This is a genomic window from Pseudomonas sp. ACN8, from assembly GCF_002303925.1.
Classification (GTDB): Bacteria; Pseudomonadota; Gammaproteobacteria; order Pseudomonadales; family Pseudomonadaceae; genus Aquipseudomonas.
Map to the genome: position 1 here is coordinate 1 of NZ_MRCS01000024.1, position 93,108 is coordinate 93,108.

General features: G+C 60.6%; 78 protein-coding genes and 2 pseudogenes. 53 read left to right on the forward strand and 27 right to left on the reverse strand.

Going from position 1 to position 93,108, the window contains the following annotated elements:
- Window positions 1–156: 156 nt before the first annotated feature.
- On the reverse strand, window positions 157–1,050 hold the full coding sequence (locus BSF44_RS15055) for a PA4780 family RIO1-like protein kinase (RefSeq protein WP_095944167.1): 894 nt from the start codon (window positions 1,048–1,050) through the stop codon (window positions 157–159).
- A 446-nt stretch (window positions 1,051–1,496) separates the two neighbouring features.
- Between BSF44_RS15055 and BSF44_RS31120 the strand changes: the two are divergent.
- Together BSF44_RS31120 and BSF44_RS31125 are read left to right on the forward strand one after the other, a co-directional pair.
- Window positions 1,497–2,585 (forward strand): annotated as a pseudogene (locus BSF44_RS31120) (cache domain-containing protein); the annotation flags it as partial.
- A 129-nt stretch (window positions 2,586–2,714) separates the two neighbouring features.
- The gene (locus tag BSF44_RS31125) at window positions 2,715–3,443 is read left to right on the forward strand and encodes a methyl-accepting chemotaxis protein (RefSeq protein WP_371315412.1); all 729 of its coding nucleotides are present in this window, start codon (window positions 2,715–2,717) and stop codon (window positions 3,441–3,443) included.
- A gap of 124 nt (window positions 3,444–3,567) precedes the next feature.
- Here the strand turns inward: BSF44_RS31125 and BSF44_RS15065 are convergent, their stop codons facing one another.
- Window positions 3,568–4,845, reverse strand: a complete 1,278-nt coding sequence (locus BSF44_RS15065) for an acetyl-CoA C-acetyltransferase (protein ID WP_095944169.1) — start codon at window positions 4,843–4,845, stop codon at window positions 3,568–3,570.
- Between the two features lie 222 nt (window positions 4,846–5,067).
- Here BSF44_RS15065 and BSF44_RS15070 point away from each other — a divergent pair, with 222 nt between their 5' ends.
- Window positions 5,068–6,420: a 3-oxoacyl-ACP reductase gene (locus tag BSF44_RS15070; RefSeq protein WP_095944170.1), complete on the forward strand. Its 1,353-nt coding sequence runs from the start codon at window positions 5,068–5,070 to the stop codon at window positions 6,418–6,420.
- A gap of 2 nt (window positions 6,421–6,422) precedes the next feature.
- Window positions 6,423–7,277, forward strand: coding sequence for a MaoC/PaaZ C-terminal domain-containing protein (locus BSF44_RS15075; RefSeq protein ID WP_095944171.1), 855 nt, complete (start codon window positions 6,423–6,425; stop codon window positions 7,275–7,277).
- A gap of 852 nt (window positions 7,278–8,129) precedes the next feature.
- Here the strand turns inward: BSF44_RS15075 and BSF44_RS15090 are convergent.
- Entirely contained in the window at window positions 8,130–8,543 is a 414-nt protein-coding gene (locus tag BSF44_RS15090) for a response regulator (RefSeq protein WP_095944174.1), read from the reverse strand.
- A gap of 75 nt (window positions 8,544–8,618) precedes the next feature.
- Window positions 8,619–8,816 carry a Flp family type IVb pilin gene (locus BSF44_RS15095; protein WP_095944175.1) on the reverse strand — a complete coding sequence of 66 codons (198 nt, stop codon included), beginning with the start codon at window positions 8,814–8,816 and terminating at the stop codon, window positions 8,619–8,621.
- Window positions 8,817–9,140: 324 nt separating this feature from the next.
- Between BSF44_RS15095 and cpaB the strand changes: the two genes are divergently transcribed.
- From cpaB to BSF44_RS15120, 5 genes are all read left to right on the forward strand, one after another.
- The gene (cpaB, locus tag BSF44_RS15100; protein WP_095944176.1) at window positions 9,141–10,082 is read left to right on the forward strand and encodes a Flp pilus assembly protein CpaB; all 942 of its coding nucleotides are present in this window, start codon (window positions 9,141–9,143) and stop codon (window positions 10,080–10,082) included.
- 119 nt (window positions 10,083–10,201) lie between these two features.
- Window positions 10,202–11,392: a pilus assembly protein gene (locus tag BSF44_RS15105; protein ID WP_095944177.1), complete on the forward strand. Its 1,191-nt coding sequence runs from the start codon at window positions 10,202–10,204 to the stop codon at window positions 11,390–11,392.
- Window positions 11,389–12,669, forward strand: a complete 1,281-nt coding sequence (locus BSF44_RS15110) for a CpaF family protein (protein ID WP_095944178.1) — start codon at window positions 11,389–11,391, stop codon at window positions 12,667–12,669. The genes BSF44_RS15105 and BSF44_RS15110 overlap by 4 nt, the downstream gene beginning before the upstream one ends.
- Window positions 12,670–12,678: 9 nt before the next feature.
- Window positions 12,679–13,563 (forward strand): type II secretion system F family protein, encoded by an 885-nt coding sequence (locus tag BSF44_RS15115; RefSeq protein WP_095944179.1) that lies wholly within the window; start codon window positions 12,679–12,681, stop codon window positions 13,561–13,563.
- A gap of 2 nt (window positions 13,564–13,565) precedes the next feature.
- Window positions 13,566–14,456: a type II secretion system F family protein gene (locus BSF44_RS15120; protein ID WP_095944180.1), complete on the forward strand. Its 891-nt coding sequence runs from the start codon at window positions 13,566–13,568 to the stop codon at window positions 14,454–14,456.
- On the opposite strand, the gene BSF44_RS15125 is transcribed toward BSF44_RS15120, so the two are convergent.
- From BSF44_RS15125 to BSF44_RS15140, 3 genes are all read right to left on the reverse strand, one after another.
- The gene (locus BSF44_RS15125; protein WP_095944181.1) at window positions 14,453–14,713 is read right to left on the reverse strand and encodes a DUF6124 family protein; all 261 of its coding nucleotides are present in this window, start codon (window positions 14,711–14,713) and stop codon (window positions 14,453–14,455) included. The two genes, BSF44_RS15120 and BSF44_RS15125, sit on opposite strands and share 4 nt — an antisense overlap.
- A gap of 670 nt (window positions 14,714–15,383) precedes the next feature.
- Window positions 15,384–16,163, reverse strand: coding sequence for a response regulator transcription factor (locus BSF44_RS15135; RefSeq protein ID WP_095944183.1), 780 nt, complete (start codon window positions 16,161–16,163; stop codon window positions 15,384–15,386).
- A gap of 114 nt (window positions 16,164–16,277) precedes the next feature.
- Window positions 16,278–16,748 (reverse strand): prepilin peptidase, encoded by a 471-nt coding sequence (locus tag BSF44_RS15140; RefSeq protein WP_095944184.1) that lies wholly within the window; start codon window positions 16,746–16,748, stop codon window positions 16,278–16,280.
- 75 nt (window positions 16,749–16,823) lie between these two features.
- Between BSF44_RS15140 and BSF44_RS15145 the strand changes: the two genes are divergently transcribed.
- Both BSF44_RS15145 and BSF44_RS15150 read left to right on the forward strand, forming a co-directional pair.
- Complete coding sequence (locus BSF44_RS15145) at window positions 16,824–17,264, forward strand: TadE/TadG family type IV pilus assembly protein (protein WP_095944185.1); 441 nt, start codon at window positions 16,824–16,826, stop codon at window positions 17,262–17,264.
- Entirely contained in the window at window positions 17,261–20,002 is a 2,742-nt protein-coding gene (locus BSF44_RS15150) for an ATP-binding protein (protein ID WP_095944186.1), read from the forward strand. Before BSF44_RS15145 ends, BSF44_RS15150 begins: the two co-directional genes overlap by 4 nt.
- Here BSF44_RS15150 and BSF44_RS15155 read toward each other — a convergent pair.
- From BSF44_RS15155 to BSF44_RS15175, 5 genes are all read right to left on the reverse strand, one after another.
- The gene (locus tag BSF44_RS15155) at window positions 19,999–21,981 is read right to left on the reverse strand and encodes a pilus assembly protein TadG-related protein (protein WP_095944187.1); all 1,983 of its coding nucleotides are present in this window, start codon (window positions 21,979–21,981) and stop codon (window positions 19,999–20,001) included. The two genes, BSF44_RS15150 and BSF44_RS15155, sit on opposite strands and share 4 nt — an antisense overlap.
- A 149-nt stretch (window positions 21,982–22,130) precedes the next feature.
- Window positions 22,131–22,694 carry a DUF4136 domain-containing protein gene (locus BSF44_RS15160; RefSeq protein ID WP_095944188.1) on the reverse strand — a complete coding sequence of 188 codons (564 nt, stop codon included), beginning with the start codon at window positions 22,692–22,694 and terminating at the stop codon, window positions 22,131–22,133.
- A gap of 55 nt (window positions 22,695–22,749) precedes the next feature.
- Window positions 22,750–23,358 (reverse strand): DUF4136 domain-containing protein, encoded by a 609-nt coding sequence (locus BSF44_RS15165; RefSeq protein ID WP_095944189.1) that lies wholly within the window; start codon window positions 23,356–23,358, stop codon window positions 22,750–22,752.
- A 12-nt stretch (window positions 23,359–23,370) separates the two neighbouring features.
- Window positions 23,371–24,120 (reverse strand): methyltransferase domain-containing protein, encoded by a 750-nt coding sequence (locus BSF44_RS15170; RefSeq protein ID WP_095944190.1) that lies wholly within the window; start codon window positions 24,118–24,120, stop codon window positions 23,371–23,373.
- On the reverse strand, window positions 24,120–24,422 hold the full coding sequence (locus BSF44_RS15175; protein ID WP_095944191.1) for a MazG-like family protein: 303 nt from the start codon (window positions 24,420–24,422) through the stop codon (window positions 24,120–24,122). Before BSF44_RS15175 ends, BSF44_RS15170 begins: the two co-directional genes overlap by 1 nt.
- A gap of 156 nt (window positions 24,423–24,578) precedes the next feature.
- Here BSF44_RS15175 and BSF44_RS15180 point away from each other — a divergent pair, with 156 nt between their 5' ends.
- Both BSF44_RS15180 and BSF44_RS15185 read left to right on the forward strand, forming a co-directional pair.
- Window positions 24,579–24,872: a hypothetical protein gene (locus BSF44_RS15180; protein ID WP_095944192.1), complete on the forward strand. Its 294-nt coding sequence runs from the start codon at window positions 24,579–24,581 to the stop codon at window positions 24,870–24,872.
- 155 nt (window positions 24,873–25,027) lie between these two features.
- A complete protein-coding gene (locus BSF44_RS15185; protein WP_095944193.1) occupies window positions 25,028–26,374 on the forward strand; it encodes an MATE family efflux transporter in 1,347 nt (448 codons plus the stop codon).
- A gap of 27 nt (window positions 26,375–26,401) precedes the next feature.
- Here the strand turns inward: BSF44_RS15185 and BSF44_RS15190 are convergent, their stop codons facing one another.
- From BSF44_RS15190 to BSF44_RS15215, 6 genes are all read right to left on the reverse strand, one after another.
- Window positions 26,402–27,202, reverse strand: a complete 801-nt coding sequence (locus BSF44_RS15190) for a DUF4123 domain-containing protein (RefSeq protein ID WP_095944194.1) — start codon at window positions 27,200–27,202, stop codon at window positions 26,402–26,404.
- The gene (locus tag BSF44_RS15195) at window positions 27,199–28,518 is read right to left on the reverse strand and encodes a type VI secretion system Vgr family protein (protein ID WP_095944195.1); all 1,320 of its coding nucleotides are present in this window, start codon (window positions 28,516–28,518) and stop codon (window positions 27,199–27,201) included. The genes BSF44_RS15190 and BSF44_RS15195 overlap by 4 nt, the downstream gene beginning before the upstream one ends.
- Before the next feature lie 232 nt (window positions 28,519–28,750).
- On the reverse strand, window positions 28,751–30,664 hold the full coding sequence (speA, locus tag BSF44_RS15200) for an arginine decarboxylase (RefSeq protein ID WP_095944196.1): 1,914 nt from the start codon (window positions 30,662–30,664) through the stop codon (window positions 28,751–28,753).
- A 219-nt stretch (window positions 30,665–30,883) separates the two neighbouring features.
- Complete coding sequence (locus BSF44_RS15205) at window positions 30,884–31,255, reverse strand: translation initiation factor Sui1 (RefSeq protein ID WP_095944197.1); 372 nt, start codon at window positions 31,253–31,255, stop codon at window positions 30,884–30,886.
- Window positions 31,256–31,557: 302 nt separating this feature from the next.
- Window positions 31,558–32,115 carry an NUDIX hydrolase gene (locus BSF44_RS15210; RefSeq protein ID WP_095944198.1) on the reverse strand — a complete coding sequence of 186 codons (558 nt, stop codon included), beginning with the start codon at window positions 32,113–32,115 and terminating at the stop codon, window positions 31,558–31,560.
- A 3-nt stretch (window positions 32,116–32,118) separates the two neighbouring features.
- The gene (locus BSF44_RS15215; protein WP_095944199.1) at window positions 32,119–33,186 is read right to left on the reverse strand and encodes a DUF2333 family protein; all 1,068 of its coding nucleotides are present in this window, start codon (window positions 33,184–33,186) and stop codon (window positions 32,119–32,121) included.
- Window positions 33,187–33,673: 487 nt separating this feature from the next.
- Between BSF44_RS15215 and gcbA the strand changes: the two genes are divergently transcribed.
- The 14 genes from gcbA (at window position 33,674) to BSF44_RS15285 (ending at window position 52,302) form a co-directional block, all read left to right on the forward strand.
- Complete coding sequence (gene gcbA, locus BSF44_RS15220) at window positions 33,674–35,344, forward strand: diguanylate cyclase GcbA (RefSeq protein WP_095944200.1); 1,671 nt, start codon at window positions 33,674–33,676, stop codon at window positions 35,342–35,344.
- A 955-nt stretch (window positions 35,345–36,299) separates the two neighbouring features.
- Window positions 36,300–37,343 carry a methyl-accepting chemotaxis protein gene (locus tag BSF44_RS31130; protein ID WP_371918263.1) on the forward strand — a complete coding sequence of 348 codons (1,044 nt, stop codon included), beginning with the start codon at window positions 36,300–36,302 and terminating at the stop codon, window positions 37,341–37,343.
- A gap of 164 nt (window positions 37,344–37,507) precedes the next feature.
- Window positions 37,508–39,262 (forward strand): protein-disulfide reductase DsbD, encoded by a 1,755-nt coding sequence (locus BSF44_RS15230; protein WP_095944202.1) that lies wholly within the window; start codon window positions 37,508–37,510, stop codon window positions 39,260–39,262.
- 132 nt (window positions 39,263–39,394) lie between these two features.
- Entirely contained in the window at window positions 39,395–39,850 is a 456-nt protein-coding gene (gene aroQ / locus BSF44_RS15235) for a type II 3-dehydroquinate dehydratase (protein ID WP_007971361.1), read from the forward strand.
- Between the two features lie 24 nt (window positions 39,851–39,874).
- Window positions 39,875–40,339, forward strand: a complete 465-nt coding sequence (gene accB, locus BSF44_RS15240) for an acetyl-CoA carboxylase biotin carboxyl carrier protein (protein ID WP_095944203.1) — start codon at window positions 39,875–39,877, stop codon at window positions 40,337–40,339.
- Window positions 40,340–40,356: 17 nt separating this feature from the next.
- Window positions 40,357–41,715: an acetyl-CoA carboxylase biotin carboxylase subunit gene (gene accC / locus BSF44_RS15245; protein WP_056725293.1), complete on the forward strand. Its 1,359-nt coding sequence runs from the start codon at window positions 40,357–40,359 to the stop codon at window positions 41,713–41,715.
- A gap of 197 nt (window positions 41,716–41,912) precedes the next feature.
- On the forward strand, window positions 41,913–42,791 hold the full coding sequence (gene prmA / locus BSF44_RS15250; RefSeq protein WP_095944204.1) for a 50S ribosomal protein L11 methyltransferase: 879 nt from the start codon (window positions 41,913–41,915) through the stop codon (window positions 42,789–42,791).
- A 30-nt stretch (window positions 42,792–42,821) separates the two neighbouring features.
- Window positions 42,822–44,075 (forward strand): DUF3426 domain-containing protein, encoded by a 1,254-nt coding sequence (locus BSF44_RS15255; RefSeq protein WP_095944205.1) that lies wholly within the window; start codon window positions 42,822–42,824, stop codon window positions 44,073–44,075.
- A gap of 184 nt (window positions 44,076–44,259) precedes the next feature.
- Window positions 44,260–45,270: a tRNA dihydrouridine synthase DusB gene (gene dusB, locus BSF44_RS15260; protein WP_008016791.1), complete on the forward strand. Its 1,011-nt coding sequence runs from the start codon at window positions 44,260–44,262 to the stop codon at window positions 45,268–45,270.
- Complete coding sequence (gene fis / locus BSF44_RS15265) at window positions 45,267–45,587, forward strand: DNA-binding transcriptional regulator Fis (protein WP_015093301.1); 321 nt, start codon at window positions 45,267–45,269, stop codon at window positions 45,585–45,587. The genes dusB and fis overlap by 4 nt, the downstream gene beginning before the upstream one ends.
- Window positions 45,588–45,669: 82 nt before the next feature.
- Entirely contained in the window at window positions 45,670–47,277 is a 1,608-nt protein-coding gene (gene purH, locus BSF44_RS15270) for a bifunctional phosphoribosylaminoimidazolecarboxamide formyltransferase/IMP cyclohydrolase (RefSeq protein ID WP_095944206.1), read from the forward strand.
- Between the two features lie 189 nt (window positions 47,278–47,466).
- Window positions 47,467–48,762, forward strand: coding sequence for a phosphoribosylamine--glycine ligase (gene purD / locus BSF44_RS15275; RefSeq protein ID WP_095944207.1), 1,296 nt, complete (start codon window positions 47,467–47,469; stop codon window positions 48,760–48,762).
- A gap of 100 nt (window positions 48,763–48,862) precedes the next feature.
- Window positions 48,863–51,640 (forward strand): hybrid sensor histidine kinase/response regulator, encoded by a 2,778-nt coding sequence (locus BSF44_RS15280; protein WP_095944208.1) that lies wholly within the window; start codon window positions 48,863–48,865, stop codon window positions 51,638–51,640.
- 65 nt (window positions 51,641–51,705) lie between these two features.
- A complete protein-coding gene (locus BSF44_RS15285; RefSeq protein ID WP_008053960.1) occupies window positions 51,706–52,302 on the forward strand; it encodes a MarC family protein in 597 nt (198 codons plus the stop codon).
- 185 nt (window positions 52,303–52,487) lie between these two features.
- On the opposite strand, the gene BSF44_RS15290 is transcribed toward BSF44_RS15285, so the two are convergent.
- The 5 genes from BSF44_RS15290 to cobG form a co-directional block, all read right to left on the reverse strand.
- Window positions 52,488–53,333: a hypothetical protein gene (locus BSF44_RS15290; protein ID WP_095944209.1), complete on the reverse strand. Its 846-nt coding sequence runs from the start codon at window positions 53,331–53,333 to the stop codon at window positions 52,488–52,490.
- Window positions 53,334–53,517: 184 nt separating this feature from the next.
- Window positions 53,518–55,227, reverse strand: coding sequence for a precorrin-3B C(17)-methyltransferase (gene cobJ / locus BSF44_RS15295; RefSeq protein ID WP_095944210.1), 1,710 nt, complete (start codon window positions 55,225–55,227; stop codon window positions 53,518–53,520).
- Complete coding sequence (locus BSF44_RS15300) at window positions 55,227–55,958, reverse strand: precorrin-2 C(20)-methyltransferase (RefSeq protein ID WP_095944240.1); 732 nt, start codon at window positions 55,956–55,958, stop codon at window positions 55,227–55,229. Before BSF44_RS15300 ends, cobJ begins: the two co-directional genes overlap by 1 nt.
- Complete coding sequence (locus BSF44_RS15305) at window positions 55,958–56,584, reverse strand: precorrin-8X methylmutase (protein WP_095944211.1); 627 nt, start codon at window positions 56,582–56,584, stop codon at window positions 55,958–55,960. The genes BSF44_RS15300 and BSF44_RS15305 overlap by 1 nt, the downstream gene beginning before the upstream one ends.
- Window positions 56,577–57,884, reverse strand: coding sequence for a precorrin-3B synthase (cobG, locus tag BSF44_RS15310; protein WP_095944241.1), 1,308 nt, complete (start codon window positions 57,882–57,884; stop codon window positions 56,577–56,579). The genes BSF44_RS15305 and cobG overlap by 8 nt, the downstream gene beginning before the upstream one ends.
- A 301-nt stretch (window positions 57,885–58,185) precedes the next feature.
- Between cobG and BSF44_RS15315 the strand changes: the two genes are divergently transcribed.
- From BSF44_RS15315 to urtE, 18 genes and pseudogenes are all read left to right on the forward strand, one after another.
- Window positions 58,186–58,833, forward strand: coding sequence for a hypothetical protein (locus BSF44_RS15315; protein ID WP_095944212.1), 648 nt, complete (start codon window positions 58,186–58,188; stop codon window positions 58,831–58,833).
- 138 nt (window positions 58,834–58,971) lie between these two features.
- Window positions 58,972–60,183, forward strand: a complete 1,212-nt coding sequence (gene cbiE, locus BSF44_RS15320) for a precorrin-6y C5,15-methyltransferase (decarboxylating) subunit CbiE (RefSeq protein ID WP_095944213.1) — start codon at window positions 58,972–58,974, stop codon at window positions 60,181–60,183.
- A complete protein-coding gene (locus BSF44_RS15325) occupies window positions 60,176–61,273 on the forward strand; it encodes a cobalt-precorrin-5B (C(1))-methyltransferase (RefSeq protein ID WP_095944214.1) in 1,098 nt (365 codons plus the stop codon). Before cbiE ends, BSF44_RS15325 begins: the two co-directional genes overlap by 8 nt.
- A complete protein-coding gene (locus BSF44_RS15330; protein WP_095944215.1) occupies window positions 61,270–61,992 on the forward strand; it encodes a cobalt-precorrin-6A reductase in 723 nt (240 codons plus the stop codon). The genes BSF44_RS15325 and BSF44_RS15330 overlap by 4 nt, the downstream gene beginning before the upstream one ends.
- Before the next feature lie 403 nt (window positions 61,993–62,395).
- On the forward strand, window positions 62,396–62,794 hold the full coding sequence (locus BSF44_RS15340; protein ID WP_095944216.1) for a DUF2946 domain-containing protein: 399 nt from the start codon (window positions 62,396–62,398) through the stop codon (window positions 62,792–62,794).
- Window positions 62,795–62,841: 47 nt separating this feature from the next.
- A complete protein-coding gene (locus BSF44_RS15345; RefSeq protein WP_095944217.1) occupies window positions 62,842–63,321 on the forward strand; it encodes a copper chaperone PCu(A)C in 480 nt (159 codons plus the stop codon).
- A gap of 21 nt (window positions 63,322–63,342) precedes the next feature.
- Entirely contained in the window at window positions 63,343–63,825 is a 483-nt protein-coding gene (locus BSF44_RS15350) for a DUF2946 domain-containing protein (protein ID WP_095944218.1), read from the forward strand.
- Window positions 63,826–64,017: 192 nt separating this feature from the next.
- On the forward strand, window positions 64,018–66,135 hold the full coding sequence (locus tag BSF44_RS15355; RefSeq protein ID WP_095944219.1) for a TonB-dependent copper receptor: 2,118 nt from the start codon (window positions 64,018–64,020) through the stop codon (window positions 66,133–66,135).
- Between the two features lie 110 nt (window positions 66,136–66,245).
- Window positions 66,246–67,625, forward strand: coding sequence for a PepSY domain-containing protein (locus tag BSF44_RS15360; protein ID WP_095944220.1), 1,380 nt, complete (start codon window positions 66,246–66,248; stop codon window positions 67,623–67,625).
- 165 nt (window positions 67,626–67,790) lie between these two features.
- A pseudogene (locus BSF44_RS15365) lies at window positions 67,791–68,331 on the forward strand (ABC transporter ATP-binding protein); the annotation flags it as partial.
- A 244-nt stretch (window positions 68,332–68,575) separates the two neighbouring features.
- Window positions 68,576–69,535 carry an ABC transporter substrate-binding protein gene (locus BSF44_RS15370; protein WP_095944222.1) on the forward strand — a complete coding sequence of 320 codons (960 nt, stop codon included), beginning with the start codon at window positions 68,576–68,578 and terminating at the stop codon, window positions 69,533–69,535.
- Window positions 69,532–70,542 carry an iron ABC transporter permease gene (locus BSF44_RS15375; protein WP_095944223.1) on the forward strand — a complete coding sequence of 337 codons (1,011 nt, stop codon included), beginning with the start codon at window positions 69,532–69,534 and terminating at the stop codon, window positions 70,540–70,542. Before BSF44_RS15370 ends, BSF44_RS15375 begins: the two co-directional genes overlap by 4 nt.
- Window positions 70,543–70,739: 197 nt before the next feature.
- Window positions 70,740–71,162: a hypothetical protein gene (locus tag BSF44_RS15380; RefSeq protein WP_095944224.1), complete on the forward strand. Its 423-nt coding sequence runs from the start codon at window positions 70,740–70,742 to the stop codon at window positions 71,160–71,162.
- A 267-nt stretch (window positions 71,163–71,429) separates the two neighbouring features.
- On the forward strand, window positions 71,430–72,695 hold the full coding sequence (urtA, locus tag BSF44_RS15385) for an urea ABC transporter substrate-binding protein (RefSeq protein WP_090328640.1): 1,266 nt from the start codon (window positions 71,430–71,432) through the stop codon (window positions 72,693–72,695).
- Window positions 72,696–72,853: 158 nt separating this feature from the next.
- Window positions 72,854–74,356: an urea ABC transporter permease subunit UrtB gene (urtB, locus tag BSF44_RS15390; RefSeq protein WP_095944225.1), complete on the forward strand. Its 1,503-nt coding sequence runs from the start codon at window positions 72,854–72,856 to the stop codon at window positions 74,354–74,356.
- Window positions 74,356–75,435: an urea ABC transporter permease subunit UrtC gene (gene urtC / locus BSF44_RS15395; protein ID WP_095944226.1), complete on the forward strand. Its 1,080-nt coding sequence runs from the start codon at window positions 74,356–74,358 to the stop codon at window positions 75,433–75,435. Before urtB ends, urtC begins: the two co-directional genes overlap by 1 nt.
- Entirely contained in the window at window positions 75,432–76,301 is an 870-nt protein-coding gene (gene urtD, locus BSF44_RS15400) for an urea ABC transporter ATP-binding protein UrtD (RefSeq protein WP_095944227.1), read from the forward strand. The genes urtC and urtD overlap by 4 nt, the downstream gene beginning before the upstream one ends.
- A gap of 133 nt (window positions 76,302–76,434) precedes the next feature.
- On the forward strand, window positions 76,435–77,133 hold the full coding sequence (gene urtE / locus BSF44_RS15405) for an urea ABC transporter ATP-binding subunit UrtE (protein ID WP_057712190.1): 699 nt from the start codon (window positions 76,435–76,437) through the stop codon (window positions 77,131–77,133).
- An 18-nt stretch (window positions 77,134–77,151) separates the two neighbouring features.
- On the opposite strand, the gene BSF44_RS15410 is transcribed toward urtE, so the two are convergent.
- Window positions 77,152–78,522 carry a DUF4329 domain-containing protein gene (locus tag BSF44_RS15410; protein WP_095944228.1) on the reverse strand — a complete coding sequence of 457 codons (1,371 nt, stop codon included), beginning with the start codon at window positions 78,520–78,522 and terminating at the stop codon, window positions 77,152–77,154.
- A 249-nt stretch (window positions 78,523–78,771) separates the two neighbouring features.
- Here BSF44_RS15410 and BSF44_RS15415 point away from each other — a divergent pair, with 249 nt between their 5' ends.
- The 6 genes from BSF44_RS15415 (at window position 78,772) to ureC (ending at window position 83,209) form a co-directional block, all read left to right on the forward strand.
- Entirely contained in the window at window positions 78,772–79,611 is an 840-nt protein-coding gene (locus BSF44_RS15415; protein ID WP_095944229.1) for an urease accessory protein UreD, read from the forward strand.
- Window positions 79,612–79,678: 67 nt separating this feature from the next.
- Window positions 79,679–79,981 (forward strand): urease subunit gamma, encoded by a 303-nt coding sequence (locus tag BSF44_RS15420; protein WP_095944230.1) that lies wholly within the window; start codon window positions 79,679–79,681, stop codon window positions 79,979–79,981.
- 9 nt (window positions 79,982–79,990) lie between these two features.
- A complete protein-coding gene (locus BSF44_RS15425; protein ID WP_095944231.1) occupies window positions 79,991–80,524 on the forward strand; it encodes a GNAT family N-acetyltransferase in 534 nt (177 codons plus the stop codon).
- 6 nt (window positions 80,525–80,530) lie between these two features.
- Window positions 80,531–81,064, forward strand: a complete 534-nt coding sequence (locus BSF44_RS15430) for a GNAT family N-acetyltransferase (protein ID WP_095944232.1) — start codon at window positions 80,531–80,533, stop codon at window positions 81,062–81,064.
- On the forward strand, window positions 81,064–81,369 hold the full coding sequence (locus tag BSF44_RS15435) for an urease subunit beta (RefSeq protein WP_095944233.1): 306 nt from the start codon (window positions 81,064–81,066) through the stop codon (window positions 81,367–81,369). Before BSF44_RS15430 ends, BSF44_RS15435 begins: the two co-directional genes overlap by 1 nt.
- A gap of 139 nt (window positions 81,370–81,508) precedes the next feature.
- Window positions 81,509–83,209 (forward strand): urease subunit alpha, encoded by a 1,701-nt coding sequence (ureC, locus tag BSF44_RS15440; protein WP_095944234.1) that lies wholly within the window; start codon window positions 81,509–81,511, stop codon window positions 83,207–83,209.
- A 66-nt stretch (window positions 83,210–83,275) separates the two neighbouring features.
- On the opposite strand, the gene BSF44_RS15445 is transcribed toward ureC, so the two are convergent.
- On the reverse strand, window positions 83,276–88,546 hold the full coding sequence (locus tag BSF44_RS15445; protein ID WP_095944235.1) for a dermonecrotic toxin domain-containing protein: 5,271 nt from the start codon (window positions 88,544–88,546) through the stop codon (window positions 83,276–83,278).
- A 246-nt stretch (window positions 88,547–88,792) separates the two neighbouring features.
- On the opposite strand from BSF44_RS15445, the gene BSF44_RS15450 reads away from it, so the two are divergent.
- Window positions 88,793–89,920, forward strand: a complete 1,128-nt coding sequence (locus BSF44_RS15450; RefSeq protein ID WP_095944236.1) for a sensor histidine kinase KdpD — start codon at window positions 88,793–88,795, stop codon at window positions 89,918–89,920.
- A gap of 135 nt (window positions 89,921–90,055) precedes the next feature.
- On the opposite strand, the gene BSF44_RS15455 is transcribed toward BSF44_RS15450, so the two are convergent.
- Both BSF44_RS15455 and BSF44_RS15460 read right to left on the reverse strand, forming a co-directional pair.
- Window positions 90,056–90,361 carry a chaperone modulator CbpM gene (locus tag BSF44_RS15455; RefSeq protein ID WP_095944237.1) on the reverse strand — a complete coding sequence of 102 codons (306 nt, stop codon included), beginning with the start codon at window positions 90,359–90,361 and terminating at the stop codon, window positions 90,056–90,058.
- Window positions 90,362–90,388: 27 nt separating this feature from the next.
- Window positions 90,389–91,339, reverse strand: coding sequence for a DnaJ C-terminal domain-containing protein (locus tag BSF44_RS15460; protein WP_095944238.1), 951 nt, complete (start codon window positions 91,337–91,339; stop codon window positions 90,389–90,391).
- Window positions 91,340–91,637: 298 nt separating this feature from the next.
- Here BSF44_RS15460 and BSF44_RS15465 point away from each other — a divergent pair, with 298 nt between their 5' ends.
- Complete coding sequence (locus BSF44_RS15465) at window positions 91,638–92,912, forward strand: Hsp70 family protein (RefSeq protein ID WP_095944239.1); 1,275 nt, start codon at window positions 91,638–91,640, stop codon at window positions 92,910–92,912.
- Window positions 92,913–93,108 lie beyond the last annotated feature (196 nt).

Here is a 93,108-nt window from a genome sequence, read left to right on the forward strand (position 1 = left end):
AAGAAAAGGTGTCGGCGGGTTGTTTCTGGATCACCGCCCAAGGCCATCAAGGCCAAGGACGGTGAAGATTTCAAAAACCCGGTTTCCAGTGGACCGTAAGGCTGCTCCGCTTAAGTGAACAGCATTACGGCCGAAGCCGGGTTTTTCTTTAACCGATCACTGCATCCACGGTGGAGGCGGTTCTTCGGTCTTGCCCGGCGGCGCATCGTCCGCCGCACGCACGGCTTGCTTGCGCTCTTCATCCAGGCGCGCGGCCTCGATCTCGCGCATGATTCCGCCCACGTCGGCCAGCTCTTCGGTGTCGGCGAACTCGCCGGTCAGGACACTGGCCGGGTGCAAGGTGCCGGCCTCGTACAAGGCCCACATTTCCTTGGCGTACTTGGTCTTCTTCAACTCCGGCGCAAACCGCCCGAAGTAGGACGCCATGTTGCCCACATCCCGCTCCAGCATGCTGAACGCGTGGTTGTTGCCCGCCGCGTCCACCGCCTGCGGCAGGTCGATGATGACCGGGCCGGTCGGCGTCAGCAGCACGTTGAACTCGGACAGGTCGCCGTGCACCAGACCGGTACACAGCATCAGCACGATCTGGGAAATCAGATACGCGTGATACTCGCGGGCCTGGTCCGGCTCCAGCACCACATCGTTCAGGCGCGGCGCGGCATCACCGTACTCGTCGGCCACCAGCTCCATGAGCAGCACGCCTTCGAGGAAGTCGAACGGCTTGGGCACCCGCACACCGGCACTGGCCAGACGGAACAGCGCCGCCACCTCGGCGTTCTGCCAGGCGTCCTCGGTTTCCTTGCGGCCAAACTTGGAGCCCTTGGCCATTGCACGGGCCTGACGGCTGTTGCGCACCTTGCGGCCTTCCTGGTATTCGGCCGCCTGACGGAAACTGCGTTTATTCGCCTCCTTGTAGACCTTCGCGCAACGCAACTCGTTGCCGCAGCGCACCACATAAACAGCTGCTTCTTTACCACTCATGAGTGGGCGCAGCACCTCGTCGACCAGACCGTCCTCGATCAGGGGTTCAATGCGTTTTGGAGTCTTCATCAGCTTTTATTGTGGGTCCTTTATTACCAAACACGCGAAAGTCATTCGTTATACGGCAATCCACTCACGGGGGGGAGGGGTTGCCGACTTATGAACATTGCAGATGCACAGAATGTACCGATTTCATCAGGTAAAACCGACGACCGTCATGGTCGTTCCAGATCATAGCCGAGCCTGCGTCACTTGTTGTGCAGGGGCATTGAGGGCAATTGCGACAGAAGCTGACAACACAACTCTTAGCCTCCGTAGAATTTTTCCCAACAGGCCTCAATTTCCTCCGACAACAGCCGAAGTCCTAAGGGACAAAGTGATTTGTCCGACAATCGCTGCCACAACAAAAGCGTTGCCGCACTCAAGGACCCGGGTTGACCAAGAACGATTACGGCTGCCAATAAAACCGCGAGTCATCTGCACTGCGTGGGCCTACAAGAAAATCTGGAGCGCGGATGAACATCAAACAGAAGTTGACCTGGGCGTTTGCAATCATCGCCTGTCTGCCCGTGGTGCTGGTCGCCACCCTCGTTGTGCTGAACCTGCGCAGTGATGCCAGGGACGAATTCGTCGACAGCAGCGCCCGCGAGATTCGTCAGGTCAGCAATGCCATGCAATTGTTCTTTGACGGCATCAGCCAGAACGTCGATTACCTGGCCAAGCAGCCGCTGATCCGAAACTCCGACGACAGCCTCAAGACCTACATGGCCGCCAACGCCGAGAGCGTCCCCCAGGGCGAGGCGGACAAAAAAGTCTTCACCTTGCTCCAGGACCTGGGCAACAGCCACCCGGCGTACGCCTATGCCATCCTCGGCACGGCAGCAGGCGGCTATGTGTCGTGGCCGGATGATCCAAAGCTGAATAACTATGACCCGCGCCAGCGCCCCTGGTACAAGACGGCCCAGGCCAAACCGGGCAAGCCGTTCCGCACCGAGGCCTATTACTGGGCCCAGGACGACGCGACCTACGTCAGCACCGTGCGCACCATCGACAACAAGCTGGGTACCAACGGCGGCGTGGTCAGCATCGACGTGACGCTCAAGCAGCTCACCGAAATCGTCAAACAGATCAAGCTCGGTGAAACGGGCTACCTGATGCTGCTGGAAAACACCGGCATGGTCCTGGTGGATCCGAAACAACCGGAACACAACTTCAAACCGCTGAACAGCCTTGGCGACGGCTACGCGCAACTGGCCAAGGCCGGCAAGGGCCTGGTGGAAGTGGAGCTCAATGGCGAGCACTACATGGCCAATGTCTGGCCATCGGAGCAACTGGGCTGGACCTTCATCGGCCTGATCAAACAGGACGACGTGATGAGCTCCGCGACCCGGTTGACCTGGTTGATCGCCATCATCGCCGCCGTCCTGGCCGTCATCTTCGCTATCGTCGGCGCCAGTTTCGCCAGCCTCATCGTGCGCCCGATCCGCAGCGTGGCCAGTGGCCTGGAAGGCATCGCCCAGGGCGAAGGCGACCTGACCCAGAACCTGCAAATCCGTGGCAACGATGAAACCGCGCAACTGGCCAACTGGTTCAACCAGTTCCTGACCGCGATTCGCAACCTGATCCAGAACATCGGCGGCGCGGCGGGCAAGATCCTCGCCACGTCCAAGAGTTCGACCCAGGTCTCCAGCGACATGGCCGAAGCCGCCGGACGCCAGCGTGAAGCGGTGGACATGGTCTCCACGGCGTTCCACGAAATGGTCGCCACCGCCAACGAAGTCGCGCGCTCTTGCAGCCAGGCGGCGGAGTCTGCCGACAGTGGCCAGCGCCAGGCGCGCGAAGGTCAGCAGCAGATCGATGCGGCGGTGAACAGCGTTGATCGCCTGAGCCAGGAAATCGAACAGTCGGCCCAGTCGATGCAACAACTCGAACGCGACAGCAACGACATTCAGTCGATTCTGGGGACCATCCGCTCGATCGCTGAACAGACCAACCTGCTGGCACTGAACGCCGCGATCGAAGCGGCCCGGGCCGGAGAACAGGGACGCGGCTTTGCCGTGGTGGCTGACGAAGTACGCGCCCTGGCCAAGCGCACGGCCGACTCCACGGCGGAAATCGACGGCCTGCTGGGCAACCTGGCCAAACGCACCAGCCAGGTAACCCAACAGATGCACGCCAGCCTGGAAGTGTCCCAGCAATCGGTGACGCGCATCGGTGAGGCGCGCAGCAGCTTCGGGCAGATCCGCGAGTCGGTGGACGTGATCCGCGACATGAACACCCAGATCGCCACGGCGGCGGAACAACAGCATCAAGTGGCCGAAGACATCAACCGGCACATCAGCCAGATCCATGGCGATGCACAGTTGGTGGCGGAACTGGCCAACTCGGCGCGCCTGGATTCCCAGAGCCTGGCCGGGTTGTCCAATGAACTGGACGGGTTGGTGCGCAGGTTCCGTACCTGATTCGCAACCTCACCACTAAACCCTGTAGGAGCGAGCCTGCTCGCGATGAGGCCATCAGCTTCAACATCCATGTTGACTGATATGCCGCCATCGCGAGCAGGCTCGCTCCTACAGTCGTTTTTGCCTAGCGTTCGATGATGGCGGTCACACCCTGCCCGCCCGCCGCACAGATCGAAATCAGTCCCCGCCCCTTGCCCGCCGCATCCAGCAACTTCGCCAGGTTGGCGACGATGCGCCCGCCCGTAGCGGCAAACGGATGCCCCGCCGCCAGTGAACTGCCCTTGACGTTGAGCCTGCTGCGCTCGATCGAGCCCAACGGCGCATCGAGCCCGAGACGGGTTTTGCAGTACTCGGGATCTTCCCAGGCCTTCAAGGTGCACAGCACTTGCGCGGCGAAGGCTTCGTGGATTTCGTAGTAGTCGAAGTCCTGCAAGGTCAGGCCATTGCGCGCGAGCAAACGCGGCACGGCGTAGACCGGCGCCATCAACAAGCCTTCGGCGCCATTGACGAAATCCACTGCCGCCGCCTCGCCGTCACGCCAGTAGGCCAGAATCGGTAACCCGCGTGCCTTGGCCCATTCTTCGCTGCCCAGCAGCACCAGTGATGCGCCATCGGTCAACGGCGTGGAGTTACCTGCGGTCAGAGTGCCCTTGGCGCTTTTCTCATAGGCGGGCTTGAGCGCGGCGAGCTTTTCCAGCGTGGAATCCGGGCGCAGGTTGTTGTCGCGGGTCAGGCCCAGGAATGGCGTCATCAGGTCGTTGTGCCAGCCCTCGGCGTAGGACGCAGCCAGTTTCTGATGGCTCTCAAACGCCAATTGATCCTGTGCTTCGCGAGGGATACTCCAGGTCTGGGCCATCAGCTCGCAATGCTGGCCCATGGACAACCCGGTACGCGGCTCGCCGTTGCGCGGAAATTCGGGGATCAGATGTTTGGGACGCAATTGCAGGAAGGTTTTCAGTTTGTCGCCGGTGGTTTTCGCGCGGTTGGCTTGCAGGAGGATTTTACGCAGGCCTTCGCTGACACTGATCGGCGCATCCGAGGTGGTGTCCACGCCACCGGCAATGCCGCAGTCGATCTGGCCGAGGGCAATTTTGTTCGCCACCAGCAACGCCGCTTCCAGCCCGGTCCCACACGCCTGCTGGATGTCATAGGCCGGAGTGGCGGGCGACAGACGCGAACCGAGTACACACTCGCGCGTGAGGTTCATGTCCCGCGACAACTTGAGCACGGCCCCGGCGACCACTTCTCCGATGCGCTGGCCATGCAGGTTGTAACGTTCGATCAGGCCCTCGAGGGCTGCGGTGAGCATCACCTGGTTACTGGCCGTGGCGTAGGGGCCGTTGGAGCGGGCGAAAGGAATCCGGTTACCGCCGATGATCGCGACGCGGCGCGGTTGGGTCATAAAGAACTCCTGACAAAAGACCTGATGTAAACACTAACGCTGTGGGAGCGAGCCTGCTCGCGAAGAGGTCAGCACATGCAACATCGATGTTGGCTGATACACCGCCATCGCGAGCAAGCTCGCTCCTACAATGTAACCAAGCGTAGGCCTTATCTTGCGGATCGAACGACTGATCGCCATTCATGGTCCACACTTTGATCCCCAGCTTTCGGAGCGCGTTCCATGTCTGACCGCTATATCGACTTCGCCAATTCGTCCATCGGCCATCGCCTGGTCGGCGCCCTGGGGTTGCCGGCGCCGAGCAGACTGGAGCGCTGGCAAGCGGGCCGGTTGCGACCTGTAGACGGCGCGCTGCTGATCGGCGGCGGGCCATTGGCCGAACACGTCAGCGCCTTCGCCAACCGCCTGACCGACGCGATCTACAGCTACGGCACCGAGCCTTCGATGGCCACGGCCTGGATTCCCGGCCATGGCCCGAAACTCAAGGCCGTGGTGTTCGACGCCAGTGACCTGCTGCACACCGATCAGCTCAAGCAACTGCGTGAGTTTTTCCAGCCGCTGATGAAAAACCTCGAACACTGTGCGCACCTGGTGATTCTCGGGCGTGATCCGCAAACCCTGCGCGACCCGTTCGCCGCCAGTGCCCAGCGTGCCCTGGAAGGTTTCAGCCGTTCCCTGGCCAAGGAGTTGCGCAGCGGTGGCACCCTGCAATTGATCTATGTCGGCGAAGGGGCCGAGGCACAACTGGAAGGCCCACTGCGGTTTTTCCTCTCACCGAAAAGCGCCTTCGTGTCCGGCCAAGTCATTCGCTTGAATCCGTGCGCGACGCCAGTCACCGACTGGACACGCCCGCTCGCCGGGCGCAAGGCACTGGTCACCGGCGCAGCACGCGGTATCGGTGCCGCCATCGCCGAAACCCTGGCCCGTGATGGTGCCGACGTTACCCTGCTCGACGTGCCCTCGGCCAAAACCGATCTCGAAGCACTCGCCGCACGCCTTGGCGGGCGCAGCATCACTCTCGACATCTGCGCCGAAGACGCCGCCACGCCGTTGGTCGAACAATTGCCCGACGGCCTCGATATCGTGGTGCACAACGCCGGCATCACCCGGGATAAAACCCTGGCCAACATGACCCCGGAATTCTGGGACGCGGTGCTGGCGGTCAACCTCAACGCGCCGCAAGCGCTGACCAAAGCCCTGCTCGACAGCGGCACCCTGCACGACAACGGCCGGGTGATCCTGCTGGCGTCCATCAGCGGCATCGCCGGCAATCGCGGGCAAACCAATTACGCGGCGAGCAAGGCCGGGTTGATCGGTCTGGCACAAGCCTGGGCGCCACTGCTCCACGAGCGCGGCATCAGCATCAATGCCGTGGCGCCGGGCTTCATCGAAACACAGATGACCGCACACATTCCCTTCGGCCTGCGCGAAGCGGGACGGCGTATGAGTTCCCTCGGCCAGGGTGGCCTGCCGCAAGACGTCGCCGAGGCCGTGGCCTGGCTCGCGCAACCGGGCACCGGCGCGTTCACCGGGCAAGCGTTGCGTGTGTGCGGACAAAGCGCTCTGGGAGCTTAAGGATGATCACCGACTGGCACACACTCAACCGCGAACCCGGCCTGACGGGGTCGTACGCACGAGCGGCGACACGACGCAAAATCACCGGCAGCCGCCTGCCCGACTCGGGTTTGCGTTGCTGGGTCGAAGTCGATCCCAAGCACCTGGCGGCTTATCGCAAGGTCTGTGGTTTCGCCGACAACGGTTTGCTGCCACCGACCTACCCGCACATCCTCGGGTTTGCCTTGCAGATGCAGTTGCTCACAACCAGGGACTTCCCGTTCCCGCTGCTGGGCCTGATTCACCTGAGCAACCGCATTCGAGTACTGCGCCCCATGGGCGGGGTGAGTCAGGTGCGCGTCAGCGTGCGAGTGCAGAACCTGCAACCCCACGCCAAAGGCGCGACGTTCGATCTGCTGACCAACCTCGACGATCAGTTGGGCCCGTTGTGGAAAGCAGAAAGCCGGATGCTCTGTCGCGGCGTCAAACTCAAGGGCGAACCGCTTGAAGAGCCCCCGGTATCGAGCCTGGCCCTGAGCGAAATCGAACACTGGAAAGCGCCCTCGGACATCGGCCGGCAATACGCCAGGGTGTCGGGCGACTACAACCCGATTCACCTGAGCGCGGCCAGCGCCAAACTCTTCGGCTTCCCGACCGCCATCGCTCACGGCCTGTGGAACAAGGCACGCACATTGGCTGCGCTGGCCGGACATCTTCCAGCGGCGAATGTCGAAATCGCCGTGCAGTTCAAGAAGCCGGTACGGTTGCCCAGTGAAGTGACGTTGCTGGCCAGCGAGCCGGGGCCGAACGGGGATTTTCAACTGATGGGTGCCGGGGAGCTGGAGCATATGATCGGGCATTGGCGGCCGATGGCCTGACAAGGCTGATGTCTGTGGCGAGGGAGCTTGCTCCCGATGGCTGCATACATTCAGACAATCAGGCCGGCCGGTAGGCCGCCATCGCGAGCAAGCTCCCACAGGTACCGAGTACATCTGCAAGAAATTGGTCGGTTGTCAGGCCGTCATCGCGAGCAGGCTCGCTCCCACAGGTACCGAGTACATCTGCAAGAAATTGGTCGGCTGTCAGGCCGTCATCGCGAGCAGGCTCGCTCCCACAGGTACTGAGTACATCTGCAAGATTTCGGTCGACTGGCAGGCCGCCTTCGCGAGCAGGCTCGCTCCTACAGGTACTGAGTACATCTGCAAGATTTCGGTCGACTGGCAGGCCGCCTTCGCGAGCAGGCTCGCTCCTACAGTTAGGCTGGGTACATTCGAAAAAAATGGGTCGGCTGTCAGGCCGCCTTCGCGAGCGAGCTCGCTCCCACAGAAGAGCAAAGGCAGAGCAGCGTACACCGCGCCGCTTCTCACCACTCATCAGGCCGAGCGTTAGCTCGCCTGCAGCTTTTGATCTTGATCCACCCGCCTATATCGGCAGGCTGAGCGGAGGTGTTCATCCGGGGATTGGCGCGCAGCGCCGTTCGACGCAGTCGAACTCATTGCATGTAGGTCGTCGCGAAGCAGACCGGAGGGCAATGCCCCCGGATGAATACCGCAGCGAAGGAACCCCGAGCCTCAGCGAGGGGCCGTACGTAAGGGGCGAGACTTTTTGGTTCCTTTTGTGTCGTTTGACAAAAGGGACTCGCCGTAAGGGCGAAACCATAAGCCGCCGTTACCGCAGAAACGGATATGTACTCAATCAACCCCAACATGGTCGGCCCAAAGGCCGCCAAGTCAACCTTTGACCAGATAAACCTGCGGCAGCGGAAACAGATTATTCAGCGTCTCCAACAACCGCACGTGATAAATCGGCTTGCGAAAAAGATCCAGCACCTGCAAACGCAACAGGTCACTGACATCATCCATGCCCGCATGCCCCGACATCACAATCACCGGCAAATGCTCGCGCGATGTATGCTCGCGCAAGCGCTTGATCAACGACATGCCACTCTCCTCCGGCATGCGCAAATCAGTGATCACCAAAGCGATATCGGGATGCCGGGTCAGATGCTTCAACGCGAGCTTGACCGAAGTGGCCGTAAAACAATTGAACCCCTCACCCTCCAGCAACTCCGCCAACTCAAGCAATGCGTCCTCTTCGTCATCCACCAGAAGAAGCTGTTGGCGTGGCCGTGCGAGAGCGTTCATGAGGTCACACCTGCAATGGACGAAGCGCTGACGTTAGAAACCCTGTGAAGCAACAACAAACTGTCGACTTCCTTGTCACAGCGCCGCTTGAATCGTGGTGAACGTGGCCGAGATGGCGTTCTGGACACCCGTACTGAAACCGGCGAGCACCACCGCGACCATGGCCGCAATGATCGCGTACTCAATACCGGACGCCCCTTCGGTATCCCTGGCCAGGCCCTTGTAAAAAGCGATTCCGGATTTGACCTTCTCAACAAGTTTGGAAAAAGACATGGCATTTCTCCTGGACGACGACGGGTGTTGCACGGACGCAACATGATTCCCCAGTGCCAGCATCAGCATTGTCGGCATTCCCCGGCCCAACAACTGTAAATACGCATTAACACTAAAGTATTAACCGTTTCGTTGACGTCATAAAACAGGTCGTTTTATCGCAACTTTGCACTTACGTTAGATTTTTCCTCCCACAGTAATGGCATTTTGCTTTACCTGCGCTACCGTCAAATAGCGAAATAGTTCCATGTTCATAGCTGCCTGATTGCGAAGTTGTCTCGTTGGACTTGACGGGGTTTGCGCAGCAGGAAAGGGAGAGCCTTCATGAACAGCCGTGTCACTCTGGGCCTCGCCGGATTGTTTCTGTTCGGCGCCATCATTACCGGTTACTGGGGGCTCTCATTGAGTCGTCAACCGGCCCCCGAGGCCGTTGCCCAGTCCACCGTCAGTGCACCGCTCGCCATCCCGGCGTCCCTGTCGGCAAACGACCCGACCCGCCATCCCGTGGTCGTGCTGGTCAACGATGTCGCGCCATATACGCCGGTCACCCCAGCCGATGTCGTGCTGGAACAGTTGCACACCGCCCCGGCTGGCAGCCTGACCAGCCTCGACCAGGCGATTGGCCGTACCCCCTGGCGCGCCCTCACCGCCGGCAGCTGGCTCAACGACGAAAGCTTCGAAGCCGGCAGCAAGCTGTCGCGGATGATCCGCCCCAATGAGCGCGCCCTGGCGGTCGCCACGGACGAAGTGGTCATAGTCGGCGGGCAACTGACGCCAGGCGACTATGTCGATGTGCTGCTGTTCCTGCGCATGGACACCCTCAATCCGCAGCCAACGGCACAACTCGTGATACCGGCCTTGCGGGTGCTCGGGGTCGGCGAGCAGTTGGGGTTGACCAACGACGGCCAGCCTTCCGGCCCGGCGCGCAACGTAGAGGACAAACTCAAACAGGATCAATCCCGCGCCGCGGCCCGGACCGTGTTGCTCGCGGTTCCTGAACAACTGGTGAGCCGCCTGATGCTCGCGACCCAGGCCGGCGTGCTGCGCCTGGCCGTACGTAGCGCCGATGAAAAACGCCTGGCGCGCTACTGGGCCGGCGAAAGCAGCTCTGCCGCCAACCTGGCCAATGCCAACCGCGAGCTATTGCAATTCAGCCAGCTGGCCATGACTGCGCCGCCCAAACCCGTTGCCCGCCCGGCCGTCGCGTCGCGCAAAACCAGCGTGGAAGTCATTCGCGGCAACGAGATCACTCAACAAACCCCCTGAATCGAACAAGGACGCCTTTCCATGCGCAGACGTTTTACGTCGTTGTTCAATGGCTCGATCCGGGGTGCTTTGCTCGGCGGCCTGTCGGCGAGTGCGGTATCACGCAGTGAGTTATCGCAATGAGCCAGAACCTGAGTCAAACCTTCCTCGCGATCACGCGCAACAGCACCGACCTGGAATGGCTGCAAGGTGCCCTTGCGCCCCTGGGCCAGGTGGTCAGCGCCGGTGGCGGCAGCCTCGACGAGCTGTTGGCATTAGTGGACGTGACCTGCGCCAGCCTGGTGTTCATCGGCCTGGACCGCGACCGCGTGGTCACCCAAAGTGCGCTGATCGAAGGCGCGCTGGAAGCCAAGCCGATGCTGGCGATCGTCGCGCTGGGCGACGGCATGGACAACCAGCTGGTACTCAATGCGATGCGCGCCGGGGCCAGGGATTTCGTGGCCTATGGTTCACGCGCCAGTGAAGTCGCGGGGTTGGTGCGACGCCTGAGCAAACGCCTGCCCGCCATCGCGCCGAACACGCACCTGGGCCGCCTGACCGTACTGTATGGCGTGCAGAGCAGCGCCGACGGCGCGTTGCTGGCCACGCACATGGCGCAAGTGGTGCAAAAAAGCGGACAGCACACACTGCTGCTGGACCTTGGATTACCCCGGGGCGATAGCCTGGCGCTGTTGGGCCTTGAAAGCTCGTTTCATTTCGGCGATGCGCTGCGCCACTTGCGACGCCTGGACGCGACGCTGATCGACAGTGCCTTCACCAGTTGCGAGGCCGGGCTGCGCATCCTCGCCTACGCCAGTGGCGATGAACCGCTGGAACACACCAGCGCCGCCGAGTTGTACATGTTGCTCAGTGCCCTGCGCCAACACTTCCAGCACATCGTGGTAAACCTCACCGGCCAACCCGACAGTGAAGCGCTGCGCACCTTCGTCAGTCACTGCGACAAACTGCTGTGGTACACCGACCAGAACGTGCTCGACTGCCGCCGCAACCTCACGGTGCTCAATTTGTGGCGCGAAAAAGGCATGAAGCTCGATCACGCCAAATTGCTCGTGGACCGCTACCTGCGCAACGTCGCACCGGACTCCGACACCCTGGGCAAGACGTTCGGTCTGGAGATCATCGCCACCCTCGCCTACAGTCCGGAAGTGCGGCTCAATGCCAAGAACCAGGGACTGACCTTGTTCGAACTGGCCCCACGCGAAAGCCTCACCCAGAGCCTGCGCGCCCTCGGCGAGCACCTGGCCAAGCATTCCGAAGGCCTGGCCAAACCCAAGACCGGCTGGTTCAACCGCTTGAGGGGCGCACAATGAGCAGTGAAAAACTCTTCGGCTCACCCCAACGCGGCGCGGTCGGCAATACCGACCACGAAGGCCTGAAACTGGTGCTGCACCGCTACATCATCGACGCCATCGAAGAGTCGGGGAAAAACCTGCTGGAGGGCTCGCGTCAGGCGCTGGCGCAGTTCGTGATCGACAAGGTGGCCGAGTACATCGCGCGTTTGCACCTGGCGATTTCCCGCTATGAAATGGAACGTCTGGCCGAAGAGATCGTCGACGAACTCACCGGTTTCGGCCCGTTGGAAGTACTGTTGCGCGACACGGCGGTGACCGAGATTCTGGTCAACGGTCCGCACCGGGTATTTGTCGAACGTGAAGGCTTGCTGCACCTGAGTGACTTGCGCTTTATCGATTCGCACCACGTCGAACGTGTGATGCAACGGATTCTCGCGCCCCTGGGCCGACGTCTCGATGAGTCTTCGCCGATGGTCGACGCACGCCTGCCGGACGGCAGCCGGGTCAACGCCATCATTCCGCCAATTGCCCTTGATGGTCCGTGCCTGTCGATCCGCAAATTCCGCCAGGACATGCTCAAAAGCTCCGACCTGATCGCGATGCAAACCATCGATCACGGGATCTACGAATTCATTCAGGAAGCCGTGGGCAAACGCTGCAACATCCTGATCAGTGGGGGCACCGGCACCGGCAAGACCACGCTGCTGAACATTCTCAGCCAGTTGATCAACCCTCAGGAACGACTGGTCACCATCGAAGACGTCGCCGAACTGCAACTGGGCCATCCTCACGTCGTGCGCCTGGAAACCCGTCCACCGAATGCCGAAGGCCATGGCGAGGTGAAAGCCAGCGACCTGATTCGCAACGCCCTGCGGATGCGCCCGGACCGGATCATCCTCGGTGAAATTCGCGGAGTCGAAGTGGTCGATGTGTTGACCGCCATGAACACTGGCCACGACGGTTCGATGAGTACCGTCCACGCCAACAACGCCCAGGATGCGCTACTGCGCCTGGAGACCCTGGTGGGCTTGACCGGCCGCAGCATCGCCGAGCGCACCCTGCGGCAAATGATCTGCGCGGCGCTCGATGTGGTCATCCAGCTCACGCGCTTGCCCGACGGGCGCCGCTGCGTCAGTGAAGTGGTGGAAGTCGTTGGGGTGCGCGACGACATGTATGTCACCAACACGCTGTTCCGTTTCGACCGCCACACCGGATTCGGTTTCCTGCGCGAAGCCGTGAACCCGGCTGGCGACAAATTGCGCCGGGACTCGGCGCTGCCTCCCTCGGCGTACTGAGGCCACGGCATGCTCAAACCGGCGCTGCTCATCCTCGTTTGCCTGATCTTTCTCGGCCTGGCGCTGCGCCTGCTCTATAACGGCTTGCGCCAGACCGGCAACGAACGAATTCTGGGACGCCTGAGCCAGGGGCAACCGCTGCGGGTCGTGCAGAAGTCGTCATGGGCGGGCCTTGAGCGGGCGTTTTTGCGCGCCGGACTCGGACGCCCCACCGAACGCCTGGGCCAGTGGCTGGCGTTCTGGATACTCGGGGTGCTGCTGGGAATTGCCCTGGGTGGCTGGGTCGGCGCGCTGCTGGCGCTGCTGGTGCCTCCGGTGGTGGTACGGCTGTTCATCAGCTGGCGTTATCAGCGTCGTCTCAGCCGCATGATCGACCAGTTGCCGATGTTGCTCGACCATGCCGTACGCAGCCTGAAGTCCGGGCGGACCCTGGCCGATGCCGTGCTCGGCGCCATCGATGCGGCCGACGACCCGCTGAAAAATGCCATGGGCCGGATTCAGCGCAATGTGCAACTGGGGGTCACCCTGGCAGACGCCGCTTCGGACTTCGCCGAGCTGTACGAGAAAGACGAACTGCGCCTGCTCGCACTCGGCTTGAAGGTCAACCACCGCTATGGTGGCAATGCCAGTGAGCTGCTGGAAAACCTGATCAAGATGATCCGCGAACGCGAGCAAGCGGCTCGCCAGTTGAAGGCCATGACCGGCGAAACCCGTATCACTGCCGCGGTCCTGGCCTTGCTGCCGGTCTCGGTCGCCGGCTACTTTCTACTGACCAATCCAACCTACCTGCTTTCCATGTGGCACGACAGCTCGGGGCAAATCATGCTGGCGAGTGCCTTCGGATTTCAGGTGATCGGTTGCCTGGCGCTTTGGCGCATGTTGCGTAGCCTATGAATATGATGATGCTCTTGCTGGTAAGCGCGCTGCTGCTTTTCGGGGCAGCACTGTTGTTGCTCAACGCCTTGCTGGACCAAAGCCGACGAGCACGCCAGGTGGCCCAGCGACTGGATGGAAAGGCGCCGGGTGATAGTCACCTCACCCTGTTGCTGCAGGCCCTGGGCGCCAGTCGGCTGGGGCAGCAGTCGGTCAAAATGGACAACGAAACCCAGACCCTGCTCAACCGCCTTGGCTGGCGCAGCGCACGCCAACGCTCACAGTTCGCCGCCTTGCAGGTAGGCGTGCCGCTGTTGGCGCTGTCCTTGTGCCTGCTGATCCAGGGGCTGTTCTACCCGAGTGTGGAGAACCACTGGATCGCCCCGATGCTCGCCACCTGTGCCGGCTATCTGCTGCCCAAACGCTGGCTGTCCGCCGCCGCACAGCGTCGGCAAAAACAACTCGCCACCGAAACCTCGACCTTCATTGCGCTGCTGCGCACCCTGTTCGAATCGGGCATGGCGGTGGAGCAATCCCTGCGTGTGCTGAGCCAGGAAGGCAGGCAACTGCTGCCCGCCCTGACCCATGAACTGCGCCTGATTCTGACCCGCGTCGACTCCGGGCTGGAACTGGGCGAAGAACTGAACAAGACCACCCGACTGCTCTCGGTAGACGAATTCACCGACACCTGCGTGATCCTTCAACAATTGATCCATCAGGGTGGCGGCGCGATGAAGTCCTTGCTGGCGCTCAAACAGTTGCTCGACGACCGGCGCCTGACGCGCCTGCAGGAATACATTTCCAAAATGTCCGCCAAAATGTCCGTCGTGATGATGTTGTTTCTCTTCCCGGCGTTATTGATCGTCCTCGCCGGCCCTGGCTTCACGGCCCTGGCCCGGTCCTTTGGCCACTAATCCTGCGGATCGAGATTATCCAGTGCCCGATTCACCGCCAGCTCGCCCAGCATGATCACCTGCGCAATCCCCAGCATCGTATTGCGCTGCGAGCCTTGCAGAAACCCCGCGAAATCACTCGCCATCACACTCGCCGACGCCAGTGATTCACAGGCGTGGGCCAGCAGGGTCTCGGTGTCGATGTCCGGGGCGATGATGAACATCGTGCCGGGCTTTTGGGTGACAGGTTTGGGGGGATTTGGGGTGGGTTTGATCATCGTTGCACCTCTGGGATGAAATGGAGCCACGTCCAAATTGCCGCGAAGCAATTTGGGGTGGCAGCTGTACGCGGGTTCGCGGACCGATCCCAGAGGCAGCTCGGCATACCCGAAGGTATCCCGCGCACAGTCGCCATGACACAGAACGACAGACACCAGAAAGTGTTGTTGTCAGGTGGAGCGATTATGCCTTAGGAATCGAGCCGCGACGCCCGGACGCTGAATTTTCAGCGACCGACAAAGGCTAGAGATCGCGCTTCCGACGGACAACCTGAAAAGCGTGTCGGAGATTTCCCAGGGGTTTGAGGAAAACTACACAGGAATGTGTTGGCTGGAGGGATGTCATCGCGAGCAGGCTCGCTCCTACAGTTGGGCTGGCTACATCTGAGAGGGGATTGGTCGGATGGCAGGCCGCTATCGCCAGCAGGCTGGCTCCCACAGAAAAGCACAAGCAAAAGCAAAAGCTAAAGCACAAGCAAAAGCCGCGTACCCTCGCCGCTTCTCACCACTCATCAGGCCGAGCGTTAGCTCGCCTGCAGCTCTTGATCTTGATCCACCCGCCCCCTCGGCAGCGAAGGAACCCCGAGCCTTAGCAACGGGCCGTTACCGCAGCAACGGATATGTACTCAACCCAAACCACCAACATGGTCGGCCCAGAGGCCGCCAAGACTCAGTGCGCCGTAACCCGCCGCCACCCCAAGGAACCACTGGGCGACAAGGCCAACGCCAACTGCGTTCGGTTATGCATATGCGTCAACCGCAGCACCTGCGACACATACAACTTCACCGTGTTCTCGGTAATACCCAACTCACAGGCAATCTGATAATTGGTCTGCCCCTTGCCCACCAACCGCGCCACCTCCAGTTGCCGCGCAGACAACTGATTGAAAATCGCCGGAACCTCCACCGCATCAGTATCAGCGACACCCCGGTCACCGGCGCCCGCATGCGGCCCGCGCCGAACCTTGTCCAGGTCCTGGTAAAGATCATCGATCGACTCGGACAGATACTGAAGCTTCTGATTCAAATGCCCCAACTGCAGGTTCTTGTGCCTCTCCTGCAAGGCCACTTCCTGCCGCTGCAAACCTTCGAGCAACTCATTCAGATCGATCGGCTTCTGGTAATAGTCGGCAACACCAGCGCGCAGAGCCTTGATCACGTCCTGCTTGTCGGCGCACCCGGTGAGCATGATCGCCTCGAACGCCCGGTGCTTGCCCGATAGCCGCTGCAACTCCTGCATCAACTCAATGCCGTCCATGCCGGGCATCTGCAAATCCAGCAGCACCAGGCCGATATCGAGGTCTTCTTTGAAACGCTCGATCGCCAGATAGCCCGACTCGCACGGAACACAACGGTAACCTTTGCCCTCCAGAAATTCGCAAAGCTCTTCAACGATCAATGGCGCATCGTCGACCACAAGGACTTTTACTGCCGAAGTAAACTTGCTCACGAGCAACTCCCTGTCAGGTCAAAGGTTGACCCGTCCCTCAGCGACAGCCAACGGCTGTACAACTTCTGTCTGAAAAGTAGACGTAGTTTCCGGCTATGTACACAAAAGGGGCAGCTAGCGGAGCCAGGCAAATGTCAGCATCAGCCCCACCAGCACGAAGGGTGCAAATGGTTGCTTCCTTGACATTTCAGGTGCCATATAAAAAAGACGGGTTCTAAGCCCTTGACCCATATGAAGCCAGACTCTTGGCGCCAGCAGCAGCCAGAAAACGCTGGCCAATCCGGCGCCAATAAACGTGCCGAGCACGTGCATACCGTCCGTCGCAAGACCCAGGGCGGCCATGAGTTTCACGTCTGCGCCACCCATTCGCTTCATCGCGTAGCCCGGTAGCGTGAAGCCCAAAGCCAACAAAAAAGCCCAGCCGCCCTGTTGCACCTCGGCACCCAGCCAGGTCGTGCCGTTCCACAGCAGCCACGCCAGGGCCAGGGCACCGCCGCCCACAGTCAGGCCATTGGCGATGTGCCGTTGTCGGGCATCCTGTGCGGCGCAAAGCGCCAGCCAGATCAGTAGGACAAAGCTCTGCATTCGGTAAAAAACGTCCGTTTTGGCTGAATGACTCTATGCTGACATTACTCCGTGTTGGTCAGGGTAGACGCACTCATGAAAGCCAGCCTCCCACACAAACAAAAAGGCGCCGCCGCGATTGAATTCGCCCTGGTGTTCATCATTTTTTTTGGCGTGTTCTACGGCATCATCAGCTATAGCCTGCCGCTGCTGTTGATGCAGTCATTCAACCAGTCGACCGCCGAAGCCGTGCGCCGCAGCGTGGCGCTGGACCCGGCCACCCCCGGCTACAGCGCCGCACTGATCGCCCGCGCCACGACGGAGCTGACCACGCAAACGGCCTGGATTGCACCGGCCCTGAATTTCAACGTCGCCACCGACGCCAACGTTACTTATGTGGGCGGGTTGCTGACCGTGCGCATCAGCTACCCCACCAATAAAATCAGCGCCGTCATCCCGTTCCTGAACCTGCCCGGCATCGGTCGGGTACCGAACCTGCCGGCGACCCTCACAGCCAGTGCGAGCCTGCAATTTTGAGTGCCGGGGACAAATTGTTCGGGCGCCTGCTCCACCGCCACCCGCCGCCCCCACCGGAGCCACCCGAGGCACTGCGGGTGCACAGCTTCGGCTTGCAGATGCAGCTCAATGCCGAGGGGCGTGCCGTTCAATTGAGCGGCCCGCTGCGGCACTTGCTTGCCCAGCACCCCCCCGGCGCACAGGCACCGCACCTGCTCGACTTCCTGTTGCCCCACAGCAGTCTCGCCATCGAAGGCTCTCCGGCGGACTGGCAGGGACAAACCCTGGACCTGGACTTTTACAGCCTCAACGGCCCACCCCTGCATTTGCGCGGCTGGGTGCAACCCATGGCCGATGCCTGGCTGTTGCAGATGCTGGACATCAGCGACTTGCTGCTCGAGCGCCGGCAATCGCGCAACCGCGAACAATGCCAGGTGCTGGCGCTGCAAATCGCCGAACAGTTACGCCTGTCCAGCCTGGCCCGCCTGCCCGAAATGCTGGCCGAACAACTGCAAAGCCTGGCCCAGCGCTTTCAGATTCCGTGCATTGCCCTGGCCTTGCTCGATGAGCAGGAACAGGGATGGCAAATTTACCAGCACTACGCGGCCCTCGATGCACCGCAACTGTGGCAAAACGGTCAGCGCCTGGGCACGGGGCTGGACAGTTTGAGCGGCTCGACGCCGCAGCACCTGACCCCGCGCGAACACCCGCGCCTGCAAGGCACGTTCGGCAATACCGATGGCTTCGCCGTGCCTTATCACGATGCACAAGGGGTGGTCGCCTGGTTGTTGTGCGGCTTCTACACGGCGCAACAACGCGCCCCCGATGTCACGGAACGCGACTGGCTGCAAATCACCGCCGCGCTCGCCAGCCTCTTGCTCGAGCGCCTGCGCGAGCACCGGCATCACTTGCAACTGGAACGCCTGGAATCACTGCAAGCCTTGCTGGGAACCGGTTGGTGGGAAGTCTTCAGCGACAGCGACGAGGTTCAGTTGGCACCTTCACTGGCCACTACCCTGAACCTTGGAACGTCGCGTTTATCCATGCAGCACTGGCTCAATCAGGTGTATCCCGCCGACCGCGAAGAGCTGCGCATCTGCCTGCAAGACTTGCAGGAGACAGGCACCCCCCTGCTGCTGTGCGTGCGCCTGTATCGCCCCTACGGTGTGCCCGAACCCATCTGGTATCGCCTGCAGGGCCAGGCCCTGGGCGCGGGGAAAAACCGTCGGCTGGTGGGGTTCATGCTCGACATCAGCGATATCAAGAACCAGGAGCAAAGCGCCGCCGCCGCCCATGCTCGCCTGGACAATCTGATCGCCAGCTCTCCGGCGGTGATTTACGTACAGCGCTATGTCGAGGGTGCGTTGCAACCGGTGTTCTTCAGCGACAGCCTGTTGCCACTGCTCGGCTGGACCCTCGCCGACTGCGCACCCGGGGCGCTGGTGGAACGGGTGCATCCCGACGACCGCCTGCAGTATTTCGAGCGCACGCGGCTGTTGCTGCGTGAAGGCTCGGTGCGCACCCGCTATCGGTTACGCGACAGTCACGGCGACTACCACTGGCTGCTGGATGAGGCGAAGTTGTTGCGCGACGACCTCGGCTTGCCGGTGGAAGCCGTGGGCCTGTGGCTGGACATTACCGAAGCGACCCTGGCCACCGAACAGGTCAGGCAGAGTGAAGAACGCTACCGGATTCTGGTGGAAGACTCGCCGGCGATGATCTGCCGCTACCAGCCGGACCTGACCCTGACCTTCGGCAACCGCCCGTTGGCCACCTATCTGGAAATGGCGCCCGAGCGATTGCCGGGGGTGAACCTGGGCAACTGGATGTCCGGGGAACAGCGAGAGGCATTCACCCGACGGCTGAACCAGTTGAGCCCCGAGTTTCCGGTCAGCACCGCCGAGATCAACCTGCAACTGCCCGGCCGCGAACACGCCTGGTGGGTCTGGTCCGATCGCGGGGTGTTCGATGAACAGGGCCGGTTGCTCGAGGTCCAGGCCGTTGGCCGCGACAACACCGAGGTGCGGCGCTCGCAGCAGCAGCTCACACAAAGCGCGAAAATGGCTACCCTCGGTGAAATGGCCACCGGCCTGGCCCATGAGATCAACCAGCCGCTGAACGTGATCCGCATGGTCATCGTCAACGTACTCAAGCGCCTCAACAACGGCGACGTACAGGTCGATTACCTGATCGACAAGCTCACCCGCATCGACACCCAGGTGCAGCGCGCCGCGCGGGTGGTGGACCACATGCGGGTGTTTGGCCGTCGTTCGGAAATCGAGCAGCAACCGTTCAACCCGGCCCAGGCCATCGAAGGCACATTGGCGCTGTTGTCCGAAGGGATGCGTGGCAAAGGCGTCGACCTGCGCATCCGCGAACCCGGTTTTGAAGTGCAGGTGCGTGGCTACATCGATCAGCTTGAGCAGGTGCTGATCAACCTGATGGTCAACGCCCGGGATGCGTTGCTCGGCAAGCGCGAGGCCAACCCCGATTTCAGACCGTGGATTTCGGTGTACGCCGAACGGGATACAGACTCGGTACGCCTGTTGGTCGAGGACAACGGCGGCGGTATCGACCCACGTTTACTGGAGCGGATTTTCGAGCCGTTCTTCACCACCAAACCCGTCGGCGTGGGCACGGGCCTGGGCTTGTCGGTGAGCTACGGCATCGTCGAGAACATGGGCGGAAAACTGAGCATACAAAACGCCACCGAAGGTGCGCGTTTCTGCATTGAACTGCCGATCGTGAAACCGGACTAGATCACCAGCGCCGCTCGACCCGAGTGACAACTGAGGTTGGCACCCACTTCGACTTTGTTCAGGTCGATCCCCAGGCTCGCCAGCAACGTATTGATCAGCGTATCCATTAACGGGCTGAGTACCGTATTGATCGCATTGACCAACGCCGTCGTGACATCACTCAAAATACTGCCCAGGCCACCCACGATACTGCCCGACGGCCCGTACATGTTCACGCCAAGGTCACTCACGGTGGTGCTCAGGCTGTTGACGATATTGGTCGTGGTAAAGGCGTAGTAAAACGGCGGCTGATTGATCTCCGGCAGGTTGGCAGCCGCCGGCGCGGAATAGACGTGGGACATGTTGGCATTTTGGACAATCGCGGTGTTGACCATGATATCGATGCTACCGCCAACGCCTGGCTGATGGTTGTAGCAGGTTGGCGGCAGGATCAGCAGTCGCTGGCAGGTCTGCACGCCGATATCGATGACCTTCAGGGGATTGACGTGGTTGCTGGGTGGAACAGTGGGCGAGCCGAACACATCGGCGGGGTTGATCTGCCCGATCTTCAATCCGATCAGTGTGGTGGTGGTGCTGGTCGTCAGGCTTTTGTTTGTCGTACTCACACAACTGTAAGCCGTGACATAACTCCAGGCACCGGCCGCCTCCAGCGCCACGTCGATGCGTACCGGTGGTGGCAACAGCTTGATTTCCGGCGTGTCGCAGGGCACGAGCAACGCGCAGGTCAATGCGTTGACGACGCCCACCAGGTCCCAATCAAACAATGAGTTCAGAATATTGGCCAAGGGTGCGGCCAGATCGATGACGGCGTTGACCAGAGGCGTGATGGCGTCCAGCACGGGCAGGTTGATCGACAACAATGTCTTGACCTGAGCCGTGCGTACATAGATGCGGTTGGGGCCCAAAGGGGCCAATGCCGCGTTTTTCGGGTTGCCGATGGCCGACAGTTGCGGCGGCTCCATCACCTGCACCCGTGCATTGATTTGCGCCAGGCCTGCGATGTCGATCGGGAAGTTCGCGACCAAGGCGTTCTTCTTGTTGGCCAGTTGCACAAACCCTTCGATCAGATCGAACGCTTTGAGATTCACGGCAAGGGTCGAGATGTCGGCTCCACTTTCAACATGCAACATATTACCCAGCACAACGGACGTCGTACCCGCCGCCACCTTCAACGCTTGCAGGCTGACAATGGTTGCGGATGCTCCAAGTGTGCCGTTGGGGTCCAGTACGTTGATGGCGGTCTGGATCAACTGGCCGACGTTGACCGTACTACCAAGTACCTGGTCGTAGCCGGCAGCGCTCAGGCCAAGGTCAATCTTCAACCTATTCAGGTAGCTGAGCAGGCTGATGTTGGTATTGACCAAACCGTTCCAGCCCGCCGCATCGATACTGAGATTGCCTCCCAGCAACCCCCCGAAAAGCAGACTGGTAATGGTGGCCTTGCTGGCATCGAAGGTCAGCGCCGCACTGCGGATCGTCAATGAAGCCAGGGGAGGCGGCAGCGCAGCGACCGCCGTAGCGCTCAGCGTCAGCGTTGAGCCCGCCGGTGCACCGCCGACCAACGCGCCGATGCCACCGGCAATACTCTGTTGCACGACATGGCTGGCGATAACCCGGATAGCCTCGCTTTGGCTTGGGTCTGCACCGAATACCCGAAGGTTGTTGGCATCCAGGGTCAGCGCACCGCACGCCACAGCCAGTGCGCGTCCCGTAGAGGGAATGGTGAAACCGTTTCGTTGCGCGCTGGCCGTGGCATAGGTATTCGCGGTTGAGCCGGCGGAACAGTCTCCACCCCTTGTGGCTGCCTCAAGTGCGGCCATGTCAGCCACGCGCTGCAAACTGCGTTTTTCCAGGTACAACCTGCCGGTATCGACCACCAACAACATGAATGCCAAAGCCAAAGTCAGGGTCAAAGCGGCCATCAAGCCGATCGCCCCCCGTTGCCGGGCCGGGCCGCGAAATTGCTGGCGGGGAGACATGGCACACTCCTTTGTCGGCGCACTGCCGGGCGCAACCTCCGTTGGTGACAAGCAGTGTAGACAAGGGTGGCCGAGACTGCTGGCAACTTGCCAGCCAAGACAATAAAAACCCCTGTGGGGGAGCACAGGGGTTGGGAGACTGGCTGATTCTAGGAGGCGTGAGGTGGATAGTTGGCCAATATCCGCGTGACCGTTTCCCAGATGGCATCGCGACGATCCGTCGGGTTCGGCGTGCGGCTGAGTATCTGCTCGTCACTGCCACGCCACACCAGTTTGCCGTCCTTGCCATCGAGCAGGTCGATCTGGATGGTCGCCACTTTGTAGCTGACATTGCGGGTTTCGTTATACATGGGAGCGCCGTAGTAGCCATACCACGGGTTACCCCAGCCGCCGCCGTAATTGGTGGTCACCTGTTGTTGCCGCTCTTCGACAATCAGGTAGGTCTGCACATTCAAATCGCCCTTGGCACCTGTGGCGGCCGGGCGCAGACCGCGCTGATCCAGTTGATCGGCAACTGCCTGACGGATGCGCTGTTCGGTCAGATCGCTCTTGATCCTTGGATCATCGGGACGGTATTGCAGGGCGGGCTCTTTCCAGGTCCAGCTGCGATAGGCAGCAAAATCGCGGCTGGCGTCGAAGTCATGATTGACCTGGTTGGCGGCGCAGGCACTGAGCAGCGCGGCCACTGCCAGTAAAACAAAACGGCGGAACATGATGAGTCTCCGGTTGAAGGCATGATCCTGCGGAATGCTTCTTATCTACAAGAAGCTAACTAGGAGGATACGCCGACATTGCCTTTTCCACAGCCTCCCGTATGGCATCGACCCGCTCGCTTTCGCTGCCCCGGTTGCCGGTTTCAGCGCTGGCGCTCCACACCGGCTGGCCGCTCCTGGCGTCATACATATCCACCTGAACCACTACGACTTGCTCCTGATAGGTACGAACGATCGGTACGGTGGCGTACCCGCCATATCCAGGGCCGTAGCCGTTGTAGCCACCATAACCGCCGCTGTAATAGTCGTCCTGAACCTGGCGCAAGCGGGTTTCCAGGCGCAAGTCGGCGCTGACAAACAGGTCGGCCGGGCGATTGTCGTGCAACGGGCGCAAGCCGCGTTGATCCAGCGCATTGCTGACCGCTTCGGCGATCTGCGCCGAGTCGGCCCAGGCGGTGCCCGGTGGCAGGTGCCCGTCGAGCCACGCCCAACTGCGGTAGCGTCCATAGTCACGGGGGGCTGCCGGGTAAGCACTGCGGTCAAAGGTCTTGGCGGCCTGGGGCGGTGCCGGTGGCAAAGGGTTCGACGTGGCGACATAAGGGTTGCTGCCCTGACAGGCAGCCAGCCCCAGGCAGAACACCAGTACACCTGAATGACTTTTCATTGCTTGCTCCGATCAGACAGGCCGACAGATCCAGTGCAAGTAGCGCCCAAGCCCGGCAAAGCCCGGATGACGACGGTGGGCCAGTTCCATTTCCAGCAGGTCCGCCAGCTCGGCGCGGGCCTGGAATTCCACCGGCATGTAGTCGTGAAAAACCCGCACGCCACTCATGGTTTCGACCTGCCACAGACCTTCAAGTTGCGCCGCCAGCTCGCGCGGATCAAGGGGCTGTTGCGGGGTCAGGCTCTGCTTTTCGCCGGCCATGTCGTTCTTGCGCATCTTGCGGAAATGACCCTTGAGCAGGTTGCGATAAATCAGCGCGTCGCGATTGTAGAACGCCAGGGACAGCCAGCCGTCGGCCTTGGTCAGTTGATGCAGCACCGGCAGGATGGCGTGGGGTTCGGCCAGCCATTCCAGCACGGCGTGGCACAGCACCAGGTCGTAAGGTTCGGTGAGCTGCCCCAACAGTTCCTGCCAGGGTGCCTGAATGAACGTGGCGCTCTGCCCGGCTTCGGCAAAGCGCTGGCGGGCGCCTTCGAGCATCGGCTCGGCAGGCTCGGCGAGCGTCACCTGATGACCACGCTGTGCCAGCCACAACGACATGTGGCCCAGGCCGGCGCCGATATCCAGCACGCGCAACGGACGGTCGGGCAAGATTTCGGCCAGATCGGCCTGCAACACCGCCAGACGGATAGCCCCTTTGGCACCACCGTAGATTTTTTCGGCGAAACGGGTCGCCAGTTGATCGAAATGACGGTCGCTCATCAGCTGAACCTCCGTTCGCTGTCCGCCAGTTTGCTGCGCACCACGGTATCCATGTCCAGGCCCAGTTCGCTGCATAACAGCAACAGATAAAGCACAATGTCACCGACTTCCTGCCCGGCGTGGGCGAGTTTGTCCGCCGACAACTGGCGGGACTGGTCTTCGGTCAGCCACTGGAAAATTTCCACCAGCTCGGACATTTCCACGCTCGCGGCCATGGCCAGGTTTTTCGGGCTGTGAAATTGCCGCCAGTCATTGCGGTCACGGATGGCGTGCAGGCGTTCGGTCAGTTCAACAAGGTTCATCGGGCTCTCCTGAAGGCGTATAGCTTCGGGGGGATCACAGGTGAAGGCAAGGGGCAGAAGATGCATGCTCTGTGTGCAACCCTCTATGCTTGTGGGAACTCGGCAGCATGATCGACAGCCCAAGACTCAATTCTCTTTAATCAGGACGTTCATTCCATGCAGGTAGAAGGTTTTTCCGAATGGCTCGGCCAGGTACTCGGCTCGATCATCCGCTTCATCGTTGATGCCCTCAGCGGGCTGTTCAGTCTGTTGAGCAACGCCAGCAGCAACTTTGTCGAAGGCCTGTCCCAGGCGCTGGGCATGGATACCTCGGTCATCAGCATCGTGACCTTGATCCTCGGGCTGATCCTGCTGTGGTCGGCGATCCGCGCCTTTCTCAATGCGTCGTTCATCATGGGATTCATCTGGTTGCTGCTGGGGCTTTGGTTGCTCAGCTGGATCATTCACTGACACCACCGAACACTGTGGGAGCCTGCTCGCGATGATGCCGGCACATACAACATATGAGTGTCTGCCACACCGCTATCGCGAGCAGGCTCGCTCCCACAATTGATCGCAGTTTGCTCTCGATGTACCGCTACAATGCCCGCTCCCAAGGAGCCTGCATGTCCAACCTGACCGCCGACTGGCGCGACCGCCCTACCCATCGCCGGGTCTGGGCACTCGCTGCGCCGATGATTCTTTCGAACATTTCCGTGCCGCTGGTGGCATTGGTCGACAGCACCGTCATCGGTCACCTGCCCCACGCCCATCAACTCGGCGCCGTCGCGGTCGGGGCCAGTCTGTACACCTTCCTCGCCTGGGCCATGGGCTTTCTGCGCATGGGCTCCACCGGGTTCGCCGCCCAGGCGGCCGGGCGCGGGGATGGCGCGGCCCTGCGGCAGATTCTGTTGCAAGGCCTGCTGCTCGCCATCGGCCTGGCCGTGGTCCTGGGTGCGGTGGGCGTGCCTTTGAGCGGGGTCGCGTTGCACTTCATGCAACCGTCGGCGGAGCTCGATCAACTGACCCGCGAGTTCTTCCACACCCGCCTGTTCGGCCTGCCAGCGGCGCTCGCCAGTTATGCACTGGTCGGCTGGTTTCTCGGCACCCAGAATGCCCGGGCGCCCCTGGCGATTCTGCTGAGCACCAACCTGGTCAACATTGCCCTGAACCTGTGGTTCGTCCTCAGCCTGGAATGGGGCGTGGTCGGTGCGGCCCGGGCCTCGGTGATTGCCGAATGGACCGGTGCCCTGATCGGCTTGCTGATGACCCGCAAAGCCCTGCGCGCCTATCCCGGGCATATCGTCTGGGCGGCATTGGCGCTGTGGAAGAGCTGGCGGCCATTGCTGGCGGTCAACCGCGACATCTTCATCCGCAGCCTGGCGCTGCAATCGGTTTTTTTTCTGATCACGGTGCAAGGCGCACGTCTGGGTGACGCCACGGTCGCGGCCAATGCTCTTTTGCTCAATGGCCTGTTGCTGACCGCCCACGCCCTCGATGGCCTGGCCCACGCTGTCGAAGCCCTCTGCGGACATGCGCTTGGCGCCCGTGACCGCGATGCCCTGCGTCGTTCGTTGGTGGTGGCGGGAGGCTGGTCGTTGCTGGCGAGCCTGGGCTTTGCCGCGCTGTTTCTGTTCGCCGGACATCTGTTCATCGAGATGCAAACCGACATTCAAAGTGTGCGCGACACCGCGTTCATCTACCTGCCCTACCTCGCCGTACTGCCACTGATTGCCGTCTGGAGTTACCTGCTCGACGGCCTGTTCATCGGCGCCACCCGCGCCCGGGAAATGCGCAACGGCATGCTGCTGACCGTGGCGCTGGTGCTGCCCTTCGGCTGGGCACTGCAAGGCGGGGGCAACCACGGCCTGTGGATAACCTTTCTGTTGTTCATGCTGCTGCGCAGTCTGACCCTCGGCATGATCGCCTGGCGCCTGCGTCGTAACGATGGCTGGTTCGTCGGCACTCACTGAACGGGCGTGGCCCGACAATACTCGACCTCATGGCCAGGGTCGATCGTTCTGCCACAGGCGACGCAGGCTATCGAGTCGTTCCTGCTGAGTCCCGCCCGGCGACGGCTGCACGGGAACGGCATCGGGATATTGCAAGCGTAGCCATATCCAGCCATCAAGCACCGGGCGTTCACTGAAACCCAGCGCCAGCCCTTCCTGCACAAGGGTCCACAGACGGGGAAAATCGACACCCGTGGATCGGTTCCAGCGCCAGGCATGCTGTTCCAGCAGGCAGGTTTGCAATTTTCCCTGCTGCCCGGCGCTGAGGCCTTCCTCGATGGCCAACGGGCTGACAGCCAACCCCGGATTGGACAAGCGCTGCCAGCCCTCACACCCCATCGCGCGGTCGGCCCAACTACCGCCGAACCAGCGTAACTGATGGATAGGCCCTAGCCAGCGACTCAGTTCAACGGCATCGCAGGTATCGAAAAAATAGCTGGTCGTGGTTGGGTTGTAGTAACTCAACAGGGCCCGGTGCTGGCCAAGCGTGACCGTGAGCATGCGCCGCAAATGCGCCAGCAACGACGAAGCGCTGGCCTCGCTGACCATCAACAATCCGGGCCAGCGTTGTCCGTCGACGATGCATAAATCGGCCAGTGCCGGACAGGAGCGCAGATCGACCAGGACCGGCCCCTGTTCCTGCAGCGCATGCCACTCCGTGCCGTCGAACAACCTGAACCATCGGGCCTGGGCAAACATCTGCCGAAGTGTGACACCCGCCTGTGGCGTACCCGGCACATCCAGCAACAGCCACTGCGGGGGGGCCTCGGGCATGCGTGTGGCGATCATGCTCCAGAGCTCTGGCCAAGCTGCGTCGCCAGACGACAGGTGCACAAAGCCTGCGCGCAATGGTTGAAGCTGCCGCCACCGGGCAGCAGGCACAGCATCAGCAATGGCTCCCCCGAACGCAACCATTGCTCCAGCCCCTCATCATAGGTGCAGCCGGGCTGGGGTATGTCAGCATCCGCCACCTCGACCGTTGCCGGCGCATGCAGCAACCCGGTTATCTGCGGTTGATCGGGATCGCCCTCGACAAAACTCACGACCAGTTCAGTCCCTTCCCGTAATGACGAGAAGGTCGAGGCCTGCAACTGCCTGGCCAGGGGCAACCAGCAATGACTGGGCGCCGCCCCTTTGCCCTGGTAAAGCCAGTCGAATTGCACCGGTATCGGCCTTGCCGGGTCGGGGCCTGGCTCATCGACCTCGACCACCCACGCCCGTTGCGGGCCATGCATCCTTGGTTGGACCGTCACACAGGGCGGCTCGATGGGTGCCGGCCACTGCTGGGCTCGAGCCTGATTGTGGTAAGGCATCGTCGTATCCTGGCTGCCCCAGTGTTCAACGTGGGTCAGCAGCCAGAGTCGATTGCAATCGGCAACCGGATGACCGGACAGCGGCATCAGCCGACCGCTGCGCAAGGTCGCAAGATCCGTCCGGCATTCGGCGCATTGCACCACTGTCCCACCGCTGCGCTGACGTTCGAACTGCCGCACCGCCGGCCGATCGCTCTCGCTCCTCAATACCGCAGGTTCGCCGCTTGGAAAATGCTGCCGGTTATCCCCAAACACCACACAGTGCCCGCGGGCCCGGTGTTCGAAGTGGTAGTGAAGCCCTTCCCGGGCGCACAGTCGCTGGAGAAACTGCAGGTCTGACTCTCGATATTGCGTGCAAAAATCCAGGGGCGGGTATTCACCGCTTAGCGCCAGGCGTCGATCCTTGCCGGTAATGCCGTGCTCCTTGAGTATCTGGTCGAGGATTTGCGGCACTGAGCGGGAGCTGAAGATTCGTTGGCTGAAGCGCTGGGCCAGGCAAGCCAGTCTTGGCCCCAGGCGCACCTGGCAGAGTCGGGAGCCAGAGGTGTGGTCACGCTGGACGAGCTCATGCAATTGTCCATGTACGTGACTTCCGGCCGGTCCGAAATGCAACGAGGCAGGACGGTACAGCAAACTGGCAAGGTCAAGCACCGGGTCTTCGATCAGCAGTTCCAGGTCGAACACGAACGGCTCGCTGATGGCTTCTCTGCCGGTAAAGGCCAGGACCTCCAGGGAGTCGGGCAGACCTGCTACATCCAGACGAAATGACGGTTCGCTGACCGGATTGAACATCGGCGTTTCTCTACAGGAGGGGCGGCCGGGGATTCTCGCTGAGAGACATGGCCGAGTAGAGTGCCGAAATACAAATTAGGAAATAACCTACGCGAAAAGAGGACCAAATGCGCTGGGTTGTCGAAGATGCTGGAAATTTCGCCTGGGACAGGAGAATTGCCCCACCAGGTCATCTGAAATTTCCGCGGCAAACGGTAATTTTTCAGACAACCTGATGAGCGTGACGCTTACCTCAGGAAGACAGGTACGACGAACGGGTCAACCCCAGACGCAAGGCATCGAGGAACTGCGTGCGCTCGGTGGCGCTGATGCGGGCACTGGCGCACTTGTCACGGTAGTGGGTCATCAGTTCTTCCGGCGACAAGTGCACGTAGCGCAGCATGTCTTCGATGGTGTCGTGGGTTTCGATACCGGCGTGGTACACGCTGCCGTCGGCGTTCTGGTAGATGTTCACCGAGTCGGTGTCACCGAACAGGTTGTGCATGTCGCCAAGAATTTCCTGGTAGGCACCGACCAGGAACACACCCAGCAAGTAGTCCTCACCTTCTTTCAACGCGTGCACCGGCAAGCTGGTCTCGATGCTCTGCTCGTCGACGTACTGGTTGATCTTGCCGTCGGAGTCACAGGTCAGGTCTTGCAGTACCGCGCGACGCAGCGGCTCTTCGTCGAGACGGTGCAGCGGGATGATCGGCAGGACCTGGTCGATGGCCCAGGTGTCCGGCAGGCTCTGGAACACCGAGAAGTTGCAGATGTACTTGTCCGCCAGTTTGTCGTTGAGCTCGTCCAGCACCTGACGGTGGGAACGCTGGCGCGCCTTCAGCGAGTTGTGCAGGCGACGGCACACGGCGAAGTAGCACTGTTCGGCCAGGGCTTTCTCGGCCAGGGTCAGCTTGCCGTCGGCGTACTGAGCGGCGATATCGCTCATGTAGTGCGTGGCGCGCCAGTAGGTTTCGGTGACCATCTCGATGTCGGTCGGCCCCAGCAGGTCCACCAGCCACTGCACGGTTTCCGGCAGCGCTTCCTTGTTCTCGATCTGCGGCACGTCGTCGTTGTGTTTCTCGACGTCGGTCACCTGGATCACCAGCATGGCATGGTGCGCGGTCAGGGAACGGCCGCTTTCGGAGAAGATGTTCGGGTGCGGCAGGCTCTGCGCATCGCAGAACTCCTTGAGCATCCCGACCACGACACCGGCGTAGTCGTCCATGTCGTAGTTGATCGAGCTGGCGTTACGCGAGTGCGTACCGTCATAGTCCACGCCCAGGCCACCACCGACGTCGATGTGGTCCACCGGCAGACCGAGGTTGCGCAACTCGCCGTAGTAGCGGATCGCTTCCTTGAAGCCGTGCTGGTAGTCCGCCAGGTTGGCGATCTGCGAGCCCATGTGGAAGTGCAGCAGGCGAATGCCCTGGTCCAGACCGGCCGCGCGGAAACGCTCGACCACCGACAGCAGTTGCGCCGCCGACAGGCCGAACTTGGATTTCTCGCCGCCGGTGTCAGCCCACTTGCTCGAGGCCAGGGACGACAGGCGCACGCGCAGGCCGACCTGAGGCTTGACCTTGAGCGAGTTGGCTTCTTCGATCACCAGGCCGACTTCGGATTCTTTCTCGATCACGATGAACACGTTGTGGCCGAGCTTCTGGCCCATCAACGCCAGGCGAATGAACTCGCGGTCCTTGTAGCCGTTGCAAACGATGGTGCCGCCCTTCGGCGCCAGTGCCAGCACTGCCAGCAGTTCAGGCTTGGACCCGGCTTCCAGGCCGATGGAAACGTTCTGGGTGGCGATGATGTTCTCGATCACCGCTTCCTGCTGGTTCACCTTGATCGGGTACAGCGCGGTGTATTTGCTCTGGTATTCCAGACGCTCGATGTTGGCGTCGAATGCGCCGGTCAGCTGACGCACGCGGTCTTGCAGGATGTCTGGGAAACGGACCAGCAACGGCAAGGACAGGCCGCTTTTGCGCAGCTGGTCGACTTGCTCGTACAGGTCGATAGGCGAGCTGCTCGGACCGTTCGGACGAACTTCGACGCGACCGGCGTCATTGATCGCGAAATACCCGGCCCCCCAATGGCGAATCCCGTAAACACTGCGGCTGTCCGCAACTGTCCATTGGCTGCCATCGTCTTTGCGTGTGCGTCGTACGGACATCGAAGTCCCCTATAAAGAAGTCATAGTGCGTCGCCTGGGTTCAGGCCGGCGCAGTCTAAAGAATGAAAATGACGGTTCGTCAACGAGGCAATAGACCCCGCCGACCGCAGTGAGTTTAGATACCGGTCATGAACAGGCTCTGTGAAAACCATGTAGACGATGCCGGACCTGAATGTCATCAGGACCGGATCAAGCCGAGGGTGGTTTTCACAGAGGCTGCTAGCCGCCGGACTTCTTCGCTTTGAAACCGAGTTTGATCAGTTCTGCCAAGAGTAGCTCGACATGATCGCCCTGGATTTCGATGACACCGTCTTTCAGCGCCCCACCGGTACCGCAACGTTTCTTCAACGTCGTGGCCAGGTCCTTGAGCGCATCTTCAGCCAACGGCACACCGGTGATGGTGGTCACCGTCTTGCCGCCACGGCCTTTGCTTTCGCGACGCACGCGCGCGATGCCGTCGCCGACCGGGATAACGGTCTGTTTGCAGATACAGGCGTCCACCGGTTTACTGCATTCCGGGCAATGACGACCTGCGTCGGTGGAAAATACCAGGCCGCCCAAGGCGGCGAAGGATGCGGCTTTTTTGGCCACCGGCAATCCTCTTCGGAGGACAAAGACTGGTCGCAGCACTCGGGAAGGCTATCGACCGCGAAGCCCCACTCAGGCAGGGGCAGCGCTACTGAAACGGTACGACATTCACTTCACTGTAGGAGCGAGCTTGTTCGCGATGGACGTCAACGATAACGCGCGGCATCAGGCTACACGTGTCGTTCTCTCGTTTTTCGCGAGCAGGCTCGCTCCTACAATAACAACCAGCAATACCGGTTCAGTTTAAAAAGGTCGCGCAGTGTAACGGCAAAAACGCGGATTGCTAAGAGCCAATCGGCGCCAATTTATAGCTGTTTTGCGACGTTGCTTTGTTGAGCCTTCAGATATCGCTTCAACGCCGCCAGTGAGTCCGGGCAATAAGGCTTTTGCCCGATTTCCAGCATGACCTGATCAATGGGAATAAAGCGCGCTTCGAGCACCTCTTCCGGTTGCAGGATCAACGGACCGTCCCATACCGCCGAGAACGCCGAACACCACAGGCGATTGCCGGTGTCCTCGAAAAAAAAATGGTCGTGGGCGGTCAGCTCCACACCACTCACACCCAGCTCTTCCTCCAGCTCCCTTGCCGCCGATTCGGCGTAGGTTTCACTGGCGAGCACCATGCCCCCCGCCGCCACGTCCCAGTAACCGGGATAGATTGCCTTGCTCAGGGTGCGCCGGTGCACGCACAGCTCGCCAGCGGAGTTGAACAACATAATGTAGGTGCCGCGCCCGATCAGCCCGCGCTCGCGCAAATCGGAACGGACCAGGGCGCCGAGCAGGTTGTCCTGCTCGTCGACCCAGGCGATCTGTTCGGCATCGGAGGCCGCACGGTGCGCGGCCTCCCTGGTGTTATCGACCATGACTCAGCCCTGATTGAGCAATTGACGCAAATCGATCACCGCTGCGTTGGCCCGGGAAATGTAGTTGGCCATGACCAGCGAGTGGTTGGCCAATACGCCGAAGCCACTGCCGTTGAGGATCATCGGGCTCCACACCGGCTCCTGCGACGCTTCCAGTTCACGAATGATCTGGCGCACGCTGACCGTGGCGTTCTTCTTGGCCAGCACATCGGCGAAGTCGACCTCGATGGCGCGCAGCAAATGCGACAAGGCCCAGGCCTGGCCGCGAGCTTCGTAGAACACGTTGTCGATCTGCAGCCATGGCGTTTCGACGATCTCTTCATCGACCTGCGGCGCCACGCCCGGTGCCACGATTTCGGTCTTCAACGCAGTGTTGAGCTTGACCCGGCCCACACTGGCCGACAGCCGTTGCGACAGAGAACCCAGACGGGTGCCGACGTCACCCAGCCAGTTGTTCAGGTTGTCGGCGCGGGCATAGAACAACGCGCTCTTCTGGTTCGGATCGGACAGGCGCGCCTGATAGCGGCTCAGGGAATTGATGCCTTCCTGGTACTCGGACTCACTGGACGGCAGCACCCAACTCTTGTTGTCGAAGTTGAAACGCGGCTCGGCCTTGGCCAGGTCGGCGTCTTCGGCGGACTGCGACTGCGAACGGGCGAAGTCTTTGCGCAGTGCCCGGCTCAGGTCGCGGACCTGCACCAGCACGCCATATTCCCAGCTCGGCATGTTGTCCATCCACAGACCTGGCGGGAACCGGTCGTTGGAAATATAGCCGCCCGGCTTGGTCAGCAAGGTACCGGCGACGGTCTTGAGGGTTTCCACCGTGGTGTAGCCGACGACCATCTGCTTGCCTTCTTTCTCGGCCGCCAGTTGCGCGGTTTGCTGGACCGGAAACAGCGCCGGCTCCTGGCTCCAGTACCAGCCCAGGACACTCGCCACCAACAGGTAGATGCCCAGCAGAGTGGCCAGCGCCCGGCTGAACAACAGACCACCCAGGTAACTGCGGGTCTCCGACTTCGGTTCAGCGGCACGTTCAGGCGCACTGTCTGTGCGGTTCTTCCAGTCCAGCATGGCGATATCCTTTCAAGCTCTTGAGTTCAACGGTTCGACCGCAACCATACAACAACGTGCCTTGGCCCGGCACCCGCCATCGCACCGATGCGGAAAATTACCGGGCTTGCGGACGAAAAGAGTGCCTGTGCACCCGACGACGCCGTGACCATCGAAATCCTCCCCTAATGGTTTGGATTGCCACGCTAAGGGAATCCCCGATCCTCGGAAACCCAAAAAACCGAGCCGATCAACACTGGCAAAAAATCATGAATGGCCGGCTGTCAGCCATTCGTCCATTCCCGCCCCACGCCCGCCAGGCGCCCTGATTCAAGCGCTTCGCCCCCTGCAAGTCGCGACTTGAAAGGCTTGAACAAGACCGATCAGTCACAAACTGAATGAAGTCACATTGCAGATTATTGACGTACAGCACTCATGTAATGGAAAAGTGGTGCTAGCATAGAGCCACCACTCGACCTCAGTGTGCACCCTAACTAGTAGTCAGGATATGACCGAGCCAGAAGACCCCAGCCGCGAGCGCCTCAAGCACCACTTTGCCCAGCGGGTAATTCATCAGGCTCGTCAGATTCTTGAAATATGGCAGCGCCTGCAACGCAGTGAGTGGTCCACCGCCGACCTTTCGGAGCTAAGCGAGGCCAATCTGCGCCTGCTGCGTTTCGCCGAGCGTTTCGAACAACCGGAACACACGCAACTGGCACGCCGCATCGGTCAGTCCCTGGACGCGGTCGACGCCAATCGCGGACGCCTGAGCAGCGGCCTGATCACTGACCTCAATCGCTTGATGCAGCGCCTTTCACGCACCGGCCTGCGCCATGGCGACCAACTCGATCAAACCTTCCTGCCACCGCTGCGCAAGCCCATCTACGTGATGTTGCAGGATCACGACCGTGCCGAGCGCCTGGCCAAGCAACTGGAATTCTTCGGCCTCAGTGCCCAGTCCCTGGACAGTGTGGACGCGTTTCGCTCATCGATGGTCGAGCGCTTGCCGGCGGCGATTGTCATGGACGTGGACTTCAGTGGCGCCGGCGTCGGCCTGAAACTGGCCGCCGAAGCCCAGGAAGGCCTCGATCATCAACTGCCGCTGCTGTTCTTCAGCTTGCACGAAACCGATACCCCGACCCGCCTGGCCGCCGTGCGTGCCGGTGGCCAGGAGTTCCTCACCGGTACCCTCGAAGCGTCGAGCCTGCTGGAGAAGATCGAAGTCCTGACCTGCGTGGCCCAGTACGAGCCTTATAAAGTGCTGATCATCGACGACTCCCGCGCCCAGGCCTTGCACACCGAGCGCCTGCTCAACAGCGCCGGGATTGTCACCCGCACGCTGATCGAGCCGATCCAGGCCATGGCCGAACTGGCGGATTTCCAGCCGGACCTGATCATCCTCGACATGTACATGCCGACCTGCACCGGTACGGAACTGGCCAAGGTCATTCGCCATAACGACCGTTACGTCAGCGTGCCCATCATTTACCTGTCGGCCGAAGACGACCTGGACAAACAGCTCGACGCCATGAGCGAAGGCGGCGATGACTTCCTGACCAAACCGATCAAGCCCCGGCACCTGATCACCACCGTGCGCAACCGCGCGGCCCGGGCGCGCAACCTCAAGGCACGAATGGTCCGCGACAGCCTCACCGGGTTGTACAACCACACGCATATCCTGCAATTGCTCGAAGACTGCTCGTTCCGCGCCCGCCGCGAAAGCAAGCCGCTGAGCTTTGCCATGCTCGACATCGACCACTTCAAACGGGTCAACGACAGCCACGGTCACCCCATGGGCGACCGGGTGATCAAGAGCCTGGCGCTGTTTCTCAAGCAACGCCTGCGCAAAACCGACTTCATCGGCCGCTACGGTGGCGAAGAATTCGCCATCGTCATGCCGGACACCGATATTGATGCGGCCTACAAGGTGCTCGATGAAATCCGCCAGCGTTTTGCCGAGATTCACTACCCCGCACAACCCGAGGATCTGTGGTGCACCTTCAGCGCCGGAGTGGTTGAGCTTTGCGAAAGCTCCGACAGCCTGATGATGGCCAGCCAAGCAGACGAAGCGCTGTATCGCGCCAAACACGGCGGACGCAATCGCGTCCAGGCGGCGCGCACGTCAAAGCAAAGTGCCACTTTTTTATCGGAATCGACCGATACGGTCATAACCCTGTAACAGAAACGCAATAACTTCAGGCGCTTACCATTTCTGCCGTTGGTAGTCCGTGATGCGCCTGAAGCTGCTGACCAATCTCAATACCCTCCTTCTGGTGGCCGTGTGCGTGGCCCTCGGCGCTACGCTGTGGTGGTCGCAGAAAGCCCTTGAGCGTCCGTATCTATTAATGGAGCGCTATCTGGGGCTGTCGCAGCAATTTCAGAATGAAGTCGCCCGCAGCATTGAGGATTACCTCGGCAGCGGCGATGCGCTACGCCTGAGCAGTGCCGCCCAAGGCATCGACAGCCTGCAAAAAGAACTCGGCGAACTGCCACCGGCCCTGGCCGAGACCTTGCGTCCCAGCCTGTCGACCCTCGAAGAATTCAGCAAAACCGACCTGCTGGCCGCCGGCAAACTGGCCGGCGACCCACAGGCCTTGCTGCTGCAGGCCGAGCGCGAACTGGGCGCAAGTCTCGATCAACTCAGCCAGTACGCCAATGGCAATGCGGCCTACCTGACGCCGCTGCTCACCGCCTCGCAACACCTGGGCAAATTGTCCCTGGCCCGAGACAAACTGGTCAGCAGCGGCCGCAGTGAACTGGCCGCCGATGTCGAACGCGAAGTGGCCAACATCCGTGCCCAGGCAGAGAAACTCGACGCCCTGCCATTACTCGGGGTGACCACCAGCAGCGAGTCGAACACCGACGATTTCGCCTCGATGATGGGCCTTGAGAACACGGAAAAAACCGTCGCCGAAGATGCCGGCGTCGGCCTCAAGCGCGAGCTCAACAGCCTGCTCACCCGCTACCCGGCCGAGCTCTCGCGCACCCGCGATCAAATCCGCAAGCGCGCCGACCTCAGCGCGGCGACCCACCTGAAAATCGCCGACGTGCAACAGGCCATTGCCGGTCTCGAACCGGTGGTTCGCGCCCAGCACGGGCAGATCCAGGGTGAAGTGCGGCTGATGCAAGGCGTGATGATCGGCTTGATTCTGTTGATCGCCCTGTTGATCGACACCCTGCAGCGCAAACTCGCCCGGACCCTGACCAACCTCGCCCCGGCCCTCTCGACCTGGGCCGAAGGCGACTTCAGCCGCGACATTCAACTGGGCAACACCAACCGCGAATTGCATGACATTGAAGCCTCGCTCAACCGCTTGCGCGCCTATCTGGTGGACCTGGTGGGGACCATTCGCCACAACGCCGAGCAGGTGGCCGGCAGCAGCCGCACCCTGGCGGACCTGAGCAACGACTTGCACAGCGGCGCCGAGCATCAGGCCGGCGACACGGCACTGATCCGCGACTCCCTCAGCGAACTGGAAGCGACCATTCAACAAGTCGCCGGCGATGCCAGCCAGGCCGCCGATGCCAGCCGCCACGCCGGCCTGGCCGTGGAGCACGGACAGAAAGTCATCGGTCTGAGCCTCACCGGCCTGCATGCGCTGGTGGATGAAGTGCAAGGCAATGCACAAATGATCGAACACCTGGCCGAAGAGTCGGCCACCATCGGCGGCGTGTTGACGGTGATCCGCTCGATTGCCGACCAGACCAACCTGCTGGCGTTGAACGCCGCCATCGAGGCGGCCCGGGCCGGGGAAATGGGCCGAGGCTTCGCGGTGGTGGCCGAAGAGGTGCGCTCACTGGCGCAACGTACCGCCGGGGCCACCGCAGAAATCCAGACGCTGATCGCAGGGCTGCAAACCGCCGCGCGACAGTCGGTGGAAGGCATGCGCGCCCAGGTCGAACATGCCGAAGCCACGGCCAGCCAGGCCCAGGCCGCTGATGGCGCACTGGATAAAATCGTCGGGGCGATCCAGACCATTTCCGACACAGCGGTACGCATCGCCGATGTTACCGCCCAGCAAAGCGGCGCTGTCAGCGAGATCCGTGACCACAGTGAGCGGATTCACCAGTTGGGTGGGGATAACTTGCTGCGTATCGGCGAAGGGCGTGAGCAGGGAGAAAATCTTCTGGTGCTGGGAGGTCGACTGCATACAGCCGTTCAGGCCTTCCGCGTCTGACAGATAGCCATCGCGAGCAGGCTCGCTCCTACACTTGAAATGCATTCCCCTTGTAGGAGCGAGCCTGCTCGCGATAGCGTCAGGCAATCCACCACAAAACTGTCGCTCTGCACGCCCCGCCGCCGTCCGCTATCATCCCCCCAATTCCGATACGCGAGATTGTCATGCGCCGTTTGCTTTGCCTGCTGTTTTTAGTGTTCGCCCTGCCGGCCAGCGCCACTGGCTTGCTGGAGAACCGCCCCAGCTCAAGCCTGGGCTCGATCAACAACAGCGCCGACTTCCTGCCGGTGCGCGAAGCGTTCCAGCTGAGTCTGGTAGAAAGCACGCCGCAATCGATCAAGCTGCAGTTCGTCGCCACTGAAGGTTACTACCTCTACCGCCACCGCTTTCAATTTCGCGCCGATCCGGCCGATGTCGTCCTCGGCGCGGCGAAACTGCCCGACGGCCAGAAAAAACACGATGAATACTTTGGCGATGTCGAGGTCTACCACGGCATTCTCGACGTCGAGTTGCCGCGCACCGACCAGCGCGCCTTCACCCTGATCGTGACTTATCAGGGATGCGCCGACAAAGGGCTGTGCTATCCGCCTGAAACCGAGCGCCTGAGCATCGGCGGCATCGACGGCAGTGGTACTCCGACGACGGTTTATCCATGGAGCTGGCGCGAACTGGCGTTGTTTTTCCTGGCCGGCCTGGGCCTGACGTTTACGCCATGCGTGCTGCCCATGCTGCCGATCCTGTCCGGCGTGGTGCTGCGCGGTCAGGTCGGTGGCTGGCGCGGCTTCAATCTGTCACTGGCCTATGTGCTGCCGATGGCCGCCTGCTTTGCCCTGCTCGGAGCCCTGATGGGCCTGTTCGGTGCCCAGCTCAACCTGCAGGCGCGATTGCAATCGGCCTGGGTGCTGGTGCCGTTCGCAATGTTTTTCGCCGTGTTTGCCCTGGCGATGTTCGGCGTCTTCGAACTCAAGTTGCCCCATGCCATCAGCAGTCGCCTGGACCGCATCGCCGGCCGCACCAAAGGCGGGTCACTGTGGGGCGCCGCGGTGTTGGGCGTGGTTTCCAGCCTGCTGGTTTCACCCTGTGTTTCGGCGCCATTGGCCGGGGCGCTGCTGTACATCAGTGCCAGTGGCGATGCGCTGGGCGGCGGCTTGAAACTGTTCATGCTCGGCCTCGGCATGGGCGCGCCGCTGTTGCTGGTGGCCACCGGTGGCGCAGCCTGGTTGCCGAAAAGCGGTCCGTGGCTGGTCTATGTGAAAAACGCGATTGGCGTACTGTTGCTCGGGCTGGCCGTCGGCTTGCTCAGCCGCGTCTTGCCGGGCCAGGTCACCTTGCTGCTCATCGGTTTACTGGCCGGCGGTGTCGGCTTGTTCATGGGGGCACTGGAGTTCGTCTATAAACCACCGCGCCAACGCCTGGGCCAACTGCTCGGCATGTTTCTGCTGTTTTATGCACTGGCCTGCTGGTACGGCGCCTTCAGCGGCCAGACCGACCCGCTCAACCCGATCGGCCAGCCCCGTATCGTTGCCAACAGCGGCCCCGCGCAAAACACCAGCGCCTGGCAAACCGTCAGCACGCCGGCCGATCTGGACCGCGCGCTCGCCGACGCACGCGCATCCGGCACACCGCTGCTGCTCGACTGGTACGCCGACTGGTGCATCAGCTGCAAAGTCATCGAACATGAGGTACTGGACGACCCTGTCGTTATCGAACGCCTCAAGGGTTACCGGTTGATCCGCTTCGATATCACCGCCAGCAATGCCGAGCAGCGCGCCCTGCTCGACCGTTACCAATTGTTCGGCCCCCCTGCCCTGATGTTTTTCGGCAAGGACGGTGTCGAACGCGCCGATGTGCGGGTGATCGGCGAGATCAATGCCAGGGACTTCGCCGAACGTGTTGCCAGGGCGAATGACCAAATTTAATCCAGCAGTCATATATTTCGCGCAAACATCGGTCATCGTGCTGGCTATTGCAGAGAACTGGACAGTCACAAAGGCTTTGCGGCATAGTCGCCGGGTTCTGACAACTGCTCACAGATAACATAGGAACCGCCGATGGCGACGTTACTCGTTCTGCACGGACCCAACCTGAACCTGCTCGGCACCCGTGAACCGGGCACCTACGGCGCCACGACGCTGGCGCAGATCAACCAGGACCTGGAACGCCGTGCCCGCGAAGCCGGTCACCATTTGCTGCACCTGCAAAGCAACGCCGAGTACGAATTGATCGACCGCATCCACGCTGCCCGCAGCGAAGGCGTGGACTTCATTTTGATCAACCCAGCAGCTTTTACACATACAAGTGTCGCATTACGTGACGCGCTGCTGGCGGTGAGCATCCCATTCATCGAAGTGCATTTGTCTAACGTGCACAAACGCGAACCTTTCCGCCATCACTCTTACTTCTCCGACGTAGCGGTGGGAGTGATCTGCGGCCTTGGCGCCAGCGGTTATCGACTGGCCCTGGAGGCCGCCCTGGAACAGCTTGAACAACAAGTTAACCGCCCCTGACCGACCCTTGGGAGTTGATGATTCATGGATATCCGTAAAGTTAAGAAACTGATCGAATTGCTGGAAGAGTCCGGCATCGACGAGCTCGAGATCAAGGAAGGCGAAGAGTCCGTACGCATCAGCCGCCATAGCAAGACCCCGGCTCAGCAGTACTACGCGCCGGCTCCAATGCATGCTCCGGCCCCCGCGCCTGTCGCTGCCGCCGCTCCGGCTGCCGCTGCCGCACCTGCTGCCGCCGCCGCTCCGGCACTGAACGGCACCGTTGCCCGTTCGCCGATGGTCGGTACTTTCTATCGCAAATCTTCGCCAGCCTCGCCGTCCTTCGTGGAAGTCGGCCAGACCGTGAAGAAAGGCGACACCCTGTGCATCGTTGAAGCCATGAAGATGATGAACCACATCGAAGCTGAAACCAGCGGTGTGATCGAATCCATCCTCGTCGAAGACGGCCAGCCGGTTGAGTACGACCAACCGCTGTTCACCATCGTTTGAACCGCGGAGAGCCTTTGATGACTGCGAAGTTGGAAAAAGTTCTGATCGCCAACCGCGGTGAGATCGCCCTGCGGATCCTGCGCGCCTGCAAAGAAATGGGCATCAAGACCGTCGCCGTTTACTCCAAGGCTGACAAGGAACTGATGCACCTGGGGCTGGCAGACGAATCCGTCTGCATCGGTCCGGCATCGGCCGCCCACTCCTACCTGCACATTCCGGCAATCATTGCCGCAGCCGAAGTGACTGGCGCCACCGCCATTCACCCAGGTTACGGCTTCCTTGCGGAAAACGCCGACTTCGCCGAACAGGTCGAGAACTCCGGCTTCGCGTTCATTGGCCCGAAAGCTGAAACCATTCGCCTGATGGGCGACAAGGTATCGGCCAAGCACGCCATGATCGCGGCCGGCGTACCGACTGTACCGGGCTCTGACGGCCCGCTGCCGGAAGACGAAGAAACCGCTCTGCGCATTGGTCGCGAAGTCGGTTACCCGGTGATCATCAAGGCCGCTGGCGGCGGCGGTGGTCGCGGTATGCGCGTCGTGCATAAAGAAGAAGACCTGATCTCCTTCGCGAAACTGACCCGTACCGAAGCGGGCGCGGCCTTCGGCAACCCGATGGTCTATCTGGAAAAATTCCTGACCAACCCACGTCACGTGGAAGTCCAGGTACTTTCCGATGGCCAGGGCCAGGCTATCCATCTGGGCGACCGCGACTGCTCGCTGCAACGTCGTCACCAGAAGGTGCTTGAAGAAGCACCGGCACCGGGCATCGACGAGAACGCACGTGAGGAAGTACTCGCACGCTGCGTCAAGGCCTGCATCGACATCGGCTACCGTGGCGCGGGCACTTTCGAGTTCCTGTACGAAAACGGTCGTTTCTACTTCATCGAGATGAACACTCGTGTCCAGGTAGAGCACCCGGTTTCGGAAATGGTCACCGGCATCGACATCGTCAAGGAGATGCTCAGCATCGCCGCCGGCAACAAGCTGTCGTTCACCCAGGATGACGTGGTCATCCGCGGTCACGCGCTGGAGTGCCGGATCAACGCCGAAGACCCGAAAACCTTCATGCCGAGCCCGGGCACGGTCAAGCATTTCCATGCTCCAGGCGGCAACGGCGTTCGCGTCGACTCGCACCTGTACAGTGGTTATGCGGTTCCGCCGAACTACGATTCGTTGATCGGCAAGCTGATCACCTACGGCGCGACCCGCGACGAAGCCATGGCGCGCATGCGCAATGCGCTGGACGAGATCGTGGTCGACGGGATCAAGACCAACATCCCGCTGCACCGCGACCTGACCCGCGATGAAGGCTTCTGCAAAGGGGGCGTGAACATTCACTACCTCGAGCACAAGCTGGCTGGCGAGAAGCACTAAGCTTAGACCCCATCGACAAAGCCGCCTTCGGGCGGCTTTGTTGTATCTGGACATTTCATCTGACCGAACGCCGCCCCCCAGGGGTATGTACCGATGTACAGGGCAAGCCACTCCCACAAAACCTCTGCGCTCGCGTAAACTTGCGCCCTTCTCGCAGTCCGCCAGGCTGCAATCAATATTTTTCAAAGGTGCCCGCCATGCCTTGGCTGCAAGTACGCCTCGCCATCAGCCCAGAACAAGCCGAAACCTATGAAGACGCTTTCCTTGAAGTGGGCGCCGTATCGGTGACCTTCATGGACGCCGAAGATCAGCCGATCTTCGAGCCGGAACTCAACACCACGCCGCTGTGGTCCCACACGCACCTGCTGGCCCTGTTCGAAGGTGGCACCGAGCCAGGCCCGGTACTGGCCCATCTGGAACTGTTGACCGGCAGCCCGCTGCCCGAGCACCACAGCGAAGTGATTGAAGACCAGGACTGGGAACGCAGCTGGATGGACGGTTTCCAGCCAATGCAATTCGGCCAGCGCCTGTGGATCGTGCCAAGCTGGCACGCCGCACCGGAACCTGGCGCGGTGAATCTGCTGCTGGACCCGGGCCTGGCATTCGGCACCGGCACCCACCCGACCACCGCACTGTGCCTGGAATGGCTCGACGGTCAGGACCTGAAGGACTGCAACGTGCTGGACTTCGGTTGCGGCTCGGGGATTCTGGCGATTGCCGCGCTGTTGCTGGGCGCCAGGGAAGCCGTCGGTACCGATATCGACGTGCAGGCACTGGAAGCCTCCCGCGACAACGCCGGGCGCAACGGTATCGCCGATGAGCTGTTTCCACTGTATCTGCCGCAAGACCTGCCGCAGGTGCAGGCCGACGTGCTGGTGGCCAACATTCTCGCCGGCCCGCTGGTTTCCCTGGCGCCGCAATTGTCCGGTCTGGTCAAGTCGGGCGGTCGCCTGGCGCTGTCGGGCATCCTCGCCGAACAGGGTGACGAAGTCGCTGCCGCCTACGCCAAGGACTTCGATCTGGACCCGATCGCCAATCGCGATGGCTGGGTGCGCATCACAGGCCGTCGGCGTTAGAATGAGCGTCTGCATAATCCGGATCGCCGCATGACCGATAGCTTCGTCACCCAGTGCCCGCATTGCCAAACCAGCTTCCGCGTCAGCCATGCCCAGTTGAGCGTGGCTCGCGGGGTGGTTCGTTGCGGCTCCTGCCTGCAGGTGTTCAATGCCGCCAGGCAGCTGCTTGAGCAGGCAGGCAAGGAAGCACCGGTCGCGATGCCGCTCCCGCCTGCGCAGCCCGAGGAGCCCCTTGAACCAACACAGCCGCGCGCCATCAGCCAAAAGCAATGGAGCGCTACGGAGCTGGACCTGGACAGCCTCGACCTCGACGAAGAGCTCGCTCGGCTCGAACAGCGGGAAATCCAGCCGACCACCGAACTCGGTCGCCATCGCGAGGACTCGCTGAGCGCCCGTCGCGACAGCAACGAGCATGATGACAACGAGCCGTGGTCCGACAGCCTGTTCAGTGAGTCGGCGGCCGACCGTGCGCTACTCGACGAACCGCTCGACAGCCTTGAAACGCCAGAGCCGATGGACGAACCGAGCAAGGCCTCGCGCACTGAACCTTCGCTGTCCCTGGAGCCGGTTGATCTCGACGACGAACCGCAACCACCCCATTTGCGATTACACGACCCTCTCGATGCGCCACTGAACCACGAGCGCCTGTCGACCGCCGACGAGAGCGAAATCGACGACAACCTGCCCTCGATCGAACCCCTGCGCAAGCGACGCGAACGCAGCGAGCCGGGCGTGCGCGCCGAAATGTTGCAAGACCTGACCGACGACCCACTGCAACTGGACTGGCAAAAACGCCGCTCGCCCTGGGGCCGACGGCTGTTCTGGTTGCTGCTGGTGCTGATTGCCGCTGGCGCCCTCGCCGGCCAGTACATCGCCTACCATTTCGACGAGCTGGCGCGACAGGATCAATATCGCCCGTGGTTCCAGCAACTGTGCCCGCAAATCGGTTGCACCGTGCCCTCCAAAGTCGACATCGCGAAGATCAAAAGCAGCAACCTGGTGGTGCGCAGCCACCCCGAGTTCAATGGCGCCCTGGTGGTCGATGCGATCATCTATAACCGCGCGCCCTTCTCCCAGCCCTTCCCGTTGCTGGAACTGCGCTTCGCCGACCTCAATGGCCACCTGATCGCCAGCCGTCGCTTCAAGCCAGGCGAGTACCTCAATGGCGATCTCGAAGGTATGGCGGAGATGCCTCCGCAAACGCCGATCCACATCGCCCTGGACATTCTCGACCCAGGTGCCAAGGCCGTGAACTACAGTCTGAGCTTTCACTCTCCGGAGTGAAACGCTTCATTGCTCCCGGATTAACGTCGGCTTTCTGACTGCTCCCGGCCAACCAAACCACGGGTAATAACAGAATAACTGTTCAGAATTTGTTCAATTCAGCCTTTATCCAGTCATCGAGAGCGGGTATCATGCCAACCCTTTTTCGAACTCTCATGATCCGGCCCCACAACAGGGAAGTCCTATGTCGGCGGTACGCATCGGCCCATACACATTACATAACAGCTTGATTCTCGCCCCCATGGCGGGCGTCACCGACCAGCCCTTTCGTCAGCTGTGCAAGCGCTTGGGCGCGGGACTGGTCGTCTCGGAAATGGTCACCAGCGACATGAGTTTGTGGAACACCCGCAAGTCGCGCATGCGCATGATCCACGAAGGTGATCCCGAGCCACGCTCGGTACAGATCGCCGGTGGGGACGCGCAGATGCTGGCGGACGCCGCCCGTGCCAACGTTGAAATGGGCGCGCAGATCATTGATATCAACATGGGCTGTCCGGCAAAAAAAGTCTGCAACAAGGCTGCCGGTTCCGCACTGTTGAAGGATGAACCCCTGGTAACCGAGATCCTGCAGGCCGTCGTGGCTGCGGTCGATGTGCCGGTTACCCTGAAGATCCGGACCGGTTGGGACCGGGACAACAAGAATGGCCTTACGGTGGCGAAGATCGCCGAGCAGGCCGGCATAACGGCGTTGGCGGTGCATGGCCGCACCCGTGCCGACCTGTACACCGGTGAAGCCGAGTACGACACCATTGCCGCAATCAAGCAGGCTGTGTCGATTCCGGTCTTCGCCAATGGCGATATTGATTCGCCGGAAAAAGCCCGGTACGTGCTCGACGCGACCGGTGCCGATGGCCTGTTGATTGGCCGGGCTGCCCAAGGGCGGCCATGGATTTTTCGCGAGATCGACCATTTCCTGCGTACCGGCGAGAAACTCCCGGCGCTGGAACTGATCGAGGTGGAACGCATTCTGCTAGAGCATCTGGCTGCCCTGCACGCCTTCTATGGCGATGTCATGGGTGTGCGCATTGCTCGAAAGCATGTGGGCTGGTATCTCGCAACCCTGCCGGGCGCCAGGGAGTTTCGCGCCCACTTCAATCGTTTGGATGGTACGGATACACAATGCGCCAACGTTCGGGCGTTTTTCGCCGAGCGTTACAAGAGCCTGACAGGGGACGGAGAGTGGGTGGCCGCATGACGATGATGACCGAGACTTTAGTGAGTGGAACAACACCCGTGAGCGACAACGTGAATTTGAAACAGCACCTCAATACGCCAAGCGAAGAAGGCCAGACCCTTCGCGGGAGTGTCGAGAAGGCGCTGCACAATTATTTCGCCCACCTTGAGGGCGCTGCCGTCACGGATGTGTACAACCTGGTGCTCTCCGAAGTCGAGGCTCCCCTGCTCGAGTGCGTGATGAACTACGTCAAGGGCAACCAGACCAAGGCCAGCGAGATGCTCGGACTGAACCGGGGCACGCTGCGCAAGAAACTCAAGCAGTACGACTTGCTGTAAGCATTCAATCAAACCAGAAAGGCGCCCGCGTAAAACCGGTCGCCTTTTTTGCTGACTTCCTTTGCTTTTGATGGAAATTGAGATGACCGACCAGACTACCCGCCTGCCGATCCGCCGCGCCTTGATCAGCGTTTCCGACAAGACCGGGATCCTCGAATTCGCCAAGGAGCTTGAAGCCCTGGGCGTCGAGATCCTCTCCACCGGCGGGACGTTCAAGCTGCTGCGGGACAACGGCGTTGCCGCAGTGGAAGTCGCGGATTACACAGGTTTTGCCGAAATGATGGACGGCCGGGTGAAGACCCTGCACCCGAAAATCCACGGTGGGATCCTCGGTCGTCGCGGTATCGACGACGCTATCATGAACGAGCACGGCATCAAGCCGATCGACCTAGTAGCGGTCAACCTGTACCCGTTCGAAGCCACCATCAACAAGCCAGGCTGCGACCTGCCGACCGCCATCGAGAACATCGACATCGGCGGCCCGACCATGGTTCGTTCGGCGGCGAAAAACCATAAAGACGTAGCGATCGTGGTGAACGCCAGCGATTACGCCAACGTACTGGAAAACCTGAAAGCCGGCGGCCTGACCTACGCACAGCGTTTCGACCTGATGCTCAAGGCCTTCGAACACACTGCCGCCTACGACGGCATGATCGCCAACTACATGGGCACCGTGAACCAGGCTGCCGAGACACTGAGCACGGAAGGTCGTAGCGAGTTTCCGCGCACCTTCAACAGCCAGTTCATCAAGGCTCAGGAAATGCGCTACGGCGAGAACCCGCACCAGAGCGCGGCGTTCTACGTTGAGGCCAAGCCTGCTGAAGTCGGCATCGCCACCGCGACCCAACTGCAGGGCAAAGAACTGTCGTACAACAACGTGGCCGACACCGACGCTGCGCTGGAATGCGTGAAGAGCTTCGTCAAGCCTGCTTGCGTGATCGTCAAGCACGCCAACCCGTGCGGCGTGGCCGTCAGCCCTGATGCCGAAGGCGGTATCCGTCAGGCCTATGAACTGGCCTACGCTACCGACACCGAGTCGGCGTTCGGCGGCATCATCGCCTTCAACCGTGAACTGGATGCCGAGACCGCCAAGGCGATCGTCGAACGTCAGTTCGTTGAAGTGATCATCGCCCCAAGCGTGAGCGAAGAAGCCCGTGCCATCGTTGCGGCCAAAGCCAATGTGCGTCTGTTGGCGTGCGGCGAGTGGTCGGCTGACCGCGCTGCGGCCTGGGACTACAAGCGTGTCAACGGTGGCCTGCTGGTACAGAGCCGCGACATCGGCATGATCGGTGCCGATGACCTGAAGGTCGTGACCAAACGCGCTCCGACCGAACAGGAAATCCACGACCTGATCTTCGCCTGGAAAGTCGCCAAGTACGTGAAGTCCAACGCTATCGTCTACGCCAAGAACCGTCAGACCATCGGTGTCGGCGCCGGCCAGATGAGCCGCGTGAACTCCGCGCGCATTGCGGCAATCAAGGCAGAACATGCTGGATTGCAGGTAGCCGGTTCGGTGATGGCTTCCGACGCTTTCTTCCCGTTCCGCGACGGTCTGGACAATGCGGCCAAGGCCGGTATCACTGCGGTGATCCAGCCAGGCGGCTCGATGCGTGATGCTGAAGTGATTGCTGCTGCCGATGAAGCTGGCATCGCGATGGTGTTCACCGGCATGCGCCACTTCCGTCACTAATACGGCAACGGTCGCACTGACGCCGGCATCTGCTGCGTTGGAGCCCACCTCGATGATGCTCATTGCCAAAAGGCAACTCCGCTCATCGAGGTGGGCTCCGCCTTGCATCTACCGGCGTCATTGCAACCTCCTAGGGCGTAAAGCGCTTTAGGTTCTAAAACAGAATTAGCGTCATCCGAGGTTTTTGAAATGAATGTTTTGATCATTGGCAGCGGTGGCCGTGAACACGCCCTGGCCTGGAAAGTGGCTCAGGATCCGCGCGTGCAGAAGGTGTTCGTGGCTCCGGGCAACGCCGGTACCGCCATCGAAGCCAAATGCGAGAACGTCGCCATCGACGTACTGGCGCTTGAGCAACTGGCAGACTTTGCCGAGAAAAACGTTTCCCTGACCATCGTTGGCCCTGAAGTGCCGCTGGTGGCCGGTGTTGTGGATCTGTTCCGCAGCCGTGGCCTGGATTGCTTCGGTCCGACCGCTGGCGCTGCGCAACTGGAAGGTTCGAAAGCCTTCACCAAGGACTTCCTGGCGCGCCACAAGATCCCGACTGCCGACTACCAGAACTTCACCGAAATCGAGCCGGCCCTGGCTTACCTGCGTGAAAAAGGCGCTCCGATCGTGATCAAGGCCGATGGCCTGGCCGCCGGTAAAGGCGTGATCGTCGCCATGACCCTGGCCGAAGCCGAAGACGCCGTGCGCGACATGCTGGCGGGCAATGCCTTTGGCGATGCGGGTTCGCGCGTGGTCATCGAAGAGTTCCTGGACGGCGAAGAAGCCAGTTTCATCGTCATGGTCGACGGCAAGAACGTGCTGCCAATGGCCACCAGCCAGGACCACAAACGCGTCGGCGACGGCGACACCGGTCCGAACACCGGCGGCATGGGTGCTTACTCCCCGGCGCCAGTGGTCACCGCCGAAGTGCACAAGCGTGTCATGGACCTGGTGATCTGGCCGACCGTGCGCGGCATGGCCGAGGAAGGCAACGTCTACACTGGTTTCCTGTATGCCGGCCTGATGATCGACAAGGCTGGTAACCCAAAAGTCATCGAATTCAACTGCCGCTTCGGCGACCCTGAGACCCAACCGGTGATGCTGCGCCTGCAGTCGAGCCTGGTGCTGCTGGTCGAGGCCGCCCTGGCCCAGGCGCTGGACAAGGTAGAAGCACAATGGGATCCACGCCCGAGCGTTGGTATCGTGCTGGCCGCTGGCGGCTATCCTGGTGACTACGCCAAAGGCGTGGCCATCAATGGCCTGGATGCAGCGGCTGCACTGGAAGGCAAAGTCTTCCACGCCGGTACTGCGCTCAAGGACGGTCAAGTTGTAACGGCCGGCGGTCGGGTGCTTTGCGCCACGGCCATGGGCGCAAGCGTAGATGCTGCGCAGCAGCAGGCCTACAAGCTGGCGGCATCGATTGACTGGGAAGGCTGTTTCTATCGCAAGGACATTGGCTACCGTGCCATTGCCCGCGAGCGTGGCGAAAATCAGGAATAAGGTAAACACCGCGCCAGGCAATGAACACCGTTTATTGCCTGGCTATTCCGGCGCCGCGCATCGTTATATTCTGGCATCAACCTAACGAAGGGATTTCGCCGTGCGCTGGCTCAGGATTGCCATAAGCTTGACCGTCACTTTGCTGACCTTGCTCTGCATGCTACCGGCCCAGGCCGCGCAAGGCAGTGGCTGGGCGGTATTGCTCGACGAACAGGGCGACCTGCAACTGAGCGACATCCGTTCCGCACGCTACACCAATCAATTCAGCCCTATCGAACTCGACCGCATTACCGCGGCCGAACCCGATGGCGCGCTATGGTTGCGATTCAGGCTTGCACCGGGTAAGCACGAACAGTTGCTGCGCGTGTTCGCGCCTGACTTGCGCCAGTTCAACATGTACGTACTGGACGGCGACAAGCTGATCGATCAATCCAGCACGGGCAACGAACGCCCCCAATCCGAGCGACCACTGCCCAGCAACGACTTCATGCTGGCCCTGCCGCAAAGCGACACCCCTCTCGACGTATACCTGCGACTGGCCTCCGACCACCAGTTACGGCCCTATATCACCCTGCAATCGGCGATCCTCTCGGCCGCCAACCAGAACCAGACGCTGATCTATGGTCTGCTGTTCGGTTGCATCGCCATGCTGATCCTGCACAACCTCATCCGCTACGCCTACACCCGCTCGCGCAGCGCCCTCTGGTTGGCGGCGTGCGAAGGTTTGTTGATGCTCAGCCTGCTGTTGTTGCTGAACCTCGCCGGCCCCTGGCTGCCGGACTGGCATGCACTGCAAACGCCAGGGGCTTACCTGGCATTGATAATGACCGCGCCCTGCGGCCTGATGCTTGCCTATCGCTTCTTCGCCCCGCTCGGGCCGCATCCGCTGAACCGATTGCTGCTTGGCGAGGTCCTGCTCATCACCGCGTGCGGGCTGATGCTGCTGTTCGTCAATACCTTGCCGCTGAACTTCATCACCTACGGCCTGGTGGCGTTGGCGGGCCTGACCATGCTGTTCATCAGCGCCTATCACTGGCAAAAAGGTTATCGCCCGGCTCGCCTCTTCGTGGCGGCCATGGTGGTGTTCAACCTCGGGACACTGGTCATCCTGCCCGCCCTGTTGGGGCTGACCCTGGTCGAACCCAATGGCCTGATCACTACCTTGCTGGTGTTCATCTGCATCAGCGGCCTGTTGATGAGCATTGCGTTGAGCGAGCGCCAGCGCCGCATCACCGAAGACCGCTTCAGCATCAGTCGTGACCTGGCGGCCAGCAACGCAGAGATCAACGCCAAGGCCGAGTTCCTGGCGAAGATCAGCCATGAGATCCGCACCCCGATGAATGGTGTCCTCGGCATGACCGAGCTGTTGCTGGGTACACCGCTTTCGGTCAAGCAACGCGACTATGTACAGACGATCCACAGCGCCGGTAACGAACTGCTGACGCTGATCAACGAAATTCTCGACATCTCCAAACTCGAGTCCGGACAGATCGAACTGGACGATGTGCAGTTCGACCTCAATGCACTGATCGAAGACTGCCTGAGTATCTTCCGCGCCAAGGCCGAGCAGCAAAATGTCGAGTTGATCAGCTTCATCCAGCCGCAAGTGCCGCGGGTGATCAGCGGTGACCCGACACGCTTGCGCCAGACGCTGTTGAGCCTGCTTGAAAACGCCCTGAAAAAAACCGATGAAGGCGAAATCCTGATCGTCGTGGCGCTCGACGAACGCAACACCAAACCACGCCTGCGTATCGCCGTGCAGGACAGCGGCGAGCCCATGGACGCCGAAGAACGCGACGCCCTGATGCACGCCGAACTGCACAGCCGGCATTTTCTTTCGGCCACCCGGCTGGGCGGCAACCTGGGGCTGGTGATTGCCCGCCAACTGATCCGCCTGATGCAGGGGGAATTCGGGATCAAGAGCGGCAACAACCAGGGCAGCACCCTGTGGCTGACCCTGCCACTGGACCCGGATCGCCTGGAACACCCGACCTCCGACCTCGACGGCCCGCTGCAAGGTGCGCGGGTATTGGTGGTGGACGACAATGAGACCTGTCGCAAGGTCCTGGTGCAACAATGCAGCGCCTGGGGCCTGAATGTCAGCGCCGCGCCTTCCGGCAAGGAAGCGCTGGCCCTGTTGCGTACCAAGGCTCATTTGCGTGATTACTTCGATGTGGTCCTGCTGGATCAGAACATGCCCGGCATGACCGGCATGCAACTGGCGGCCAAGATCAAGGAAGACCCGAGCCTGAACCACGACATCCTGCTGATCATGCTCACCGGCATCAGCAACGCACCGAGCAAGATCATCGCGCGCAACTCCGGGATCAAGCGCATCCTCGCCAAGCCGGTTGCCGGCTACACCCTCAAAACCACCCTGGCCGACGAACTGACCCAGCGCAACAAAGGGCTCGTCGCAACCCAACCCGCGCCAAGCGGCCCGGCGTTGCCGGTCAAGGTCCCCTCCGACTTCCGCATTCTGGTCGCTGAAGACAACAGCATCTCGACCAAGGTGATCCGCGGCATGCTGAGCAAGCTCAACCTGCAACCGGATACCGCCTGCAATGGCGAAGAAGCCCTGCAGGCGATGAAAGCCCAGCGTTACGACCTGGTGCTGATGGATTGCGAAATGCCGATCCTCGACGGTTTCTCGGCCACCCAGCAGTTGCGGGCCTGGGAAGTCGGCAACCAGCGGGCCCGTACCCCTGTGGTAGCGTTGACCGCCCATATCCTTGCCGAACACAAAGAGCGTGCGCGACAGGCCGGCATGGACGGACACATGGCCAAGCCGGTGGAGCTGTCGCAGTTGCGCGAACTGATCGAGCACTGGGTCGCCCAGCGTGACCAGCAGAATCGCACGACAACCCAAACGTCCTGAGCCGACAGACTCCGCAACCCCTGATAGACTCCCACTCGACTTTTCTTGCCAGTGAGCCCGGCACCATGCTCCATGTGTTGTTCAGCGTTTATCTGAAGATGCTGGTGCTCTACAGCCCATTCTTCGTATTGTCCTGCTTCATCAGCCTGACCCGTGGTTATTCGCGCAAGGAACAGCGTCGGCTGGCCTGGAAAGTAGCGGTTGCCACCCTGGTCTCCAGTGTGCTGCTGTACCTGTTCGGCCGAGTGATTTTCAGTGTTTTCGGCATTACCGTGGACGCATTCCGCATTGGCGCCGGCAGTGTGCTGTTCATTTCGGCGCTGGGCATGGCACAAGGCAAATCGGCGGTACAGACCGACAACGTGCAGCAGGATGTCACCATCGTTCCACTGACCATCCCGCTGACAGTCGGCCCCGGCACCATCGGTGCCTTGCTGGTGATGGGCGTGAGCCAGCCGCACTGGGACGACAAGCTCACGGCCATTGTCAGCATTGCCCTGGCCAGTTTTACCGTGGGCGTGGTGCTGTTTTTGTCCGGTCGTATCGAGCGCATTCTCGGCGACCAGGGGTTGCAGATTGTCAGCCGATTGATGGGGTTGTTCGTGTGTGCACTGGCGGCTCAGATCATCTTCACCGGGGTGAAAGGGTACTTGGTGCCTTGAACACAAAGCGCTCCGGTTCAGGCAAGTCGTGGGGCCAGTGGACTCGAAACATCCACGCACCTCACCACTGCACGATGCCTGCATCGCACTCCTTGCAACAGCCAATGATGCAAACCGGGCAACCCCTCTCCCTCTGTTTCAAACAGGCCAGAGACCATCAGCCTCTGACCCTGGCTTAGTTGAGTTCAACGCCTGCGTCGCGGAAATCTTTTAGCCAACACTTCTTTTCGATTCTGCGCCAGGATAAATTCGACATCCTCTTTTACTTCAGCGTAAGCAGAAGGATTAAAAGCGAGAAAGTTGGAGCCCTGATAAATTTCGAGACTTGCAATTTTCAAATCCAAAAACAAAACACCAGCACCCACTTGATCCCCAACATGATTAACGGACGAAAACGAAACCAAAACCAATCCGTTCTTCGTTTGCTCGCAAGGCAGCAAGGCCAGTTTTACACCCTTGGCCTTGGTCACTTCATAGTTGAAAACCTTGATTGTTTCAGGTTCTTTTTCCAATGCTGACAACGTGCTGTCCGCAACGGCACCTAGCACGGTTGCACCTGGAATGGCATTTTTTGCCGCTTCAACGCCTGCCTGGATAATAGTGGTGACAACATTTTTCATTGTCCCGCTGCCAGTCCTTTTCTTGTATTCGATACTCGCGTTGATGGGAACAGAACACCCCATATCCTCCATACACTGGAGAAAGGCCCGGTGCCAGGCGGCAGGGCTATGACTATCTTTAGTTTCGCGATCGGCCTCCAACTTCGAAAACTTTATGAGGTTTTCGATAATCGTCATATTTTCAAGCGAAATATTATCGCCATAACCAATCAGCGCATTACCCAAAACCAAAGCATCCAAGTCCTTGGTAGGGCTAGACTCGTTCAATGCCTTGGGTGAACTCGACGCAGTGGTCGACGTTAATGCTTCTACACGAGGGACACTATTCAACAATGACTTCGACCTGGCAAGACGCGCCTTCCCAATATCGGTGCATTGTTTGTGAGTGATAAAATCTTCCGCAATATCCATATCGAGCAACTCCTTTAAATTCGTTTAAGCCTCCAATAGAGACAAAACGAATCTAAACCACCCCAACCCCGCTATCAAACCCGATTAAATGTCGATATATGTAAGCGACCATAAAGCCTTACAAACACGCAGCCATTGTCGAGCAATCCAGCTCGAGCAACGCTGCACTGAACCGTCATATCACTTAGTTAATATCAATTAATTTATCACCATAACTACGCGGTGTATAAACCCACGACATTCCTTGCGAACGATGAAACACACGAGTCGTGGATGAGCCAATCAACACCATGGTCCGCATGTCGACCTGGTCTGGAGTCAATTGAGAGAGCGTCGTCACCCGTAATGTTTGCCCCGGGCGTCCGACATCACGCCCAAGCACGACTGGCGTTTGCGGTGCGCGATGTTGGGCGACGATCTCCAGCGCACGTCCCAGTTGCCAAGGCCGGGAACGCGAGATCGGATTGTAGAACGCCATTGCCAGATCAGCTTGCGCAGCCAGATCCAGACGTTTTTCAATGATCGACCATGGCTTGAGGTTATCCGACAGCGACAGTACACAGAAGTCATGCCCCAGCGGCGCACCGGCTTGAGCCGCTGTTGCCAGCGAGGCGGAAACCCCCGGCAAAATCTCGAGATCGACGTTGTGCCAATGGACGTCGGTGGATTCGTGCAGCGCCTCCAGCACCGCCGCCGCCATGGCGAAAACACCTGGATCGCCTGATGAAACCACCACCACCGAACGCCCCTGGGCCGCCAGCTCGAAAGCGTGTCGGGCGCGCTGCATCTCTTCACGGTTGTCGGTGCAATGCAGCACCTGATCGTCGCGAAACGGCCCGGCCATGCGCACGTAGGTTTCGTAACCCAATATATCGTTGGCGCGGGCCAGTTCAGCCTTCACGGCCGGCACCATCAGTTCAGCAGCGCCCGGCCCGAGGCCGATCACCGCCAGCCGTCCACGTGGGCGGCCGATTTGCAACGGGTCCAGCGGCTGCTCTGCCACCGCAATGGCAACAGTGTCGCTATCAAGCATGGAAACGGGCTGGCCAATGGCGGTACTCAGACGTTCGCCAAGCACCATCTCAGCCTGGGCAAAGCGCAACGGCACACCCAATTCAAGCGCCGCTTCGCGCAACCCCGGGCTGGCCATTTCGGTGTCGGCAGCCAAAAGACAAGCCAGCGACTGCACGGCAATTTTTGCCTGATGCAATGCGTCGCGCACCGCCTGCGCGATGCTCTCCACGCCGGCATCCACAGCGACCACCACATTGCGCGGGTAGATCAACAATTCGTTGGCCGCGGGAGCCCGCTCGGCATGACTGACGTGCACCGCCAGTCGAGCCTGCGCATCTTCGGGCAACTGCGCCTGCACCAGCCACGGGGCTTCACCCTCAATGCGCACCGTTTCGCCGGCCAACAGATCGGAGACAAAACGCTTGCCCAGCTCCAGATCACCCAAGGCATAACCGCTGGGCGGGTTGAGCAGGCAGGTGCCGAAACGCAACTCGCCGCTGGTGGTAATCGCCGCGGCGACTTCCAGCGAGGCGGCAATCTCCCGGGCCATCACATTCACTCCGCCAAGACCACCCAGCAGTGGAACCACGGCGCTGCCGTCTTCGGCCACCGCCAATACCGGTGGTTCAACGCCTTTTTCGAGCAACAGGGGCGCCAGGGTGCGGATTACGATCCCGGCCGCGCACAGGGCAATGATCGGCGTGCCCTGTTGATAGAGCTCGCGCAAGGTCGCGCCGAATTCGTGATAGACCCGATCCGCGCCTTCGACCCGTTCGGCCAGGCCATGGATCAGGGCTTCGGGGTACACCTGCTGAATGCTGCGTGCGGTAGCGAGGCTGCCATTGCCGAGAATGACAATCGCCGGAACTGGACGAGTCATCAGCCTTGCCACCTTTCACCGGGAACGATGATCAACGAGAAGTACGGCGAGGACATCGGCTCGACCTGATCCAGCGGCACGATCTTCTGATTGGCCATGGTCGCGCGCTCGACGTACAACGCGCGTTCGGCCAGGCCGAGTTCTTCCAGCACCTGGCGAACCTTGGGAAAGTTGCGCCCCAGTTTCATGATGACGGCCGCATCGGCATCGGCCAGGCGACGCTTGAGTTCGTCGTGCGGCAACACACCGGACAACACCGACAGACTCTGATTGCGATACACCAGCGGCGCACCGAGCACCGAGGCCCCGCCGAGCATCGAGCACACGCCCGGCACGACTTCCGCCTGATAACGCTCGGCAAGCCGGTCGTGCAAGTACATGTAGGAGCCGTAGAAGAACGGATCGCCCTCGCAGATCACTGCCACATCACGGCCCGCATCAAGATGCATCGCCAGCTCTGTGGCGGCGTCATCATAGAAGTCGCTGATCACTTGCTCGTAGGACAGAGGTGCCGGCAAAGCTTCGGTGGTCACCGGGTACACCAGCGGCAACAGGTTCTGTGCTTCCTGCAGGTGCGCCTCGATGATACCGAAGGCGTTGCCTTTCTTGCCCTTGGCCACGAAGTACGCCACCACCGGGGATTCGCGCAGCAAACGCAGGGCCTTGACGGTAATCAGTTCCGGATCACCGGGGCCGACACCGAGGCCGATCAAACGTCCAGGTTGCTGCATCATTCGATCTCCGTAGCGAGGGCATTGACGGCAGCGGCAGCCATGGCGCTACCGCCCAGGCGTCCCTGCATAATGACAAAAGGCACGCCACGGCTGTCGGCCGCCAGCGCGGCCTTGGATTCGGCTGCGCCGACGAAACCCACTGGAAAACCGAGGATCAGTGCCGGTTTCGGCGCACCGGCGTCGAGCATTTCCAGCAGGTAAAACAGTGCCGTCGGGGCGTTGCCGATGACCACCACGCTGCCTTCCAGGTGCGGACGCCACAGTTCCAGCGCAGCGGCTGAACGGGTATTACCCAATTCACGGGCCAGTTCCGGAACGCTCTCATCGCGCAAGGTGCAGATCACCGGATTGTTCGCCGGCAACCGCGCGCGGGTAACGCCTTCGGAAACCATCCGCGCATCGCACAGAATCGGCGCGCCAGCCGCCAGCGCATCACGCCCGGCCTTGCCCGCCCCTTCGGAAAACTGCAGGCCATCGATGGCCTCGACCATGCCGCAGGCGTGAATGACACGCACCGCGAGTTTCTCCAGATCGTCCGGGATTCGGTCGAGGTTGGCCTCGGCGCGAATGATCGCGAAGGAGTTGCGATAGATCTCCTGACCGTCGCGGATGTAATCAAGCATCAAGGGCGCTCCGTGAGCGGGCGTCGAGCAGGGCCGCGACCGCTTCAATAGTAAGATTGCGTGCGTGCAGTGCGCCGAAACCCGGCTGCGCTGCATCGCGAAAATAGAGATCGTAGTGACCGTGGGCGACGGCCTGTAATGTGACGGGCGCTGTATGCGCGGCGGCGCAGGAACGCGGGCAACCGCTCAGGTGTATGGTCTGTGCCGGTCCATGGCGGTGCAGCAGCGCGGCCAGTTGCAAGGCATCGCCCTTGGTCTCGGCCAACCCCTTGGCGCAACCGTTGGAACCGGTACAGGCGATCAACCGGGACAACGGCTGACCGGCTTCACACGCCAAGCCCAAGCGTTGCAAACGCCCCATGACTTCGGCGGCATTGTTCGTGCGGACATTAGGCAACAGCAGACTTTGCCAGGGTGTGAAGCGCAGACTGGCATCACCGAACTCCCGTGACAGTTGCGCCACGCCCCGCAGCATCGCCGGATCGAGCCGCCCCAGTGGCGGCACGGCCCCCACATAGACAACTCCGGGCTCGGCCTGGGGATGCGCCCCCAAGTGCAAATCACTGGAGCCCGCAACCCGCTGCCAACCGACAACGGCTTGCAGTGGCACTCGCTCGGCCAGTCGAAGCTGCATGCCCTCGATCGGGTACTCAGCCAGCAAATGACGCATCCGTGTCTGCTCGGGGCGCGCCAGTTCAAGGAACAACTCAAGGACCGCGACCACCAGCGCGTGCCCGTCCGCCAGTGCAACCGAACCGACGGGGCTGTCCGTCGGGCATCCCGCCAGACCGAATGCCAGCCGTTGTTCACCGCCCTGGTGAAACGCCGAGAGCCACAGGTCATGGGGATGCTCGAGCATCGCCAGGTCTTCGCCGCCATCGAGTTGCACGGCGAACTTGGCACTGAGGTCGTGGAAGGCTTCGTGGCTTTGCAGTGTGGCGAGGATCTGCCCGGCCAGCGGGCGGGTGTCAAGCAGCATGCGCCGATCAATCCCGGCGCCGGGGCTGAGCATCAGGTTGCGCACATCGTCGCCGGCCGCCGTGCGTGGCCCCAAACCGGCGGCCAGCAAGCAGTCGATCAATACCACTCGCTCGTTGCAAATGCCGCGGATTTGCAGGTTGGCCCGGTTGGTCGCCTCGATCGCTCCGCTGGCGTAACGCTCAGCGGCATCGGCCACAGCGATTGCCTGTTGCGCGCGGATGGCGCCACCGTCGAGTTTGATCCGGCAAATACCACCGTCCAATGCCTGGACGACACGCAACAACCCGGGACAGGCGGAAGGGCGCAAGCGGTTGGGTATCTGACGTGACTTCACAGGACGACCGGTACAAGACGAAGGACAGCATTATGCCTGCTTTGTCCGGCCTGATGAAAAACCCTGGCAGGTTGACGACGAAAAGCGCTTGACCCCGGGCCCAGGCTTTTCGCTTCAAGCCTGGACCGCCATCCCGGGTTCTAGTTGAACAATCAGCGAAAACCGCTAACAGCAAGAATCAATTCAACCAACCCGAATTATTTAAACCATACACCAACTCTTGTACTTTTCACCGCAGCCCGAAGAAAAATAACAGCAAAAAACCAGCTACATCAAAGGAGAAAAAATGAACATTGAAAAACCGAATGGAATACTGACTGCCCACAATCTTATTTCATGCACCGAAGAACTTTCACTGCAAGATTACGACGACTTCACCCATTGCACACAGATAGCCACCCAGTCCGCAGACATGGTCGGCAGTCGTTTCGCCGACTCGACAACCTGGCTGAATGAATACGTTACGACGTTGAATTTTTTCGGTTGGTCTGTCTATCAGGATGCCATCTATACCCGCACTCAACACTCTGTTTCGAAAAGCATTGCCGAGTTTCTGGTGCAAAGCGCTCAAACCATGCCGGATCGCCGACAAGGGAACGCCATGATTGACACGCTCGACGCATTGAAACCCAACCAGCCGGCGCTTTATTCACTGGACCAACAAAGTTCCCTGGGAGAGCGTTTTCAAGTAATACCCACACGCTACGATTCAAAAGGCTTTCTTGAAATCGCAGTTTTTAATCTTGAGTTAGTGATTACAGTCAAAAAAAGTGGCTTTCTATTTTTCAACATGGAAGACCACGCCGCAAAAATCATCCAGCAACGCGTTTATCTTAAACTGGACAAAAACATACTCGACAGCAAAAGATCGCTCATGGAACGCAAGCGGCTCGAAATCAGAATGAAGAGATTCGACCTGAAAAAGAGCCATTAACTGGATAAGCCTCGACCACATTTTCAGACACTGGCGACAGGCGAATACAACCCACACCGCGCTATGATGCACAACCGCACAGGTCGACACGGACCGACAGCGTGATGATTTGGCTTCGATTGATAGAAGAGGAACAGCATGACCCCCTGGCTGACAGTGGTAGGCATCGGAGAGGAAGGCTTCAAGGGGCTTGGCAAAAATGCCCGTCACGCTCTGCTGAACGCTACTCGGATCATTGGCGGCCAACGTCAACTGGACTTGTTGCCGGCCTGCATCCGCGGTGCGCGGCAACTGTGGCCCAGTCCTTTCTCCCTTGACCCGGTTTTGACGAAACAGGGGGAACCCGTTTGCGTCCTGGCCAGCGGAGATCCGATGTTTTTCGGGGTAGGAGCCAGTCTCTCCCGACATTTATCCAGTGATGAAATGCGAATTCTACCCGCCCCGTCCTCCTGCTCACTGGCCGCTGCGCGTATGGGTTGGCCCTTGCAGGAGGTGGTCACCCTTTCGGTGGTGGCCCGGCCTGTCGCCGCACTCAATGCCCACCTGTCCAGCGGCGTGCGCTTGCTGGCATTGAGCAACGACGGCCGCAGCCCCGCCGCCATCGCCGCACTGCTGCGTGAGCGTGGTTTCGGTCCGAGCCGGATAACCGTGCTCGAACATTTGGGCGGTGAAACCGAACGACGTGTCCACGGTATCGCCAGCGACTGGAGCGATCCGCCGATCGCCGACCTGAACCTGATCGCCATCGAGTGCATCGCCGAACCGAACACGTTGCACCTGTCGCGACTGGCCGGCCTGCCAGACTCGGCCTTCCAGCACGACGGCCAACTGACCAAACGCGATGTACGCGCCATCACCCTCGCCCGCCTGGCTCCGGTGCCCGGTGAATTGTTGTGGGATGTCGGCGCCGGCAGCGGCTCGATCGGCATCGAATGGATGCGCGCTCACCCCGGTTGCCGCGCACTGGCCATCGAGGCAGATACGGGTCGACAAGCGTTGATCGAACACAACCGTGATGCCCTCGGCGTTCCCGGCCTGCAACTGGTTCGCGGCAGCGCGCCGCAAGCATTGGCCGGGCTGGAGCGGCCGGATGCGATTTTCATCGGCGGCGGTGTCACCCGCGAGGGTGTACTCGATACCTGCTGGGCCGAACTCAAACCCGGTGGCCGGCTGATCGCCAACGCAGTCACCCTGCAAAGTGAAATGACCCTGATGGCCTGGCGCGAGCAACATGGCGGGGAGTTGACCCGCATTCATATCGCCCAGGCACAACCGCTGGGCGACTTCGACACCTGGCGCCAGGCCTTGCCGATTACCTTGCTGGACGTTACGAAACCCCTCGATGCGTGACGAAACCGCCGAACAACCCGCCCCCCTGCGCAGCGGCCTGACCACCGGCAGCTGCGCCACGGCTACCAGCCTCGCCGCCGCGCGCCTGCTGCTGGCTGGCACGGCGGCCGATGCGGTGGAAATCGTATTGCCCAAGGGCAAACAGGTGCCGATGCGTCTGGAATTCTGCCGCCTCACCGAGGACGGCGCCGAAGCGGGAACCCTCAAGGACGCCGGTGACGATCCGGACGTGACCCACGGTGCCCTGCTCTATTCCCAGGTGCGTCTGAGCAGCGAACCGGGGACGCGCTTCAAGGCCGGACTTGGCGTAGGCACCGTGACCCGGCCCGGGCTGGTGCTGGGCGTCGGCGAACCCGCGATCAATCCGGTGCCACGCAAAATGATCAGCGAACACCTGGCTCGACTGGCCGACGAACTCGGCTACAGCGGCGGTTTCGAGGTCACGGTCAATGTCGAGAACGGCGAGACACTGGCACTCAAAACCATGAACCCGCGCCTGGGCATTCTTGGCGGCTTGTCGATCCTCGGCACCAGCGGCATCGTCCGGCCGTTTTCCTGTGCTGCCTACATCGCCTCGATCCACCAGGGCATCGACGTGGCGAAAACCAACGGTTACCTGCACATCGCCGCCTGCACCGGCAACGCCAGCGAAGACACCATGCGCCGGGTCTACAACCTGCCGGAAATCGCCCTGATCGAAATGGGCGACTTCGTTGGCGCCGTGCTCAAGCACCTGCGCAAAGTACCGGTGGATAAACTCAGCCTGTGCGGTGGTTTCGGCAAGATCAGCAAACTGGCGGCCGGGCACATGGATTTGCACAGTCGCCATTCGAGCATTGACCTGCCGCAACTGGCGCTATGGGCGGCGCAGGTCGGCGCCGATGCGGCGTTGCAGCAGAGCATCCGCGAAGCCAACACCAGCCAGCAGGCACTGGCCATGGCCGCCGCGGCCGGGATCGCCCTGGGTGATGCAGTCTGTCAGCATGCTCTGGACTTTGCCCGCAGCGTGGTGCCGGCGCAGGTTCAGGTGGAAGTCTTCGCCATCGATCGCCAGGGCGGAATCGTTGGCCATGCCGGAGCATTTCAATGAAGCGCATCCTGTTGCTCGGCGGCGTGACCGAAGCCATGGCCATTGCCCGCACGCTGGGACCGCAGCATATCTACAGCCTGGCCGGTGTCGGTCGGGTGCCGACCGATCTGCATTGCCAGGTGCGCGTCGGCGGCTACGGCGGCGCCGAGGGTCTGGCGCAATTCATTGGCGATGAAGGTATCGACCTGCTGCTCGATGCCACCCATCCCTACGCTGCCCAAATCAGCCAGAACGCCGCGACCGCCGCGCGCTTGAGCGGCATTCCCTGCTGGGCGCTACGGCGTCCGGCCTGGCAAGCCCAGGCGGGTGATGACTGGCGCGAAGTCAGTGACTGGCCCGAATTGATCGAAGCCCTGAAGCCCTTCCGTCGACCGCTGTTCACCCTCGGTCGCGAGCCCCTGCAACACCTTGACGAAATTCCCGCGGAGCAATTCTGGACCCTGCGCGCACTGGACGTGTATCCGGGCAACGAGCGCTGCGAAGTGATCGGCGCACGGGGGCCCTTCCTGATCGACGATGAACGTGAGTTGTTCGAACGGCGAAATATCGATGTGCTGATCAGCAAGAACAGCGGCAGCACCGCTACTGAGCCGAAGCTGGAAGTGGCGCGGGAGCGCAGGGTGCCGGTGCTGGTGTTGAAACGGCCGGTGTTGCCTGAGGTAGATCGGGAGTTTCCGGCAGTGGCCCAAGTGCTACGAGCAATAGCGGAGCGGTTATAAACCTGACTTTTGCGAACGCCCCAAGGACGCCTTCGCGGGCAAGCCCGCGAAGGCGTCCTGTCTGGCGACACAGAGACGCGAACCTACAGATCAACAAGACGTTACGCACAACTTAATCCAGCAAGGAGGAAGATTCGGGAGATGGATTTTTTGTTCGATTGGCGTTCAGAGACGTCAACCACACCATCCGTGCACGTATCCAAAGTGATCCGACATTTGCCCAAGCATTCCGAATCGAAGTCGCTACACTCTTTCATAACGGCGAGCCAGAAATTGCTCAACGCATGTTGGACCTGTTGATTCAGGCGCTGCGACACCAAACCGCACGCCGCCTTTTTACTTATCGGCCCTGATCAGGCTAAATAGCCCGCGCCTGATCGCCCACCCAAACGGATTTTGTCCCATGTCCCGACAACGGCTCGCAATTGCCTGGATAGCCTGCTTCGCAGTGCTGTTCAACATGCTCGCCATGCCGATGTCCGGAGCGATGGCGCAAACGGCGAAGTCACCTGCCGAACAGTTGTTGTGGGGCAGTTTCTGCAGCTCCAGCGGCACCAGGATGGTGGCGATTTCCATCGGGGATCTTGAACAGAAAGCCCCGCAAAACGACGTTCATTCCAACATGCAGCATTGCTGGTGCTGTTCCGGTTCTGCGCCATTGGTGGCGCTGCCGGGGCATTCGCCACAGCTGTATTTTGCGCACTTCGAATCCAACCGAAGCCTGCCCGATACCTCGCTCGAAAGCCCGTCACCGCGCCAGCAATGGCCGAGTCTCAACCCCCGTGCGTCCCCTCTGGTGTGATTCTTTCTCGCAATTGACTGCGTTTTAAATCGTTCCGGAGAACTGCCATGTTGAACAAACTCATCGTTCTGGCTGCGTTGCTGCTGCCTGCCTGCTTTGCCAATGCCCACGAATACAAGGTCGGCGCACTGGAAATCGCTCATCCGTGGTCCCAGGAGTTGCCACCCAATGCGCCCACTGTTGCGGCGTATTTCGTGATCAACAATGAAGGCAAGACCGCCGACCGCCTGCTCAGCGTCGACACCCCAATAGCGGGCGAAGCGCAATTGCATGAGCACGTGATGCAAGGCGACATGATGAAAATGCAGCACGTACCGAGCGTGGAAGTGCCCGCCGGAGGCGAGGTCACTTTCGCACCCATGGCCTATCACGTGATGTTGCTGGGCCTCAAGGACCGCAGCCTGCTCACTGACGGCAAGCGCTTCCCCATGACGCTGCACTTCGAGAAGTCCGGTGACGTGACGGTCGAAGTCGCGGTGCAGAAGCAGGCGCCGGACGCCATGCAAGCGCACGTGCACAAGCCGTAATCGCCTGAGCTGAAAACGCCCATGCGCCCGCTTAGCGCCAGGTCATCCAGGTCATCCAGGTCATCCAGGTCACGCGATCAGACATTGAGCCTGACACGCGGCAGCTGGATCAGCCTGTTCGCCATGCTGATGATCTTTATCGGTCCGCTGATTTCTCAGTCGATGCCGATGGATTCGCGCGCCATGTCGATGACCATGCCTGTGGGTATGAGCATGGACATGCCGATGGATATGTCGGCGATGGAGCATGCCGACCATGCCACGCAAGCCACGCAAGCCACCGCCGAGCATTGCCCGCCAGCCCCCGGCCACCATGTGCTGTGGGAAAAATGCGGCTATTGCAGCCTGCTGTTCAATTGCCCGGCACTGACCGGTGGCCTGTCTTTCGCCAACTTCGTTATCCCGCCCGTCAACACCTTCACCGCCCCCTCCCCACGCTTGGGCCATGCCCGGCAATCCTTCTTCCCCGGCGCCCGCACCCGCGCCCCGCCCGTCGTCGCGTAAACACTCACTTCTGATTTCACACGGCCCGCAAGACAGCCAAAGCAACCTGTGGGAGCGAGCTTGCTCGCGAAGAGGGAGTGTCAGTCAACGTTGATGTCGTCTGGCACACCGCTTTCGCGAGCAAGCCCGCTCCCACAGGGACAGCCTCAGACTGCCGGCCGTGTCGTTTACGACTGTTCGATGGAAATTGTCATGTCCAGGTTTTCCGCTGTCCCGTGCTTGAGCCCTGCCCAAGCCTCTTATGCCCTGAACGAATCCCGTGTTCGTTTCAGGCACGCCACCGCCATCCTGTGCGGTGCCTTGCTGGCGCCTTCTGCGCTGGCCGATGATCACGCCGGTCACAGTGAAGAACTGAGCCCGACGGTGATTACCGCCGTTGCGCCCAGCTCGCCCTTGACCATCGTCACCAACCCCAAGGACCCGCGCCAACCGGTGCCGGCCAGCGACGGCGCCGATTATCTGAAGACCATCCCCGGCTTTGCCATGGTGCGCAATGGCGGCACCAACGGTGACCCGGTGCTGCGCGGCATGTTCGGCTCGCGGCTGAACATCCTCACCAACGGCGGCATGATGCTCGGTGCCTGCCCGGGCCGCATGGACGCCCCGACCTCCTACATCTCGCCGGAAACCTACGACAAGCTCACCGTGATCAAAGGCCCACAAACCGTGCTGTGGGGCCCGGGCTCTTCGGCCGGGACCATTCTGTTCGACCGCGAGCCGGAACACTTCGGCGAACTCGGTACGCGGGTCAACGCCAGCGTACTGGCCGGCTCCTACGGTCGCTTCGACAAACTGGTGGACGCTGCCGCCGGCGGTGAGTCGGGTTATGTGCGGGTCATCGGCAACACCGCGCACTCCGACGACTACCAGGACGGCAACAACGATACCGTGGCGTCGCGCTATGACAAATGGAATGGCGACATGGCCGTCGGCTGGACGTCGAATACCGACACCTTGCTGGAGCTGACCGCCGGCCGTGGCGATGGTGAAGCCCGCTACGCCGGGCGCGGCATGGACGGTTCGCAGTTCCTGCGCGAAAGCCTCGGCCTGCGCTTCGAGCAATCCAACATCGGCGAGGTGCTGGATAAGGTCGAGGCGCAGGTCTACTACAACTACGCCGACCACGTGATGGACAACTACACCCTGCGCACACCGTCCGGCACCGGGATGATGGCCGGGCCCATGGCTTCCAACGTCGACCGCCGCACCCTCGGCGCCCGGGTCAAGGGCACCTGGCGCTGGGCCGATGTACAACTGATCAGCGGCATCGACGCGCAGACCAACGAGCATCGCCAGCGCGGCGCCATGGGTGTCGACACCTACAAGGACCTGCCGTACACCAAGGATGCCGACTTCCATAACTACGGCGTGTTCGGCGAACTGACCTGGTACGCCGCCGACCGTGACCGCCTGATCAGCGGCGCACGCCTGGACCGTGCCTCGGCCAAGGATTTTCGGCAGACCATCGGCTCGGGCATGATGACCCGCCCGAATCCGACCGCCGACGACACCCGCGCCGATACCCTGCCCAGCGGTTTCATCCGCTACGAGCATGACCTGGCCGACAGCCCGACCACCTTGTATGCAGGCATAGGTCACACCCAGCGATTCCCGGATTACTGGGAGCTGTTTTCACCCAAGTCCGGCCCCGCCGGTTCGGTGAATGCCTTCGATTCGATCAAGCCGGAAAAAACCACCCAGCTCGATTTCGGCCTGCAGTACAAGACCGAAGACCTCGAAGCCTGGGCCTCGGCTTACGTCGGGCAAGTGCGCGATTACATCCTGTTCAACTACACCCCGACGATGATGGGTACGACCTCACAAGCCGAAAACATCGACGCGCGAATCATGGGCGGCGAACTGGGCGCCGCTTACAACCTTACCGACAACTGGAAAGCCGACGCGACCCTGGCCTACGCCTGGGGCAAGAACAGCAGCGATGGCAGTGCATTGCCGCAAATGCCGCCGCTGGATGCCCGTTTCGGCCTGACCTACAGCGAAGAAAACTGGAGCGCCGGCGCACTGTGGAGAGTGGTTGCCGCGCAAAACCGCATCGACCAGAACAAGGGCAACGTGGTCGGCAAGGATTTCGGCAAGACGCCGGGCTTCGGCGTGTTCTCCCTCAACGGCGCCTATCGGATCAACAGCAACTGGAAGGTCAGCAGCGGCGTCGACAACCTGTTCGGCAAGGCTTACGCCGAGCACTTGAACCTGGCCGGCAACGCCGGTTTCGGCTACCCGGCCAATGACCCGCAAGCCATCAAGGAACCGGGGCGAACGCTCTGGACCAAGGTGGATATGAGTTTCTAAAAGCTTCGCGAGCAAGCTCGCTCCTACAGGGAAGCGAGCCTGCTCGCGATCGGTTGCAAGGCAACCGCCAATCAAACAACTAAAAGATCCAGCCAAGTGGAGCACGCGTGATGAAACAGCCCAAAGTGAATTTCTACAACCTGGCGTGGCGCTGGCATTTCTATGCCGGATTGTTCGTTGCGCCATTCATGGTGATGCTGGCCCTGACCGGCACCATTTACCTGTTCAAACCGCAACTCGACTCGCTGATGTACAGCAGCCTGCTCAACGTTCCGGCCGGTCATCACACAGTGCCGGCCGACGACCTGCTCAAGCGCGTGGAAGACGCGTACCCGCAAGCCACGATCAAGCAGTACCTGCCACCGGTCAGCGCTGAACGTAGCGCGCAGTTTGTCGTGCTCAATGGCGGCAACGAACTGAATGTGTTCGTCGATCCGTACCACGGTGACATCCTCGGCGAGCAAGACGCCAAGAAAAACCTGCAAGCCATTGCCCGCGCGATTCACGGCGAGCTGATGATCGGCACCGTCGGCGATCGGCTGATCGAACTGGCCGCCGGTTGGGGCGTGGTGCTGGTGGTGTCCGGCATCTTCTTGTGGTGGCCACGCGGTCAGGCGGCAGGCATTTTGTGGCCGCGCCTGAACAGCCGTGGTCGCATCTTGTGGCGTGACCTGCACGCGGTCACCGGGTTCTGGGGCGCGTCCCTGCTGCTGGTGATGCTGCTGAGCGGCATGACCTGGACCGGCTTCTGGGGCAAGCAGTACGCCGAAGTGTGGAACGTGTTCCCGGCCGCCATGTGGGATGACGTGCCGAAGTCCGACGTCGAGGCTCGCAGCCTCAACACCTCCACCCGTCAGACCGTGCCGTGGGCCATGGAAAACACGCCGATGCCGATGTCCGGCGACCATGCCGAGCACATGGCCCACGACGGTGCAGCGGCCGGCCTGGCCTCGCCGACCATGCGCCTGCAGGACGTACAAAACATCGCCAAAGAGCGCAAGGTCGAACCGGGTTACAGCATCACCCTGCCGACCAATGCAACCGGTGTTTTCACCATTGCGCTGTTCGCCGACGACCCGCGCAATGACGCCACGCTGCACATCGATCAGTACACCGGCAAGGTCCTGGCCGATGTACGTTTCGAGCAATACGGCAGCGTCGCCCGCGCCACGGAAATCGGCGTGATGCTGCACGAAGGCAAGATGTTCGGCGCCTTCAACCAGATTGTCGTGTTGCTGATCTGCCTGATGATTTTGCTCAGCGCGGTCAGCGGTGTGGTGATCTGGTGGAAACGCCGTCCGCAAGGAAAACTCGGCGTGCCGCCGCTGCGCCACGACCTGCCGAAATGGAAAACCGCGATGGTGATCATGTTCGCCCTGGCGCTGGCCTTCCCGTTGGTGGGTGCTTCGCTGGTGGCGGTTTGGGTGCTCGACCGTGTGCTGCTGTCACGCTTCGCCCGGCAGACTGAGAGCGCCTCATCTTCATCATGAAACAGGCGAGATGCGCGGGATCGATAGCACTGTAGACTTCCCGCACTTTTCGTCGCTGCCCTATCGCGAGCAGGCTCGCTCCCACATTTGACCGTGTTCCAATGTGGGAGCGAGCCTGCTCGCGATGGCGTCATCCGCCGTTCCAGAAACTTCAAGAACAACTGCATGACCTCGCTGAACCTCACAAACCTCACCTGGTCCCCACTGGGTCACGGCCATTGCCATCACCAATTCCAGCTGCGTAACGCCTCGCTACAGGTGGCCGCCGGTGAGTTCGTCGGGCTGATCGGCCCCAACGGCAGCGGCAAGACCAGCCTGTTGCGCTGTGCCTGGCGCTTCAGTAAACCGGAAAGCGGCGAGGTCAGGTTCGATCACCAGAACGTCTGGAAGCACTCCTCGCGCTGGTGCGCGCAACGCATCGCCGTGGTGTTGCAAGAGTTCCCTGAAGCCTTCGGCCTGACTGTCGAGGAAGTGGTCGCCATGGGCCGTACGCCGCACAAGGGCTTGTTCGATGGCGACACCCTCGAAGACCGCGACCTGATCAATCAGGCCCTGGAGTCCGTCGGCCTCAAGGGCTTCGAAGACCACGGGTTCGTCACGCTCTCCGGTGGTGAAAAACAGCGGGTCATCCTCGCCCGCGCCCTGGCCCAGCAACCACAATTGCTGATCCTCGACGAGCCGACCAACCACCTTGATCCGCGTTATCAGCTTGAGCTTTTGAAGCTGGTCACGCGCTTGAACATCGGCACCCTGGCGAGCATCCACGACCTCAATCTGGCGGCGGCTTTTTGTGATCGGCTGTACGTGATCGACCACGGCCGCATCGTCGCCAGCGGCACGCCGAAAGAAGTCCTGACGACTGCGCTACTGCGCAATGTGTTCGGCGTCGAAGCGCTGATCGATGAACATCCGCTGCACGGCTACCCACGAATCACCTGGATAACCCAACCATGACTTTGCGTTCCCTGCTGCGCTCCTGCCTCTCTCTCGTGATGTTGCTGGGCAGCGCCCAGGCATTGGCCGAAGCCACCCATTACCCGCTGACAATCAAAAGCTGCAACCGCGAAGTGACTTTCAAGCAGGCACCACAACACGCCCTCAGCCACGACATCAACATGACTCAGATGATGCTCGCCCTCGGCCTCAAACCACGGATGGCCGGTTACAGCGGCATCAGTGGCTGGAAGGCCGTGACACCCGAGATGCAGGGTATTCTCGAAGGCCTGCCGGAACTGGCGGCCAAGTACCCGTCGGTGGAAACCCTGCTCAATGCCAACGTCGATTTCTTCTTCGCCGGCTGGGACTACGGCATGCGTATCGGCGGCGATCTCACGCCACAAACCCTGCAACCGCTGGGCATCAATGTGTACGAGCTGAGCGAATCCTGCGCCTTCGTGATGAAACGCCCCCCGGCCAGTCTCGAAGACACCTACAACGATCTGCGCAACCTCGGCAGAATCTTCGACGTGCAGGACCGCGCCAATGCCCTGATCGCCGACATGCAGGCGCAAGTGGCGAATATTCGCAAAGACCTGCCCGCGGAAAAACCGCGGGTCTTCCTGTACGACAGCGGCGAAGACCGGGCCATGACCTCGGGGCGTCTGGGCATGCCGCAAGCACTGATCGACGCCGCTGGCGGACGCAATGTCCTGGAGGATGTCGACGCGAGCTGGACCCGGGTCAATTGGGAAACCGTGGTCGAGCGCAACCCCCAGGTGATCGTGATCGTCGACTACAGCGAAATCACTGCCGAACAGAAGATTCAATTCCTGCTGAGCAACAAGGCCCTGCAATCGGTGGACGCGATCAAGCACCAGCGCTTCATCGTCATCCCTTACGTGCAGGCCACGCCGGGGATCGATAACGTGCTGGCGGTCGCCACCCTGGCCATGGGTTTCCACGGCGAATGATCAACCGTCGCTACGCCCTGTTGCTGATCGCCCTCGGTACCCTGTTGCTGGTGTCGTGCGTGGTGTCCCTGGGTTTCGGCCCGGCACGGGTGCCGCTGGATGTGGTGTGGCGCATCCTGTTGCACAAACTGTTCGGTTTCGGTGTGCCGGACTGGAACCCTGGACAAGAGCATATCGTCTGGCTGATCCGCGTCCCGCGCATGCTGCTCGGCGCGTTGGTGGGCGCCGGCCTGGCGTTGATCGGCGCCGTGCTGCAAGCGGTGACGCGCAACCCGTTGGCTGACCCGCATTTACTTGGCGCCACGTCCGGCGCGACGTTAGGCGCGGTGATCGTGGTGCTGCATGTCGGTGAGATCGTTGGCCTGCTGACCTTGCCCATCGCGGCATTTATCGGTGCATTGCTGAGCATGCTGGTGGTGCTGATGATCGCCAATCGCCACGGCCGCCTCGACAGTGATCGCTTGTTGTTGTGCGGCGTGGCGGTGTCGTTCGTGATGATGGCGATAGCCAATTTGCTGCTGTTCATGGGCGACCATCGAGCCAGTTCGGCGGTGATGTTCTGGATGCTCGGCGGGCTCGGGTTGGCACGCTGGGAGCTGCTGACGGTGCCGACAGCCAGTGTGTTGCTCGGGCTGGTGTTGCTGCTGGGCATGGCGCGACCGCTGAATGCGCTGATGGCCGGCGAGCAGACAGCAGTGACCCTGGGCCTGAATGTACGCACCGTGCGCCTGCGAGTGTTTCTGATTGCGTCATTGATGACCGGAGTGCTGGTATCGATCAGCGGCTCGATCGGTTTTGTCGGGCTGATGGTGCCGCACATTGCGCGGCGTCTGGTCGGCGCTGAACACCGAAGATTGCTGCCGGTGTGCGTATTGCTCGGCAGCGTGTTTCTGGTCTGGGTCGACGTCGCCGCCCGGACATTGATCGCCCCCGAAGACTTGCCCATCGGTGTTGCCACTGCTGCAATTGGCGGGTTGTTCTTCATCGGCTTGATGCGACCTCGTTAATGCCACATTTAATTAAAAAAGTTTCAAACTACATTTACGTTTGGAAAAACTCCGTATTAAGTTAGCGCTTAACAAGTTCTCCATCACGCTCATACTCCGCACTCGCGAGCTCAACTATAAAACCCTCGCGCACTTCAATGACGATTATTCCTACAGCTTAATCGCCACAACTCTTACAAGAGCGGAAAGAGGTAAACATGTTCAAGAAGTTCATCGCATCCATTGCACTTGTTTCAGCGCCCGCATGGGCAGTGCAACCACCCTTTACTGGCGTTGACTACAGTGGTCGGTATCAATGCACTGGAATGGACAGCCATATCGGTCCGTTCGAAGGTGTTGTCGAGATGAAGCTCAATGCCGAACAGAGTACCGGAGAACACGGCGCCTACGGTTTTACGCTGACGTTGCTCGACAACTCCCGGTATGACGGATTTGCTGCCGCCAACTTGAGTTCCCTGGCGATTTATTTTGCCCATACGGATCCGTCGCTCAAGGATTACGGCGTCGGAATTGCGAAAATTGCTACAACCCCTGACGGGAAAACTTCATTCACCAAGTACTACTACGGCCCGGAATACGAAGGTGGCGGGCATGGTTTTGAAACCTGCATCAAAAGCTGATTTGTTGCACCGCTGACCTTGTGGGAGCGGGCTTGCTCGCTCCCACAGGCGGTTTTTGTTGCTCACATAATCTTCGCCCCAATCTGGCGCAACTCTTCGCACCAACGCGCCAGACGCGATCCCTCATGGTGCGCCATCAAACCGTTCAACCGCTCTAAAACGACATTTCCCTGCCTTTTGCCGACCGGGCACAGCCCTTGCAAAACACCCCTTCAGTAGTCCGCATCTGCCAACCAAGAAAACTCATAAGTTCATGGAGATCGCACAATGAAGCGTCGCAGTTTGATCAAGGCTTTCACACTCTCGGCAAGCATCGCCGCGATGGGCATGACCTGGACTGTCCAGGCCGCCGAGACCATCAAGGTCGGTATTCTGCATTCGTTGTCCGGCACCATGGCGATCTCCGAAACGTCGCTCAAAGACATGGCGCTGATGACCATCGACGAGATCAACGCCAAGGGCGGCGTGAACGGCAAGATGCTCGAGCCGGTGGTGGTCGACCCGGCCTCGAACTGGCCGCTGTTCGCCGAGAAGGGCCGCCAGTTGCTGACCCAGGACAAGGTCGCCGTGGTGTTCGGTTGCTGGACCTCGGTGTCGCGCAAATCGGTACTACCGGTGTTCGAAGAACTCAACGGCCTGCTGTTCTACCCGGTGCAATACGAAGGCGAAGAGATGTCGCCAAACGTGTTCTACACCGGCGCGGCGCCGAACCAGCAGGCGATCCCTGCCGTTGAATACCTGATGAGCGAAGAAGGCGGCAGCGCCAAGCGCTACTTCCTGCTCGGCACCGACTACGTGTACCCGCGCACCACCAACAAGATTCTGCGTTCGTTCCTTCACTCCAAGGGCGTGGCCGACAAGGACATCGAAGAGGTCTACACCCCGTTCGGTCACAGCGACTATCAAACCATCGTCGCCAACATCAAGAAGTTCTCGGCCGGTGGAAAGACGGCGGTTATCTCCACCGTCAACGGCGACTCCAACGTGCCTTTCTACAAAGAACTGGCGAACCAGGGCCTGAAAGCCACCGACGTTCCGGTCGTGGCGTTTTCGGTCGGCGAAGAAGAACTGCGCGGCATCGACACCAAGCCATTGGTGGGCAACCTGGCGGCGTGGAACTACTTCGAATCGGTCGAGAATCCGGTGAACAAGAAGTTCGTCGATGACTGGAAGGCCTACGCGAAGAAACACAACCTGCCAGGCGCCGACAAGGCAGTGACCAACGACCCGATGGAGGCCACCTATGTCGGCATCCACATGTGGGCGCAAGCGGCGGAAAAAGCCAAATCCACCGACGTCGACAAAGTCCGCGAAGCCTTGGCCGGCCAGACCTTTGCTGCGCCGTCCGGTTACACGCTGACCATGGACAAGACCAATCACCACCTGCACAAACCGGTGATGATCGGCGAGATCCAGGCTGACGGTCAGTTCAACGTGGTGTGGCAGACCGAAGGGCCGATCCGCGCCCAGCCGTGGAGCCCGTTCATCCCGGGCAACGACAAGAAGCCGGAGTATGCGGTGAAGAGCAACTGAGCCACTGGGTGTCGGGCCCAAGCATTCGGGCCTGACACAAATCCCTGTGGGAGCGAGCCTGCTCGCGATGACGGCGGCACATTCAACATTTCTGTGACTGAACAACCGCTATCGCGAGCAGGCTCGCTCCCACAATGTCCGCGTCAAGGCGACTATCTATGCCCACCGCCCTTTATCGTCTCATCTTCGCCATCGCATTTTTACTGCCGATGGCCACTCACGCCGGCGACGCCGAAGACTTCGTCGCCGCCAATCCCGTGCAGCAAGCCAGGCTGCTGGAAACCTGGGCGGCGCAGCCCGATCCGGCCCGTATCGAACTGATCAACGCCCTGCAACAAGGCGAATTGACCGTCGACGGCCAGCCGAAAACCCTGCGTCTGAACAACCGCCTGCGGGGTCTGATCGACACCGCGTTGGCCAGTCATCAATTGCTCGCCGCCGACGCCAAACTCCGTCTGAGCGCTGCGCAGCAACTACAGAAAAGTGCCAAGCCGGCGCAGTTGAAATTCCTCGACCAACAACTGGAGGGCGAAAAGGACGAAGGCGTTCACGCCGCACTGAGCCTGGCTCTGGCCAACCTGCAACTGGTGGATGCCGACCCGGCTGTACGGCTGGCCGCTGTGCGCTTGCTCGGCGAAACCGGCGACCCGCTGGCCCGCACCCGCCTCGAAGGCTTGCTCGTACCTGGCGTAGAAGCCGATGCCAATGTACGCACGGCGGCCGAAACCAGCCTGGCTCAAGTCAAACGCAAACTGCTGGTCGGCGAAATGCTCGGCCAGGCATTCAGCGGTATGTCACTTGGATCGATTCTGCTGCTCGCCGCCCTGGGGCTTGCAATCACCTTCGGCCTGCTCGGCGTGATCAACATGGCCCACGGCGAGATGCTGATGCTCGGCGCCTACTCGACCTATGTGGTGCAACTGATGTTCCAGCGCTTCGCGCCGCAGGCCATCGAGTTCTATCCGCTGATCGCGCTGCCGGTGGCGTTTTTCGTCACCGCGGCTATCGGCATGGCGCTGGAGCGCACGGTAATTCGCCACCTCTACGGCCGTCCACTGGAAACCCTGCTCGCCACCTGGGGCATCAGCCTGATGCTGATTCAACTGGTTCGCCTGGTGTTCGGCGCACAGAACGTCGAAGTGGCCAACCCGGCCTGGCTGTCGGGTGGGATTCAGGTGCTGCCTAACCTCGTGCTGCCGTACAACCGCATCGTCATCATTGCCTTTGCCCTGTTTGTGGTGGTGCTGACCTGGCTGCTGCTGAACAGGACGCGCCTGGGCCTGAATGTTCGCGCCGTGACGCAGAACCGCAACATGGCGGCTTGCTGCGGAGTACCCGCCGGGCGCGTAGACATGCTCGCCTTCGGCCTCGGCTCGGGCATTGCCGGCCTCGGTGGCGTGGCCCTGAGCCAGATCGGCAACGTCGGCCCGGATCTCGGCCAGAGCTACATCATCGACTCGTTCCTGGTGGTGGTGCTCGGCGGTGTCGGTCAGCTGGCCGGTAGCGTGCTGGCGGCGTTTGGCCTGGGGATCGCCAACAAGATTCTCGAACCGCAGATCGGTGCCGTGCTCGGCAAGATCCTCATCCTCGCGCTGATCATTCTGTTCATCCAGAAACGTCCGCAAGGCCTCTTCGCACTCAAAGGACGGGTGATCGACTGATGAACCAGCCCCTGCTCGTTACCGCGACCCAAAAAGCCGGCCCCAGAGTCTCGATTGCCGTCGGTGCGGTGATCCTCGTTCTGCTGCTGGCGCTACCGCTGCTGTCGCTGTTATCGCCGGACAGCACGCTGCACGTTTCGGCCTACACACTGACGCTGGTGGGCAAGATACTTTGCTACGCCATCGTCGCCCTGGCGCTCGATCTGGTGTGGGGTTACGCCGGCCTGCTGTCCCTCGGCCACGGCCTGTTCTTCGCCCTCGGCGGCTATGCCATGGGCATGTACCTGATGCGCCAGGCCTCGGGAGATGGCTTGCCGGCGTTCATGACCTTCCTGTCGTGGAGCGAAATGCCGTGGTTCTGGACTGGCACCAGCAGTTTCCTCTGGACCCTGTGCCTGGTGGTTTTGGCGCCGGGGTTACTGGCCTTGGTGTTCGGCTTTTTCGCCTTCCGTTCGCGGATCAGGGGCGTGTACTTTTCGATCATGACCCAGGCCCTGACCTTCGCCGGCATGCTGCTGTTCTTCCGCAACGAAACCGGATTCGGCGGCAACAACGGCTTCACCAACTTCCGCACGATTCTTGGCTTTGGCATCACTGAACCGGGCACCCGCGCGGTGCTGTTTTTCGCCACGGTGCTGTTGCTGGTGGCGAGCCTGTTTATCGGCTGGCGCCTGGCGCAAAGCAAGTTCGGACGTGTACTGACCGCGCTGCGCGATGCGGAAAATCGTCTGATGTTCTGCGGCTACGATCCGCGCGGCTTCAAGTTGTTCGTGTGGGTTTTGAGTGCGGTGTTGTGCGGCCTGGCCGGTGCGCTGTACGTGCCGCAAGTGGGGATCATCAACCCGAGCGAGATGTCGCCGACCAACTCCATCGAAGCAGCAGTATGGGTAGCACTGGGCGGGCGCGGGACGTTGATCGGCCCGTTGCTCGGTGCCGGCGTGGTCAACGGTATGAAGAGCTGGTTCACCGTGGCATTCCCCGAGTACTGGCTGTTCTTCCTCGGCGCGCTGTTCATTGTCGTGACCCTGTATTTGCCCAAAGGCGTGATCGGCCTGTTGAAGAAAAGAGGTGAGCAATGAGAGTGACTGCAACGGCTGAATTCATGCTCGAACCGGCGTTCTTCCCCGTGGAACCGAACAAGGATGCCGGCAGCAGCCGCGATGCCATTGGCCTCGGTCAACGGGTCGGACCTGGCCTGAACACCCGCCACGGCACCATCCTGACCCTGGAAGACATCAGTGTCAGCTTCGACGGCTTCCGCGCGCTGAACGAACTGAACCTGTACATCGGCGTCGGCGAACTGCGCTGCATCATCGGCCCCAACGGCGCGGGCAAGACCACGCTGATGGACGTGATCACCGGCAAGACCCGTCCCAGCCACGGCAAGGCCTGGTTCGGCGAAACCCTGGACCTGACGCAAATGAGCGAAGTTCAGATCGCCCAGGCCGGTATCGGCCGCAAGTTCCAGAAACCGACGGTGTTCGAAGCCTTGAGCGTGTTCGAGAACCTGGAACTGGCGCAGAAGACCGACAAGTCGGTATGGGCCAGTTTGCGCGCTCGCTTGAATGGCGAACAAAAGGACCGCATCGCCGAAGTGCTGGAGACCATTCGCCTGACCTCGTCGGTCAATCGCCCGGCCGGCCTGCTGTCCCACGGTCAGAAGCAGTTTCTGGAGATCGGCATGTTGCTGATGCAGGACCCGCAATTGCTGCTGCTCGATGAACCGGTGGCGGGCATGACCGACGCCGAAACCGAATTCACCGCCGAGCTGTTCAAGAGTCTGGCCGGCAAGCACTCGCTGATGGTGGTGGAGCACGACATGGGCTTCGTCGGCTCGATTGCCGACCACGTCACGGTGTTGCATCAGGGCAGCGTGCTGGCCGAAGGGTCGCTGGAACAGGTGCAGGACAACGAGCGGGTGATCGAGGTTTATCTCGGTCGTTAAGCCTGCAAATACATCCCTCTGTAGGAGCGAGCCTGCTCGCGAAAGCGGTGCATCAGTCACCAACGATGTTGAGTGTGCCGACGCCATCGCGAGCAAGCTCGCTCCCACAGGGGGATCTGAGGAGTATTTGAGAATGTTGCAAGTCGAAAAACTGCACCAGTACTACGGCGGAAGCCACATCCTGCGCGGTCTGACGTTTGACGTGAAGGTCGGCGAAGTCACCTGCCTGCTCGGCCGTAACGGCGTGGGCAAGACCACCCTGCTCAAATGCCTGATGGGCTTGTTGCCAGCCAAGGAAGGCGCAGTGAATTGGGAAGGTAAGCCGATCACCGCCTTCAAGCCGCACCAGCGTGTGCACGCCGGGATCGCCTACGTGCCGCAGGGCCGGGAAATCTTCGGCCGCCTGACCGTGGAAGAAAACCTGCTGATGGGCCTGTCGCGCTTCCCCGGCAGTGAAGCGAAGGAAGTGCCGGCGTTCATCTACGAGCTGTTCCCGGTGCTGCTGCAAATGAAGCAGCGCCGGGGTGGCGACTTGTCCGGTGGCCAGCAACAACAACTGGCCATCGGCCGCGCGCTGGCCAGCCGCCCTCGCCTGCTGATCCTCGACGAACCCACCGAAGGCATCCAGCCGTCGGTGATCAAGGAGATCGGTGCCGTGATCAAAAAACTCGCGGCCCGGGGCGACATGGCCATTCTACTGGTCGAACAGTTCTACGATTTCGCCGCCGAACTGGCCGACCAATATCTGGTGATGTCCCGGGGTGAAATCGTGCAACAGGGTCGCGGTGAAAACATGGAAGCCGAGGGCGTGCGTGGGCTGGTTACGATCTGAGCAGTGAACTGTCAGCGCTCATTCAGAATCCGTGGTGATGCGGTTTGCCCCTGCATAGGGCAGCCATTCAGAACCCACCACGCCGCCAACATCCCAGAGCGGGCTGCTTTTTTCGACCGTCAGTACGCCCGTTACTGCAACACTCAAGACAAAATCCTTAGCGCTCAGATGTCCACCCAACAAGAGCTTATCGATGTTGACGCCCATCGCCCCTTCGGTCTTGATAACCCAGGCTTCGGCTTCAGAAAACGTGCTGTGGTACTTCAGCAATGCACCGTCCGGGGTCTGGCGGAACACCGAATAACCCACGGAGGAGTCAACCAAACCTGACTCCCGAGCCTGCTGAACACTGAATACCAATGACTGGGGTGAGAAAAACTGCTGATACAAGTCAGCCTCTTTTTCCGGTAGTGGCGTCGCCAGCGACTCTGGCCCCAGGTACACACCTGCCAACGTCTGACTTTCCGGTAACCGAAAACCGCCTGGCACTGCGGGGAACACCTGCTCCATTGCCAGTAATCCATCAGGTTGGTGAAACGGCAATGTCGCAACATATTCTTCACGGTCGCGACGCTTGAGGATAAACCCTACACGCTGGTGATCCACTGTCGCGGGTACACGACTCAAGGCAGAGCTCAACGCCGACGCCGGATCTTCAAAAACCGATGTGTAGAACGGTTGGAGGGTAGGAGGTCCGGGTATGACCGGCTGGTAGGGAATCCATTCAGACGTGATGCGGCCGCGAAACCCACCCCAGACTGTGCCTGGATGGAGGACACGCATCTGACCGACGGCCAAAACTTCCATGATCCGTTTTTCGGGTGTCGTGCGCGAAGAGAATCCAGAAATACTGGGATTTTCCGGCGGACTCATGGAATAAGCCACCAGAGAACCAAAGGGACCTGAAACATAATTATGTGTATAGAAATCCCTATGATTGAACGCTTTATAGAGATCAGGTTGCGACGGAAGCGAGTTCAGTAACTTAACCTGATTTTCGTTGAAAGACCGGTTATTCGTGGCAATCCACTCGGAGATATCCGGGTGGCTATGGCATTTGCCCACGCAACGGTATCCCACTGGATGACTGATTACCCGTGTATCTGGGTCGTATGCAAGCAAAAGCGCAAAATCAAAAGTTTCCGCCTGATCCGATATAGGCGTTGTCGCGACAAACTTACCATCCGGGCGCTGCAAAATGAGTGAACCGTACTCTTTGTCTGGCGCGCGCTCATGCTGGTGAAACCAGTTCGCAGCATCGTCTTCGCAAATGAATGGCGGGCTCACAGGTGGCAGCACCGGCGCGGCCTTGGCGGGTTTCGCGAGTGGTAGCGTTGCAAGTTGCTCAAGCATTTTTCGAGCATTTTCACGATCTGTATCGGTGGTCATCAATAAACTCCAAGACGTTCAGTCGCCCCGCAGAAGGAGGGAGCGGACGCTTGGATGCTGAGTTCTTTGGAAGCACGGATGGCGGTACATATGTATGCCTAAAAGGTGGTTAAGCACCAATTTGTTGCTCGGCATTTCATAGTGCGCCCCTTGTTGGTGCGCAAGCCCCAGCAATAGTTGCCTCCTGCCCGGGATACCTTGCGGCACAGCCTTTGCAACATCCTGACAACTTCCGGATAAGCACTGACTATGACTCTTCCCGCATCTGGTGCCTTGTTTACCCCCAGTTGGCACGCCGAACTGGAGCTGGGCTACGCCCGATTCGACAACACCACTCGCCCGGTCCAGCGTCGACACAAAGGTCCGTTGCGGGTGCAAAAACACCTGTATGCCGAAGGGCCAGAAGTCTGCCAGCACATCATCGTCCACCCACCCGGCGGCATTGCCGGCGGTGATCGGCTGGACATCTCGGCCAGTGTCGAGCGCGATGCCTGGGCACAAATCACCAGCCCCGGCGCGGCCAAGTGGTATCGCGCCGCCGGCCCCGCCTATCAGCGGCTGGACTTGCGTGTGGCGGCCGGTGCGACACTGGAGTGGCTGCCCCAGGAGACGATCATTTTCAGCGCGGCCCAGGCGGAACTCAGTACCTCTATTGACCTTGAAGGCGATGCCCGCTTGTTCTATTGGGACGTGGTTGCATTGGGTCGACCCGCCAGCGGCGAGCGCTTCGATCTCGGGCACTTCCAGGCGCAACTGGATATCCGCCGCGACGGCCAGTTGCTCTGGCATGAACGCCAGCGCATTGTCGGGGCGGACGGTTTGCTGGAGTCGCCCATCGGGCTCGATGGGCAACCGGTGTTTGCTACGTTGCTGGTGACGGGTGAGATCGACAGCGAACTGCTGGAGCGTTGCCGTTCGCTGCCCAACGAAGTGCGCGGGGATCTGACCCAACTGCCGGGGTTGCTGGTTGCACGGTGCCTGGCCAGTGAAGCGTTGTTGGCGCGGGGGTGGTTGATTGATTTGTGGCGATTGCTTAGGCCTGCGTTGCTTGGCCGCGAAGCAATGCCTCCAAGAATATGGAACACCTGAATTGCTTTTCTGTGGGATTTGTATTCACAGATCCAACACCTTTAACTGCCGAATACGGATTGCAACAATGGACCTGACCCCACGCGAAAAAGACAAGCTGCTGATCTTCACCGCCGGCCTGGTGGCCGAGCGGCGTTTGGCTCGCGGTGTGAAACTCAATTACCCGGAGGCCATGGCCTACATTTCCGCAGCCCTGCTTGAAGGCGCTCGCGACGGCCGGACCGTGGCCGACCTGATGCACCTGGGCACCACCCTGCTGACCCGCGAACAAGTGATGCAAGGCATCCCGGAAATGATCCCGGAAATTCAGGTCGAGGCCACGTTCCCCGACGGCACCAAACTGGTCACCGTCCACCAACCCATCGCCTGAGGCCGTGCCATGACTTACCACATCCGCGATGCCGTGCCTGCCGATCTGCCAGCCATCCGCGACATCTACAACGACGCGGTACTCAACACCACGGCGATCTGGAACGAGCAAGCGGTCGACCTCGGCAACCGCCAGGCCTGGTTCAACGCCCGGCAATCCCAGGCTTATCCGATTCTGGTGATTGTCGATGCCGACAACACGGTGCTCGGGTACGCCTCGTTCGGCGACTGGCGACCCTTCGACGGTTTCCGCCACACCGTCGAGCACTCGGTCTATGTGCGCAGCGACCAGCGCGGCAACGGCCTCGGTCCGCAACTGATGGAAGCGCTGATCGAACGCGCCAAAGGCTGCGGCAAGCACGTGATGGTCGCCGCCATCGAAAGCGGTAACGCCGCTTCCATTCGCTTGCATGAGCGCATCGGCTTTATCACCACCGGACAAATGCCTCAGGTCGGCACCAAGTTCGGCCGCTGGCTGGACCTGACCTTCATGCAACTGACCCTCAATCCTGGCGCGCAACCACCCGCCGTCAACAAGGAGTGATCGCCCATGAACCCCGCCCAACTGCGACGCGTCAACGTCGAAAGCTTTGCGCATTACCGCCAGGGCCTGATCGACCTGCTGCTCGATGCCGTCGGCTATGGCGCCAGTGTCGGCTTCATGGCTGACCTCGATGCGACCCAGGCTCACGCTTATTTCGATGAAGTCCAGGACAACCTGAACAAGGGCAATGTGTTGCTATGGGTGGTGGTCAAGGACGAGCAGGTGCAGGCCAGCGTGCAACTGAGTCTGTGCCAGAAAGCCAACGGCCTGAACCGTGCCGAAGTGCAGAAGCTGCTGGTGCGCGAACATGCGCGGCGTCGTGGTCTGGGCCAGCAACTGATGAGTGCCCTGGAGGCGGCCGCCCTGCAGCACAAGCGCGGCATGCTTTACCTCGACACCGAAGCCGGCTCGCCCGCCGAGGACTTCTACCAATCACTGGGCTATACCCGCGCCGGTGAAATCCCGGATTACGCCTGCGACCCGAGTGGCCGCTACAAGCCGACCGCCCTGTACTACAAGATTCTCCAAGGAGCCCATTGATGATTCCCGGTGAATACCAGATCCAGCCCGGCGAGATCGAGCTCAACGTCGGTCGGCGCACGATCCGTCTGAAAGTGGCCAACAGTGGTGATCGACCGATCCAGGTCGGCTCGCACTACCACTTTTTCGAAACCAACGACGCGCTGACGTTCGACCGCGCCGCCAGCCGCGGCATGCGTCTGAACATCCCCGCTGGCACGGCGGTGCGCTTCGAGCCGGGGCAGAGCCGCGAGGTGGAGTTGGTGGATTTGGCGGGGCATCGTCGGGTGTTCGGCTTTGCCGGGCGGATCATGGGTGACCTCTGATTAATGCGTTGTCAGCACCGGCCCCATCGCGAGCAGGCTCGCTCCCACATTGGAATGCGGTCAACTGTGGGAGCGAGCCTGCTCGCGATTGTGAGCGCAGCGAACGATTTCAAATTCAATTGAATTTCAAGGCGAACGAATGAAGATTTCCCGTCAAGCCTACGCCGACATGTTCGGCCCCACTGTCGGTGACAAGGTGCGCCTGGCCGATACCGAGTTGTGGATTGAAGTGGAACAGGACTTCACCACCTACGGCGAAGAAGTGAAATTCGGTGGCGGCAAAGTCATCCGTGACGGCCAGGGTCAGAGCCAATTACTGGCCGCCGAGGTGGTCGACACCCTGATCACCAACGCGCTGATCATCGACCACTGGGGCATCGTCAAGGCGGACGTCGGTCTCAAGGACGGGCGCATCGCCGCGATCGGCAAGGCCGGTAACCCGGACATCCAGCCCAACGTCAACATCGCCATTGGCGCCAGCACCGAAGTCATCGCCGGCGAAGGCATGATCCTCACCGCCGGCGGCATCGACACCCACATCCACTTCATCTGCCCACAGCAGATCGAAGAGGCGCTGATGAGCGGCGTCACCACCATGATCGGCGGCGGCACCGGACCGGCAACCGGCACCAATGCGACCACATGCACCTCCGGTCCGTGGCACCTGGCGCGCATGCTCCAGGCCGCCGACGCGTTCCCGATGAACATCGGCCTGACCGGCAAGGGTAACGCCAGCCTGCCGGAGCCTTTGATCGAACAGGTCAAGGCCGGTGCCATCGGCCTCAAGTTGCATGAGGACTGGGGCACCACACCGGCGAGCATCGACAACTGCCTGAGCGTGGCCGACCGGTTCGATGTGCAGGTGGCCATCCACACCGACACCCTCAACGAATCCGGTTTCGTCGAAACCACTCTCGCCGCCTTCAAGGGCCGCACCATCCACACCTACCACACCGAAGGTGCCGGTGGCGGTCATGCGCCGGACATCATCAAGGCCTGCGGCTTTGCCAATGTGCTGCCGAGCTCGACCAATCCGACCCGACCGTTCACCCGCAACACCATCGACGAACACCTCGACATGCTGATGGTCTGCCATCACCTCGACCCGAGCATTGCCGAAGACGTAGCGTTCGCCGAAAGTCGCATCCGCCGCGAGACGATTGCCGCCGAAGACATCCTCCATGATCTCGGCGCGTTCTCGATGATCAGCTCCGACAGTCAGGCCATGGGCCGGGTCGGCGAAGTCATCACCCGCACCTGGCAGACCGCCGACAAGATGAAAAAACAGCGCGGGCCGCTGCCCGGCGATGGTGAGGGCAACGACAACTTCCGCGCCAAGCGCTACATCGCCAAATACACCATCAACCCGGCGATCACCCACGGCATCAGCCATGAAGTGGGCTCGGTGGAAGTAGGCAAATGGGCGGATCTGGTGCTCTGGCGCCCGGCATTTTTTGGCGTGAAGCCGACGCTGATTCTCAAGGGTGGTGCCATTGCGGCCAGCCTTATGGGTGACGCCAACGCCTCGATTCCGACACCACAACCGGTGCACTACCGACCGATGTTCGCCAGCTTCGGCGGCTCGTTGCACGCCACCAGCATGACCTTCATCAGCCAGGCCGCACAAGATGCAGGCTTGCCCGAAGCCCTGGGTTTGAAGAAGAAAATCGCCGTGGTCAAAGGCTGCCGTGACGTGCAGAAAACCGACCTGATCCACAACGACTACCTGCCGAATATCGACGTTGATTCGCAGACCTATCAGGTCAAGGCCGACGGTGTGCTGCTATGGTGTGAACCAGCGCAAACCTTGCCGATGGCCCAGCGTTATTTCCTGTTCTGAATCGGTAACCGCATGACAGACAAAGGCCTCGTACACAGCGTGTAGAGGCCTCTGTTTTTTGCATGGTTACTGGCCGGATTCAATCCGTAGCCGATCTAGCTTGGCCCGATTCATCGCGTCCCGTGTCAGTTTTTTCAGCAACTGCGTAATCTGCAGATCGATGTCTTCCAGGGCTTGAACATATTCCTCATCAGTCATCAGCCGGCCATCGGCAAAGTCACTTTCACTTTTGCCCAACTCGCTGCACAGCCCCTTGATTTCCGCCTCCACCGCAGTCTTTTCCTCGGTGGTGAGCCGCGTACCTTCGGCCCTGCGCTGCAACGCATCCTGCAAGTCGATGGTGGCGTCAATCTGGCGTTTCAAGCCATTCAATTCCTCGCGGTAAGTCGACTCCAGCCAGGTTTTCCAGAGCGGTTGCTCGAAGATCCGGTCGATCAGCAGATCACCCTCCTCCAGCGCCTTGATCCGCTGGAATGCTGCCTCGATCATCTCTTGGCTGACCTCGGCCAGGCTGCGGAACTGCATACCCCGCGCCTGCCATGGCAAATCCAGGCGCTCGGCCAGGTCGGTCATGTAGGCCAGGTGCACTTCCACTTCATCGATAGTGCCGGTCACTTCGCCACCCGCGTCGTTTCGGCGGAACCGCTCTCCCCTCGCCAACCGCTCAGACACCCGCTGACGGGCAATGGCACCGAGCCCATCGAGCCGGGACTTGCCCAGGGCCAGCTCCAACAACTGCGTTTCGATCAGGTCCGCACGCTCCAGGGCGTAGGCTTCGTTGACCAACACCTGCACGCCCATGGCATTGAACAGTTGCGTACCGCCATCCACGCATTCGGTGGGGGTTGCTGCCTCATCGAACAGTTTAATTCGCAGTTCACTGTCGCGGGCCATGGCTTCGAGCATGCGCCAGACCTTGGCCGTCAGTTCTGACTGATAGGTGCCGCCAGCCTTGAAGTCGGCGGATTCGGTCAGCTTGCGGATTTCATTGAAGAATGGCTCCGAGTCGAATTCATCCTCGAGCTCGTCCCAGATTTTCAGTTTTTCCGGCAACTGCTGCTGGGAAATACCCGCGTCCCACTCGGCACTGTCGAGCATACCTCGCGGTGGATAGAGACGTTCCGGGTCCATGCCGACCGACTCGATGTAAGACTTCAGGATGTCGAGATTTTCAGATGAGATCCAGTGCGGCTCACGGCTGATCACCGTGCGTGCCAGCAACTCGGCGCGAAACGATCCGGGTGCCACCTCGGGTATCCTGCTGATCGGGTTGAAGCGCAAATCAAGATAGAAAGCGCGATGTCGCGACTGGGAAAACAGCCCGACAGGCCAGGTATCCAGACCGGTGCCGTCGAGCAAGAGGAACTGCAAGTGTGGCATTCGGCTGATGTCCGGAACCAGCCCCAACGGGTTTTTGCGCAACCCCAGGGACCTGAGGCGGGTCAGCTTCTTCAGGAGATCCACTGCCACCGCATCCAGCACAATATTGTTGTCGCTGAGGGACAGGTCCGTCAGATGACTCATGTCACCGAGCCTTGCTGGAACGGCCGTCAGCAGATTGTCCTGCAAGTTGAGATAACGCACCTGGCGGAAGGAATCGAGAAAGGGCATGTGCTCGGCACCGAGCCTGCAACTGCGCATGGTCAGGCTGGTGACGTGACTGAATTCGACATCCAGCCTGGGCAGCGTCTCCAGATGCCGGCTCAAGTGAGAAATGTTGTCGAGCACCAAGGCTTGAGGCCGCAATATTCCCGCAACCTGCACCCCTTCCGGTCCGGTTCGCTGCAAGCACTGCCTGAGCGCCGTGTAAAACTTGTCCCGCGAAACCCATTCCGCAACGCCCGCCGGAGAGAACCGAAAGGAGGCCGTCGGTGAGTTCATCCAGCGTTGCATGGTCCGGTTGAATTGATTGAACGCGTTCTCCCGCGCGGTCAGGTTAGCCTCCACCGATCCGCCGTTCTGGCTGAACGCCGTCAGTCGCGCTTCAATCTCTTCATCCGTAAAGCTCGGATGCAGCGCACGCAGGCGATGTCGATAGCCCCGCCCCTGCGGCACTTGCCGTGCGTATCCGGGCATACCGCCACGCAGGCGCATGACCTTCGGGTCGTAGGCCGGTTTGAAATTCGGGTTGTCCCGCAGGATCGGCTCAAATACATAACGATCCAATGGACGGGCCTTAATTGCCTGCTCAAGTCGCGTCGCTTCGTTGATGCCAAATCCCAGGGCGGTTCGTTGCGTGTCGGGCAAGGCGTGCAGCACCGCGACATAAAGATTGTCCTTGCCGTGCAGATGTTGATCGCTGTCGTCCCTCGCTTCGTATTTGCCATCCTCATCCAGGATCAGCACTTTGCGGATCGGCGCGTCGACGGGGCCGAGACTGTCGGTCAGCGTTCCTTCGAATGAATATTCACGAATCTCCAGTCGCAGGTCCGCCGGCCAGCCCGGCAGGGCTGCCAGTGAATGCAGCTCCAGGCGCGCAGTATCGGCGTTGTGCAAGGTGTCGAGGTACAGGCCTTCATAGGCCCGCGTTACCCGCAATCGCTCGGCGGCCTTCCGGGCTTGTTCAGCCAGGCGCAGCGGCACGCGTTTTTTTTCGTTCAGGTGTTGCACGTCAGAGGGATGCGCTTCACCCAGCAGTTCTTGCGCCTGGCTTATCGAGATATCTGCAAAGTCGCCCTTGAGCAGGTTTACCAACGAATCGTCCGAACGGGTCCGTCGCTTGTACAACAGGTCGAACAGCTGGCTTTTACGCTGACTCACCTGCCCCGCCCATTGATCGCGCAGTGCTTCGGTACGCTTCTGCGCATCACCTGCAAACCATTCGCCAAGCATCTCACGAAGCGCTTGCTCGTCAAGGAAACCCACCACGCGCTCTGGCAGTTCCCCCGCCAGCAGGTCAGACCAGGTCATCCGCAGCGTATTGGCTGGTGACGCCTCGGCATAGCCGTCCTTGATCGCCGCGCCTGTCAGCCCCGGCCCCTGAAAGACTTCAATGGCCTTGTCGCCGGGCCAGCCACCCATTTCGGTCATGGATCGCACAGCGTAATCGGCCCATTCCTCGCCGATCCGTTTGGCCAGAATCTGCTCTGCGCAGGCTTGTGCATCGGCATGAGCCTTGAAGCGTTCGAGGGTATCGGCCAACAGTGCGGGAGGAGTCTCCTGTTCGACGTGAAGCCGGCGCAGCACATTTTCGTGCACGCCACTGGCGGTCAGAATCTGCTCCAGGGTTTCATCGGAGAGTCCATCCACAGAAGCGCCCAGGCGCCTGAGTATTTGCCCCTTGTCCCATTCGAGCGGCTGATCGAGTTCAGTCTTCCAGCTGCCGGCGCCGTTGTGCTCCAAAAGCGGCTGATACGCATCGGTGCGAGTCGGGTGTTGCAGCCGATGCTGGCCAGTGCCCGGGTCTTGCTTGACTGCGTAGCATTTGTCATCGAGCCGCAGCAGGTCCTGATCCTGATGACGGTACAGCCCTGTGTCACCGGCCTTCGCCCCATCGGGCAATGCGACAGGTTGTTCATAGGGACCGAGGTCAGGGCTCCACAAACGCTCCTTGCCGCCAACCTCCACCGGCTTGAGGCCTTCGACAAACGGTGAAACCTTGATCGGCGTGACACCCGCGCCCGGTAGCACGTGTCCGGCACCCATGAGCGCGAGTTGCGCGAAGTTGATCAAGACCCCGTTGAAGTAGGCAGAGGCTTCTTCTTTGTCACCCTTGCTCCAGTCCTCGATGCCTTCGACCACCTCGGCGAGCATTTGCGCGACCATGATGCCGAGCATGGCTTCGCCCAACCCGGGTACCAGCATCGCGGCAAAATTGAAAACGTTCCAACCGATCGACAGGTAACTGGTCAGGCGCTTGAAGCGTGCGTTGGCATCCTCGTCATCGGTCGGGACGGCAATCAGTCGGGCATCGGCGATGGCCTTGTCGCGGCGTGCCAAAAACAGCGCCACCCAAAGATCCCCCGCAATCTGATTGGTGAGGGGTTCTGCATCGGGATTTTCGACTGCCGTTTCACGCCACCACGGCCCCATGTCGAGCGGTTCGCGCTCATGCCAGGTGACGGTCGTGAGACGTTCGTTGACCCGGGTGAAAAACGCCCCTTTGTCCTGCTGCGCGACGAAACGACTGAAAAAGGACTGGTAGTCGGTATTTCTCAGCTGGCCCAACAGCGCCTTCATGAACGCAGTCACCGAAGGATATTCCTTCAGGGGATGATCAGGATCATCCGGCACATAGGCGATCAATGGTCCGGACAAACGGCTTTGCTGAAAAATGTCGTCCCGACGCAGCAGCTCTTCGCTCAGGCCCTGCGAGCCATTGGCAAAGAACGCCTGCAACAATTTGAACTGGTCATATTCCTTCCCCGGCAGAACAGGGATACGGCGAGACCAGTCAATCCAGAACCGTAACAGGGCGGGCGTCAAACCATCGATTTCGCTTTTTATCTGCGAGGGCTCGATGACCGCGCTGAACAGCACGATGCCCGTCAACCGAAAGCCCATCAGCGACAAACGATGGCAATGCAACGGCTGCTCGTACAACGAGACGTCGGCCTGGCTGTCACGCATCTTTCTCAACTGGCCGTAGGCATGACTGGTGATGTCGCCCTTCAACAGGGCAATCAGTGCCGCTACATCGAAGGCGGCCTTTTCACTGGCCACCGAGTCCTGTTGCAAAGTTCGCTGTGCCTGGGGGGTATCGGGCAACAGGACGGACTTGATGTGCCGTTGGTATTGGCTACCGATGTCCAGGCTTCGACACAACGCTGCAAATGCCGGGAGGGTGATGGCCGGCTCCAGGCTGAGGTTGCCCTTGCTGTCCTTGCGGTAAATGCCGGAGCTATTACGCACTTCGCCCTCGCCGGTTTCGTCCTCTTCAAAGTTGTGCCGCGCCGCTTCCAGCAACGTGGATTGGCGAACACGACTGGCCCCGGTGTCGATGCCGAAAATGAACTTGCTCGGCACTTCAAGGTGTACGGTGAGCTCGTTGAAGTTCTCGACCGTGGTGAACTTCGACTGCAAAGCCGTTTTGAGCAGCGGTTCGGCGAAGGCATTGATGTCGTGCTTCAAGTCGCCCAGGGTCTGATCCAGCACGCCTTGCAAACGCCAGCGCTCATCCATCAACTGCTTGAGGTACTGACGGTCGATCTCCCGCGCGCCGCTATACCACTCGGGCATTTGCGGCTTGAGCGCCAGCAGGGACTTCAATCTCTCCACCGGCGCATTTTTGATGGCGCCGGGGATCACGTCTTTTGCACGACGGTAATGTATCCCGTGACTATCGATGGACACTCCGTCCGTTATTTTCTGTGAGTTGCTTCCATGCAAATCAGACACTTTTGAATCACCTTGATGACAGGAAAAGAACCACCAGCTTATTCACCTGCACCTGAAACAAAAGTCCAAATAGCTGCTTGGATGGCCTCTGAAAAGGCTCCGGGGTATCGAAATTCAGGGAGCCAAAAACACATATCTACCGCCATTGGCACGTCCGCCCGTGCCACTGCATGAGCGGTCGTGCTTTTTCCGGCAAAGGGACTACTATTCGACTCGCTGTCCCCGATTCATGAACAGGTAATCGCCATGCGTCTTTCCGAATTCATCGTGTTACACGTTGATCGCATCGTCGATGAATGGGAGCTGTTCGCCAAAACCATCACCCCGGCCGCCGAAACCATGGACCGCGTCGCCTTGCGCGACCATGCCCGGTCGATCCTGCAGGCCGCGGCCCGGGACATGTGCAAACCCCAGACACCTGCCGAGCAGGCAGCCAAGGCGCGCGGCGAAGGACCGGAGAAAACTCCCAGCCTCGACGAGGCAGGCGCCAGCCACGGCGAACTGCGCCATACCGTGGGTTTTGATCTGGTGCAGATGACCAGCGAATTCCGTCACTTGCGCGCCTGTGTCATCCGCCTGTGGGTCAACAGCCTGCAATCGCCTGATCTGGCCTACTTCCAGGACATGATCCGTTTCAACGAAGCCATCGACGAGGCCCTGGCCGAGTCCACGGCCACTTATGCCGAGCAGGTCAATCGATCCCGGGACATTTTTCTGGCGATCCTCGGCCATGACCTGCGCGCGCCCCTGCAGGCGGTGAGCATGTCCACCGAACTACTGCTGCGCAAAGCCGCGCTCGAAGGTGATGCGCTCAAGTGCGCGGTCAATATCCTGCGCAGTACCGGGCACCTGGCGGTGATGGTCGGAGACTTGCTGGAACTGGTGCGCAGCCGCCTGGGCAAGCGCCTGCCGATCGAGCCGGCGCCCATGGACCTGGCCGAAGCGGCGCGTGAAGCGATTGCCCGGGCCTGCGCCAGTCAACCGGAATGCAATCCGACCCTGGATGTCCAGGGTGACACCCGCGGCAACTGGGACCCGCGCCGGCTCGATCAGATGCTGCAAAACCTGATCGGCAATGCCTTGCAGCATGGCTCAAGCAAACGTGACGTGACGCTGCGCCTCAGAGGCGAGGCTGACAGCGTCCGGCTGACGGTGCACAACGACGGAGCCCCGATCCCCTGCGATGCGATCCCGACGATTTTCGATCCGCTGGTGCGCAGTGCCAGCGAAGAACTCGGCGAGCCTACTACCAGCCTCGGGTTGGGGTTGTTTATCGTCAAGGAGGTGGTTGATGCCCATCAGGGGACGATTGAAGTCAGTTCCCGTGAGATAGATGGCACGACGTTTACCGTGGTGTTGCCAAGGAAGGTGTGATGCCGCAATACCGCGTTATCGTTCTTCGCGAGCAGGCTCGCTCCCACAGGGGATTTTGATCACGACACAAACCAATGTGGGAGCGAGCCTGCTCGCGAAGAGGCCCTATCGGGCAATACAAAACCACCAGAACATCTATTCGACCACCAACCGCCCCAACCGCTGCTTCAACATCCGGTTCTCCGCCCGCAGTTGCTGGACTTCTTCGAGCAGGTCCAGCGCCAGGGCGACGCCTTCCCATTCCAGATCCAGGTCGCGCCGCAGCTTGGCGGCGCGCTTGGCCAGGGTCAGCTCGTAGTCGTTGAAAACCCAGTCCTTGGGCTGAGCGCCCTGAGGTTCGAGGATGCCGTGCTCGACGATTTCGATCACGTAGACGTCCGACAACTCGGTCGCCTCACAGAATTCCGCCATGTCCAGTTGAACGTTCAGGGGACTGCTCATAGTCAGTGACTCCTTGGTTCTAAGGGATCAAAAATGCTCTCGCGGGTCGAACGCGGCTTTTTTCGCCAGCTCCTGCCACAGGGCCTTGATGTCATCGTCGGTTTTCTTCGGCATTACGGCTTTCAGTTGCACGAACAGGTACCCGCGCTCACCGGCCTTGTTCATCAGACCATGGCCCTTGGCGCGCATGCGCTGGCCGTTCTGGCTGCCGGCCGGGACCTTGAGGTTGATCTTGCCGGTCAGGGTCGGCACGGCGACTTCAGCCCCCAGCGCCAGTTCCCACGGTGCCAGTGGCAAAGTGATGATCAGGTTCTCGCCTTCGACATCGAATTTCGGGTGCGGTGCAAAACGGATCGTCAGGTACAGGTCGCCATTGGCCCCGCCTCCCACGCCCGGAGCGCCCTGCCCCTTGAGGCGAATGCGCTCGCCGTCGCTTACGCCGGCCGGGATCTTTACGTTCAGGCTTTTGCTGGTGTTGCTCACATGCTGGCCGGCCGCGTTGTACTGCGGCACCTGGAAGGTGACCTTCTTCGACTCGGTCGACAGTGTTTCCTCGAGAAAAACCCCAAGCTCCATTTCCACGTCCTGCCCTCGACGTCCGGTACTGCGACGCGATTGTCCACCACCACTGAAACCAGGCCCACGGTTGCCGAAGATCGAACTGAAGAAGTCCGAAAAATCGCCCGTGTCCTGACCGCCACCACCGAAACCGCCACCACGGCTTTGCCAGCCCGGTGGTCCCTGAAAGGGTTGGCCGTGCTGGCCATAGCGGCGCAAGTCATCGTATTCGGCGCGCTTGTCGGCGCTTTTCAGTGCCTCATAGGCTTCAGAAGCATCCTTGAACTTCGCCTCGGCATCCTTTTCCTTGCTGACGTCGGGGTGGTATTTGCGCGCCAGCTTGCGATAGGCAGCCTTGATCGCCTTGTCGTCCGCGGTCGGCTCCACACCGAGAATCTTGTAATAGTCTTTGAAGTCCATCGAGGGAATCACCATCCGTTATCAGAATCGCGCCACAGGCCACAGCATGCGCTTGTTTGCAGCCATTGGTTTGACCGATCTCAAGTTTGTGACCGGGCGGCGCGGCAGAAGTTTATCGGCAGCAGGCGGGGCTTCTTGCGAGCAATCCCGCGGCTGTCCGGTTGATGCAGGGTAGTTTGGGGGGGATACCCCATCTTTCAAGGCATTGTCCACGAAGAATTAGCAGATAACCGGCCTTCGAATCTGGCGCGCTCTGACATACACTGCGCGGCCGTTTTTTAACCGGAACCTGAAAGACATGAACAACGCATCTCCAGCCCGTGCCTTGGGTATCGACTTTGGCACGTCCAACTCCACTGTCGGCTGGCTGCGCCCCGGCGTGGAAACGCTGATCGCGCTGGAGGACGACAAGATCACCCTGCCGTCGGTGGTCTTCTTCAATATCGAAGAACGTCGCCCGGTGTACGGCCGGCTGGCGCTGCACGAGTACCTGGAAGGCTACGAAGGCCGCCTGATGCGCTCGCTCAAGAGCCTGCTGGGTTCCAAGCTGATCAAGCACGACACCAGCGTCCTGGGCACGGCGATGCCGTTCAAGGACCTGCTCGGGCTGTTCATCGGCCAGCTCAAGAGCCGCGCCGAAGCGTCCGCCGGTCGGGAGTTCGAAGAAGTGGTGCTGGGTCGGCCGGTGTTTTTTGTCGACGATGACCCGATGGCCGACAAGGAAGCCGAAGACACCCTGGTCGACGTGGCACGCAAGATCGGCTTCAAGGAAGTCTCGTTCCAGTACGAGCCGATTGCCGCTGCGTTCGACTACGAGTCGACCATCGAGAAAGAAGAGCTGGTACTGATCGTCGACATCGGCGGTGGTACCTCCGACTTCTCGCTGGTGCGCCTGTCGCCGGAGCGTCGGGGCGTGGACAACCGCCACGAGGACATCCTCGCCACCGGCGGTGTGCACATCGGCGGAACCGACTTCGACAAACAGCTCAGCCTGCAAGGCCTGATGCCGCTGTTCGGCTACGGCAGCCGCATGAAGAGCGGCGCCTACATGCCGACCAGTCACCACATGAACCTGGCGACCTGGCACACCATCAACTCGGTGTACTCGCAGAAGTCGCAACTGGCCCTGGGCAGCATGCGCTACGACATCGAGGACACCGGCGGTATCGACCGCCTGTTCAAGCTGATCGAACAGCGCGCCGGGCACTGGCTGGCCATGGAAGTGGAAGAAACCAAGATCCAGCTGACCCACGCCGACAATCGCCACGTGCCGCTTGATCGTATTGAAGCGGGCCTGAGCGTGGACTTGAGCCGCGCACTGTTCGAGTCGGCCATCGACAGCCTGCTGGAGCGGGTGCGCAACAGCGTCACCCAACTGCTGGCAGACGCCGATGTGCGGGTCGACCAGGTCGATACGGTGTTCTTCACCGGTGGTTCGAGCGGGATTCCGGCGCTGCGCAACAGTGTTTCGGCGATGCTGCCGAATGCGCGGCATGTGGAAGGGAACATCTTTGGCAGTATCGGCAGCGGTCTGGCGATTGAGGCGGCCAAGCGTTACGGCTCTATGGACTGATCCGAAAACTGTGGTGAGCCCTTCGCGAGCAGGCTCGCTCCCACAATGGACCTGAGTTCACAGGACTAATGTGGGAGCGAACCTGCTCGCGAAGGGGCCAGCTCACGCAATAAAGATCCAGCGAATCAAACCATCCCCACCTGCTTCAACTCACTCTTCAGGTACGCATAGTAAATCGGCCCCGCCACCACCCCCG

What these genes read in the sequence shown, in the direction of transcription:
- BSF44_RS15055 (WP_095944167.1), bottom strand. Translation starts at nt 1,050, where the DNA reads ATGAAGACTCCAAAACGCATTGAACCCCTGATCGAGGACGGTCTGGTC.
- BSF44_RS31125 (WP_371315412.1), top strand. Translation starts at nt 2,715, where the DNA reads ATGGTCTCCACGGCGTTCCACGAAATGGTCGCCACCGCCAACGAAGTC.
- BSF44_RS15065 (WP_095944169.1), bottom strand. Translation starts at nt 4,845, where the DNA reads ATGACCCAACCGCGCCGCGTCGCGATCATCGGCGGTAACCGGATTCCT.
- BSF44_RS15070 (WP_095944170.1), top strand. Translation starts at nt 5,068, where the DNA reads ATGTCTGACCGCTATATCGACTTCGCCAATTCGTCCATCGGCCATCGC.
- BSF44_RS15075 (WP_095944171.1), top strand. Translation starts at nt 6,423, where the DNA reads ATGATCACCGACTGGCACACACTCAACCGCGAACCCGGCCTGACGGGG.
- BSF44_RS15090 (WP_095944174.1), bottom strand. Translation starts at nt 8,543, where the DNA reads ATGAACGCTCTCGCACGGCCACGCCAACAGCTTCTTCTGGTGGATGAC.
- BSF44_RS15095 (WP_095944175.1), bottom strand. Translation starts at nt 8,816, where the DNA reads ATGTCTTTTTCCAAACTTGTTGAGAAGGTCAAATCCGGAATCGCTTTT.
- cpaB (WP_095944176.1), top strand. Translation starts at nt 9,141, where the DNA reads ATGAACAGCCGTGTCACTCTGGGCCTCGCCGGATTGTTTCTGTTCGGC.
- BSF44_RS15105 (WP_095944177.1), top strand. Translation starts at nt 10,202, where the DNA reads ATGAGCCAGAACCTGAGTCAAACCTTCCTCGCGATCACGCGCAACAGC.
- BSF44_RS15110 (WP_095944178.1), top strand. Translation starts at nt 11,389, where the DNA reads ATGAGCAGTGAAAAACTCTTCGGCTCACCCCAACGCGGCGCGGTCGGC.
- BSF44_RS15115 (WP_095944179.1), top strand. Translation starts at nt 12,679, where the DNA reads ATGCTCAAACCGGCGCTGCTCATCCTCGTTTGCCTGATCTTTCTCGGC.
- BSF44_RS15120 (WP_095944180.1), top strand. Translation starts at nt 13,566, where the DNA reads ATGATGATGCTCTTGCTGGTAAGCGCGCTGCTGCTTTTCGGGGCAGCA.
- BSF44_RS15125 (WP_095944181.1), bottom strand. Translation starts at nt 14,713, where the DNA reads ATGATCAAACCCACCCCAAATCCCCCCAAACCTGTCACCCAAAAGCCC.
- BSF44_RS15140 (WP_095944184.1), bottom strand. Translation starts at nt 16,748, where the DNA reads ATGCAGAGCTTTGTCCTACTGATCTGGCTGGCGCTTTGCGCCGCACAG.
- BSF44_RS15145 (WP_095944185.1), top strand. Translation starts at nt 16,824, where the DNA reads ATGAAAGCCAGCCTCCCACACAAACAAAAAGGCGCCGCCGCGATTGAA.
- BSF44_RS15155 (WP_095944187.1), bottom strand. Translation starts at nt 21,981, where the DNA reads ATGTCTCCCCGCCAGCAATTTCGCGGCCCGGCCCGGCAACGGGGGGCG.
- BSF44_RS15160 (WP_095944188.1), bottom strand. Translation starts at nt 22,694, where the DNA reads ATGTTCCGCCGTTTTGTTTTACTGGCAGTGGCCGCGCTGCTCAGTGCC.
- BSF44_RS15165 (WP_095944189.1), bottom strand. Translation starts at nt 23,358, where the DNA reads ATGAAAAGTCATTCAGGTGTACTGGTGTTCTGCCTGGGGCTGGCTGCC.
- BSF44_RS15170 (WP_095944190.1), bottom strand. Translation starts at nt 24,120, where the DNA reads ATGAGCGACCGTCATTTCGATCAACTGGCGACCCGTTTCGCCGAAAAA.
- BSF44_RS15175 (WP_095944191.1), bottom strand. Translation starts at nt 24,422, where the DNA reads ATGAACCTTGTTGAACTGACCGAACGCCTGCACGCCATCCGTGACCGC.
- BSF44_RS15180 (WP_095944192.1), top strand. Translation starts at nt 24,579, where the DNA reads ATGCAGGTAGAAGGTTTTTCCGAATGGCTCGGCCAGGTACTCGGCTCG.
- BSF44_RS15185 (WP_095944193.1), top strand. Translation starts at nt 25,028, where the DNA reads ATGTCCAACCTGACCGCCGACTGGCGCGACCGCCCTACCCATCGCCGG.
- BSF44_RS15190 (WP_095944194.1), bottom strand. Translation starts at nt 27,202, where the DNA reads ATGATCGCCACACGCATGCCCGAGGCCCCCCCGCAGTGGCTGTTGCTG.
- BSF44_RS15195 (WP_095944195.1), bottom strand. Translation starts at nt 28,518, where the DNA reads ATGTTCAATCCGGTCAGCGAACCGTCATTTCGTCTGGATGTAGCAGGT.
- speA (WP_095944196.1), bottom strand. Translation starts at nt 30,664, where the DNA reads ATGTCCGTACGACGCACACGCAAAGACGATGGCAGCCAATGGACAGTT.
- BSF44_RS15210 (WP_095944198.1), bottom strand. Translation starts at nt 32,115, where the DNA reads ATGGTCGATAACACCAGGGAGGCCGCGCACCGTGCGGCCTCCGATGCC.
- BSF44_RS15215 (WP_095944199.1), bottom strand. Translation starts at nt 33,186, where the DNA reads ATGCTGGACTGGAAGAACCGCACAGACAGTGCGCCTGAACGTGCCGCT.
- gcbA (WP_095944200.1), top strand. Translation starts at nt 33,674, where the DNA reads ATGACCGAGCCAGAAGACCCCAGCCGCGAGCGCCTCAAGCACCACTTT.
- BSF44_RS31130 (WP_371918263.1), top strand. Translation starts at nt 36,300, where the DNA reads ATGATCGGCTTGATTCTGTTGATCGCCCTGTTGATCGACACCCTGCAG.
- BSF44_RS15230 (WP_095944202.1), top strand. Translation starts at nt 37,508, where the DNA reads ATGCGCCGTTTGCTTTGCCTGCTGTTTTTAGTGTTCGCCCTGCCGGCC.
- aroQ (WP_007971361.1), top strand. Translation starts at nt 39,395, where the DNA reads ATGGCGACGTTACTCGTTCTGCACGGACCCAACCTGAACCTGCTCGGC.
- accB (WP_095944203.1), top strand. Translation starts at nt 39,875, where the DNA reads ATGGATATCCGTAAAGTTAAGAAACTGATCGAATTGCTGGAAGAGTCC.
- accC (WP_056725293.1), top strand. Translation starts at nt 40,357, where the DNA reads ATGACTGCGAAGTTGGAAAAAGTTCTGATCGCCAACCGCGGTGAGATC.
- prmA (WP_095944204.1), top strand. Translation starts at nt 41,913, where the DNA reads ATGCCTTGGCTGCAAGTACGCCTCGCCATCAGCCCAGAACAAGCCGAA.
- BSF44_RS15255 (WP_095944205.1), top strand. Translation starts at nt 42,822, where the DNA reads ATGACCGATAGCTTCGTCACCCAGTGCCCGCATTGCCAAACCAGCTTC.
- dusB (WP_008016791.1), top strand. Translation starts at nt 44,260, where the DNA reads ATGTCGGCGGTACGCATCGGCCCATACACATTACATAACAGCTTGATT.
- fis (WP_015093301.1), top strand. Translation starts at nt 45,267, where the DNA reads ATGACGATGATGACCGAGACTTTAGTGAGTGGAACAACACCCGTGAGC.
- purH (WP_095944206.1), top strand. Translation starts at nt 45,670, where the DNA reads ATGACCGACCAGACTACCCGCCTGCCGATCCGCCGCGCCTTGATCAGC.
- purD (WP_095944207.1), top strand. Translation starts at nt 47,467, where the DNA reads ATGAATGTTTTGATCATTGGCAGCGGTGGCCGTGAACACGCCCTGGCC.
- BSF44_RS15285 (WP_008053960.1), top strand. Translation starts at nt 51,706, where the DNA reads ATGCTCCATGTGTTGTTCAGCGTTTATCTGAAGATGCTGGTGCTCTAC.
- BSF44_RS15290 (WP_095944209.1), bottom strand. Translation starts at nt 53,333, where the DNA reads ATGGATATTGCGGAAGATTTTATCACTCACAAACAATGCACCGATATT.
- cobJ (WP_095944210.1), bottom strand. Translation starts at nt 55,227, where the DNA reads ATGACTCGTCCAGTTCCGGCGATTGTCATTCTCGGCAATGGCAGCCTC.
- BSF44_RS15300 (WP_095944240.1), bottom strand. Translation starts at nt 55,958, where the DNA reads ATGCAGCAACCTGGACGTTTGATCGGCCTCGGTGTCGGCCCCGGTGAT.
- BSF44_RS15305 (WP_095944211.1), bottom strand. Translation starts at nt 56,584, where the DNA reads ATGCTTGATTACATCCGCGACGGTCAGGAGATCTATCGCAACTCCTTC.
- BSF44_RS15315 (WP_095944212.1), top strand. Translation starts at nt 58,186, where the DNA reads ATGAACATTGAAAAACCGAATGGAATACTGACTGCCCACAATCTTATT.
- cbiE (WP_095944213.1), top strand. Translation starts at nt 58,972, where the DNA reads ATGACCCCCTGGCTGACAGTGGTAGGCATCGGAGAGGAAGGCTTCAAG.
- BSF44_RS15325 (WP_095944214.1), top strand. Translation starts at nt 60,176, where the DNA reads ATGCGTGACGAAACCGCCGAACAACCCGCCCCCCTGCGCAGCGGCCTG.
- BSF44_RS15330 (WP_095944215.1), top strand. Translation starts at nt 61,270, where the DNA reads ATGAAGCGCATCCTGTTGCTCGGCGGCGTGACCGAAGCCATGGCCATT.
- BSF44_RS15340 (WP_095944216.1), top strand. Translation starts at nt 62,396, where the DNA reads ATGTCCCGACAACGGCTCGCAATTGCCTGGATAGCCTGCTTCGCAGTG.
- BSF44_RS15345 (WP_095944217.1), top strand. Translation starts at nt 62,842, where the DNA reads ATGTTGAACAAACTCATCGTTCTGGCTGCGTTGCTGCTGCCTGCCTGC.
- BSF44_RS15350 (WP_095944218.1), top strand. Translation starts at nt 63,343, where the DNA reads ATGCGCCCGCTTAGCGCCAGGTCATCCAGGTCATCCAGGTCATCCAGG.
- BSF44_RS15355 (WP_095944219.1), top strand. Translation starts at nt 64,018, where the DNA reads ATGTCCAGGTTTTCCGCTGTCCCGTGCTTGAGCCCTGCCCAAGCCTCT.
- BSF44_RS15360 (WP_095944220.1), top strand. Translation starts at nt 66,246, where the DNA reads ATGAAACAGCCCAAAGTGAATTTCTACAACCTGGCGTGGCGCTGGCAT.
- BSF44_RS15370 (WP_095944222.1), top strand. Translation starts at nt 68,576, where the DNA reads ATGACTTTGCGTTCCCTGCTGCGCTCCTGCCTCTCTCTCGTGATGTTG.
- BSF44_RS15375 (WP_095944223.1), top strand. Translation starts at nt 69,532, where the DNA reads ATGATCAACCGTCGCTACGCCCTGTTGCTGATCGCCCTCGGTACCCTG.
- BSF44_RS15380 (WP_095944224.1), top strand. Translation starts at nt 70,740, where the DNA reads ATGTTCAAGAAGTTCATCGCATCCATTGCACTTGTTTCAGCGCCCGCA.
- urtA (WP_090328640.1), top strand. Translation starts at nt 71,430, where the DNA reads ATGAAGCGTCGCAGTTTGATCAAGGCTTTCACACTCTCGGCAAGCATC.
- urtB (WP_095944225.1), top strand. Translation starts at nt 72,854, where the DNA reads ATGCCCACCGCCCTTTATCGTCTCATCTTCGCCATCGCATTTTTACTG.
- urtC (WP_095944226.1), top strand. Translation starts at nt 74,356, where the DNA reads ATGAACCAGCCCCTGCTCGTTACCGCGACCCAAAAAGCCGGCCCCAGA.
- urtD (WP_095944227.1), top strand. Translation starts at nt 75,432, where the DNA reads ATGAGAGTGACTGCAACGGCTGAATTCATGCTCGAACCGGCGTTCTTC.
- urtE (WP_057712190.1), top strand. Translation starts at nt 76,435, where the DNA reads ATGTTGCAAGTCGAAAAACTGCACCAGTACTACGGCGGAAGCCACATC.
- BSF44_RS15410 (WP_095944228.1), bottom strand. Translation starts at nt 78,522, where the DNA reads ATGACCACCGATACAGATCGTGAAAATGCTCGAAAAATGCTTGAGCAA.
- BSF44_RS15415 (WP_095944229.1), top strand. Translation starts at nt 78,772, where the DNA reads ATGACTCTTCCCGCATCTGGTGCCTTGTTTACCCCCAGTTGGCACGCC.
- BSF44_RS15420 (WP_095944230.1), top strand. Translation starts at nt 79,679, where the DNA reads ATGGACCTGACCCCACGCGAAAAAGACAAGCTGCTGATCTTCACCGCC.
- BSF44_RS15425 (WP_095944231.1), top strand. Translation starts at nt 79,991, where the DNA reads ATGACTTACCACATCCGCGATGCCGTGCCTGCCGATCTGCCAGCCATC.
- BSF44_RS15430 (WP_095944232.1), top strand. Translation starts at nt 80,531, where the DNA reads ATGAACCCCGCCCAACTGCGACGCGTCAACGTCGAAAGCTTTGCGCAT.
- BSF44_RS15435 (WP_095944233.1), top strand. Translation starts at nt 81,064, where the DNA reads ATGATTCCCGGTGAATACCAGATCCAGCCCGGCGAGATCGAGCTCAAC.
- ureC (WP_095944234.1), top strand. Translation starts at nt 81,509, where the DNA reads ATGAAGATTTCCCGTCAAGCCTACGCCGACATGTTCGGCCCCACTGTC.
- BSF44_RS15450 (WP_095944236.1), top strand. Translation starts at nt 88,793, where the DNA reads ATGCGTCTTTCCGAATTCATCGTGTTACACGTTGATCGCATCGTCGAT.
- BSF44_RS15455 (WP_095944237.1), bottom strand. Translation starts at nt 90,361, where the DNA reads ATGAGCAGTCCCCTGAACGTTCAACTGGACATGGCGGAATTCTGTGAG.
- BSF44_RS15460 (WP_095944238.1), bottom strand. Translation starts at nt 91,339, where the DNA reads ATGGACTTCAAAGACTATTACAAGATTCTCGGTGTGGAGCCGACCGCG.
- BSF44_RS15465 (WP_095944239.1), top strand. Translation starts at nt 91,638, where the DNA reads ATGAACAACGCATCTCCAGCCCGTGCCTTGGGTATCGACTTTGGCACG.